Here is a 112,865-nt window from a genome sequence, read left to right as displayed (position 1 = left end):
CTCACCACCGTCAGGTGATGATAGAGCTGCGGCATCGTGGGGTTGAACACCCGCAGCCAGCCCTCGCTGCCGCGCACGTGGAGGCTGATCTCGAGCAGCTTGCGCGACCACAACGAGCACTCCATGGAGCCGGTGCTGCCATCCTCGAAGGTGAAGTCGGCCTCCATGGCGCGGTCCACACCGGGCGAGCGCAACGTGGCGCGCGCCGAGCTCACCTGGGGCTCCTTGCCGGTCACCGTGCGCAGCATGTGCAGGGCGTAGCTGCCCACGTCCATGGTGGCGCCGCCGGAGAGGTCGAGGCGGAAGCGGATGTCGTTGCGCATGGGGAGCGGGATGCACATCGCCGTGTGCACGTGCTCGATGCGGCCGAGCTCGCCCGCCCGCAGCACCTCGAGCACCCGCGCCATCAGCGGATGGAAGCGGTAGTGGAAGGCCTCCATCAACACGCGGCCGTTGCGGCGCGCGGCTTCGGCCATCCGCACGGCCTCGCTCTCGTTGCTGGCCAGCGGCTTCTCGCACAACACGTGTTTGCCGGCCTCGAGCGCGCGAATGGTCCACTCGGCGTGCAGGCTGTTGGGCAAGGGATTGTAGATGGCGTCGATCTCGGGATCGTCGAGCAGCGCTTGATAACCCGTATGCACCTTGGGAACGCCGTGGCGCCTGGCGAACGCGTGAGCCCGTGTGGCGTCGCGCGCGGCCACCGCCGTGACGAGCACGGTGGGGACCGCGGGCAAGGAGCGCATGATGGCAAAGGGCGTGATGCGAGCCGCACCGAGCAGGCCGAGACGTAAGCGCTTTTCCATGGCCCGCAGGCTAACAAGAATTCTCGGGCGGGGAGGGCGATGCCGTCAGTTCATCCGCTGCGCGGGAGCGCACAGCCGCGCGCTGAGCGTGGCCACGGGGGTCTCCCAGTGCTCCTCGAACGGGAAGTCGAGGAACTGCTGGGACGCGCGGCCACGCTGGTACGCGGCCCGGACCCGCCGCAGGTACTCGGACCGCCCGACGGACCGCGGCGCCTTGAGGTGTTCGAGCGTGCTGAACATCAGGATGAACGCCGCGGTCCGGATCCCCAGGTTGCCCAGGGCGTATGCCTGCAGCTCCATCTCGCCCATCACGTCCGTGGCGTAGCCCGTCAGCACGTGCAACAGATCATGCGTCTCGCGGTAGCGCTTGCCAATGAAGTCGACGTCGTTCTTGAGCTCGAGCGTCGTCTCGAAGGGGGAGATCTTGTTGTCGCGGAAGTAGCGCGCGAACTCGTGGCCGAGCGTTCCCGGGGGCAGGCGCTCCAGCGCGGCCAGGTCCAGCTCCTTGCCCTGCAGGGAAGGGCGCTCGGACAGCAGGCGGCGTCCCTCCTCGCTGCGCTGGAGTTGCTGGACGAGTGAGGCGTAGACGTTGAGGTCCAGGCAGATGTTGATGAGCTGGCCGCAGGTGGGATTCGCTGGATCGTGCCTGAGCACATTCAGGCACTGGCGCGCCACGCTCAGGCGGGTGAGCAGGGTGGCGTTGTCTGGCAGGGACAGGGTGTTGGGATCGATCATGGGAGTCGTTCCTATTGTGGCAACAAACTGCTCATCTGATTGAGGATGAACCGCGCCGCGCGCTGGGGGTTCAGTCTGTAGATGGCGTCCATGAACCTGGAGTCGGAGCCTACCAGGACGCGGTAGCGGTTGTTCTCGATGCCTTCGAGGATGATCTGCGCGGCCTTGGCGGGGGCGAGCATCTTGATGGACGTGTCCCCGCTCTTCACTTGCAGGGTGTTCATCACCCCCGAGTTCGCCGCGATGTTCGTGCCAATTGCCCCGGGGAAGACCACGGTGACCCGCACGTTCGTCCCCATCAGCTCCGAGTTCAAACCCTCCGTCAGCAGTTTGACGGCCGCCTTGGCGGCTCCGTAGATGGTCTGTCCCGGCACGGGCAGGAAGCCCCCCATGCTGGAGATGTTCGTGATGTGCGCCTCCGGGCGTGCGAGCAGGTGGGGCAGGAACGCCTTGGTCATGTAGAGCGTGCCGAACAGGTTGACGTTCATCACCCGGTCGATCGCCGCGTAATCGAGGTCCTTCAGCTTGACGAAGGGTTGGATGACGCCCGCGTTGTTGATGATGCCGTCGACCGCCCCGAAGCGGGAGATGACCTGCTCCGGGAGTGCCTCCACCACGGCCCGGTCCGTGATGTTCACGGTGTAGGTGGCCAGGTTGGCCCGGTTCACCCCCGCGAGCGCGACGGTCTCCTCGAGGGCGGACGCGTTGATGTCCACGGCGGCGACGCTCGCGCCCCTGGACAGAAGCGCGAGGACGAGCTCCCTGCCCATGCCATTTCCGCCGCCGGTCACGACGATGATCTTGTTCTGGACCTTCATGGCTGTGTTCTCGTGAGTTCCAGGCCCGCGAGCTCGTCTCCCTCGCGCCAGTTGCGCAGCAGCTCGATGAACTCGATCGTTCCGCCCGAGAAAGGAGCGTTGCGCATCGTGCTCGGGGGAGGCGGGGCGCCCTCGTTGTTGAAGTAGCCCGGCGTGCATTCGACACCGCCGAAGGAGGCCTGCTTCATGAGGCTGCCGAGGATCACCTCCCACCACTGCTGCTGCGCCTGCTCCGTCGCCTCGACGGTCTCGATGCCCTGCTTCAGGCAACGCCCGATGATGTAGGCGGCGTGTTGCGATTGCTCGTTGAGGATGGAAACGAAATTGATCGCCCACCCGCTCTGGGTGAGGCTGAACATCAAGAGGTTCGGATAGCCGCGGCTGTGCATGCCGTGCAGCGTCGCCGCGCCTTCGGCCCAGCTCTCGCGCAGGGACTTGCCGCCGCGCCCGTGGATGTCGAAGCCGAGCCGGCGGGTATACTCGGAGGAGATCTCGAAGCCCGAGGCGTAGATGAGGCAGTCGACCTCGTACTCCTTGCCCTTCACCACCACGCCGGTGGAGGTGATGCGCTCCACGCCCTTGCCCTCGGTGTCGACGAGCTGGACGTTGGGACGGTTGAACGTGTCCAGGTACTCGTCGTGGAAGCAGGGCCGCTTGCACATCTGGTTGTAGTAGGGCTTGAGCGCCTCGGCCGTCGCCGGATCCTTGACGATGGCGTCCACCCGCGCGCGGATCTCCTCCATCTTGCGGAAGTCCGCCAACTGGCGCAGCTCGGCGGCCTGCTCGGGGGTCTCCGCGCGGCGGCTGTCATTGTCCTGGAAGATGTAGGTCCAACCGTCCCGCACCATGTCGACGTCCTGCTGGCGGCCGGAGACGAGCGCGGTGAAGTTGAGGATGCGCTCCTGCTGCCAGCCGGGCTTGAGCGTCTTCACCCATTCCGGATCCGTCGGCTGGTTGTCGCGCACGCCGACGCCCGAGGGCGTGCGCTGGAAGACGTACAACTGTTTGGCCGCGGCCCCGAGGTGGGGGATGGCCTGGACCGAGGTCGCGCCCGTGCCGATGATGCCCACGCGCTTGTCGGCCAGCTTGTCCATACCGCTCGTGGGGCTGCCACCGGTATAGGCATAGTCCCACCGGCTGGTGTGGAAGCTGTGGCCCTTGAAGGTCTCGATTCCCGGGATGCCGGGCAGCTTCGCCTTGTGGAGGATGCCACCGGCGATGATGACGAACCGCGCCGCGAGCTTGTCGCCCCGGTCCGTCGTGACGCTCCACCGCCTGGCGTCCTCGTCCCAGTGCATCTGCTCGACCTCGGTCTGGAACAGCGCCGCCTTGTAGAGGTCGAACTGGCGGCCGATGCGCTGGCAGTGGGCGAAGATCTCCGGCGCCTTGGCGTACTTCTCCGTCGGCATGTAGCCGGTTTCCTCGAGCAGCGGCAGGTAGATATAGGATTCCACGTCGCACGCCGCGCCCGGATAGCGGTTCCAGTACCAGGTGCCGCCGAAGTCGCCGCCCTTCTCGATGATGCGGATGGACTCCACGCCCGCCTGGCGCAGCCGCACCCCGGCGAGCATGCCGCCAAAGCCACCGCCGACAATCAGCACGTCGATCTTCTCGGTCACCGCCGGACGGGTGAAGCCGGGCTCGACGTAGGGATCCTTGTCGAAGTCCGCGTAGACGCCGCTGAGGTCGACGTACTGCGCGTTGCCGTCCGCACGCAGCCGCTTCTCGCGCTCGAGCCGGTACTTCTCCTTCAGCGCTTCCGGAGAGAACGAGACCTCACCCTTCTTCGACGCAATCATCCGCCCACTTCCTTTCGGCTCGACAGCCGCGGGACATGTACACGGCTGTGTACATCATGGACATAGCCCAGTCGTTGTCGTAAGTAAACACCCGTGTACATCTCTGGCCGGACGGAGCCGAAGAAAGCGACGCGCCAGCGCGATGCCGAGCGCACGCGCACCGCGATCCTCAACGCCGCGCGGACGCTGTTCTCGACGCGGGGCTTCGCCAATACCGGCGTGCGAGACGTGGCGGAGCTCGCCGGGGTGAATTCCGCGCTCGTCGGCCGCTACTTCGGTTCGAAGGAGGGGCTGTTCCGGGCGACGCTGGAGCAGTTGATCGACATCTCCCCCATGCTGCGCGGAGAGCGGTGCCGCTTTGGAGCGGACATGGTGGCGGCCCTCTTCGACACGCGGGACGCATCGGGCCCGTTGGCGATGATGATCCTCTCGGCGGCCGACCCCGCGGCACATGCGGCGAGCGTCGAGTTTCTCCAGACGAAGGTGATCGCCCCGTTGGCCAGATGGCTGGGCGCACCGGACGGCGAGGGGCGGGCGGCGCGGCTCAACGTCCTCTGGAGCGGCTTCCTCACCAGTTGGAGGTTGCTGCCCCTCCAGCCACTCGCCGGGGCGCGCCTCGCCTCCACCCGCCGGTGGCTGGCGGCCACGACCCAGGCGATCGTCGACGAAGGCGAGGCCTGAACTGACACGAATGAAGGAGCAGAGACATGAAGCAAGCCGCGAATCCGTTCCACCCTGACCTGCAACGCGCCGCGCGCCTCATTCCGAACGTCACGATGTCCCAGCCGGTGCTCGCGGTGATGCGGTTCCTCACCCGCCTCCAGCGGACGCCCCGCGTCCCCGAGGACGTGGCCGTGGAGGACGTGCGGGTGCCCGGGTCCGCGGGGGCGCCACCCGTGCGCGTGCGGACCTATCGGCCCCGGACGGTCCAGGGTCCGACGCCGGCTCTCCTGTGGATTCACGGGGGCGGATACGTCATCGGCCGGCCGGAGCAGGACGATGTTCTTTGCGTCGAGTTCGCGCGTGAGCTGGGCATCCTCGTCGCCTCGGTGGATTACCGGCTGGCACCCGAGCACCCCTTCCCGGCACCGCTGGAGGACTGCTACGCGGCGCTGCGGTGGCTCTTCGCCCAGGCGGGGGTGCTCGGCGTCCTCTCCGAGCGCATCGCCATTGGCGGGGCGAGCGCTGGCGGGGGTCTCACGGCGGCACTGGCTCAGCTGGCGCACGATCGCGGGGAGGTTCGGCCCGCCTTCCAGCTGCTCGTCTACCCGATGCTGGACGACCGCACGACGACGCGCACGGACATCGACGGCACGAGCCACCGCGCCTGGAACCAGGGCAGCAACGTGTTCGGCTGGAGGTCCTACCTGGGGCGCGAGCCGGGGGGGGCGCAGGTGCCGGCGCATGCGGCGCCCGCGCGGCGCGAGGAGCTCTCGGGACTGCCTCCGGCCTGGTTGGGCGTGGGCACCTGCGACCTCTTCCACGACGAGGATCTCGCGTACGCCAGACGCCTGGATGCCGCCGGCGTGCCGTGCGACGTCGCCGTGGTGCCTGGTGCCTTCCACGGTTTCGACGTCATCACCCGCGGTGCTGGAGTCGCGCGCGACTTCCGTGGGGTCTACACGGCCGCGCTTCGTCGAGCCCTGTTCCCGGCACCTGGCGTCGCGGAGCGCGCGAAGTCGGGCTGAGTGGTGTGGCCCTCGAGTCTTGTTTTCCCCAGGGCTGGACCTGAAGATGTCCAATCCAGAGGTGTCCGAGGTGGAGAATCGCGACGTCATGCTCCGTGCCGCCGAGTGGGTGGAAGGGGGCGTTGGTGGGCCAGCCCCGATGCCCCGAGCGGCCCGCTGCTCAGCTCGCTCCTCGCCGGACTCTCGGGCCTGTCGCCCGTTCACATCATCCAGGGCACCGGTGACATTTCCCTCGCCATGCGGTCCAGGCGCGGTCGGCCGTGCCCTGTCATCTCAGAGGAGTTTTCCTTGATCAACGGCGCAAACCGGCAGCGGGTTCAGGCGGGTGGAGTTCTGCTCCTGCTCTTCCTCGCCAACCTTCTCAACTTCTTCGATCGCACCATTCCGGCCATCATCACCGAGCCGCTCCGCAAGGAGTACGGCCTGAGTGATTTGCAACTGGGGCTCGTCTTCACGGCCTTCACCCTGGTGTACGCCGTCGCGGGCCTCCCACTCGGCGGGCTGGCGGACACGGGCGCGCGTCGCAAGGTGCTCGGCTGGGGGCTGGTGGTGTGGAGCGCCTTCACCGGGCTCAACGCCCTGGCGTGGAACTACGCCTCCTTCTTCCTCATGCGCCTGGGCGTCGGGGTGGGCGAGGCCAGCTACGCGCCGGCGGCCAGTTCGCTCATCTCCGACCTGTACCCCGCGAACCGACGGGCGCGCGCCACGGGCATCTACATGTTGGGGTTGCCGGCGGGGCTGATGCTCGCCTTCTTCACCGTGGGCGGCATGGTGTCGGCCTTTGGCTCCTGGCGGGCGCCCTTCGTCATCGCCGCTCTGCCGGGGATGGTGCTGGCGCTCTTCATGTTCCGCATCCGGGAGCCGGCGCGCGGGGCGAGCGAGGTGGCTGGCGTTTCGCGACACCCCATCGAGCAGCCCATCCGCACGCTGCTGCGCACCCGCACGCTCCTCTGGCTGACCCTCTCGGGGGTGACGCTCAACTTCGCCTCGTACGCGGGCAACAGCTTCCTGGTGCCGCTGTTGCAACGCTACTTCGGGCTGCCGCTGGTGCGGGCGGCGGTGGTGACTGGCTTCATCACGGGCGTCACCGGGTTGGTGGGGCTGACGCTCGGCGGTTGGGTCGCCGACCGGATGCACGCGCGGTCAGAGCGGGGCCGCCTCCTCTTCGGGGCCGTCAGCCTGCTGGCGGGCGCGCTCGGCACGGGGCTCGCGCTGCTCTCGGGCCGGGGGTCGGTACCCCTGTTCGCCATGTGCTTCGGGCTGGGTTGGCTCGGGCTCTACAACTTCTACACGACCGTCTACCCGGCCATTCACGACGTGGTGGATCCACGCCTGAGGGCGCGGGCGGTGGCACTCGTCTTCGCGGGCATCTACGTGCTCGGCGGCGCCCTGGGCTCGGCCGTGGTGGGCGGGCTCTCCGACGCCTTCACCCTCGCCGCGATGCGCGAGGCGGGGGCTGGCGAGGTGACGGAGGCCTTCAAGGCGATGGGACTGCACAGCGCCATGTTCCTCGTTCCAGTGATGCTTCTGTTCACCTCGCTGTTCATCTATCTGGCCTCACGCACCTTCGTGGCCGACGCGCGGCGGATTCGGGAAGAGCTGGCGCGTGAGGCGGAAGGGGAGTGGGGATTGCGGAAGGCCGCATGACTCGTCCAATCATGTGCCGGGTTTCCGCCAGCGGAGCACCTCGAGCGCGACGGCGACGTGCACGCGGTTGTGCTTGAGCGGCCGTGGGAGAAGTTCCTCGGCACGGGCGAGCCGGCGCAGCAGGGTGTTGCGATGGGTGTGGAGGCGGGTCGCTGTACGGGCGGCGTTGCACCCCTCGTCGAGGAACGTCAGGAGGGTGTTCCGGAGCTCCGGACTGGCCGTCTCGAGGTCTCCGAGCGTGTGCTTGACGAACTGGTCCGCGCCCTCGGGATCCTGGGTCACCAGGGAGACGAGCCGGACCATGTCGAAGGTGACGATGCGCTGCTCCGCCCCCAGGCGCGCGAGCATTCGCTGGGTCTCGAGGGCATCGAGGTGACCGCGACGAAAGCCATCGACTCCACGGCCGGTGGAGCCGAGGGCGATGCGGACGCCAGGCAGCCGCTGGGTCGCTGAGCGCACCTGCTCGAGGTCCGGTTCAGTTCCTCCCGGCAGCCACACCCACAGGGTGGCCGCGCTGGCGACAACCGTGAGGGGGCGTGGTGCACCGGATGTGCGGGCCAGGGCGTCGGCCGCCCTTTCCAGCGAGCCGGGGTCCAACCCGGCTTCGTCGCTCCACACGACGGCAGCGCGGTGGTCCTGGTCGAGCCTGTACCCGAGGCGCCGTGCGGCGACCTGGGGGGAGATGGGCGCACCATCGAGGATGAGCGCGACGACCTCGCGGCGCTCGGCGTGGGTGCCGCGGGTGAGCTCGTCGCGCTCCGCCGCCATCTGGGTGGAGATGCCCGTGATCGTCGCGTCGATGAACGAGGAGATGGAGCGGGCCGACAGGTCGAGCAGCTCGCGCAGCTCGTCCGGGTCGGAGGTCAGCTCGAAGGCAATGGACATCCACCGGAGCCAGGCCGCGTTCTGCCCGGTGCGGTAGGCGTTCAGCGCGGCCTCGTTGACCCCACGGCGCACGAGGTCGCGTGCGATGCCGATCGCCTCGGGGCTGAGGTTCGCCGCGACGGGCGCACCCGGGTCACGCACGTTCGCCGCCGCCCAGTGGATGAGGTTCGCGTGGTTCGTCCTGCGCATCGCCGCGGCGAGGACCGGGTCCTCCGCGATGACCTTCATGTTCTCGGGCGACAGCGTGGCCTCATCGAGCTCCTTGAGCCATTGAGGTGGCGCGTTCAGGGCCCTTTCGGCCCCCAGGCGCATCAACTCGCGCATCCGCTCCGAGGGGCGCTGCCGTGAGCCCGACCTGCCTTGTCGACGGTGCATGTTGCACCACTCCTAGCTCATTCTGGTGCGGTCTGTACCTTGTTGCGGCGCCTCGCCTTGGCCATCCTCGAGTAACAAAGGAGACCCTCATGACCCCCACGCTCGCCGCGGCCCCTCCCGAACATGTCGACGTGTTGATCGTCGGCGCCGGCATCTCGGGGATTGGCGCGGCCTACTACCTGCAACGGGAGCTTCCCTCGAAGTCGTACGCCATTCTCGAGGCCCGTGGTGCCACCGGTGGCACGTGGGATCTCTTCCGCTATCCCGGCATCCGCTCCGACTCGGACCTGCACACGTTCGGGTACGAGTTCAAGCCGTGGACGAGCGACAAGACGATCGCTGGCGCGGACGCCATCCTCGCCTACCTGCGCGAGACCGCGGCCGAGTACGGGATCGACCGCAAGATTCGACTCCACCACAAGGTGCTCGGCGCGGCCTGGTCCAGCAGGGATGCGCGATGGCTCGTCGACGTCGAGCGCACCGACACCGGCGAGCGCACGAGGCTCTCGTGCCGGTGGCTGTTCTGCGCCGGTGGCTACTACCGCTACGACCAGGGGTTCGCTCCCCGGTTCGAGGGAACCGAGCGCTTCAAGGGCCGGATCGTCCATCCGCAGCACTGGCCCGAGGACCTCGACTGCGCGGGCAAGCGCGTCATCGTCATCGGGAGTGGCGCCACCGCCGTGACGCTGGTGCCGGCGCTGGCCGAAGCGGCGGCGCACGTGACGATGCTGCAGCGCACGCCCTCCTATATCCTGCCCGTCCCCTCCGAGGATGCGATCGCGAAGCTTCTGCGGAAGTTCCTCCCGAAGGACCGGGCTCACGAACTCACGCGGCGCAAGGAAATCGCCAAGCAGCGTGCGATCTGGCGCTTCTGCCAGCGCTACCCGCATGCGGCCCGGCGTCTCATCCGCTACCTCAACGCCAGGCAACTGCCGAAGGGGTATCCGGTCGACGAGCACTTCAACCCGCCCTACGACCCGTGGGACCAGCGGCTGTGCGTGGTCCCCGACGCGGATCTCTTCAAGGCCATCAGCAGCGGCCGCGCGTCGATGGTCACCGACCACATCGAGACCTTCACCGAGCGGGGCCTCCGGCTGAAGTCGGGCCGGGAGCTCGAGGCCGACATCATCATCACCGCCACCGGGTTGAATCTCCAGGCGCTCGGAGGCATGGCGCTGACCGTCGACGGAGTGCCGGTGCACCTGCCCGACAAGGTCGTCTTCAGGGGCATGATGCTCAACGGGGTGCCGAACTTCTCGGTCGCCATCGGCTACACCAACTCGTCCTGGACGCTGAAGATCGGCCTGCTGTGCGAGCACTTCTGCCGCCTGCTCGCGTACATGGATGCCCATGGCCACACCCTCTGCACCCCCGAACTGAATGACCCGGCGATGCCGACCCGGCCGCTGCTCGACTTCGGCGCCGGGTACGTACAGCGCTCCGTCGACGCGTTGCCGCGCCAGGGCAACCGGGCCCCGTGGTTGATGTCGATGGACTACCACTCGGACGTCAAGCTGCTGCGGGAGGATCCGGTGGAAGACCAGAACCTGCGGTTCTCCTCTCACGTCCGGCTGGCCAGCGCGCCCACGTCGGATACGAGCGGCCTCCGCTCCCCCCTCGCGGCAGGAGGAAGGAGATGAGCACGATCAACTGACCCGCCTGCTTGCCGTGGGGTACTGGCGGTTCATCCGTGCCAAGCTCGCCGCGACGAACGTACGGCGGCCGCGATGTCCGCCCCAAAGGCGATTCCCTTGAGCAATGGCACAGACCGGCAGCGGGTCCACGCGGGAGGCATCCTCCTCCTGCTCTTCCTCGCCAACCTCCTCAACTTCTTCGATCGCACCATCCCCGCCATCGTCATCGAGCCGCTGCGCAAGGAGTACGGCCTGAGCGACCTGCAGGTGGGGCTCCTGTCCGCGGCCTTCACCCTGGTGTACGCCGTCGCGGGCATCCCGCTCGGCAGGCTCGCCGACACGGGGGCACGGCGGAAGGTGCTCGGCTGGGGCCTGGTGGTGTGGAGTGCGTTCACCGGGCTCAACGCCCTGGCGTGGAGCTATGCCTCGTTCTTCCTCCTGCGCATGGGCGTGGGGGTGGGCGAGGCCAGCTACGCGCCAGCGGCCAGCTCGCTCATCTCGGACCTCTACCCGGCGAACCGGCGCGCCCGCGCCACGGGCCTCTACATGCTCGGGCTGCCGCTCGGGGTGATGCTCGCGTTCTTCACGGTGGGCGGCATGGTGACGGCCTTCGGCAGCTGGCGGGCGCCCTTCGTCATCGCCGCCGTGCCGGGCGTGGTGCTCGCCTTCGCGCTCTTCCGCATCCGGGAGCCGACGCGCGGGGCGAGCGAGGAGGTGCGTGGGACGCAGGCGGCCGTGGCTCGCCCCATCCGCACGCTGCTCGGCCTGCGCACGCTCCTCTGGCTCATCCTCTCGGGGGTGACGCTGAACTTCGCCTCCTACGCGGGCAACACCTTTCTCGTCCCCATGTTGCAGCGCTACTTCGGGTTGGCGCTGGTGCCGGCGGCCGTGCTGACCGGCTTCATCACGGGCTTCACGGGCCTGGTGGGGCTGACGCTGGGGGGCTCGGTGGCGGACAGACTCCACGCGCGGTGGGAGCGGGGACGCCTCGTCTTCGGGGCCGTCAGCATGCTGTTCGGAGCGGTCGGCACCGGGCTCGCGCTGCTCTCCGGCCGCGCGTCGGTCCCGCTCTTCGCCGTCCTCTTCGGGCTCGGCTGGCTCGGGCTCTTCAACTACTACACGAGCGTCTACCCGGCCATCCACGACGTGGTGGAGCCGCGCCTGAGGGCCACGGCCGTCGCGCTGTACTTCGCGGGCATGTACCTGCTGGGCGGCGCGCTGGGCCCGGCCGTGGTGGGTGGCCTCTCCGACGCACTCACCCTGGCCGCGATGCGCGCGGCGGGGGCGACGGAGGTGACCGAGGCGTTCAAGGCGATGGGGCTGCACGGCGCCTTGTTCCTCATCCCCGTGATGCTCCTGCTCACCTCGCTGTTCATCTACCTGGCCTCCCGGAGCTTCGTGGCCGATGCGCAGCGAATGCGGGAAGCGCTGGCGCGTGAGGACGCCCCGGGAAGGGTGTCAGACGACTCGTAGAAGGCACACGAAGCAAGGTTTGGAATGAGAAGGCGGCCAAGCGCAAATGACGATGACGCGAGAAGAGTTCGTTTCGGTCTTGAAGATGGTTGCGAGGGACAGCGCGGCGGATGGGGTCCTCAAGAACCTGGAGTCGCCTCCTGGCCGGCGTCCGGCTCTGGATCTCGTCAAGGCCTCCAAGTGGTTCAAGCAGCTGGGGCCCGAGGACCGTGAAATGGTCCGATGGGTAGCGGCCGAGGCCGCCCATGCCTGCCTTTTTGGTGTCTTCTGCGTCCTGGATAGGGTGAGGGCCTTCTCCCGGGACTCGGCGGCCTATCTCGATTTGTACTATGTCGCTGGGGGCACGAGGACGTTGCTCAACGACTTCAAGGAAGAGGCGCTGCACGACATCCTGAATGCGGTCGATGAGTGATGCGTTCCCAGAAGTCCGCGAGTGCTTTCAGGGGACCTCGTTGGGGTCTGGCCATTCCCAGGCGGAGCGGTAGCCCGCGCCCTCCTGGGTGGACTCGATGAAGCGCGCGTAGAAGGCGTGGCCGCTGAGGGTGGCCGAGTCGCCCACGACGAAGAGGTGCCGGCGGGCGCGGGTGAGCGCCACGTTCATGCGGCGCAGGTCCGAGAGGAAGCCAATCTGCCCCTCGGAGTTGGAGCGCACGAGGCTCAGGAGGATGGCGTCCTTCTCCCGCCCCTGGAAGGCATCCACGGTGTCCACCTCCACGTCGGGCGAGAGCGGCTCCACGCGCTCGCGCAGGGCGTGGGCCTGGGCGCGATAGGGGGTGATGACGGCCAGCTCGCGCGGCGCGAGCCCCGCGGCGAGCAGCTCCCTCACCCGGGCGACGATCAGGTCCGCCTCGCCGGTGTTGAAGAGGCTGCCGGTGTCCTTCTCCTGCTCCTCCTCGAAGCCCTTGCCGGCCGTGTCGAGGTAGAGCACGGGCGGGAAGTCTCCCCGAGCCTCCGGTGGCAGCACGTCCGCCAGGGTTCGCCCGGCCACGCTCGGGTGGGCGCGCAGCTCGCCGCCATACATCTCCTTCGAGGGGAAGGTCATGATGGCGGTGTTCATCCGGTACTGCTCGCGCAGCATGCGCTTGACGCCGTCCCCGTGGTCCGCGAGCAGGCGCTCGAAGAGGCTCACGGCCAGGCCCGCCTTGGCGGCCTCGGGGGAGAGGATGGTGGGGGGGAGCTGCTGGGGGTCGCCCGCGAGCACCACCTTGGGGGCGCGCAGGAAGCCGAGCAGGGCGAGCGGCTCGGTGGATTGGGCGGCCTCGTCCAGCAGCGCGAGGTCGAACTCCTCGTGGGCGAGCACTCCGGAGTCGAGGCTCGCGAGCGTCACGCACACCACCTGGGCGCGCTCCAGCACGTTGCGCACGGCCTTGCGCTCGAGGGCGCGCGCCTCGTCCAGCAGGCCCTTGGCCTCGGTGGTGGAGGCGCGGGCGTTGGAGAAACGCTCGCGGCTGCGGCCCTGGGTGCGCTGGCGGCGCGCGTAGCCGAGCAGCGAGAAGGCCTCGTCGAAGAGCTCGCGCGAGAGGACGCGGTCGGGGTGGTCCTCGACGATGAGATCCAGGGTGTGCTCCTGGAGCCGGGGCGTGACGCGGGCGGGGTGGCCCACGCGCACCGCGCGCAGGCCCTTGTCCAGGCACAAGTCGAGCAGGTGGTCCACGGCGGCGTTGCTGGCGGCGGCGCACAGCAGGCGCTGGCCCTGGGCGACGGCCTGGGCGGCCACCTCGGCGAGCACGGTGCTCTTGCCGGTGCCGGGAGGGCCGTGCACGAGGAAGAAGTCCTCGGCGGCGAGCGCGCGGGCGACGGCGTCATGCTGCTCGGGGTTGAGGGGGCGCGAGGGGGTGAACTCGCGCAGGGAGTCGAAGCGGGGGGGCTCGTTGCCGAGCAGCACCTCGCGCTTGCGGCGGCCCAGGCCCTTGTCGAGCGCCTTGACCCGGGAGAGGCCGGCGCGCATGCGCTCGTAGGTGACGTCGTTGGGGACGCGGTCGAGCCGCAGCAGGCCCTCGTGGATGAAGGGGGGAGGGGAGCGGTCGAAGGCGAGCTGGACGCGGGTGGCGGTGGCGCGGGTGACGAGGGCCCGGGCGGGCTCCTTCACCTCGGCGCGGCGGGGGAAGACGGCTACCTGGTCGCCGTTGTCGAGCCGGGCGGGGAAGCGGGCGCGGTCCTGGCGCGCGAGCGTGACGAGGACGCGGCCTCCGAGGCCCACTTCTTCCTCCAGGCTCTCCAGGTCGAGGAAGGACAGGCCCTGTTCGGCGCGCTGCTGGAGGGACATGCCCTCGGCGAGGGCCGCCGTGCGGGCGCGCTCGGCGTCGCGCTCCATGGAGAGGAGGCGGCCCAGGGAGTCGAAGAAGGAGACGTCGCGAGGCATGGGAGGGGTTTATGCCATGCCCGACGTCAGTCGCATCAGGTGTCAAAGAACTCGATGGCGCGCGCTGTGCATTAAACCCCGTCATGCACCGTCACCTGTGGCTCCTCGTCCTCACCCTGTTGTGCACCTGTCGTGCCAGTACGCCGCCTCCCGCGGCCCAGTTGGCGGAGACACCCCTGCCCGACATGTTCGGGCCTATCGACTGGAGCACCGACGCGGACAGTCTGCGCGCGCGCTTTCCGGAAGCGCGGGTGTGGGAGACGGATCATGACCCCAGGGACTGGAAGGACGAGGAGGGGCGTGAGCTCGTGGCCGTGGAGGTCGTGGCCACGGACGCGCACCTGGAGCCTTTCGGCACGGTGGACATCCGCGTGATGCGCTTCGAGGGACATGCCCCAGCGGTGCTCGTCATCCAGCGCTCGGACAACCCGGATGAGTGCTTCCCCGGAGGAGCCTCGCAAGAGCAGAGCGATGCGTGCCTTCTGCGCCTGGAGAGCGCGCGCAGGGCGGTCTACGACTCCCTCGCCGCGCGGCTCACCTCCCGCTTCGGCCCCGGCAAGCTCGACCACCTCCAGTCCGAGGCCATGCTCACGGACAAGGAGCCCGTGGACATCGCGCAGTCCGAGCGCACCTGGGAGCTCCCCGGACTGGTCCTCCGTCTGGCGCTCGGCATGGACCCGCGCTACCACTCGCCGATGATGGTACGCCTCGTCGCTTCGCGTGACCCCCGGTACCCGTACTAGTCCTCCGCTTCCTCCACGAGTTCCGTGGCGCCTCCGTTCCGGTGCAGTGTCAGGAGGGCCGCGCGGGTGTTCTTCTCCAGGGCGGAGGCGAGCTCCTGGGCGTGCGTGGTGACGAAGATCTGCCCCCGGCGGCTCGCGTCGGCGATGAGACGGGCGAGTGGCTCGAGGAGAGAGGGATGCAGGCTCGTCTCGGGCTCGTTGAGCGCGAGGAAGGGGGGCGGCCTGGGAGAGAGCAGGGCGGCGAGCAGACACAGGTAGCGCAGGGTTCCGTCGGACAGCTCCGTCGCGCCCAGGGGGCGGCCGAGCCCCGGCATGTGCAGGTGGATCGAGAAGCGTCCGTCCTCGGAATCCAGCTCCAGCCGGGCGCCAGGAAAGGCCCGCGTCACGGCGTCGTGCATCGCCCGGGTGTCTCCGATCTCCTGGATGGTCATCAACGCCGCGGCCAGATCCCTCCCGTCATGGGCCAGCGCGGGGGTGCGCACGCCGACCTGCTCGTGGCGCAGGGGCGACTCGGGGTCGGTCCGGAAGTGGTGATAGAAGCGCCACTGGAGCAGCTCCGCGCGCAGCGCGCTCAGCAGGGGATACCGGTGCGGCTCGGAGATCTGCGCCAGCACGGACTCGTGGCCCCACAGCCTGGCGGCGAAGGTGGTGCGGCGGCCCTCCGCGTCCCGCGCGAAGACGCTCTGGGCGCGGCGCTCGGCCACCACGTGCCGGCGTGTGCCCTCGTGCACCCAGACCGTCTCCTCCTTCACGTCCGGGTCGAGCAGGAAGGGGCCTTGGGGCGGTGGCACGAGCCCACAGGACAGCTCGTAGGCCAGGTCCTCCAGGCGCACGCCCACGGTGACGCGCGCCGTCTCCGTCTTCTTGCGCGCTCCCGCCCACAGCGCCGAGGGCATTCCTCCTTCCTCGGCCAGCGTGTGCGCGAAGTCCCCCCGGGCCGCGGCGTGCAGCAGGTACAGCGAGCGGTAGACGTTCGTCTTGCCGCTGCCATTGGGGCCCACCACCACCGTCACCGGCGCGAGCTCGAAGCGCAACGCGTGCACCGAGCGGTAGCCGGAGATCCACAGTTCCCGGACGGACATGATGCTCTCCGTGCTCCCTTCACTTGTCCTTGCGCCAGGCGGCCAGTTCCTTCTTCTTCTCCTGGCCCACCTCGTCGAGCCTGCCCTGCCAGGCGTCACGGTAGGGCCGGAGCGTCTCGACGAGCGTGTGCGCCACCACCAGGTTGCGGTACCACTTGGAGTTGGCGGGGACGATCGTCCAGGGTGCGTTCTTCGTCGACGTGCGCGCGAACACCTCCTCGTAGGCCTGGGTGTAGTCCTCCCAGTGGGCCCGGTCCTCCCAGTCGCCGGCGCTGATCTTCCACGCCTTGCGCGGCTCCTTCTCGCGCGAGCGCAGCCGCTCCTCCTGCTCCTCGAGGCTGATGTGGAGGAAGAATTTGAGGATGATCGTCCCATGCTCGGCGAGCAGCTCCTCGAAGTCGCGGATGTGGCCGTAGCGCTCCTTCCAGAGCGACTCGGGCACCAGCCCCTTCACGCGCGAGACGAGCACGTCCTCGTAGTGCGAGCGGTTGAAGATGCCGAACTCGCCCTTGCGCGGCGTGGCCTTGTGGACGCGCCAGAGGAAGTCGTGCTCCAGCTCCTCGGGGGTGGGCACGCCGAAGGAGGTGATGCTGAGCCCTCGGGGATTGAGGAAGCCCGCGACGTGCTTGATGGTGCCATCCTTCCCGGCGGTGTCCCGGCCTTGCAAGACGATGAGCACGGCGTTCATCCGCGCGCCCCACAGCAGGTCCTGCAGGTCGAACAGCTCCTCGCCGAGGACTTCCAGTTGCCGCTTCGCCTCCTCCTTGTCCGTCCCCGCTGGAGGTTCCGGCGAGATGTCGTCCAGACGAATCTTCTCGTTCTGCTTGTTGATGGTACGGATGTCCATGGGGCCCTCGCCGTGAGAGCGGGGCAGGTTTCCACGTGGAGGGGGGCCTGACAACAGCCGCCGCCGCCACTGTCACGCAGGGCACGCCATGGAACTCGTCCTCTTCATTGGGCTACAGGGCTCGGGCAAGAGCAGCTTCTACCGGGAGCGCTTCGCGGCCACGCACGTGCACGTGAGCAAGGACCTGTGGCCCAACGCGCGCAAGCGCGAGGCGCGGCAGCGCCGGCTCATCGACGAGGCGCTCGCGCGGGGCGAGTCGGTGGTGGTGGACAACACCAACCCCCGGCTCGAGGACCGGGCCCCGCTCATCGCCATCGGCCGGGAGCGGGGGGCGCGGGTGGTGGGCTATGCCTTCGAGTCGGACCTGGACGCGTGCCTCGCGCGCAACGCGGGGCGTGTCGGCCGGGCCCGGGTGGAGGACAAGGCCATCCTCATCACGCGGCACCACCTGCGCTGGCCCTCGTATGCCGAGGGCTTCGATGCCTTGTTCCAGGTGCGCCTTACCCCGGAGGGGGGCTTCCTCGTGAACTCCTGGGCTTCGTAGCCCTTTGCCCAACATTCCCGCTTCCCGGGCCGGTAGGTTCGCGCCCATGGCCAACCGACTCGAGCGAGAACCCTCTCCCTACCTGCGGCAGCACGCCTCCAACCCGGTGGACTGGTACCCCTGGGGAGAAGAGGCCTTCGCGCGGGCGCGGGCGGAGGACAAGCCCCTGCTCCTGTCGGTGGGCTACTCGGCCTGTCACTGGTGCCACGTCATGGCGCACGAGTCCTTCGAGGACGAGGCCATCGCCCGGTTGATGAACGAGGGCTTCATCAACGTGAAGGTGGACCGCGAGGAGCGGCCGGACGTGGATCAGCTCTACCAGGGCGTGGTGCAGTTGATGGGGCAGGGGGGCGGCTGGCCGCTGACGGTGTTCCTCACGCCGGACCTCGTGCCCTTCTTCGGTGGCACCTACTTCCCGCCGAAGGATCGCTATGGACGGCCGGGTTTTCCCAAGGTGCTGCAAGCGCTGCGCGAGGCCTGGGACACGAACCGCGGCGAGCTGTTGAGCCAGGCGCGGGAGTTCCGCGAGGGACTGGGCGAGCTGGCCCTGCATGGGCTGGACGCGGCGCCGGCGGCGTTGAAGCCGGAGGACATCGTGTCCATGGGCCTGTCCCTGTTGCAACGGATGGACGGCGTGAATGGTGGCTTCGGCGGAGCGCCCAAGTTCCCCAACCCCATGAACGTGGCGCTGGTGCTCAGGGCCTGGCGGCGCGCGCCGGAGCAGGACGCGCTGAAGCAGGCGGTGCTGCTGACGCTGGAGAAGATGGCGCGGGGCGGTGTCTATGATCAGCTCGGAGGGGGCTTCCACCGCTACTCCGTGGACGAGCGGTGGACGGTGCCCCACTTCGAGAAGATGCTCTACGACAACGCGCAGCTGCTGCACCTGTACGCGGAGGCGCAGCAGGTGGAGCCGCGGCCGCTGTGGCGCAAGGTGGTGGAGGAGACGGCGGAGTACGTGCGGCGGGAGATGACGGACGCGCGGGGCGGCTTCTACGCCACCCAGGACGCGGACAGCGAGGGCGAGGAAGGCCGCTTCTTCGTGTGGCTCCCCGAGCAGGTGCGCGAGGTGTTGCCGCCGGAGCTGGCGGAGCTGGCGCTGCGCCACTTCCGCGTCACAGCGCTGGGCAACTTCGAGCATGGGCGCACGGTGCTGGAGTCCGTGGTGTCCGTGGAGGCCCTGGCCGAGGAGCTCCAGCGGCCAGTGGAGGAGGTGGCCTCGGGGCTGAGCGAGGCGCGGCGGCGGCTCTTCGAGGCGCGCGAGCGGCGGGTGAAGCCGGGCCGGGACGACAAGATCCTGGCGGGTTGGAACGGGCTGATGATTCGCGGGCTGGCGTTCGCGGGCCGCGTCTTCGACCGGGCCGACTGGGTGGAGAGCGCCCGGAAGGCGGCGGACTTCGTGCTGGCGGAGCTGTGGGACGGCCAGCGGCTCTCGCGCTCGTACCAGGAGGGGCAGGCGCGCATTCCGGGGTTCATCGAGGACTACGGAGACCTGGCCGCGGGCCTCACCGCGCTCTACCAGGCGACCTTCGAGCCCCGCTACCTGGAGGCGGCGGAGGCGCTGGTGCGCACGGCCGAGACGCTCTTTTGGGATGAGGAGCGGGGGGCGTACCTGACGGCGCCGAGGACGCAGGGCGACCTGGTGGTGGCCACCTACGCGACGTTCGACAACGCGTTTCCCTCGGGCGCGTCGGCGCTGACGGAGGCGCAGGTGGCGCTCGCGGCGCTCACGTCCAACAAGCAGTACCTGGAGCTGCCCGAGCGCTACGTGTCACGCATGGGCGAGCAGTTGCGCAAGAACCCGATGGGGTATGGGCACCTGGCGCTGGCGGCGGACGCGCTCGTGGATGGCGCGCCAGGCGTGACCTTCGCGGGAACGCGGGAGGCAGTGGAGCCCCTGCTGGCGGTATCCCGGACGGTCTACGCGCCCACGTTTGGCTTCACCTGGAAGGCGCCGGAGGCCCCCGTTCCGCCCTCCATGCGCGAGACCTTCCTGGGCCGGGAGCCGGTGGGCGGACGCGCCGCCGCCTACCTGTGCCGGAACTTCGCCTGCGAGCCACCCCTCACGGATGCGGGGGTGCTCGCCACCCGGTTCTCGAGCCCTGCTTCTCGGGGTCCTTGACAGACAGCCAGCGGTTCAAGGCCAGACGCGCGAGATCCAATCCCGCCACTTCTGGATGCGCTGGGCCTCGGCACCCAGCTGCGTGGCCTTCCAGACGCCATACTGCTGCTTCTGCTCGGCCGTGACCCTTCCGTCCACCGCGTTCATCGCGAAGTTGCCCGCTGTCGGCTGGGCCAGGGGCTGGCGGGTCCGGTCCACACAGAACGCGAACCCGGCATACGGCTCGGGCTCGCCCAGCTCCGTGTTGGCTGGATCGCAACGCCGCCAGTCCGCGGGATTCGTGTCGGTGTACAGGACATTGAACTGGTTGATCGCCCCATTGAGCACCTTCAGGTACAGGCCCGGTTGGAGTTGCTCGAGCTTGCTGAAGGGCGTCCTGCTGGTGCCCTGGGTCGTCGCCTGGTCCATGAAGTTGGTGGGGGTCAGGTGCTTCAGGACCTGCGCCCGGCCGAAGCGTCCACGGTTGTTGATGAGGCCATTCGTCTGGGTTGGCACGTACAGAGGGATGTCATTGTTGACGTACTGGGCCGACTTGATGCGGGCCTGCAGCAGCCGGATGTCGCTCAGGAAGGCCGCGTTCGCGTGCGCGGGCGTCGAGGTGCCGAGGCTCTGTGACAGGAGCTCGTCGAAGCCGGTCAGATAGGGCCAGTCCACCGAGAAGTTCACCCAATCGCCTTGAGCGCCCGGGTTGATGGAGACCTGCATCTGGTACCAGGCGTTGGTCCGGTAGTACGAGCCCACGATGTTGGAGCGCTCCCAGGCCAGGTACCACTCCCGGGTGACCTTCCCCGAAGACTCGTCGGCCTGGTAGAGCATGTGCGGAGCCAGGAAGAACACGCTCACCGTGTTGAAGGGCCAGCCTCGCACCTCACCCCGGCCTCTCCAGGTCTTGGTGGTGGAGTTGAAGTCGCCAATGAACCACTGCTGATTGCCTTCGAGCCCATGGGTGTGGGCCCACTCCCACTGCTTGATGACGTTCCAGTGGAGCATGCTCATGACGGCGCGCTCGATGAAGGCGTTGGTGGTGAAGGACGCCGGATCGCTGGCCGTCGTGGTGCTGGCGGCACGCGCGGCCAGGAGGCGGGCACCGACCTGTGCGCCGTACTCGCCGGAGCTGGCGATGTGGTTGCCACGGCCTCCGCCCAGGAAGCGGTAGCCCTCCCAGCCAAAGTTGCTGAAGTAGCCCTGGATCTCGTTGCGCTCGCTCGGGGTCAGATGGCTCCAGTCCCCATACTGCCCGTTGGGATTCTTGTGGGCCTTGAGCCACGCCTCGATCTGCTCCGCGCTGGCCTTGGGGTGGGTGCGGCTGCTTTGCGACCACTGGGCTCCGTTCTCGAAGGAACCGGCGCTGCTGGCGCCCGTGGGCCACACGTCGAGCGGATGGATCGTGGGCAGCCAGGCGTTCCAGTCGGGGTACTGCAACGGCATGGCGACTTCCCGCGCGTTCATGGTGGCGTTGGCGTTCATCACGGCGTCGACGTCGGCCTGGCTCAGGGAACTCGGCGGCTTGCCGAAGAGGGCCTGGACGGCCTGGGCGGGCGTCTCGAGCACCGCGCCCAGACCCGCTCCGGCGGCCCATTCGATGATGGGTTTGCTGTCCAGCCCCTGGCCCGGCTGGTACGGCGGGTTCCACGGCGTGGCCTGGGCCACGTGGGGGACGTTCCTCTGGCTGTAGCGGATGTAGGCGGCGATCTGTCTGCCTTGTGCCTCGCTCAGGCCGTGGAAGCGCGAGCGCTGCACGATGGCGTTGTTGGAGTAGTTGAAGTACTGCAAATCCCGCCCATCGCTCGCGTGGCAGGAGGAGCAGGCAGCCGTGATGTTGCGTCTGACGATACTGCTCTTGAGGAGCTTGCCCTGGCCATACCAGAGCGCCTCGCCCGCCGTGACATCGGCACTCCACGTCTGGCCGGCCACCTTTTCGGCTTGGATGTCGGCGAACTGCACGGGGTTGCTGGCCAGGCTGTTGCCCTGGGCGTCTTGCAACCGGAGGTCGAGGACGCGGTAGCCATTGGACTCACCATCGGTCCCGTTGAAACGGAACTGGACGCGGTTGGCTCCAGGTGCGGCCACGAGCCTCGCCCGGGTGGTGGCATCGAGCGCGAGGCTCATGCGCGTGGTGTAGAACCCGCCGCGGGTCAGGCCGCCCTGGACACGTTCGACATCGGCCAGCTTCACGGTGGCGTCCGTGATGTCGATCCAGGGAATGCCGTCGGCCTGCTCCGGGCTGATGCCTCCGAGCACGCGCACGCTGGCCTTGATCCGGGTGGGCGGCTGGCTCGTCGCCTCGAACTCGGGGGCGCCAAAGAAGGCGCAGCGGTGGCACGTCCACCACAACTGGCTCACGTTGCCGAGCCGGCTGGAGTCCACGTGAAGGTTGGCCTCGGCGATCGCCGGGAGCGAAGGGGAGCCATCGCCCAGCAACTCGAGCGGCAACTTGAGCGGAGGGGCGGAGGGGTTGGGCTCCGGTTGGGTCAAGGCCTCCAGCCGCCACTGCTGATTGGGCTGGCCATGGCAATCCCACTGGTGGATCAGCCCACCCACGGCCTGGCTCATGTCCTTCACGTCCACGCACTTGCCGCTGTGCGCGGCCTTGATCTGGTAGGCTTCTCCTTGCGGGGTCATGATGAAGCGTTGGTTGGGCCCGCCGTTGTCGTTCCACTGCTGGAGCGGCTCGCCATTGACCGCGTTGTTCCCGCGCACGTCCAACGGCTTGCCACTGTGGACGGCACGCAACTGATAGGAGCCATCCGCCAAGGGCAGCACTTCGAAGTGTTGATGCGCCACGTTGGCACAGGTGGTTTGCTGGACCTGGGCTCCATCGGCCGTGCTGGCGCCAGCGACTTCCAGGCACAGGTTGGAGTGCACCGAAACCAGGCTGTACTGGCCCGCGGCCAGTGCACCCCGGCTGCCGCCAGCGACCTCGGGAGCTGTCTCTTCCAGGCCGCCACGGTCTCCACACGCCGCCAGCAGGCCCGCCACTGTCAGCACCATCGCCTTGCGGGGGATGGGAAGACGTTTTTTCGAGGAATAATCTGATTTCCAGGTCATGTGCCCAGGGTAGAGCGTCGGGCCCTGGTGGGAATCACCCGAAAGCGGGTGGAAGATTTCACCCGAAAGAGGGATCAAACGCTCCCTCTCATTCCTCATTCCCGGCCCACTGGTTTCAGCCACCTTCGCCTTTCTCGGAAGGTGAAACGGGTTGCCTTCTCCTGGATGGCGGATTGTGGCCCAATGTTTACGTCCCAGCCGTACGCGCCACGCTACATGACGCGCTGTTCGCCGCAGCCTCCTGCGCGCACGCCATGGGAGCGTCATGACCAGGATTCAGCAGCCACCCGTCCGTCGTAACTCGACCGGCTCAGCTCCCACCACCCCGCAGCGGGAGCCCCTTCGGAAGCGCGCCAACTCGATGCCGAGCCCTGGGGTGGCATCCAGCAACGCCGCGCAAGCCGCTGATCTCATCGACGAGCTGGGGAGCGACAATGCTGCCCGGAGGAACGAGGGTCCCGAGGCGAAGTCTTCGCAGGGGCGCCAAGCTCCCCCTGGCGATGGCTTCTCCACGCAGAGTCAGGGCGGGCGGGCTTCGGGTTCTGGCGGGTCCTCTTCCCCAGTGTCGCTCACTCCGCCCCCTCCGCGGCCGGGCTCCGCGCCTCCTACTCCCCGGCCGAGTGCCGCGCCCGTCGTGCCTTTCCGGCCGAGTTCCGCGCCCCCTGCTTTCCGGCCGAGTGCCGCGCCTCCTCCTTCCCAGACGAGTACTGCGTCCCCTCCTTCCCGGCCGAGTTCCGCGCCTCCTCCTTCCCAGACGAGTGCCGCGTCCCTTCCTCCCCGGCCGAGTTCCGCGCCTGGTCACATGGATTCCCCGGTCGCGGCGTACTCTTCCGTGTCCACTCCTCAGTCCTCGGCGGAACCGGGTCCTTCCGCTCCCGCCGCGAACAGCCGGCCCGCGGGTCTGAACTGGTTCAAGAAGGAGAACAAACCCGCTGAAACACAGGTCAAGAACTCCTCTCTCCAGGCCAATCTGATCGACAGCGCACCGCAGCCCCCCTCGGCGCGGCCTCCTGTCCCGAAATTTGGCCACGCGGAAGCCACCTTTACGCCCTTGGAGGTCGGGCATCGCATGTCCACCCAGGCGATGGAGGCCAGCAAGAAAGCCTCCAACGACTCCGGGAAAGCGGAACTCAAGGCGCAGGTGGGCTCCGCCACGCTTGGCTACAACGTCAACGTCAAGACGGGTGGAAAGGCATTGGGTGCTCCGGAGTCCATGGAGATGTCCGGAGCCGAGCTGGAGATCGCACCCGCCCTCGCCGAAATCAATCTGCTGAAGCTTCAGGGCAAGGTGGAGTCGCCCGAGGTCCGCCTCGGCAGTCTCTTTGGCAAGGAGCTGTACGGCAAGGCTGCCTTGGAAGGCGACTTCAGGGTCGGAGCCAACGCCGACCTCAAGATGAGGGCATACACGGACATCGATTCGAACGTCCTGGCCGAGGCCGAGGGCTCCGCCGGGGTCGAGGGGAACCTGAGGGCGAACCTCACCCTCCTGACGAAGGACGCGAACGGCAGCTCACAAGAACTGGGCACTCTCAAGCTCAGGGCCGGGTATTTCGGTGGCATCAAGGGCAACGCGGGCGCCGGCGTCCTGCCGAGAACGCCCCAGATGCTCCTCGGGCACGGGCCGACGCTCAGGGCCAATCTCGACGCGACCCCCATGACCACGGCCGCTGTCGGGTCGGCACTCGGTTCCGTCCGTTCCTGGATGAGCGGGAACCCCGCGGGCGCTCCCACTCCCGATCTCGAGATGGGGGTCGTCTCCCAGCAGTCCACCAACCGAATGCCGGGCTCCTGGCCCGCTCAGTAACGGCGACCCTCTCCCATGACACCCACGAAAACAGGCGCCCAAGGCGCGCGCCCCCTGCCACAGACCCGGCCCGATGAGCTGATCCGGCAATGCCTCTCGACCCTGGCCAGCGAGCCGAAGGATGTTTCGAGCCTCGTGGGTCTGATGCAGGCCTGCTTGAGCCTGGGGGCCTGGGACGAAGTGGCGTATACGGCGCGAAGACTGCTGGCGGTGGTGCCCACGCACCCGGAGGCCCAGGCTCATCTGGCCATGTTGCAGGCCCTCGAGGGGGACGCCAAAGCCGTCGAGCGGCTCAAGTCGCTCGCCAGCCGCGCGGAGACCGGCTTCCATCCGAGGTTCGATCTGGGAATCGTCTTGGACTCCTTGACGGATACCGCCGGTGCGAAGGCCGCGTTCGAGTCAGCCCGGAAGGTCGAACCCCAGAACCCGCAGGCCTGCTTCGAACTCGGGAAGATCGCGCTCCAGCAGCAGGACTGGGCCACGGCGGTCACCCGTTTCCAGGAGGCCGCGCGGCTCGCGCCCCAGTCCGGCGCCCCCTGCTTGCTGCTCGCGCGCGCCCATGTGGGGCAGGGAAAGCTCGACCTCGCCGTCAAGGCGGCGGTCGAAGCGCACAAGCGGGAGCCCGCGATGGTGGAGCCCCTCGAGGATCTCTACAGCTATCTGATGGTGGGCGAGGACCTGGACCATGCGCGGAAGATCGTCCGCGAGCTGCGCCGCCGGGCCCCCTCCAGTACAGACTACCTTTACAAGGAGGCCCTCCTGGAGCTGCGGAGCCGCCGGCATGACGAAGCCCGGCGGTTGCTGATGGAGTTGCTGCAACGGGTGCCGGAGTCATGGCAGGCCCGCCAGGCACTCGCGAAGGTTCATGTCATGCAAGGCCGGAGGCCCGAGGCGTTGAAGTTGCTGGAAGAGGCCACCGCCCTTGCCCCCAAGGAGCCAGGGCCCGCCAATGATCTGGCGCAACTGCTGATGCGCAGCCAGTCCTTCGCTCGGGCGCGCGAGGTCCTCCAGCGGGTGCTCGCCGAGTACCCGGACCATGCGGACACGCACCTCAACCTGGCGATTGCCCTGGCCCGGATCGCCCGTGAGCCAGCTCAGCGGCATGCCGAGAAGGCCCTGGAGCTCGGAACTCCCGAGGTCCAGGAGCAAGCCGGGCGCCTGCTGACGAAGCTCCGCGCCTCCGCTTGAGCGAGGGTTCAGGCTCGCTTCAACCTCGGGCGCTCGGAGGTGTCTCTCCGTGCGCCTCGGGCTCCAGGAACAGCCCGGAGGAGTACAGGATGCGCTCGTTGCTCATCCGCGAGAGCGCGTCGCACAGCCCGGGCTGATCCATGAGGAACCGGTCGCAGCTTCCCCAGTCCAGCCGCAGCAGCAGGCAGGTCGTTTCCGCGCGCACGGTGGCGGTGGCTGGCAGGCCGAGCATCAGGGAGATCTCCCCGAAGATGTCGCCTTCCTCCAGCGTCCGCAGGAGCTTCTCGCCGCCGTCCGGATGATGGTGCAGCACCTGGCACCGGCCCCTCAGCAGCAGGTACAGGGCATCCACCGGCTTGCCGTGTTCGAGCAGGGTCGCTCCCTTCGCCCTGGCGCGGAGCTGGAATTCACGGGCCAGGGCCGCCCTGCGCTCGGGCGGGAGGAGCCGGAAGAGCGGATTGCCTCGGAGCACGTCATTCAGCAGGTGCTCGTGGTGATAGGTCCTCAGCATCTCCGCCACGGAGGGGTAGCGCTGGATGATCTGTTCCAGCCGCTCACGGGACAGCTCCAGGACGGCCGTGCGCTCGAAGGCCCTGATGCTCGCGAGCCTCGGCACGCTGGCGAGGATGGACATCTCCCCGAAGAAGTCGCCCTCGCTCATGAAGGCGACCGTGCGCCGACGCCCCGATTTCAGCGTCCGCACCACCTCCACGCTCCCCTCCACGATGGCGAACATCGAATCGCCCGGCTCTCCTTCCTCGACGATGGTCTCCCCGGCGTGGAATTCTCGCAGTTCCAGCGACTCCATGACCGACAGGAACTCCTGCTCGCCGAGCCGCGAGAGCAGGGAGACGGGCTGCGAAGTCCCTCCCTCGTTCCAGTCCGTCTCGAGGACGGGCTCGCGCTCCATGGGCATCGGCACGGAGGGCCCCGGCGGAGCCAGGGGCTCCAGCTTCCGGGCATCCAACTCCGCGAGCAGTCGCCGCGTCGGCTCATGAGCCGGCTCGAGCCGGAGGATGACCTTGCACAACGCGATGGCGCGCGTCACCCACCCCCGCTGGGCCCACGCCTCCGCCAGATACTCGTAATCCAAGAGCACCTCTTCCGGCTGCTCGCTGGAAGGGAGTTGAACGGCCCCATCATGCGGCTCGCGCGACGTGTCGGACATGTTTCCCCCTGACATGTTGTTCCCCAGAACAGGGCATTCCGTACCGGCAGCCCTGATAACCGACAGAGTGCTCGCTCCCCCGTTTCGTGTCTGTGAGCCAGTTCACAGGCCCGGCGAAAGTGCCGCCATCCCCGGGCCGGCCGGTGCGCATCCGGCTTTCATGTTCAACGGATGACATTGCCGTGGAGCCACGGCGTCCACCCCGCGGCCCATCAGGCACGCGCCGTGGCCAGGCCCCTCAAGCGCCGTTCCCCGGCGCGGGCCGTTGGCGCACGTTCCTGCGAATCAGCACCGCCAGGATCGCGACCATGCCGATTCCCACGAGCCACCACATTCGCAGGAAGCCGAAGACGTAGAAGCCGTAGCGCCGCGTCGCCGGATCGTACTTGAAGCACGAGAGCATGACGCGCTCGAGCGTGATTCCCACCTTGCCTTGAGCGGCCTCCACGATGGCCAGGCGCATGTCCATGGCGGGGAAGTCGACGCCGTAGAGATAGCGGCTGACCGTCCCTTGCGGCGACAGGACCATCGCCACCGCCGCGTGCGCATACTGGTCGGAGGATTTGTCATACGCGTAGCCAAAGCCCACCGCGTCCGCCACCTTCTTCACCTGCTCCTGCGTGCCGGTGAGGAATCGCCACGGGGCCTGTGCGGGCTGACCCAGTTGCTGGAGGTAGCGCGCCCGCCACTTCGAGGCCTCCTCGGGCGTGTCACGCGGGTCGATGGAGAGGGTGATCGAATGATAGTCCTTGCCCAGCTCGAGCTGGGTCTCGCTCAAGCTCTTGACGAGGCCCTTGAGCACCAGACTGCAGAGCTGGGGGCAACGGAAGTAGGCCAGGGAGAGCACGGTCGGCCGATCCGGGGACAGCATCTGCCGGAGCGTGACGCGCTGGCCGCTCTCATCGATGAGCTCCGTGTCCAACGGAAGCGGCGCGCCCAGCTTCTCGTCCACGCGGATCGCCTCGAGCGCCGAGGGCGGGGTGTTCAGCGAGGGCTCCGAGTGGGTCGGAGGACCAAACGCCTCGGCGCGCCTTGTGAACAACAGCAGGAAGGCCAGGGCGAACAAGGCGGAAGCGGGTCGGGATCGGCTCGACAAGACGGGCTCCACGGGGGCGAGGAGGCAACTTGCCGCGCATGGTACAAGTCGCCGCGCTTCGTGGTCCGTCGCCCCGCCCCCCCTCCAGTAGTGGACCTTTTCCGGGTTATCGGCGACCGCGTTGCGCCATCCGCGAGGGGGGGGGACGGGCGAAGGGGCTCGTGGCGCGCCCACCGTCACATTTCACCGCCCTCGACTCTGACTCCAGTGACCACCTGATCAACGAGTGGCATGGAGGTTGGACATGAAAAAGGACAAACAGGACAACTCCCAGCAGAAGGGCAAGAGGCCGTTCTTCGCACGCCTGTTGGAGGCCCAGGAACTCGAGGAGGCCGCCGGTGGCGCTTCGCTGCAGACCCTGAAGTTCCCCTCGGACTCGGACGAAGGCCCCGTCACCAAGAAGTACCCCTCGGATTGCGAAGACGGCTACTAGACCTTCCCGGCGGAGTTGGAGCTGAAGTCGGCGCTGGCGGACGTGCTCTCCGGACAGGGCGTGCGCCGCCAGGCTCTACATGCCGAGCCGCCTCCAGCCGCGGCTACTTTCCCTTGCCCAGGGTCGATTCCGGGCGCTTGAACGTGCGGCTCATGTGCCCAGCACCTTCCTGGTCTCCGCGCGCGAAGCCCCAGGAGTAACCGCCCGGTGGGTTGGACAGGATCTCCCAGGCGTTGTCGTCCATGTCCCAGAAATAGAAGCAATAGGTGCCGTGCTGGACGACTGGCTTCGTGATCTTCTTGAGACCCCACTTCTCCGCGTCGCGCTTCACCAAGGCGTAGGCGTCGTCGACGGCGGCTTCGGTCTCGACGTCGAGCCCATTGTGGTTGAGGAAGGGCATCTCCTCCTTCGTGCGAGCCGGACCCTGCACGAGCACGATGATCTGATCGCCGCCGAGCCGGGCCCAGAACGACTTGTCCGACATCTGGACGGTCTCGAAGCCGAGGAACTCCTCGAAGAATTTCCGCGTGCGCTGGATGTCACGGCATTCCAGCGTCGCGTGGCTGTAGAACTTGAGCTTGAGCGTGGGCTCGACCTTGTCCTCTGACTCGCGACCGATCTTGGTGTCCATGTTCGAGGACGATACAGGAACTCGGACATGGCGCAGAAGGTGCGCGCCCCGGCTGGCGGCTGTTCATCCAGGTGAGTCACAAAAAGCGTGTGCTGGCTCTATTCCCCAAGAACCCGCCGAGGAGGACCGTGATGCCGGAGAACCCCTTGAGCCGTGTGGCGCGGAAGAGCTACCACCAGGAGTTGCTGCGGACCCTGGATGAGCGCCGCTCGCTCATCCGGCTGCGGGCCCACCTGAAGCCCACCCAGGCTCCGCACAACCCTTGCGAGGCCCTGCTGCTACGGGATCTGGATCTGGAGAAGGCCGTCGAGGCCTGGATCGAGGAGCGGACGGATTACGAGACGCTCATCTCCCGCTATGCCTGCTCCGACAGCCGGCTCGGCTCGCGGCAGTGGCCCCAGCATGTTCCGGTGCACATCCTGGCGGGCAAGGGTTCCATCTGCTCGGGCAAGAACGTCTTCCTGTTCTTTTCGGGCGAGACCGCGGATGACTGTATTGGCTTCGAGTTCGTCGATGTCTGGTCGAACCTCTTTCAGCAAGCCGTCTTTCCCTGCCTGCGCCGCACCTTCGACGTGGAGAGTCAGTCCTCTGTCCTGACCTCGCTCGTTCCCGCGCTGGAGCGCACCATCTATCTCGCCTCCGTCTTCCAGGGGATCGGCCACCGGATCGGCTTCCACAGGCTGTCGCCCACGAGGGACCCGTGCAACCTGCTGGGGGACTTCACCTGCGATGTGCTGGGCGAGCTGTCCACCGGCAGCCTGCTGTGCACCCATCTGCCAGAGTTCCCGGAGCTGAGCCTGTTCGTCTTCTTCCAGCGCGTCTTCTGGTTCGGAAGACGAGGCTACCGGGACAACCCCTGGAGCGGCGGCATCAACACGGACGGCCATGCCTGGATGGGTTCGTACCTGTGGAACCTCGCGCTGGAGCGGGGCGCGGTGGTTCCGGGGACCGGTGGCTATCACCTGAGTGCCGATGGCTTGAGCGCGCTGTTTCCAGCCGCGCTGGCGGACATCACCGAGCTGGGGTCCACGCTCGCGCGCCTCGGGAGTGCCGCGGCCCAGGAACGGCTGGCGCGGGATTGGATGAAGCGGCGCGTCACCTGGAGCCGGCGGGGCTCGGCTTTCGTCCTGCCCCCCTCGCTGAGAGCGCTGTTCGCTGCCTGCCAGGACATTCCCGAGGAGCCACACTTCACGCCGTTGTTGACCGCTCCGACCGCGGTGGACGCCTGCTGGCCGGGGAACAGCCAGTCATGAGCCCCGCTCGGGAAGAACAGGCTCTCCCCAGCCTCCTGGGCAGGTGTCAAGACGAGGTTCGCCTCTCGGCAACGCTGTCTCGGAAGGTCTTTTCCGCCAGCTCGACGAAGTGGCGCACCTTGGCTGGTACGTAGGGCGCGGGCGCATAGATGGCGAACACCCCGCGGCCTACCGGCATGAAGCGTTCGAGGACGGCCTTGAGCCGCCCGGTCGCGAGGTCCTCCTCGACGAGGTAACGGGGCAGATCGGCGAGACCAAGGCCAGCGAGCGCGGCCTGCCGCAGGGCGTGGGTGTTGTTGACGTGCAACCGGCCCGAGACGCGAATGGGCGTGGTGTGCTCGGCGTCCTCCGTGGCGCGCAGGTGCCACGTCTCCACGGGCTGACCCGCGACGAACACGATGCATTCATGGTTCGAGAGATCGCCAGGCCGGCGGGGGCGACCTGCTCGGGCGAGGTAGTCGGGGCTGGCACAGAGCACGCGCCGGTCATCACCGAGCCGGCGGGCCACGAAGGCAGGCGGCGGCTGGGCCGTCATGCGGATGGCCACGTCGACACCCTCGTCGATGAGATCGAACCTGCGGTCCGAGAACTCGACGTGGACCTTCATGGCCGGATGCGCTCGCTGGAAGGCGAGCACCACCGGCATCACCTGGACCTGGCCGAGCACCGTCGGCGCGGTGATGCGCAGCGTGCCATGCGGGGTGTCCTGGACGCTCTCCGCCTCGCGCTCGACGGATTCGATGGACTCCAGGATGAAGCGGGCCCGCTCGCAGTAGCGAGCACCGGCCTCGGTGAGCTGCATGCGGCGCGTGGTGCGCTGGAGCAGCCGTATTCCGAGCCGGGCTTCGAGCCGCGATACCTGTTTGCTCACCGCTGAAGACGTCATGCCCAGCTTCGCCGCGGCGGCGCTGAGCGAGCCAGCGTCGACGACGGCGACCAGGATGGACATTCCGGTGATGGCCTCGCGGTGCTCCAGCATTCGTGAATCCTCGGAAAGAGTGCTCGTCCTGGGGAAGTCTTTTTCATCCGCCAGGAACAGCGCAAGTTCTGGGTCATCGAGGCGCTGGCCTCGAGTTCCACCTTCTTCCGAAGAGAGCGCCACCATGACCGCCGCCAAGACCCAGAAAGCCCTCGTCGTCAGCCCCACCGATACGAGCCGTTTCGAGTTCGTGGAACGAGAGGTCCCCCAGCCCGGTCCGTATGATCTCCTGGTCGAGGTCAAGGCCGTCTCCGTCAATCCCGTCGACACCAAGGTGCGCGGGAAGCGGGCGGGCAAGAGCCTCGGCTGGGATGCCTCGGGAGTCGTCGTTGCCCGGGGCTCGGAGGTGAAGCGCTTCCGTGAGGGCGACGAGGTCTTCTACGCCGGTGACCTCACCCGGGAGGGCACGAACGCGTCGTTCCACGTGGTGGACGAGCGCATCGTCGGCCACAAGCCGCGCAAGCTGGACCACCTCCACGCCGCGAGCATTCCCCTCACGGCGCTCACGGCCTGGGAGGGGCTGTACGAGCAGCTCCGGGTCGAGCAGGGCAAGACCCTCCTCGTCATCGGAGCGGCCGGCGGCGTCGGCTCGCTCGTGGTGCAACTGGCGAAGCGGCTGACGAAGATGACCGTCATCGGCACGGCCTCGCGCGACACCACCCGGGACTGGGTGAAGAAGATGGGCGCGGACCACGTGGTGAACCACCGCGAGAACCTGCCCGCGCAGCTCGCGGCGCTCGGCCTGAAGAACGTGGACGCCATCTTCTGCTGCGTCGGCACGGATGCGCACTTCGACACCATGGCGGAGCTGATCGCGCCAGGAGGACGCATCGTGTCCATCGTGGAGCCCGAGCAACCGCTGCCGATGGGCAAGCTCTTCGGCAAGAGGGCGAGCTTCGCGTGGGAGCTCATGTTCACGAAGTCGATGTACAAGACGCCGGACATGGCCAGCCAGCAGGCCATTCTCGACCGCGTGGCCGACTTGTTGGACGAGGGCGTGCTCACCTCGACCCTGACGGTGGACGCGGGCGTGCTGGAGCCCGCCGCGCTCGCCGAGGCGCACCGGACCGTCTCCTCCGGCAAGATGGTGGGCAAGCTCGCCTTCCGCCTGTAGACGAGCACGCAGAGGACGCATGACGGCCCTGGAGCGGAGGGGGTGCTGGGGTAAAGAGGGGACATGACCTCCCCGTCCCCCCCTGATAGCGCCGAGCGGAGTGCCTGTCTGGCCCGGGCCCTGGTGTCCCTGGAGGGCCTCTCCGTGGGGGATGCCTTCGGCGAGCGCTTCCTCCAGGCCCCGGCCGTCGCCGCGGAGAGCGTGGAGAGGCGCGAGGTCCCCGCGGGGCCGTGGCCGTACACCGACGATACGGAGATGGCGCTCGCGCTCGTCCAGGTGTTGGAGGAGCACGGCCGCATCGAGCCGGATCGTCTGGCGCGTCTGTTCGGTGCCCGCTACCGGAAGAACCCGCGCCGCGGCTATGGCGCCACCGCTCACGACATCCTGCAGAAGATCCATCTGGGAATGCCCTGGCGGGAAGTGTCCTCCGAGGTCTTCGGCGGCACGGGCTCCATGGGCAATGGCGCGGCCATGCGCGTGGCCCCGCTCGGCGCCTGGTTCGCCACGGACCTGGAGCGCTGCGTCGCCGAGGCCCGGCTGTCGGCCCAGGTGACGCATTTCCACCCCGAGGGCCAGGCGGGTGCCATCGCCATCGCCGTGGCGGCGGCCTGGGCGCACCGCTGGCGAGAGCGGCGCAGACCCGCGCGAGAGCTCTTCGACACCGTGCTCGAGCACACTCCGCCCGGGGAGACACGCGAGGGCTTGGAGAAGGCCCGGCGGTGGCCGCTCGAGGCCACTCCCACGTCCGCGGCGCGCGCCCTGGGCAGTGGCCGGCGCGTGCTCGCCCAGGACACCGTGCCCTTCTGCGTGTGGTGCACGGCCCGGCACCTGGAGGACTACGAGGCGGCGCTCTGGAGCACGGTGGCTGGACAGGGAGATTGCGATACCACCTGCGCCATCGTGGGGTCCCTCGTCGCGCTGAGCGCGGGCCGCGAGGCGATTCCCCGCGCGTGGCTCAAGGCGCGCGAGCGGCTCCAGCGCACGGTATAGGCGGGAAGGGGGCCGGGTACGCCTTCATCCCGCGTGCACCGGAAAGAGTCGCACCAGCCAGTCCATGACAGCGGAGACGCGGGCACTGTGACGCAGGTCCTGGTGGGTGATGGCCCACAGCTCGCGGGTGGGGAGCTCGGCGCGTGGGAGCACGGGGACGAGGCGCGGGTCGCTCGCCGCGAGCAGCTCCGGGAACACGGCGAGCCCCTGGCCCGCGGCGCAGGCGGACATGAGCACGGTGGTGGCGCTGGAGCGCAGGACGACGCGCGCGTCGGGAATGTGGCGGCGCAACCACTGTCCCGGTGGCGTGCCGTCCTGTGCCGACTCGGGACCCAGCCAGTCGTGCCGGGCCGCATCCTTCATCCCGGAGGGCCGGCCCCGGCGGGCGAAGTAGGGCTCGCCGCCGTACACGCCGAAGGTGAAGGGTGCCAGCCGACGCGCGATGAGGGACTGCTCGCGGGGGCGGAACAGGCGCAGGGCAACGTCCGCCTCGCGGCGGGACAGGTCCACGGCGAGGTTGTCGGCGCGCAGCTCCACCCGCAGCTCCGGGTGCGCGAGCTGGAGCTCGGCCAGCCTGGGGGCGAGCACGTGTGTCGCCATTCCGTCGCCCGCGGTGAGGCGCACCGGGCCCGACACGCGTCTGTCCGCGCCTGTCAGCTCGCGCTGCGAGGCGAGCACCTCGGCCTCCACCCGCTCGGCATGGGCTCGCAGCACCTGTCCGCTCTCGCCGAGCACCAGTCCATCGGGCGTGCGCTGGAAGAGCTTCACGCCGAGCGCCTCCTCCAGCGCGGTCAGCCTCCGGCCGATGGTGGTGGGCGCGACACGCAGCGCGCGCCCGGCCGCGGCATGCGTGCCATGACGGTGCACGGCGAGGAAGTAGCGCAGGTCATCCCACTGGAGCATGGCCGTGCATGATTGCACGCCGGACGTGCACGGACGTGCGTTTCCGCAACCCCGGCCCGGGTGCATGTTCCGGGCATGAAGACCTACGAACTGATTCGAGGAAGCGGTCTGGAGTCCCTGGTCCTGACGGAGCGGCCGGTGCCGGAGCCTGGGCCGCGCGAGCTGCTGGTGAAGCTGCGCGTCGTGTCGTTGAACTACCGGGACCTGGCCATCCTCCGGGGGACGTACGGCGACTACCCGCGCCCGCTGGTGCCTGTCTCGGACGGCGTGGGCGAGGTGGTGGCGGTGGGGTCGGAGGTGCGGCGCTTCAAGGTGGGCGAGCGCGTCATCCCGGCGTATGTGCCGGACTGGGTTCGCGGTGGGCCCACGGAGGAGAACAGCCGCCGGCGGTTGGGCGGTCCGCTGGATGGGCTGCTGCGCGAGTACGCCTGCATCCACGAGGAGGCGGCGGTGGCCGCGCCAGCGCACCTGACGGATGCGGAAGCCGCCACGCTGCCCATTGCCGGTGTCACCGCGTGGCATGCGCTCTTCACGGCGGGGCGCGTGGGGCCGGGAGACACGGTGGTGGTGCAGGGGACGGGTGGGGTGTCGCTGTTCGCGCTCCAACTGGCGCGGATGGCGGGAGCCCGGGTGCTCGTCACTTCCCGGAGCCCGGCGAAGCTGGAGCGGGCGGTGGCGCTGGGGGCGGCGGCCGGCATCCACACGGGGGCGGAGCCGGAGTGGGACGCACGGGTGCTGGCACTGACGGAGGGGCGCGGGGCGGACCACGTGGTGGATGTCGTCGGAGGAGAGGGCGTTGGGCGCTCCATCGGGGCGGCACGGGTGGGCGGGACGGTGACGCTGGTGGGCTTCCTGGACAGCGCCGCGGTGCGCTTCGACCTGACGCGTGCGCTGCGACGCGTGGTGCGGTTGCAGGCGGTGTCGGTGGGCAGCCGGGAGGACCTGGAGGCACTGGGACGCGCGCTGGCGGTGCGGGGCGTGCGGCCGGTGGTGGACCGCACGTTCTCCTTCGCCGAGGCCCCTGCGGCCTATGCGTACCTGGCCAGCGGGGCACAATTCGGGAAGGTGGTCATCACCCTGCCTTGAACCGGGCGAGGCCCGGAGGCAGAGACGATGTCCACTGGATGGGGTCAAAGGACTCATATCGACACTTCTCCCCCTACGAGTCGTTTGACACCTGGTCTGGGGAGCGGCCAGATTGACTTCCCTTCGGTCCTGCCAAGAGGGCAGAACACAGGTTCATGAATCCGCGAGCCATCCTCTTTCTCCTATTACTGTTTCCACTCGCGGTCCGTGCAGCTCCACCCGAAGTTGGGTCTCGCCTCCCGGTATTGCACCCTGTGCTGGTGAGTGAGCTTCACGGCTCGCTTCATGGCCGGAGACTTGAGTTCGCCTTCAAGCGCCTTCCACCGCATCCTCTCCTGGCCGGCCTCACCATCGACGAAGCGCGAGCATTCGCGGAGGCATTGGAGACGGAGTTCCAGGTGTCTCGTTCGGGGGCTACTGGGTACATGCGCTGCTCAACCTGTGTGTTGCCAGCAGGCGCTGCTGCGTGCTGTCCCTCGCATGAGGAACAAGCCGCGCACCTGGAGAAACGCCTTCGCGAGGGGTACGAGAGGATCTTTGGAACGTCATCGATGCCACCGTCATCCTCTTTGGCGAACAGTCGGTGGTTCCAGGCGCTCGAACTCCCACCTCGCTACATGGATGAGGGAGTGCGCGAGGCCGCCATCTCGCTGCTCAGTTCGCCCACCACCGCGTACTCCATGGCGATCGCCATGATGCTGTACATGATGGCGTGGGCGGCGCCCGAGCCCCTCTTCTCCAAAGCGCTGGCCGCAGCGGTCACCGTGGGATTGTTGATGACCTACAGCGCGGTTGAGCTCCACGCCGTGGGAGTGGCCTGCCTGAATCTGTACCGGGAGTCAGAAGCGGCCAGGACTCAGGAGCAGTTGGAGGCGGTGGCCATGCGTTTTGGAAAGGCGATAGGCGGAGTGGGACTGCGGGTACTGGTGACCGTGGCGGGAGCGAAGTTGGCTCGGAGTCTTCCGGAGGTGCCACAAGGAGGACTCGGGCATCAGGGGACCCATCCCGAGGAGTACCATCAGGAAATCTACAGCCGTCTGAACGATGCGGTTTCAACCTGCCAAACGCGAACCGAGTGCAAGCGCAAGCTCGTCGAAGCACTCGATGAAATCGCGGGCGATATCTGTAAGCCTGGGTCGCGGCTCAACAAGCTCCTCACGAAACAACCATGAATCCTCAATCCAGGTACTTCCGCCTGATGGATGACGTGCACATCGAGGGACGTTGGCACGTGGAAAGCCCGCTGGATGATCAGGGGCGAGAAATTGTCCCCCAGACCTTCTTGCAGGGCAGGGCACTCCATTGGGATGCGCCGCTTGTCCTCCCTTTGTACCGTCGGGGACGCGCTCTGGATTTCAGCCAGACGGGCCTCAATTTCGCGGTGGTCAATGGCCGGTTCGCTACGCTTTGCGAGCGGCTGGGCATCCAACATCAGATACAGCTCATTCCGGCACGGGTCGAAGAGCATCCCGAGCCCTACTTTGTCCTCAACACCCTTCGCCTCATCCGGTGCGTGGATGAGGCTCGGTGCGGAGAACTCTCCTTCTGGGAGCCCCGTCATGGAGAGCCCGAGAGAGTGGGCCACTACCGGAACGTGGTCGGGCTGAAAGTGGACCCCGAGAAGGTTGGGGACGCCCACATCTTCCGGCCCTGGGGCTGGCCCGTGGCCCTCATCGTCTCCGAGCGTGTGAAACGGGCACTGGAAGACGAGGGGCTGAGTGGCCCTAGGTTCATCGAGGTCTGACTCGACTTTCGCCATTTTGACGAGGGTGAACTACCAGAGCCGATCCGTGAAGAGGCAGTGGATGAGTTGGGCATGACCCAGGTCCAGATTTCCCACTTGAACGTCTGGAACTGGTGTGAGGAGAACCTCGTTGGGCAGTGTGGATGTCCCCAGCACCGACTGCGCCAGCGAGTTCAACCGAGTCTCAAGTGTTTGGTACTCAGGAGGAAGCGGCGGATGCCAGAGTTGCTGCTCGATGACTCGATGGTTTTCGATTCGTTGCCAGGATGCGTAGATGTGGTGCACGGGCGCGAGGATGCTGGCGAGTAGCACCACGGCCTTCTGTTTGGGCGCTCCTACCGGTGAGTCCGTGAGCGATACTCGAACACAGCGACAGGGGTCGTAGAGCAAAAAGGGAAGTTCCCAGAGACTGCATTCCGGCAGTTCCTGGCGAGCGCGTTGCCGCAGTGTATCCCATGCGCTGCTGTCCGCTTGGACTGCCTTCCTGAATGCGCGCAGCGCGACAGTCTCCGCCTGTGATTCATACCGAGCATCCGTGGTGTAGACATTCCTCGGGTAGTAGCGGTGGACCAGGTCGGTGAGTTCAGTGGCTGTGAGTGGCATCAAGAATTACCTGTTGCTGGAGGACAGTCCGCGACTCGCGGGCCATTCGAGCCTCCCTCTACGTGTCGTTTGACGCTTGGTCCAGCCCGGGTCCGCAGGGGGAACATCGTCGGAATGACCGCAGAGGGCGCCTGGTCCTTCTTGACTTGAAGGGTCAAATCCGCTCCCCTGTGCGCCTCCACGGAGGAGCCTCACCATGGCGGACGAGAAGAGCGGGAAGGGCGGCGGACCGGGGCCTTTCGAGCTGGGCAGGTGCTACGAGGTGGATTCCCGCCTGGGGCGCCTCCACGAAGCGCGGAACGTGGCCACGGGCACTCCGGCCCTGACGCTCATTCCGAGAGGTGACGTGGAGTGGCAACCCGCGGGGGCCTGCCGGATGCGTCTCATCTACGAGCCGGAGCGGCAGTCCGTGACGGTGGACGTGGAGCAGGCGCTTGTCTCGGTGCGCACGTCGGAGCTGACGAACCTCCTGGTTCTGATGACGGCCGCGTTCAAGCGCGTGGAGGATGATGACGAGGTCGACGCCCACCTCGCCAGCGGGCCCGTTCCTGGCCTGGGGTCCAGGGACTCGCGCGTGCGCCGTGTGGGGCCATCCAGGACGTGGCTCGCCGCCGCTGGGGTTGTCGTGCTCATGGCGGGTCTCGGTGTCTGGTCATTACTCTGGCCTCATGCGCCTGAGCCCCTGCGGGCGGATGACGCGCCCGTCGAGTCTCCGTTCTTCGCGGATGGACAGGACCTCGCCCAGGCGGTCATCGCCTATCCGATGCCAGAGACGCCCTTCAAGGAACAGCGCAAGCCGCCGTGTCTCGAAGGGACGGAGACGGAAATCCGGGGGGGATGCTGGATACAACACAAGCTGGATGCGCCCTGTCCGCTAAACACGGCTGAGTACCAGGGCAAGTGCTTCATCCCCGTGAAGAAGCCGGAGCCCTTGCCGCGCTCAGTGCAGCCCTGAGTTCCAGAGGTGGGGCGGGCGCGGTGGTACGGGCGGCACGGAGGCAGGACACAGTGTTGGACGACTCGTAGTGAGTGAGGTGTCGGCACGAGTTCAACGAGTCCTTTGACTCCCTCTGCGAGCAATGACAATCCATTCGCCTTCACCTTGGAGCAGGAGGACGGTGCCACCCGTCCCAATTTGTTTGGGCTCGTGCCACGCGCTCAGTCCAGTGCCTCTCGTGTCTCCTCGGCCCGTGGGCGGGCACCCTACCTCGTCCGTAGGTTCAGGTGGGATAGCTTCTCTCGTGAGACTTTGAAGCAAGCCTGGCCCTCGGTGATGGCACGGACGGCGCGCCGCACGAGGTACGCCGACGCGGGCTCGAACACATCGTCCCGATGGAGACGCCCGGAGAGCGCGTCCTCGAGCAGGCCCAGCCGCGCGGCGACCGTGGGCGCCTCGGTGAGGATGCGTGGGGCTACTCGTCCTCCCCTTCGGCCTCCACCACCGCATTTTGGGCCTCCTCACGCTCGACAGCCCGCTTCCTCTCCGCCCACTGCGTCAGGGTGGAGGCCACATGGTGAAGCGTGTGGCGCTTCAGCCTCTGGTGGTGCACCGCGAGGTAATGCTCCCCGGCGATTGACACGAACTCAAAAGGTGCAGTGGGGTGGTTCTCCAGCCACGCCTCTGCTTCCGCACGGGTTTTGAAGGATGGTGGGTTGGGAGGTATTCCTTCCGCGACGAGTCCTTCGACATAGGGCTCGAGCATGTACTCGCGGTACATGCCGCGAGTGTTGTCTTTACGATCATGCCACATCTGATGATACTCATCGCCAATGAGTATCAACACCGAACTGGGGGGCTCCTCGAGGCCCTTCAGCCAGCCCTCCGCCTCCTCGCGCGTCGTGAAATGAGCGATGGCGAGCGGAGCATGGCCGAGGCGGTTGGTGATGTAGTCCTCGCAAGCCTCGAGTTGGCCAGTGTCGGCGATGAAGTTGACCTGGCTGATGAGAAGGCTCACGGACTGCTTCTGTTCAGGCACAGGTGTCTCGTCGAAAGCCTTCAGGAGAAGTGCCATGACCCTTTGCGAGATCGTATCCTGATGCGCCTCGAGGGCGGTGCTCACCTGGGGAGATGGCATGGGAGCCACCCCCTTGAGGTAGTCTTCGAACAGGTAGACCTGGCCTGTCGCCATGATGAAGTCCCTGTACGCGTTCACCTGAATCCAGAGCCGCTGTTCTTCTTTTCTGCCTTCGAGCTCCGCTGCGTGCCGCCGAGACGCGGCGAGTAGAAATGCGCTGTGAAGGGAGTGATAGATGCTCATCGGGTCGCCTCCGCGAGAGCGGGGGCGGCTGGCGACCCCGAGGGGTTCTCCGCGACAAACACGAGCGGCATCAGGATGAGGGCACCTCCGCCTGAGGCGGCGACCGCGGCAACGAAGGCGACTCCAGCGATGACGATGACGGTGCCCACGAGAAGCTCCTCACGGTGCGTCTTGATCCAATCAACCGCGGGCTCTATCGCATTGAACTCCGCGGCATATTCTTCGGCCCAGCTGCCCCTTTTCTTGTTGCACTGGACTGCCTGCTCCAAGCAATGAGTCGGACACCACCGCCATTTGGCTTCGCGCCACGGCTTTGTCTTGACATCTTGATATGTCCAGTGGCCGACCTTGACCGGCCTGCTACTCGCGAGGCAGTCCTGCTCGCACTGGAGTCGCCGACCTTCGCAATATGCCTCCAGTTCCGTCGAGGAGACGCGCACGATGCCTCGGTTCGAGCTCATCGCGCTCAGGGGATGTTGGAGCCTCGTCAGGTCAAAATCCCTAAGCGGCTTCCAGTCGTGTGCCACCCGCCCATCTGGCATCTCCTGGATGAGGAGCACATACCTGGCCAGATCGTGAGGGCCGGTGGGGCTCTGGGCCGCAGCCAGGGGCCGGGTGGTGCTACAGGAAACAAGGAGAAGGCTGAGGCTCACCTCCATGAGCCTCTGTGGGAACGTCCGGGTGGTCATGGCCATATTTGTATTACGAAACGCTGACGCTGGCCATGGGGAGCTCCTCCCCGAGTCGTGGGCCCAGCAGCAGGCTCAGCAGCGGTAGGCTTGTCGATGCGCCGTCCATCACCCCCACTACCTGCCACGCTCCTCTTCCGCTGACACTCTGGGGCTTCCGCCTGCTCGGGACGGCCAAAGGTGTAGCGGGCGAAGAGGTCCTGAGGACCGGGCATGGTGCACGGCGCCTGATCACGGAGCGGGCCAGTCACATCCCATTGGGAGCCAGCAAGCCGTGTACATTCCGTTGCGCTTCCTTGGTCTCGTTGGCGAGACGCTATCCTCCCGGGAGGGGCCTCCAACTGGCCCGCCCGAGTCGCACGAATCGTCTCGTATAAATCGTCTGACACCTTCTCGGGGACTTGTATCGGCGTACGTGAGAAGTGGATGCGCCAGCGCCCCGCCAGGCGCGCTTCTTCGACGTCATCGACGCCTTGTCACGCACTCCCCTGCGGTGCATCGGGTGGCAGCTCGTATCCCTTGGCCATGGAAAGGGGGTAGAGGGCACGGTGGTCGATGTTGGGATGATACACCGCGAGGTAGGGCTCACCTGCGATGGACACCCACGCCCATCTGGCTGGCTCGGGTTGTGCCGTCAGCCAGGCCTCTGCTTCCTCAAGGCTGGCGAAAGAGGCGGCGGCGACGGGAGGCTCCTCTTGTGCGAGCTCCGCGAGGTAGTACTCGAGACCGCGGTTGCGCAGCAGGCGGCGGACGTTCGTTTCACGGTCATGGAACACATCGTGATAGCCGTTCGCGATCAGCACGTTGGCGAAATCGGGAGGATGGGGGTGATTTCCAAGCCAGGCTTCCGCCTCCTCCCTCGTATCAAAAGAGGCAATAGCATAAGGAGGTGCACCCGCCTCGACGTGCTCGAGGTACTCCCCGAAAGCGCTGGACTGACCGGTCAATGCGATGAAGTGGAATGCATCGAGAAAGACCTGGAGACGCTTCTTCTCCTCGGAGGAATCGGCCTCGTCGCGAAGCTTCGTGAAGAAGCCAGCCGCTTCCTCCATGCGCTCCTCGAGACTCGCGGAGCCATCTGGAGGCGGGCCGACGGTCGCGGCGGGGTGGGCATCAGACGAGAGGGTTTTGCGGAAGTCTGAGAATTGATACCGCTGTCCCGTCGTGAAAACGAAGTGGATGGCATCTCGCGCGAGCCCCAGAAGGCGGGCCTGTTCGGGTGACTGCGCATCGCTCCAGAGCTTCCCAATCACCTCGTGTGAATCGGAAAGAAGGGTGGAGGACGTCATGGCTGCACCGCCGCGATTTGGGGTTCGGAAGAAACATCAGACGACACGAGCAGGACTGCTGGAACGAGGACCAGAGCGGTTCCTCCGCTGCCCACGACAACCGCGACGAACACCACCCCGGAAATGACGACCACGGTACCAGCCAAGAGTTCTTCGTGGTGCTACTTCAACCAATCAACTGCTTTGTCCATAGCCGGAAATTTCAGGGTTTCGGCCAGTTCGCGGAGCCGACAACAGTCATTGTAAACGGGCCTGCACCTGTCGCGACCTTCAGGCTTCTCTGCGCTACGGAATGTTGCTGGGAGCACTTGTGAAAAGCGTATGGAAGAGGGTTGTTTCGGGCGGCTCGAGCAATCCGGCATAGAGGGGCACAGGTGTTTCCACCAGCTCACGAGGAAACGCGCTGAAACCAAATATTTTTTCAATCGTCCTGGCGACAACCTGGGCCGGCCAGGCCATGCCGGGAGGAGGTTGCTCGAAGTTGGCCCTGATGTTTTGCCTACGGCCGTCGATGTAGTCCCACTCCACACCGTATACGAAGTAGACAGGTGCCAACAGACTCACACAGCCCACGACGTCCCAATTAGATTTGGGTGACCATGACTCCTTTGGCAGGTAAACCATGCACCGGGGGCCGCCATCCATTGATGGGTACGTTTCCCCAATGACGTAGTTGGGAAGCGTACTTCTCAACTCGTCCCTGAATGCATACCAGGGCTCCATGTGCGCGATCCATTGTTTCCAAATTTCGTCATGTCGTTTGATCTCGGGACTCGGTTCTGTCGTGAACATGAAGGCGTTGCTTGAGTCGTAATACTTCCGGACGAGGGCAATCAGCTCTTCTTTGGAGGGCATCACAAAATATCTAGACGGCTAGGGTTTGGGGGCGGGAATACCAAATATGACTGGCTTCGCCATGGAGTCACAGGTCGATTTGACTCGTGAACCCGGAATGGCTGTGGTGAGCCTCGATTCGAATGCTTTTCTGACACCTATACACAGTGTGTAGAGCGGTGGCGGCGGGGGCCTGGTCATTGTTGAGAGCACCGCGTATGCGGCCTCGTTGGCGCAGTCCGCCGAGATGCGCTGGGCAAGGGGGGTGGAAATGGGGCCGCTGTTGCTCTCTATTGGCATTTCGACGCCGAATATGCAGGTATACGGCTCTCCAGTGTCTCCGTTATTGATCTGGGCATGGACACATGCCACGCGCCATCCACCAGGGCCGGGTCTCCTGTGTGGTACGGTCGTGATGAACTGGAAATGTGCTGGTTGGATCAGTCCTGTCACGGTTGACGCGCATCCTGAAAGCAGGACTGCCAGCGGCAGGAGTGCTGCCAGGTGTGCAAGCCGGTGAGGCGTGACCGCTGCACCGCTCAATCGCGAACGCAAGGCAGCGACAAGTGTCCAACCGCCAGTCTTCAATGCAACTGAGGCATCGGCAGCGCTCTCTTTTCCCAGGAGGCGCAAAGCCATTTTTCGTCCCCCTCGGTGGTGTATGCGCTGCCTCAGTGGCACTACCTGATAGGCGGACGTCAGGTAGGCCTGTTTCTATCGCACCTCAAGGACCTTGAGCGAGCCGATGAGCGGAGTGATCTCCGCGTTGCCCTCCCGCCCCACGCCGAAGTGCGTGGCGTCCGCCACCACCTGGTTGAAGGTCGGATCCATCTGCGTCCACTCGCCCACGAAGGCCTCCACCCACTCGTGCCAGTAGAGCGCCGGGACTCCATCCGCGTTCACCATGTAGATGACGCCATCCACCCGCCGGGCCGGAATGCCCGCCGCGCGCAGCAGCGACACCGTCAGCAGCGAGTGCTCCGTGCAGTCTCCCTTGCGTTGGCGCAGCACGTCCGTGGCCCGGTCCGCGCTCGCCCCGTAGTCCTTCTGCAGCGTGCTCGCCACCCACTCGACGATCTTCTTCGCCGCCGCGTACGCGTCCTTCTCTCCCCCCACCAGCATCCGTGACTGCTCGACGATGCGCGGGTTGTCGCTCTCGATGATGATGGACGTCTTGAGGTTCTCCCCGCCCTCGGGGTCCGCCAGCGGCCGGGGCTTGAGCACCTTGGGCTCCGGAGGCTTCGCGGACAGCGTCACCAGCACGCGCCCGTCCTTCTCGCGCTGGTACTTCTGCCGGTAGCTGTCCTGCTGGAACTTCTCCGGCAGGTTCTCCATCACCAGCTTCACCTCGCCGGGAATCGCGTGCGCCGACTCGGGCAGCGCCTTGGGCAGCACGACGCGCGTCAGGCCGAACACCTCCACCAGATCCAGCCGCTTGGCCACCGCCTCGGGCTCGGCGCGTGCCTTCATCGTCTGGCCATACTCCATCTCCAAGAGCCGCCCGTCCTCCTCGGCCACCCAGGCCGTCACCGGCACCTTCTCCTTGTCCGAGACGCTCACCGCCCGGCCCACCTTCACCTTGACGCCGCTGATGAGCCGCTCCTCCGAGGGCTGCACCGTGGTGGCGAGCTTGTAGGTGCCCAGGTCCATCCCATCCAGCACCGCCCCGCTCACGTCCTTCCGGCGCAGCAGCGCCACGCGCACCTGGTCCGCGTCCTCCACCACCTCCGACGTGGCCGGCAGGTTCACCGTCTCGTCCTGCATCCCCGGACGCTTGCGCACCACGCTGATCCCCGTGGGCGTGGCGCTGCCCACCAGCGTCTGCGTGCCGCCATCCCCACGCTGCTCGATGGTGAAGGCCACCAGCCTGCCGCCGGGACGGGCCTCGTAGATGCGCTCCTCGCGGTGGACGCGCTCGGACAGCCGCGCCCCCACCTGTGCCTTGAAGTGCAATTCATTGATGGCGCGCACCCGGTCTTCCCGGCCCGGGATGAGGCCCAGGTCGTTGAAGACGTAGCCCACCTTCTTGTCCACGAGGTACAGGCCCAGGTACTCGCCCCCCGCGGGCCTCTTCGCCTTCACCACGTCGGAGACGGCGGCGGGTGCCTGCGGGGGCGCGGCGGCGGCCTCGGGGGCCCGCTGCGCCTGGACCGGAGGAGGCGCCGCGGGCGCGGCGTCCTGCTTCTTGCACTGCACGAGCGCCAGGCCCAGGACGGCGGCGCTCAGGGGGAGGAAGGTCTTGAGGGAAGTCACGCGCGCGGCTCCGGCGCGCGGGCCTGGCGCGTGGTGCGGCTCAGACCCGCTTGGTGAGGATGATGAGGTCGTCGCCGACCTTGTAGAAGTCGCGGATGCGCGCCTCCTCCGTGTACTTCATGGAGGCGTAGAAGCCGCGGGTGGGACCGTAGGCCTCGGTGGCGCTCGTCTCCACGCGGATGATGCGGGCCGTCCGGCGGCGCAGGTCCGCCTCCATGCCCGACACCAGCGAGGCGCCCACGCCCTGGCCCCGCACCTGCGGGTCCGAGGCGATCCAGTACAGGTCGTACGTGCCCTCCGTCATCGGCGTGGGGCCGTAGCACACGTAACCGACGATCGTCCCGTCCCGGTCCGCGACGAGGATCTTGTAGTCGGGGTTATTCGGCTGAAGCGCGAGATCGACGAGCTCGATGGCGCACACCTGCTCGTCCTGGGAGAAGGTTTCGATTCGACGAATCAGGGAGGCGAGGGGCTCCCGGTCCTTTTCTGCGAGCGGTCGGATGTCCATGGTGTCTCTCGAGGGCGATCGCCACGAGCTGCCGGGCGAGGGTGCGGTAGTCGATTCCGGCCGAACGCGCGGCCTTGGCGAAGCCCGCCTCCGGGTGGAGATCGCAGTTGGGGTTGATGTCGATGACGTAGGGCACGCCCTCGGGGGTGACGCGCATGTCCACGCGTCCATAGTCCCGGCCCTCCAGCGCGGCGAAGGCATCCATCGCCGTCTGGACCAGCCGCGCCTCCAGGTCACTGTCCGTCAGCAGACAGGGGCCGGAGGGGGTGTTCACGTACTCGGGTGAGCCGGCCTCCCACTTGCCCGCGTAGGTGACGATGTTGGGCCGATCGGCGAAGAGCTGGCCGAAGCGGATCTCCGACAGGGGCAGGGCCCGGCGGGGCGAGTTGCCCAGGAGCGGCACGTAGATTTCGCGGCCGGCGATGAACTGCTCGACGAGCGCGGGCTGGTGGAAGGTGCGCAGCACCGTGTCCACCGCGCGGCGCAGGCCCTCCCGGTCGTGCACCACCGAGTCGCTCGTGATGCCCACGCTGGCGTCCTCGCGCGCCGGCTTGACGATGAGCGGGAAGGGCAGGGTCAGCGCGTCCAGGTCCTCGAGCCGGTCCACCCGCGCGAAGCCCGGGGTGGAGACGCCGCGCGCCTTGAGCAACTCCTTGGCCTTGTCCTTGTGCAGGGCGAGCGTCAGCGAGAGCGCGGACGCGCCCGTGTAGGGCAGCCCCAGCATGTCCAGCAGGCAGGGGATGATGGTCTCCGCCCGGCTGTCCGCCGCCACGGACTCGCAGAGGTTGATGACCAGGTCGGGCTGCATCCGGGCGAGCACGTCCACGAACTCCAGCCGGGAGCCCGTGACGGGAACAAGCTCGACCTGGGTTCCATCTTGGGTGAGGGCCTCGGAGAGCGCGGAGGCCACTCGCATCACGTCTGCTCGCGCCTCCCGACCCGGGTCGTCCTCCAACTGCTCATGGTCTCGGTTGTACAGGATGGCGATGTGCATGCGGGGCATGTGTCGACGGCCAGGGTTAGCACGTCCCCAGGGGGGAGGACAGTTCACAGCGGGCCCGATTGGCTGGCCGCTGAGCAGTGTCTGGAAGTATGAGGAGAACCATGCGGATTCGTGACCCCATCCACGGCACCATCGATGTGAGTGGCGAGGAGAAGGCCGTCATTGACAGCCGGTTCTACCAACGGCTTCGCCACGTGCGCCAACTGGGCTTCGGCGACCTGGCATTCCCAGGGGGCACCCATACCCGGCATGCGCATTCGCTTGGCGCCATGCACGTGGCCTCCCGGGTCTTCCTCGCCGTCACCGCCCGCTCGGGCCTGCCCGCGCCAGTGCGCGAGCGCTTCAACGCCGCCGTCCGGCTCGCCGTGCTGTGTCATGACCTGGGGCACATGCCCCTGTCCCATGCCTCCGAGAGCATCGCCCCCCGGCGTGCGCTGCTGCGGCTCCCGGCCTGGTTGGACCCCGTGGCGGAAGGCGAGCAGGCCACGCACGAAGATTTCACCGCCAAGCTTCTGTTGGACAGCTCACTCACGCCGCTCATCCAGGAGAGCTACGCGCCCCTGGGCATCACCCCCGAGGCGGCGGTGGGGCTCATCACCGGGGCCCGGCCCCCGAGGGATCCCGGCTTCTCCCACGAGGGGGTGGACTGGACGCCGCTGTTGCGCGCCATCGTGTCCGGGGAGCTGGACGCGGACCGGATGGACTACCTGCTGCGCGACTCGTTCTACACGGGCGTGAACTACGGCCGGTACGACATGGACTGGCTGGTGTCCAACCTGAACCCGGCCATCAAGGACGGGCGCGCCTATCTGGCGTTGAGCCGGGCGGCGGCGTTCGCCTTCGAGGACTTCCTGCTCAGCCGCCACCACATGTTCCTGTCGGTGTACTACCACCACACCTCGGTGAACTTCGATCACATGCTGCGGCGCTACTACGAGGAGGCGCCCGGCGAGTTCGAGATCCCCGCCGACCCCGAGGCCTTCCTCTACTGCGACGACGTGGCGCTCTGGTACACGCTGCGCCGCTCGAAGAACCGCTGGGCCCAGCGCATCGCGTCGCGCCAGGGCTTCAAGCTGCTCGCGCAGTTCACCGAGCGGGACGTGGGCTATGACCTGGAGGTGCTGCGCAGCGCGCTGGTGACGGGCGGCTTCGAGCACTTCACGGTGGAGTCCCGGGGCGTGCTCTCCAAGTACTTCTCGGAGGGCGCGGGGCCGAGCCTGTTCATCATCGACGTGTCCACCGGCCGGCTCACGGAGGTGGCGCGCTACACGCCGCTCTACCAGCGCTACAAGGGCGCGGTGCGGCTGTCCCGGGTATATGTGCGGCCGGATCAAATCGAAGACGCGCGCAACATGATGGCGCGGCTGCTTGGACAGGCGGTGCGGGAATGAGTGAGACGATCGCCGGAGCGCCTCCGCCGCCCCCCGTCGCGGTGCCCCGGCTCGCGTCGGTGGTGGTGCCCTACCGCCGCACGCCCACGGGGGTGGAGGTCTTCTGGGTGAAGCGCGAGAAGGCGCTCGCCTTCGCGGGCGGCTTCTATGCCTTTCCCGGCGGGAAGGTGGACAAGGCGGACGCGGCGGTGCCGGTGCGCGGGGCCTCGGGTCAAGAGGCGGCGCTGCGGGCAGCCGCGGCGCGCGAGCTGCTGGAGGAGACCGGGGTGCTGGTGGCCGAGGGCGCCGAGCGCCTCTCCCCCGAGGAGGTGACGGCGCTGCGCCGGGCGCTCCTGGCGGATGAGTCGTGGGGAGCGCTGCTGGAGCGGCATGGGCTCGTGCTGCGGGCCGAGGACTTCCCGGCGGCGGGGCGGTGGGTGACGCCGGAGTTCGCGCCCGTGCGCTTCGACACCTTCTTCTACCTGGTGGAGGTGGGCGAGGGGATGCGGGCGGAGTGGTGGGCCGGGGAGCTGTCGGAGGCGGCGTGGGTGACGCCGGCCGATGCGCTCTCTCGCTGGGAGCTGGGCACGGCGCTCTTGCACCCGCCCGCGGTGCACGTGCTGCGGGTGATGGCGCGCTTCGGCTCGCGCGAGGCGGTGCTGGCGGAGCTGGCCTCGCCGCCGCTGGGCCCGGACTTCATCGCGCGGCGCATCGAGTACCACCAGGGCGTGCGGGTGTTCCCCGTGCGCACGGCGACCCTGCCCCCGGCCACGCACACCAACGTGTACGTGCTGGGCAATGGCGAGCTGCTGCTCGTGGACCCCGGGGCGGGGGACGAGGAAGAGGTGGAGGGGTTGCTGGAGATGGTGGAGGGGCTGGTGGCGGAAGGGGCCCGGGTGAAGGCGGTGGTGCTCACCCACCACCATGGAGACCACATCGGGGGCGTGGGCGCGGTGAAGGCGCGGCTGAACGCGCCCCTGTGGTGCCATGCGCGCACGGCGGACCGGGTGCCCGTGCCGACGGAGCGGCTGCTGGAGGACGGGGAGGTGCTGGAGCTGGCGGGGACTCCGCCCCAGCGCTGGCGGGTGCTGCACACGCCGGGGCATGCGCGGGGCCACCTGTGCCTGGTGGACGAGCGCACGCGCGCGGCGGTGGTGGGGGACATGGTGGCGGGCGTGGGCTCCATCGTCATCGACCCGCCCGAGGGGGACATGGGCGAGTACCTGCGGCAGCTCGCGCGGCTGCGGGACTGGCCGGTGACGACGCTGCACCCGGCGCATGGCATGGCGATTCCGGATGGGCCGGGCAAGCTCCAGGAGTACCTGGACCACCGGGCGGCGCGCGAGGCGCGCATCGTGGCGGCGGTGCCCGCGGAGGGGGTCACGCTGGCGCAGGTGGTGGAGCGCGCCTACACGGAGACGCCCGCGTTCCTGCTGCCCATCGCGGAGCGCAGTGCCCTGGCGGTGTTGTTGAAGCTGCGGGAGGAGGGCCGGGTGCGCGAGGAGTCCGGCCGCTACTTCCCGGCCTGAGCCTCGGCCTGGGACGAGCTGTCCGCCAGGCTCGCCGCTCCGCCGCCGCGCCGCTTGATGAGGAGCAGGGCGAGCGGAATGGCCGTGAGCACCGCCTGGGGGATGAGCGACATGGCGTCGGGGTAGATGCCGAGCAGGTCGATGGTGACGAAGCGGATGGGCTGGATGGGCACCAGGGCGACCTCCTGGAGGGCACGGATCGCCTTGCCCAGGAGGATGATGGCGGTGACCACGAGCAGCACGGTGGACGCCTTGAAGAGCGTCTTCATGGGCAGCTTGTAGCCCACGCGGTTGACGAAGAGGACGAGCACGGTGAGCGCCACGGCGCCCGCGGCGCACCCCCAGGCCACGCCCGACGCCGAGTCGAGCGCGAGCCCCTGCAGGAAGATGGCCGTCTCCACGCTCTCGCGCAGCGCCGAGGTGAAGGCGATGGCGAACAGGCCCATCATGCTGCCGCGGCCCAGCGCCCCCTTCATCTTCTCGCGCAGCTCGCCCATGAACTTGCTCATGTTGGCGCGCGCGTTGAGCCACAGCGCCGCGTACAGCAGCATCCCCACCGCCACGAGCCCGGCGATGCCCTCGAGCATCTCGCGGTTGGCCCCGTTCATCAGGTGCCGGCCGAAGATGAAGGCGAGCGCCCCCACCACCAGCGCGGACACCCATCCCAGGTGCACCACGCGCGCGTACTCGGGCGCCTGCATCTTGCGCAGCATCGCCAGCAGCGCGGCGATGATGATGGTCGCCTCGAAGCCCTCGCGCAGCAGGATGAGCAGGGTGATCCAGATGACGGACAGGAAGCTCATCGTGTCGCCACTGGTCCGGCGCGCCTCGTCCAGCAACGACAGGAGGACGCGGCCTTCGTCCTGGAGATGCGGGCTCTTGCGCTCGGCGGCCACGCGCGTGTCCAGGAAGGCCTTCTCCAGCTTGAGCACCAGGTCGGGGTTGCGCGCCCGGAGCTTCACCTCCACCGGCTCCAGCCCCTTGAGGTAGGCGTCCAGGAGCGCGTTGCGCGCGCCCAGCATGTCGCCGGAGGCGCCCAGCTTGAGCGCCTGTTCCACGAACTCGCGCGTCACCAGCAGGCCGCGCTCCTCGTCCACGTCGGGCATCTTGCGGCGCAGGCACGCGAGGTGCTCCTGCCCGTAGGCCTGGACGAGCTCGTTGTCCGTGGAGTTGGCGAGCTTCTCCAGCGACACGCGCGGCGGGACGGCGTCACACGCGGGCTGGCGGATCGTGAGGACATAGAAGGCCAGACCCCAGCGCTCCTCCTCGGTCAGGGTGGGATAGCCCGGCATGGAGGTGCCGGGCACGCCGAAGCCCACCGTGTTGAAGGCCTTGTAGGGCGTGAGCCCGCCCATGATCTCCGCATCATGGAAGTTGGTGGGATGCGGCTCCATCGTCTGTGCGATGGGCACCTGCGCGCGTCCGTCCGCGCCGTGACAGGCCGCGCAGCTCTCCTGGTAGACGCGCTCGCCCACCTTCAAGTCCGGCGCCATCCGCGGGCTGCGGGCCAGTCCTCCCGCGAGCACCAGGTCCTCCACCAGCGCGCCGCAGTCCTGGCTGACGCCCTCGGGATCCGCGGCCTTGTCCACCCGGGCCTTGATCTCCTCCAGCCGCGTGACGAACGCCTCTCCGGGGCGTCCCAGCTCGCGCGCCGCTTCGGTGGCCTCGGCGATGAAGCTGCGCTGCTCGGCCAGCTCGAAGTCCGACCTGGATTCCACCGCCGCCGGATAATCGGCCTGCAGGTACTGCAGAATGCCCACCAGGCGGTGCCAGGTGCGCGCTTCGGACTCGCTCTCGGCGGCGGTGGCCACCGGCGCCGTGAGCAGCAGGGACAGCAGCAGTAGACCGGTGCGCTTCACGCTCCACCCTCTACCAGTCCGCCCACATATTCTCAATGTTGCGAGTCAGAATCAAAACGGGGGGTTATGAACGCTCGTAGGTGAGGAAGGCGAAGGGAGGGGTGGTGTCGGTGGCCGGGTGGGTCTCCTCGGCGGTGAGGCGCCAGGTAGACAGGTCCACGTCGGGAAAGAAGGTGTCGCCCTCGTACTCGCGGTCGATGCGTGTGAGGTACAGCCGACGCACCCGGTCCATCGCCTGCTCGTAGAGCTGGGCGCCGCCCGCGAGGAAGACCTCGTCGCCGCGGGCCCGCGCCAGGGCCTCCTCCAGGGAGTGCGCCACCTCGATGCCCTCGGGGGCCCAACCGTGTTGGCGCGTCACCACGAGCATCGTCCTGCCGGGCAGCGGCCGGCCGATGGACTCGTACGTCTTGCGGCCCATGAGGAGCGTGTGTCCCAGGGTGAGCCGCTTGAATCGTTGGAGGTCCGCCGGCAGGCGCCAGGGCAGGGTGTTGTCCCGGCCGATGCAGCGGTTGGACGCCATCGCCACGATGGCCGACAGCCTCATACGGCCACCGGTGCCTTGATGGCGGGGTGGGGCTCGTACCCACTGAGGGTGAAGTCCTCGTACTTGAAGTCGAAGAGCGAACGGACGGCCGGGTTGAGCGTCATCCGGGGCAGGGGCCGGGGCTCGCGCTTGAGCTGCTCGCGCGCCTGCTCCACGTGGTTGAGGTAGAGGTGCGCGTCGCCCGAGGTGTGGATGAACTCATGGGCCTCGAGCCCCGTCACCTGCGCCACCATCATCGTCAGCAGGGCATAGGAGGCGATGTTGAAGGGCAGGCCCAGGAAGATGTCCGCGCTGCGCTGGTAGAGCTGGCAGGACAGCCGCCCGTTGGCCACGTAGAACTGGAACAGGATGTGACAGGGCGGCAGCTTCATGGCGCCCAGGTCCGCCACGTTCCACGCGCTCACCAGGTGGCGCCGCGAGTCGGGGTTCTTCTTCAGCCCCTCGACGAGCTGGGTCATCTGATCGATGGCGCCCCCCTCGGGCGTGGACCAGGAGCGCCACTGGTGGCCGTAGATGGGGCCGAGGTTGCCCTCGGCGTCGGCCCACTCGTCCCAGATGGTGACGCCGTGCGCCTGGAGCGCGTGCACGTTCGTGCCGCCCGCGAGCATCCACAACAGTTCGTGGATGATGGACTTGAGGTGGAGCTTCTTCGTCGTCACCAGGGGGAAGCCCTTCGTGAGATCGAAGCGCATCTGATGGCCGAAGACACTCAGCGTGCCGGTGCCGGTGCGATCGCTCTTCTTCGTACCGTGGTGCAGGACGTGCTCGAGCAGGGCGAGGTACGGTGTCATGGATTTCTCCTAGCCCACGACCCCCCGGGGCGCGAGATTTTCGGCCCCGCGCGGTGCTGACTGTCCGACGAAAAGGAACCCACCCTTGAAGATCTACACGAAGACTGGAGACACGGGAGAGACGGGCCTGTTTGGTGGAGGACGGGTCCGCAAGGACAGCGTCCGCGTGGACGCCTACGGTGAGGTGGACGAGCTGAACGCCACGCTGGGGCTGGCGCGCTCCCTGTCCATGCCGTCCGATCTGGATGCCCTGCTCCAGCGCCTGCAGGAGCAGCTCTTCACGGTGGGGGCGGTGCTGGCCACGCCCCCCGGCACCAAGGCCTCCGGCTTCATCCCCCCGCTCAAGGCCGAGTGGATCTCCGACATGGAGCGGGCGATCGACACCTTCGAGGGCGAGCTGTCCCCCATGACGCACTTCATCCTGCCCGCGGGCGTCCAGGCGGCCGCGGCGCTGCACCTGGCGCGCACGGTGTGCCGGCGGGCCGAGCGCCGCGTGGTCACCGCCCTGAGCGAGGGCGAGGCCTCCAAGGACGCGGTGGCCTACCTCAACCGGCTCTCGGACCTGCTCTTCGTCATGGCGCGCGTGGCCAACCGCCGGGCGGGCGTCGAGGACGTGAAGTGGATCGCGGAGAAGCCAACGACCTAGTCCCGTGGGTCATCTCGGAAGGGGCGCGGCGATTGGGTTATGTAGACACCGTGCCTCCGCTGTCCACCGAACACCTCCGCCAGCTCTCCTCCCAGGTGGGCTTCGATCTCGTGGGCTTCGCGCGCGCCGAGCCCATTCCGGGGGACTTCCTCCTGGAGTGGTTGGCGGCGGGCTGCGACGCCGACATGGACTGGCTGGGCGAGCGGACGGCCGAGCGGCTCGACGTCTCCCTGCTGCTGCCCGGCGCGCGCACGGTGATCGCCTTCGCGACCAACTACTACCGGGAAGAGCCCCGGGCGGAGGACTCGCCCATTGCCCGCTATGCGCGGGGCCGGGACTACCACTCCACCCTGCGCGACAGCCTGAAGTCCTTCCGCCGCCGGCTCAAGGCGGCGTACCCCGAGGTGCGCGACTACGGCGGCGTGGACTCGGGCCCGATGATGGAGAAGGTGTGGGCCGCCCGCGCCGGGCTGGGGTACGTGGGCAAGAATGGCTGCTTCATCACCGAGCCGCTGGGCTCGTGGGTGCTCCTGGCCGTGCTCATCCTCGACGCCGAGGTGGACGCGTACGCCGACGGTCCCACCGCCGATCGCTGCGGCAGTTGCCACCTGTGCATCATGTCGTGTCCCACCGGGGCGCTGCTCGGTCAGGGCCGGGTGGACGCTCGGGCCTGCCTCTCCTACCAGACCATCGAGAACCGTCACGGCGAGGTGCCCGAGTCCTTCCGCGTGGAGATGGACAACCTCGTCTTCGGCTGCGACATCTGCCAGGACGTCTGCCCCCTCAACCGCCGGCCCGTGGCCACGCCCAACGCGCGCTTCGCTCCCCGGGCGATCGCCGAACTGGGAGTGATGGAGCTGGCGGCGCTCACCCCCGAGCAGTACGAGCAGCTCATTCCCGGCACCGCGCTCGGCCGGGCCAAGTACGACGGCCTGCGCCGCAATGCCGTGTACGCGCTCGGGGCCGCGAAACGCACGGAGGCCCGGCCCCTGCTCGAGCGGCTGCGCGAGGATCCCAGCGAGGTGGTGCGCCACGCCGCCGAGTGGGCCCTGCTCCACCTCAATCCCTGACACTTGTCCTGGTGACATTCCACGCGGGAGGAGATGGCTGACCGCGCAGTGAATCGCGAGGGTTTATCTGCTACGTGTCGCCGCGTGCAGGCCTCCACCACCGAGATCCTTCCCGCCCAGCGCGAGCCGCTCAGCGGGGTCTACGCAGCCTTGTTCCTGCAAGTCGTCATCAACGCGGGGACGTACCTGGCCGGCAAGCGCGCCATGGAGGAGCTGCCCCCGCTCACGGTGGTGATGTGGCGCTTCGTGCTCAGCGCCACCCTCTTCTGCCTGCTGCTCGCCTTCACGCCCGGACCCAAGCTGCCGCCGCGCTCGGAGTGGCGCCGCGTGTTCATGCTCGGCCTGCTCGCGGGCCCGCTCAACCAGGTGTTGTTCTTCCACGGGCTGTCCCGCTCCACCGCGGCCCACGCGGCGCTGCTCTACGCGCTCATGCCGCTCGGCGTGTACCTGCTGGGGCTCGCGCGCGGGCAGGAGCGGGCCTCGTCGCGCGCCGTGCTCGGCATCCTCTCGGCGCTCACCGGCGTGGTGGTGCTGTTGCTCGGGCGGGGGCTGGCCTCGGCGCGCGGTTCGCTGCTGGGGGATCTGCTCATCCTCGGCGCGGTGAGCGCGTGGATCGCCTACACCACCGAGGGCAAGCCCTTCGCCTCCGCCCACGGCTCGGTGCGCTCCACCGCGTGGAGCATGGTGGCCGCCGCCCTGCTCCTGCTGCCCGTGGCCCCCTTCGTCCTCGAGCCCGCGCGCACCTTCTCCGCGAGCCCCTCCGCCCTGGGCAGCATCGCCTACCTGGCCGTTCTCACGTCCGTGGTGGCCTACCTCATCTGGTACTACGCCCTGACCAAGGTGCCCGCCTCGCACGCGGCCATCTTCTCCAACCTGCAGCCGGTGATGACGGCGCTCGCCGCGTGGCTCCTGCTCGGCGAGTCCCTGCACGGGGAGCTGATCCTCGGCGGCGCCCTGGTGCTCATCGGCGTGCGGCTGACCCAGCGCGCCCCCACGGCCCCCGGGCGCGTGGGCGTCCAGCGCGCCTAGCCCGCGGAGCTCCTCGCCGTCGCCGCCTTGACCGTCGGCACCGGCGTTTTCACCGGGGTCGTCGTTTCCGGTGCGAGGCCGGACTGCTTTCGGAGGAGCCGGCGCCGTAGCGCAGTCCGTCGATGAGGAGGGCGACCATGCGCTGGCTATGGTCAGCTCCGTACTCGTGTCTGGGCAGGCACAGTCCGGAAAGACGTTCCGTTTCAGCGCTCCCGCCTCGAGCCGCCCTTCTTCGGGGTCGCCGTGGGCTTCGCGGGCTGGGACTCCTCGGTGGCCGTGTCGTCGGAATCACCGAAGATGCGGATCTCCTCCCGCTTTCCCCGGGTGGGCGTGCTCTTCTTCTTCACCTCGGCGGGCGGCTTCGGCGCGGGAGCAGGCTCCTCCTCGGGCTCCAGCTTGGACTCCACGTCGGGCTCGGCCGGCGCGGGGGGAGGTGGGGCGGCGGACGTTTCTTCCTCCGGGGCGGACTCCGCGGGGGGCCTGGCCTCGTTGGCCCGGTAGACGCCCCGGCGCTCCGTGTCCTGGAAGGACGTGGGCTTCGAGGGATCCTCGAACTGCTCCGAGGCCGGAGCCGGGCCGGTGGGGGAGGCGGGCTGGTCTCCCGTGGTGTCCCGGAGCGTGTAGAAGCGGGTGGTGCACGCGTCACGCTCCCGGGTGCACCGGGCGACGCACTGGTTGAGCTGCTGGTACTTCGTCGTGCTGCCGCCAAAGTCGATGGTGCAGTCCTCGCGGCACGTCCCGTAGTCCTCACGGCATCCCGGGGGGATGGTCCGGTCATCGCCAGCGGTGAGTGTCAGCAGGAGGACGAGTGGGAGCACGGGCATGGTGGGGGTGAAGGGTAGCAGGCCTCCAGGCTGCGTGGCATGGGCCGGGCACTGGTGCTCGGGCCCCTCTCGTGGCTAGCTTCCCCGCTCAACCCCCAGGACCCGGGCCGGGAAGGAATGCGACTGCGTAAGCCGAGGAGCCTGACATGGCGCGAGTTCTTCCGGCGCCTCTGGGTGGAGATCGAGGAGGACGCGGTCACCGAGTGCGCGGCGCAGCTCGCCTTCTATTTCCTCTTCGCGCTCTTCCCCTTCCTCTTCTTCGTCGTGACGCTCGCGGCCCACCTGCCCCTGGAGCGGGGCGCGGTGCTGTCCATGGTGGAGCGGCTCGGCCCGCTCATGCCGGCGGATGCCCTGGGCCTGGTGCAGGCGCACCTGCGCGCCATCGCCCAGGACACCCAGCCGCGCCTGGTCACCTTCGGTCTGGCGCTGTCGCTCTGGTCCGCCTCGCGCGGCGTGGACGCGTTCCGCCGGGCGCTCAACCTCGCCTATGACGTGCCCGAGTACCGGCCCCTGTGGCACACCCAGGGGCTGTCGCTGCTCATGACCGTGGCGGGCTCGCTGTTCATCCCCGTGGCCCTCACCCTGTTCCTGTTGGGCGGGCGGTTGGGGGAGTGGATCGCCCAGCACCTGCACGTGCTCAACGCCTACCATGCCGTGTGGTCCTGGCTGCGCTGGCCCTCCATCACCGCGCTCGTCATGCTGGCGCTCGCCCTGTGCTACTGGCGCCTGCCCGCGGTGCGCCACCGCTACAGCTTCCTGTCCCCCGGCGCGCTGATCGCCAGCGTGCTGTGGCTGCTCACCACCTGGGGCTTCACCCAGTACGTCGAGCACTTCGGCCGCTACAACGTCACCTATGGCTCCATCGGCGGCGTCATCGTGCTGCTGCTGTGGCTCTACCTCACCGGCCTCATCTTCATCCTCGGCGGCGAGGTGAACGCCATCCTCGAGCAGGCCGAGGCCGAGGCGGCGCGCGCGGAAGGACGGCCCCCGCCCATCGAGACTCCCCACCTCAAGGGCGAGGCGCAGGTGGAGGCGGGAGGCTCGGGGCGCGAGCGGCTCGGCTTCTGGCGGTGGCGCCGGCGCATGGCCGAGCGCGCTCCCACCGACATCGAGCCCCCCGCCGAGCTGCGGCAGGAGCCACCCGAGACTCCCCCAGCGGGAGAGCCCGAGCGCACGCCCCTGCCGTAGCGCGGGCGCCTACTTGCGCAGGCGCTGCTTGATGGCGGCGAGCTGGTTGCCGCCCAGCTCCGAGCCCGTCAACCGGTTCTGCTGGATGAACTGGTTGATGTGCACGACGCGGTCGGCGCTCGCCGGGTGCGTGCTCAGCCACTTGAGCACCGCGGGCGTCTTGCCCTCCTGGGCCGCGAGCTTCTGGAAGAAGGAGGCCAGGGCGTGCGGATCGTAGTTCACCGCCGAGATGTACCTGGCGCCCAGCTCGTCCGCTTCCGTCTCGTTGCCGCGGCTGAAGGCCAGGGCCGCGCCATTGCCGGCCAGGCCCGCGGCGATCTTCGACACCGTCCCGGCGTTCTTGCCGAGCGCCGCCTCGATGACGGCCTGCTCGCCGTACTGCAGCAGCATCGCCTGGGCGGAGTGGCGGCCCACCACGTGCCCGGCCTCGTGGCCCATGACGCCGGCCACCTCCGCCTCGTTCTCGGCCGCGAGCAGCAGGCCCGTGTACACGTAGAGGTAGCCGCCCGGCGTGGCGAAGGCGTTCACCGTCTTCGGATCATCGATGACGTTGATCTTCCACTTCACCCCGGGGCGATCCTTGTTGGCCTGCTGCAGGATGCGCGAGGAGAGGCCGCGCACGTACTCCACGACGGTGGGGTCCTCCAGGTACTTGATCTTCTCCTTCGTCTCCAGCTCCTGCTTCACCTGGAGGCCGAGCTGGTTCTCCTGCTGATCCGAGATGAGGATGGAGGCGGCCGTGCGCCCCACGTTGAACTTCTTGCCCTTCGCGCAGCCCGTGGAGAACCCGAGCGCGTACGTGAGGGTGACCACCGCCAGGAGAATCCGCTTCATGCCTCGCCTTCCTTTGTCTGGGTGATGCGCCGCAGGGGGGCGTCGTAACCATCGGGCCGGGGGCTCGGCAAGGGCCCCGTGGTGAAGGGTCGGCATCACGACTCCTGGCCGCGAGGCCCAGGGCTCCGGGCCTCGCGGGGTACGCCTCGTTTTCAGGCGTTGCTGCCGGAGGGCGTGTTCGTCACGGGAGCGCTCAGCTCCAGGCGGCGGCGGGCGCGGGCACGCGCGCGCAGCCGGGCCTCCACCCACCGCGAGGGCCGCGCCGGATACAGGCTGGCGAGGGCGCCCAGCAGGATGTGCAGCAGGAAGAGCAGGGGCGTCTGGCGGATCTCCCACTCGACGAGGCTCTGCAACACCACGCCGAGCAGGGCGAAGAAGACGCCGGTGCCGAAGCGGGAGCGGAACGACGGGGAGCGCGCGCGCAGGAAGCTCGCCCCCAGCTTCAGCCAGCGCCACCAGAGCACGCCCAGGAGGATGACCCCCAGCCACCCGCTCTCACCCAGGGTGATGGCGTACAGGCTGTGCGCCGGAGCGGCCTGGGGTGCCTCCACGTTGGAGCCCGCGGGGATGGGCCTGACGCGAGGGCGCTCGTCGGTGCTCTCGTAGGGCAGGTAGCGCATCCCCAGCATCGGCCCGTAGCGGTTGCTGACGCACCAGGACCAGTTGTTCAGGCCACAGCCCCAGGGCCGCTCGTTGACGATGAGATCGGCCAGGTTGAGGTAGACGATGCGGCCCTCGGTGGGCTTGTCCCCATACTCCGCGGCCAGTGACGTCTCGAAGCGGGAGTTGAAGGCGTCTCCGAGCTTGAGGTACAGCCCCGTGCCGACCACGGCGAGGAGCACGGCGGTCACCGCCACGCGAACCGGGTTCTTCCAGAAGCCGCAGGTGAGGCCCACCCCGAAGAGCAGCAGCAGGATGCCGACGAAGCCCGCGCGGGAGATGGTCATCACCACCGACAGGGTGCCGAGCAGCGCGCCCACGCCGCACCAGCGCCGCAGCCTGCGCGGCGCGTCGGAGAGGTAGACGGCGAACAGCATCGGCGCCGTCATCAGGTTGTACATGGCCAGGCTGTTCGGGTGGTTGAGCGTCCCGTCCGCCCGGGCATGGCCCAGGATGACCCGCGAGTACACGGCCGCGAGGAATTCGTACGAGGTCGACAGTGCCAGGGCCGCGACGATGATGCGCAGGTGGCGCTCCTCCTTCACGTAGAGGGCCACCGCGAGGAAGAGCAGGGTGGCGCGGATCATCTTCGACAGCTCGAACAGGCCGAAGATCCACGGGTCCGACGTCACCACGCGCAGCGCGTTGTAGCCGACGAACAGCACCATGGCGGACAGGCACATGGGCATGGCCGTGCCGGGCTTCCTGCGCTTCAGCTCGTCGACGAGGACGAAGATCCACAGGTAGTCGAGCCAGGACCACTCGAGGCCGCGCGTGGTGCCGCGGTACCACTCCCGGCTCATCAGGTTGATGTCGATGAGGCCGGAGTGGACGGTGCCCAGCACCAGGAGGAAGACGCAGACGTCCTTGCGCCAGGACGCGCGCCCCACCCAGCCGCACCCCACGTAGAGCACCACGGCCGAGACCAGCAGGAAGAGGATCGACTTGATTTCCATCAGGACCGCTCGCTCAAGCCAGCGCCTCCTGCGCGGCCACCGGACACAGCTCCTCGGCCAGCTCGATCAGCACCTGGGCTCCCGCCCGGTCGGTGAAGCGCTCCTGGGCGAAGCGCAGCGCGTGGCCGGCCGTGCGGCGGAGCGCCTCGGGATCCTCGAGCACCGAGCGCAGCGTGCGCCGCCATTCCTCCACGTCTCCCATGGGCACGAACCAGCCGTTCTCCCCGTGGCGGATGTAGTCCTCGGTGCCGATGCACCGGGTGGCCACCACCGGCACGCCGAGCGACATGGCCTGGATGAGGGTCATCTGCCCGCTGGCCGTCTCCTGGTTGTTGACGGGAATGGCGACGAGCTCCGCCTCCGCGATGATGCTCAGGTAGTCCTGCTGGGGGATGCTGGTGATGACCTTGACGTTGGCCGGAACCGGTCCGGAGGGCAGGCCATGTGGATGCGCCACGACCACCAGTTGGATGGGCAGGCCCTCCACCGCCTTGAAGAGGGTGGCGTAGTCCCGGCCCGACGAGCCGAGCGAGGCGATGTAGCGCGGCGCCAGCCCGAAGCGCTCGCGCGCCCCGCGGAACTTCTCGGCCTCGAGCGGCACTCCGGTCAGGTACGTGAAGTGGAAGCGGGACTCCGGCACGGCGAAGGTGCGCGCGTACGCGGTGCGCTCTTGCTTCGTGTAGACGATGAACCGGTCCACGTACCGGTAGGCGATGCGTGACAGCCACTTGCGCGCCCCGTGGTACTCGTGGCCGCAGTTGAAGTACCAGACGATATGCGGGGTGCGCTCGAAGGTCAGCAGGTTCACGAGCCCCTGCGTGAAGCCTCCCTGCGGGAACGCCGTGACGATCACGTCCTGCGGATGGCGCGCCAGGTGCAAACGGGCCTTCAGGGCGAGCTGGACGAGCTGCAGCCACTTCTTGCCGGGCGTGCGCTTCTGGGTCGAGTCGACGCGCTCCTCCAGGCCCACGTACGAGCACTCGAAGCGCTCGGGAGGCAGGAACTCGCCCAGCCACTTGCGATCCGGGCGGAGGAACCACGCGACGAACAGGACGCGCACCTTGGCGCGCTCTGCGGGGGTGTCCTGGTCTTGGTTCATGAGATGGGTCGTGGGTTGAAGTCGATGCGACGATAGAACTCGAAGCCGTCGAAGAAGCATTCGAGGAACTCTCCTCCGTCGACATCCCGGAGGGTAACCCAACGCGGGTCGCCGTGGCGGCGTTCCAGCTGGGAGGTGTGCCGGGCCAGGGCCGCCCGCTTACCCGCGAGCACCTCGTGGACGTTCACGCACGTGCGGAACGCCGAGGAGCGCACCAGTCCCCTCACCGTCGAGGCCGTATTGCGCACCCACGTCCGTGGATCCCTCAGGGAGCCATCCCGGCGCACGTTCGGCCAGTAGCGCCAGGACCAGACGGCGTACTCGAAGACCGTGACGGGCCGGTTCACGCGCCGCAGGGCCTCGTGCACGATGAGACAGGTGGTGCCATGGTCCGGGTTCTCTCCGGCCGCGTAGGGAACGAAGAGCTGCTCGGGCCGATGCTCTTCCAGCAGGGCGACGACCCGGGAGATGGCCTCCTCCCGATGCTCCAGCAGGTAGCGGTCGGGAAAGCCCAGCAGGTGCACGCGCGAGGCGTCGACTCCCAGCAGCTCCGAGGCCTCCAGGGCCTCGCGTGCGCGCAGCGTGCTCAATTCCTCGGGCGGGAGCAGCTCCGGATGCGAGCCGGAGCCATCCGTCACGAACACGATCCGCACCGGCACGTCCAGGCGCCGCTTCAAGAGGATCGTCCCGCCACAGCCGAGCGTCTCGTCGTCGGGATGCGGCGCGAAGACCATGGCGGGACGCCGCATCTCCCCCTCGTCGAGGCGCCGCGCCGAGCGCGCCAGGGCCGAGCGGAAGGCCTGCCGGGACAGGGCTCGAATCAGGGCGCTACCTCGCACGGCGACGGTTCTCCTCGAGGACTTCCAGATAGACGTCCTGCGTCCGCTGGGCGAAGGCGGTCCAGCTGAAGCGCTGGCGGACGACGTCCTTGCCCGCCCGTGCCGCGGCGTCGAGCCGCTCGGGAGACGCGAAGCACGAGCGCAGGGCCGAGGCCCAGTCCTCCGTCTCCTGCGAGTCCACGAACAGGCCCTGCTTCCCGATGGCGTCCGCGAGGATCGCCAGGCCGAAGCGCTTGCCCATGAGCACCGGGCAACCCGCCGCCCAGGCCTCCAGGACCACCAGACCGAACGGCTCGACGTGGGAGGTCATCATCATCAGGCTGGACAGGGCGAGCAGATCGGGCACCTCCTGTTTGGCATCCAGGTTGCCCATGAGGTGCACGCGCGCGCCCAGGCCGGACGCCTGGATCTCCCTCTCGAGGAGGGCGCGGTAGTCGGCCTCCACCGTCGCGCCCGCCAGCACGAGGTGCGCGTCCGGCGGGGCTCCCCGGGCGAAGGCCTGGATGGCCAGCAGCTGGTTCTTCGCCCGCGTCAGACGGGCGAGCACGGTGATGACCGGGCCCTTGGCGAGATGCGGCCAGCGGCGGCGTGCCCGCTCCGCGTCGCCCGACTCCATCCGCTGGAGATCCACCCCCTGCTCCATGAGGATGACGCGCTGGCCGTACTTCGCGGTCATGGCCTGCCGCTCCTCCTCGTTGAAGACGATGATCCGCGCGGCGTCGTCGAGCACGCGGCGCGCGCCCACGAGCATCCCGAACGGACGGCCCAGGTCCACCGCCCCCGAGAAGCGCTCCGCCATCGCCTTCTGCTGCCAGTCCTGGACGGTGAGCAGCGGCCCATGGATGGAGATGACATAGGGACGCTTCGTCAGCCGCAGGGCGGTTCGCACGGCCCCGCCAATCCGGCCGGCCGTGTGCAGATGGACGAGCGGGAGCTGACGGTCCAACAACAGCCGCAGGGGCTCATCCACCGTGAGCACGCTGCCGGTCTCCTTGAGCGCCCGCCGCTTGCTCGCGGAGCCGAGGTACGGAGACAGGACGTGGAAGCGCGTGACGGGGACCGTGGGATCCAGGGCATGGCCGGAGCCACTGGAGCCCGAGAGCATGTAGGGCGCGTGGATCTCCGCCCCCCAGCCCAGGAGCGCGAGATGGCGTGCCAGCTGCTCCACATGGGTCTCCATGCCTCCCCACTCGGCGGGATTGTATTTGCGAATGACGTGCGCCACGCGCGGCATCACTCGGGTCTCGCCAGCCATGTTCCTCCCACGAATTCACGGGCCATTCCCGGCAGCATACGGGGGCCGTGGGGTGTCTCAAACGGGAATGGGGAGGCAGGAGGCGGAGACCCTCCGCGAGGGGAGCACTCGGCCGAGCATGGCACGAGGGGACGGGGTTCCGGCGCGAGCCGTGGTATGCACGGGGGCGCACCATGAGCCAGAAGCCTTCGACCCGGGGAACGATCTTCAATCTCATCGCGGCTTGCGCGCGGCACCTCGCGGGGGTCGTGGCGGGTCTGTTCACCATTCCCCTCGTCGCGCGCTCGATGGGCGCGGACGGGCTGGGGGCCTGGGCGGTGCTCAGCACCACCGGGTACCTGATGGCGCTCTCGGATCTCGGCTTGAGCGTCTCCGTGCAGCGCACGGCCGCCCGCCCGGACCACGCCGCCACGCGCCGGATGATCAGCCTGGCGCTCCTCGTGGTGTGCGTCGTCTGCCCGATCCTGAGCTTGGGCGCCTACGCCCTGATGGTCTGGCTGCCGTCCGCCGATCAGAACGTGGCGCTCCAGGCGGACGTGGCCCGTGCCGCCCTGCCGATGCTGTTCGCGGGCCTGGTGGGCTCGCTCGTCAACCCCATCCGGGGCTTCCTCATCATGAGGAACGACTTCCCGGTGCTGGCCCGGGCGCGTGCGTATGCCTCGGCGATCCAGGTGGCCCTGACCGCCCTGGGACTGTCGATCTCCCCCACGCTCCTGGCGCCCACGCTGGGCGTGCTCGCCAGCTCGTTCCTCGAGTCCTTCTTCCTCGTCCGGGCCGCCCTCCGGCATGACCCGGAGCTGTCGCTGCGCCCCGCGTGGCCGAAGGATCCCGCCGAGGTGCGCGATGCGTTCCGTCAGGGCTCCGCGGCGCTGGCCATCAACTTCGGCGTCGCGGCGGCCGTGCGCGCGGACGTCCTCATCCTCACGTCGTACGTGCCCCTGGCCGCGGTGGGCGCCTACCAGGTCGCCGCGCGGGCCGTGGACCAGGTCGCCGTCTTCGCCAAGCAGGTGTGCGCGTGGCTGCTGCACCGGCTCGGCACCGCGGAGGAGCGCTCCTCGGCGGTGCGGCTCGGCACCGCGGCCATGGGCGGACTGGTCGCCAGCGGACTGCTGGCGCTCTGGCTGGATGGCTCGCCCCTGCTCGTGGCCTGGGCGGGTCCCGTCGCCGCCGAGCGGCTCACCTCCGTGACGCTCGCCATCCTGGGCTTCGCGGCGGTCATCCAGGCGTCCCAGGAGGCCTCGGCGGCCACCCTGACGCTGAGCAACGACAGCGCCTGGCGGGCGGCCCACCCCATCCTCATCGGCCACATGTTCAACGTGACCGTCTCGCTCATCGGCGTGAGGTACTTCGGCGCCTGGGCCGTCGCGGGCGGCACGGCCTGTGGCAACCTGCTCATGGCGGTGCTCATCTGGGGCCGCTCCCGCGCGTTGATGCAGTGGCGCCTGTCGCAGGTGCTCCAGACGCTCGCCCCCATCCTGGGCGCGGTGCTCGTCGCCGGGGCCGCGGGCTGGGGGCTGGCTCCGCTCTCCACCGTCCATCCCCTGGCGAGCGCGGCCGTGTGCGGCGTGGTCACCATCCTGGGCACCGGGACGTCCCTGTTCCTCTGGTGGCGCCGCGACACCGCCAGCGCTTCCGCTCCGCCGCCCCCCGTCACCGCGGAACTGCCCGCCGTCGAATAAGCGCCGGCGGGCCGCTGCTCACTGCCGCTCGAGCACGACCTTCTGTCCCACGCTGGCGTCGCGGTTGCCGCTGCGGCGCCGCTGCTCTCCCAGCCGATGCCCCTGCAGGTGGGCCCAGTGGTAGACGAGCCGCCGCGGGAAGGTGAGCGCGAGTCCCGGCAGATCCCTCGCCGCGACGTGGGCCAGCGCATCGCGGGCACAGGAGATGCCCGTGCGCACGGCGAACCGGGCCAGGGACGCATGCTCACGCAGGATGAACGCGTCCGCCTCGCCCTCGATGAAGCGCCGCCCGTAGAGCTGCCGGAGCGTGTAGTTGTGCGAGTGCATCACCAGCGCCTCGGGCACGTAGCGCACGCGCAGGCCGTTGTTGCGCGCCCAGTAGCCCCACTCGGTGTCCTCCGAGCCCCATGCATCCTCGTAGAAGGGGTGCTTCTCCCAGGCCGCGCGCGTCATCGCCGCGAAGGGCAGCGAGTAGGCCATCCAGGGCGGAGCGTCGCCCGTCTCGGGGAACGCCGCGGCGTAGTCCCGGCGCACCCAGGTGTGGGCCTCGGGCCGGGGGAGCTGGCGCGCGAACGTCGCGTCGGCGCTTCCGTTCTCGATGGGCGCCACCAGCCGCTCCAGCGCGTCGGTGACGAGCGGCACCGTGTCCGAGTTCTGGAAGACGATGAGGCTGCCCTTGGCCTCGCGGATGGCCATGTTGAGCACCAGGCCGGGGAAGTACTCCTTGGCCTCGATCTTCACGAGCCGGCAGGGGTAGCGGCTCACGATGTCGAGCGTGTTGTCGGTGGAGCCGGAGTCCACCACGAGCAGCTCGAAGTCCCGGCGCTTCTGGGAGAACAGCGCGCTGAGCGCCTGCCCGACGACCCAGGCGGCGTTCTTCGTGCGCATGATGATGGTGATCTTCCCGTCCGTCGTCGTGTGATTCATGAGGGAGTGTCCTCCAGGGTGAGGCCGAGCTTGCGGGCGGTGTGGATGAAGTTCGGGTCCCCCGCGGAACCCCAGAAGCGCAGGTAGGCGCGTTGCAGATCGATACCGGAGGTGCTGGCCGCGCCGAGCGCCTGCCGCGCGAACTCCCGGCCGGGTCCGGGCGCGCCGTAGGTGACATAGGGGAACACCGCGGCCATGAGGCCCCGGGCGCCTCCGAGCCGCAGCCCGAGCCGGGCGCGCCTGCCCAGCTTCACGGGCACCGCCGGAGGGGACTTCAAGCCGGCGCGCAGCTTGTGCAGCCACGCCCGCGCGTCGAGTCCTCCCTCGACGAGCGCGTGCCGCAGCGCGCGCTCGGGGTAGTCGCTCCAGTCGAGCCGGGGCACGCCCAGCCGGGCCGATTCGCAGGCGAGGTGGACGGCGGCGAGCTGCGTGCGCGTCTCGGACATCCACGCGCGCAGGTCCCGCCCGGCGAAGCCTGCGTAGTCCGGCTCGAACCGGAAGGCGCTGGCCTCCTCGTACAGGCGCCGGAAGGCTTCCGGGACGTCGGTGCGCGCGGCCATGCGGCGGCGCTTCTCCACGTAGCTCCAGTCGTACGCTCCGCGGAAGAACAAGAGCGCGTCGCCGTAGCCGATGATGGCCTTCACCGTGTGCCGGATGAGGGCGCGGCGCGACTCGGCGTCCAGCTCGCCCCGGGCCAGCAGCAGCTCGTTGATGACCAGGAGCGTGCCCCGGTTGATGAGCAGATCCCTCACGTCCTCCGGGAGGATGGCCTCGACGCGGAAGCGCTCGAGCGAGGGCAGCAGGGCCGCGTCTCCCAGGATCGTCTTGTGGCCGTGCCGCACGTCGTACCACATGACCCGGCACGGAGCCCGGTTCAGGCTGGAGAGCGTGACGAGCCCCATGTCGATGCCGACCTGGTACTCGGTGCGCAGGGGCTCCAGGGTCCGGTCGAGCTCGGCCTTGAGCCCCGCGGGCGGCGCGTTGCGGAGCACGAGCATGAGATCGAGGTTGTTGTGGGGCCGCTCCTGGCCCCCGGCACGGTCCACGCCGCCCTCGCCGCGGCCATAGCCCCCGATGAGGGCGAGCGTGAGCAGCTCACCTGGCGCGAAGCGCTGGGCGATGAGGGCGCCCGCGCGCGTCACGAGTTCCGAGATGGTGCGCTCGACGGCGGGGGAGCCCCGGTGGGTGTAGCGCTCCCCGGTCATGCGCGCCTCCTGCCCTCGGAGGCCACGCGCTGCATCAAGCGGTGCAGGCCGGCGACATGGTGCTCGGGCAGGAAGCGCTCCCGGTGCAGCCGCATGCCCTCCTGGCCCATCTTCTCGCGCAGGGCCTTGTCGCCGAGCATCCGGTCGATCGCGGCCGCCAGCGCGGCGGGGTCGCCGGAGGGCACGCCCAGGCCGGTGCGCTCAGGGAGGAGCCACTCGCCGATGCCACCGATGAGGCTGCCGATGACGGGCGTGCCGTGCGCCAGGGCCTCGAGTCCGACGAGCCCCAGCGTCTCCGGCGCGCGGCTGGGGAAGACGAGACAGGTGGCGCGGCGGTACTCGGCCGACAGGGCCTCGCTGGAGGTCAGGGGGCCCACGAAGGTGACCCGGTGCTCCAGCCGCAGGGCCTTGGTCAGGGCCTTGAGCTCCTCCTGCTGCCGCCCCTGTCCCACCAGACGAAGCCGGGCGGGCCGCGAGGTGCGCGTGAGCGCGTGCAGCAGCACGTCGATGCCCTTGCCGGTGCTGAGCTGACCCACGGCCAGCAGCAGATCCTCCTCGCGCTCGACGGGCTGGGGCGCGTCGGCGGGAGGCCGGGCGTAGAGCGGCAGGACGTGGAGGCGGGCGCGGTCGAACCCATGGGCGGCGATGTGGCCCGCCATGTACTCGGAGCCGACGACTCCCATCTCCTCGTGGCGCACCAGCTCCTGCTCGGCCTGGAGCTCGCGCAGGGAGGCCAGCTTGACGCCGGGCCACTGGGCCGTGCGCCCGATGAAGCCCAGGCACGTGATGCAGGCGCTGCCCACCGTCTGGGTGCAGGTCGTCTTCGTGAGCGTGGTGTACTTGTGCTCGCGCAGGCAGAACATCCGGTGGTCGTGGAAGAAGCGCATCACGGGCGCGGGCGAGCCGCGCAGGGCGCGGGTGCCCTCCACGCCGAGCTGGTGCACGTACACCAGGTCCGGCGCGAGCTCGCGCAACTGCCGCGCCAGGTCCACGATGGGGAAGGCCCCCTCGAAGGGCTCCAGCATCACGGGCGCGGGGTCCGGCGAGGCCCCGACGTCGTAGAACAGGAAGGAGCGCACGCCATGCTGGGCGAGCTCCCGCGCCGTTTCCCGCACATAGCGCTCGGCACCACCCACCGGCCGCGCGCTCTCGTTGATCCACGCGACGGTCAGGCCGCCCATGACACCCCCGTGCCGCCCAGGCCGAGCAGGGAGCGGATCCAGGTCGCCACGTCCGTGAGCGCCCCGACGCCCGCGGGAATGGGCCGGTCCGAGGCGATCGCCGCCCGGGCCGAGTGACAGTCCACGTCGTAGCCGTGCATGCCGCGCACCGCGCCGCCCACGAAGCTCGGGGAGAAGAGGTTGCCCTCGTCGAGCACCAGGAACGCGCGTCCGTACGGTTCGTCCTTCACGGGCGCCTTGCGCGCCTGGAGCTCACGCGTGTCCAGCCACCGTCCTGGAAGCCCTTCGGCCTCCACCAGGGCGCGCACCCGGTCCAGCTCCTGGTCGCTGCCCCAGAAGCGCATCATCGTGCTGTCCACGAACAGGCGCGTGCCCGAGAGGTGCCGCAGGAGGGGACGCGGGTCGATGACGCGGTGGATGTCCGCCATGCCGTGGTCGCCCACGACGATGGTGGTCACCTCGCCGCCACCCGCGCGCATCGCCTCCACCGCGCGCTCGATGCCGGTCGTCACCCGGCGCGCGGCGGCCGCCGCCTCCTGGCTGCCGTTGCCCGTGCGGTGGAGCGCGCCGTCGATCTCGGTCGCGTACGCGAACGCGAGCTGAGGCTTCTTGGTGCGCAGCATCTCCACGGTGTGCTGCCAGCGCTCGGCCTCGGGCATGCGCCAGGGCGCGGTGAAGACGCTCAGTCCCGCCTGGCGCGCCTGGGACAGGAACGTCTCCTGTCCCCCGATGCGCTCGGCGGTGAAGAGGTCCTCGCGCTCGGGCATGTCCAGCCACTCGAAGAGCTCGGGCGGCACCCGGTAGAGGTCCACGTAGCCGGTGAGTCCCGCGGTGCGCGCGAGCACCTTGGCCGCCAGCCGCCGCACCCGGCCCCGCTCGTGGATGAGGCGCGGCAGGAGGCCCAGGTGGACGAGCGGCGAGAGGATGCCGGAGCCCTGATTCGCCTGGGAGAAGAGGCACATGCGCCCGTGCTGCTCGGGCGGGGTGCCGGTGAGGATCGTGGGCAGTGCGCCGCAGGAGAAGCCCAGGATGCCGTGCAGGTGTCCCCGGTAGGGCAGCCCTCCCAGCCCGCCCGCGAACTCGAGCTGTGACGGCCCGAGCGCGTCGACGAAGACGAGCAGGACGCGCTGTTCGGCGCCGCCTCCCGTCCTCGCGACCGTGGGGGAGGGCTGCTGGGAGATGTGTGACGGATGCATGCTGTGTTGGTTCCTAGCGTTGGAGCTGGGTGCTCACCGCCGCGGCGGCACCCACCGACAGGAGGGGAATCAGGCGCTGAATGACATCGGTGGTGGTGTAATACCAATGAGAGGTGACGAAGACGACGTCTCCACGCGCCAGTTCTACATCCGTTCCCTTGCCTCCGATGAGATCCGTCACGCTCGCCCGGTAGACACGCGGCTTGGAGAGCGGTCCCCGGATGACTCGCACGTCCGCGTAGTCCGCCGCGTTGCGGACCAGTCCGCCCGCTCCGGCCAGGGCTTCCGACAGCCGCAGGCCCTTGCGCCAGGGAACCGAGCGGGGCTCGCGTACGTCGCCGTAGACGGCGATGGCGGCGCCTCGCAGCGCGGGGACGTACAGCACGTCACCGCTCTTGATCTGGACGTCGTGCCGGGGGTTGCCCATCACCGCCTCGGGGACGCTGATGGGCAGGGCCACGCCCGCCCGAATCAGCCGCGTGGACTCGAGGTCGCCGTATTCGATCAGCTCGGCCGACCGCTCCAACTCGCCCACCCGGGTGCCGCCCGCCTTCGCCAGCAGCTCGGAGACCCGCGTTGGACCGCCCAACGGGTAGATTCCCGGTTTCTCGACCGCACCCAGGACACTCGCCTGGTGCCCCGCTGGCTCCACGAGCGAGAGAGACACGACGCCGTACTTGTCGAAGCGCCGCAGCCCTTCCTGTATCCTGGCCTCTGCCACATCCATACTGATGCCGCCGACCTGGACAGCGCCCACGAGAGGCACGTAGAGGACCCCCAGGTCGTCCACACTCATGCGCCCGACCTCGAACGGGGTCACCGAAATGATTCTCAAGGAGAGCACATCGCCCGGTTTCAACACGAAGGGCTCGGGGGGAATGGGAGCCATGCCGGTCGGCGTTGCGACTTCTTCTTGCTTGAAGTCGGGATCTTCCGAGGGCGTGGTGGGTGCGCGTGGCAGATGAGCGCACGCGGGAAGGACGAGCCAGGCTCCAAGGGCGAGTGTGAGCAGACGCGACATCGATGACCTCAATCTCCAGGCAAGAAATACGCCACGCGATTTGTGGCATCTGTTGTGTGGTAGTGGAAGGCGAAACAATGCGGACCTCCAGTAGAAAGCAGAAGATCCTCGACCTTGGGGCGAGGACACAAGGTGGCAATGAGCAAGGGGTGAAGCGTGTTCGCGCCAGTTGAGGGGGAAGTGCCCGATTCGGGTTTGGAGCAGCGGCCCGGCCTGCCGTTGGAGCCGGTGCGGCTCGCGTGGGCGTTGCGCCGGAAGGCCCGGCTGATCGCCCTGGCCGTGGTGCTCAGCATTCCGGTGGGTCTGGTCGCGGCGTTCTTCCTGGCCCCGCGGGAGTTCGTGGCCCACTCGGTGCTGGTCTGGGAGCCGGTGGCGCGTTCCTCGACGCCCGCCCGGGATCTGCAGACCCTGACGAGCTCGGTGAAGTTGCCGAGCAACATCGCGCAGGTGCGCGAGCGGCTGAAGCTGACCAACTCCCTCGAGGCCGTGGGGGCGCGCATCCGCGTGGGCGTCGTCTCCAACGAGTCGAACGTCCTGACCATCTCGGGCTCGGGCGCCAACTCGGAGGAGGCTGCTCTCTTCACCCAGGCCGTGACGGATGTCTTCCTCGATGCGCGGGTGCGGATCGCCCGGACGCGCGCGGAGGAGCAGCTCAAGGGCGTCAAGGAGGATGTGGAGCAGATGCACAAGCAGCTCGCCTCCGCCCGTGAGCGCTACGACGGCTTCCGTGCCCAGCACCACGTGGTGGACTTCACGCTCGACCGCAAGGCGGCCATCGAGCAGCTGGCCCTGCTGCGCTCCGAGGTGACCAAGAGCCGCGTCGAGGCGGATTCCTCCTCGACGAAGGCGAACCTGCTGCGCTCGGCGGTCCAGAAGGCCCCGGCGCAGCTCGTGCTCACGGAGAACCAGGTCCAGGCGGATCGCCAGAAGCTGGCCGAGCTGAGCGCCCAGCTCACCGCCCGCCGCGCGAGCCTCTCCCAGGAGCACCCCGAGGTGCAGGGACTCCAGGCCTCGGTGGAGGCCCTGGAGCGCACGCCCGCGGATGCCTACACCGTGACGGGCAGGCAGGTGGGGGCCAATCCGGAGTTCCTGCTCCTGCAGGAGCAGTTCACGCGCGCCTCCATCGATGGAGAGGCGGCGCAGCAGAAGTGGCAGTCCTACTCCAAGCTGCAGGAGTCCCTCGGCGAGCGGGTCCTCCAGCTCACGGCGTTGGAGGGCGAGGCCAACCTGTTGCTGGCGGACATGCATCTCGCCGAGGAGCGCCTGGGCAAGCTCAAGGCCGAGCAGGCCGAACTCGAGGCGGCGGTGCGTCAGCCCTCGTCCGAGCTCCGGGTGCTCAACAGCCCGGTGCCCCCGCCCTATCCCGCCCACTCGTCCCGCCGCAAGGTGGCCCTCGCCTTCCCGCTGCTCGCGGGGCTGCTCGCCGTGCTCTTCGTCGCCGGCCAGGAGCTGCGGGGCTTGCGGTTGCGCACCCCGTCGGAGATCGCCTTCTGGGCGAAGGCCCCCGTGCTCGCCTCCTCGTCGTGGCCAAAGGCCCCGGAGGAGCTGCGCAACCTCACCTTGGAGCTCGCCTCGCGCGGAGAGCAGGCGCAGGGGACCACTTTGCTGCTGCCCCTGGACCCCGCGCTGGGCGCGAATGCCGCCGAGCTCGTGGAGGCGCTGCGCGCGCGGATGCCCTTCCTGCGGCTGTGGGACGAGGCCGATCGCGTCCAGGCACTGCGCCGTGCCTCGCGCGAGAGTGCCCGGGTGGTGGTGTTGGTCGAGGCGGGGGCGCACGCCGCGCTGGAGTTCACCGGACTGCGGCGTCTGCTGGGCCGGGAGGACGGCATCGGCCTGGTGGTGCTCGGGCTGGGGCCCGAACTGGCCCTGCTGCGCGATCGGGTGGGGGACGATTCGGACTTCTGGGGTCCACCCCTGAGCCATGCGGAACTGTCCCCTGTCCGCGGCGTGGTGAAGGAATCGTATCCCCTCGATTCCGAGCAGCGGCTGAGCGGGCGGCGGTGACGGGGCCAGCGGCGCCCGTTGGGCACTCCCAACGGGCCCCTCCCCGGTGTGTGGAGATTTTTTCCACCGCCTTGCGATCCAGACATCCCATTTGAGGACAATCTTGTCGGGCGGCTGGCTCATCGGGAGGAGCGAGCCCCCTCGGATCTTCATTGGAGCCCGTACCTTCGAACCTGTTCGCCTGAGCCACCGGGCGCGAGCCGCGCATGGCGTGCCAGTTGCTTTGTTCTCTGGATGACTTTTCCAGGGAAGACAGATGGATTTCCCTGGGAAGGGCCTGGACGCGCGCGGACGCACGAGGTGTGCCAAACTTCCTTGGAAGTTTCCAAAATCTTTATTCGTTTGCTACATGTTCGACGCCCCAGGCACACTGGACCTGGTTTTTTATATCAGGTATTTACTTTGCGATAACGAAACTGTCATCCCTTGGACCAGGACAGCCCGGAGTTGTTGCTTCGGTGATGAAGGGATGAGGGGGCCGGTGAGGCCCGGATACCAGGGCCTGGCGATTTCATTGCGGTAGAGGTGGGAGAGGCAGACGCATGAGGCTGGCAATGGCGCTGGGCGGAACCGACTGGGGACGCTCCGGAATTGGGACGTATACTCGAGCGGTACTGTCGAGGCTGGGGCGCACGCTGCGTGCGTCCGGTGGCGAATTGGTGGCGCTCGGTACCCCGCGGGATTTCGAAGCGTATGAGGGGGTCCTCGCGGACGCGAGGCGGGTGGTGTTGCCCTCGCTGTTGGACAAACCCGTGCTGAGTGCCTCGTGGTATCTCACCCGCGTGGGGGCCTGCGCGCGCGCGGCGGGCGCGGACGCGCTCCTGCTGCCCGCGGCCAACCGCCGGGTGCCGCTGCGGCTCGGTCTTCCCTCGGTGGGCGTGGTCCACGATCTCGCCCAGTTCAACGTGCCGAACAAGTACGACGGGCTGCGCACCCGCTACGTGCGCAACCTGCTGCCCCGGGCGTTCTCGTCCCTGTCGGCCCTGGTCGTGGTCAGCGAGTCCACTCGCGCGGACGTGGCGCGCATCCTCGACTACGCACCCGAGCGGCTCCACGTGATTCCCAATGGCGTGGACACCGAGCACTTCCACACGCCCGATCCCTCGCAGATCGCGCGGGCCCGCGCGCACACGAACCTGAGCGGTGACTACCTGCTCTACCTGTCGCGCCTGGAGCATCCGGGAAAGAACCACCTGCGGCTGTTGCAGGCCTATGCCGCGTCTCCCGTGCGCCACACCCACCAGCTCGCCCTGGTGGGAGCGGACTGGGGCGGTGAGGCCCGCATCCGCGCGGAGATCCAGCGCTTGAAGCTCGAGGAGCGCGTGCGGATCCTCGGCTTCGTGGCCGACGAGTTCATCCCCGGGTTGCTCGCCGACGCCTCCGCGGTCATCGCGGTGGGGCTGTGCGAGGGCTTTGGTCTGCCCGCGCTGGAGGCGCTGGCCATGGGCCGCCCCGTGGTCGTCTCCAACACCGGCGCCCTGCCCGAGGTCGTCGGAGAGCTGGGCATCCTCTGCGATCCCTACGATCCCTCGGACATGTCCGCGGCGCTGACCCGGGTGGTGGGAGATGCCGCGTGGCGTGAGCGCATCGTCCGGGAGGGCCCCACGCATGCGCGGCGGCTCAACTGGGATCGCTCCTGCGACCAGCTCTTGTCCCTGTGCTACCAGGTGGCCGCCGTCCCCAGGCCCGTCCCGGTGCGTCCTTCTCGCATCACGCCGGCGATCAAGGCGGCCTAGCCGTACCGCGTGCCGCGGGCCTCAATCGCTGGAGCGATCGAGGCCGCGCGACAGCTCCTGCCCGAGCTTCTCGCTGAAGAGCCGGGCGCCCTCCGGATTCAGGTGGACGCCGTCCGCCTTGTAGTACTTGCGCTCCGTGACCCACTGGCGCGCGTCGATGTAGAGGCCGTGGGCCGCCTCCACCTTCGCGCGGTTGTAGGCGCGCAGCGCGCGTGAGGCCGGCCCGTCGTGGAACGCGGGCGGACGGCCGTCGGGCATCGCGACGACGATCATCCGGACGCCCCGGGTCTCGGCTAGGCGGAAGAGCTCCTTCACGGCCGGGGAGAGCCCCCGGTCCTCGGAGACCACGCGGCCGAGCCGCCGGGTCAGCTCCTCCAGGTCCTCCTGCTTCGGGGCCGTGCCGGCCGACATGCCCCAGGCACCCATCGCCTTGCGGAGCGTCTCCACCTTGGACCAGACGGTGGTGCGCTCGGCGAGCATGGGCAGCAGCGACATGGCGCGGAACCGCCACGCCGTCCCCCACGAGCCGGGTGCATAGAGCGCGGCGGCGTCTTCGGGGAAGGCGTAGGCGAGGGCGCGGCTGCTGATCATGTCCCGCCAACCGGTGTTGGACTGGAGGCTGAGCTGATCGTCGAAGTAGCCGTAGACGATGGTGCGCACCTGGGGCAGACGCGGGAGCGCCTGTTTCAGGACGAGCGCGTGCTCCACGGGCGTCGTCGCGTGGAGCGCCGCGTTGAACGAGACGGGCGCTTGTCCGGCCGGGCTCCACGCCGCGGCGAAGGCGGCGAGGTCCGCTCCGTCCTCGAGCAGGGAGTTGCCCAGCAAGAGCAGCCGGGTGTCCCGGGGGGCGTTGTCGAGGCGGGCGAGGAACTGGCGTCTCGCGGTCAGCCGGGTCGCCATCGCGACGGCGAGGTTGAACACGACGAGCACCGCGAGCGCGGTGACAACGGACGGGAGCAGGCGCCTTCGGGTCATGGTCAGAAGTCGATGTAGATGAACTTGGACGCCTGTCCCGAGAAGGCCAGGATGGCGCAGATGAGCAGCCCCCAGAAGAGCCCCAGCGTGAGGGGGGACAGGGGGCGCATGCCGTCGGGTGGGGCGTCGGTGACGCCTCCCAGGTACTCGAGCCTCTCCTTGAGTCGTAGCGGTGTCTTCATCGTCTCACCCGAGGAACAACCGGCGGAAGAAGAACCGGGCCGTGGGCAGGTCCATGCAGAAGAACGCCCAGCCCAGGTTGACCATGACGAAGGTGAGCGTCCAACTCAGCGCCTGGCCGGCGAAGGACGGAGGGCCCTCGCGGGGGCCGCGCCAGCGCGACCACAGGCGATGGATGGCGAGCAGCACTCCGTGCCAGAGCCCCCACACGACGAAGTTCGTGCCCGCGCCGTGCCAGATGCCGCTCACCAGCATGGTGGTCATCAGGTTGGCGTAGACGAGCACGGGCGCGCGCCGCGAGCCGCCGAGCGGGATGTAGACGTAGTCGGTGAGCCATTTGGAGAGCGAGATGTGCCAGTGCCGCCAGAACTCGGCGATGTTGGTGCACAGGTAGGGCCAGTCGAAGTTCTCGGGAACCTTGATGCCGAACAGGCGCGTGGAGCCAATGGCGATGTCGGAATAGGCCGAGAAGTCGAAGTATATCTGCATCCCGTACGCGAGCAGCCACACGGGCAGCATGGCCCGGTTCGCCACGGCGAGATCGGCCTGGTTGAGATGGACGGTCATCGCGGTGAGGGTGTCGGCGATGACGAACTTCTTGGCGAGGCCGCAGAGGATGCGGGTGGTGCCGCGCTCCCAGTCGGTGCGCCAGTCGGTGCTCGGCGCCTCCAGCTTGGGCAGGAAGTCCTGGTAGCGCTTGATGGGTCCGGCCACCATGGTGGGGAAGAACAGGATGAAGGCCATGTACTGGCCGAGGCTGCCCGTCCTCGTCTTGTCGCGGTAGCGATCTACGGCGTAGTGGATGAACTCGAAGGTGAAGAACGAGATGCCGAGCGGGAGGAACGCCCCCTCCCAGTAGAACGGATTCGTCTCCCGGGGCCCGAAGGCCAGCCCGGTGAAGAAGTTCCAGTACTTGAACACCGAGAGGAAGAAGATGCTCTGCACCACGCCGAGCAGGCACAGCCACGAGCCGGGGCGGTAGAGGCGGCTGCAGAGCGCCTCCCAGGCGAAGATGGCGAGGCAGGCCGCGCCCACGGCGCCACCGGACTCCGTCAACGAGAAGTAGACGAAGAAGAGTGCGCCGAAGAGGGTGCACATCCACGGCCTGGCACCGGGAGGAAGGAGCCGGAAGAGCAGGGCCGCCGGAATGAGGAACAGGAGGAAGTATGCGAGGGTGTTGAAGATCATCCGAGAGCCGCACTCTTTGAGCCGCGCCCTTGTAGCCCAATTCGCGAGAGCGCGGGGACCTCAGCCTGCCAGGCGACCACCTTCCGTCCTGCTCCCAGGCGAAGGTGTCAGACGATTCGTGGCCGGCGAAGGTGTCCCGGCGAAGGTGTCAGACGATTCGTGGCCGGCGAAGGTGTCAGACGATTCGTGGCTCGGCGAAGGCTGGCGAAGGTGTCAGACGATTCGTGGGGGGGCGAAGGTGTCCCGGCGAAGGTGTCAGACGATTCGTGGCGATTCGTGGGCGAAGGTGTCAGACGATTCGTGGCGGGAGGCCTGGAAGCGCACTCACGATTGTCATGGTGACAAGAAATACGTCCCTGAAGTGATGTGAGCCTTATCCCCTGAACGCTCACACGGTAGCCGCACAGGAACGTCGAACTGTTTTGAAGTCCTCGCCTCATAGAATGGCTTGTGCCCACGATGCGTGTGGCTGATTCCCGCGAAAACAGCTAAAAGGGCGCCTCCGGCGAATTGGGAGAGAACCGGTTCACGGAATCAAAAACAGAGGAAGCATCCACCGCCGAGGAGCAGCCTATGAGGACGATGAAGTTCGGTGCGGCCGCGTTGTTGCTGATGTGCACCACCCCCGCGTTCGCGGGAGAGAAGGACAAGGAGGTGTGGATCACCATCGGGACGGACGCGCTGGAGCCAGCGCTGGCCTCGTTCCAGGGGCAGGGCCTGGTGGCGCCGGCCGTGACGCGCGAGAAGGGTGGCGTCGCGGTGATGCGCGTGCGCGAGTCCCAGTTGGAGAAGCTGGCCTCGGCGATGCACGACAAGCTCAACCGGTGCGCGGGCTTCATCGCCCATGACACCGAGGAGCAGGCGCTGGCCGCGGTGGAGGGCGCTTCCTCGCCCAAGCCGGTGCAGTCCCTCATCAGCTACACCATCGACAACGCGACGACGGTGAACTCGCTGCTGGGCAGCGTCCAGGAGACGAGCATCCGCAGCACCATCACCTCGCTGTCCACGAAGTGGACGTCGCGCCGCTACAACGTGCAGTCGGGCGCGGACGCGGCCACGTGGCTCAAGAGCCAGTGGACGTCGCTGGCCGGCTCGCGCAGCGACGTGTCGGTGGCGTTCTTCAATCACTCCTCCTGGCTGCAACCGTCCGTCATCCTCACCATCAAGGGCACCACGCTGCCCAACGAGGTGGTGGTGCTCGGTGGGCACCTGGACTCCATCAACGGCAGCAGCTCCACGGCCAGCGCGCCGGGCGCGGACGATGACGCCTCGGGCATCGCCTCGCTCACCGAGGTCATCCGCGTGGCCATGCTCAAGGGCTACAAGCCGGCCCGCACGGTGAAGTTCATGGCCTACGCCGCCGAGGAGGTGGGCCTCAAGGGCTCGGCCGCCATCGCCGCCCAGCACAAGAGCGCCGGCACCAACGTGGTGGGCGTGCTCCAGCTGGACATGACCAACTACCGCGGCTCCAGCTACGACATCGTCCTGGTGTCTGACTACACCAACGCCGCGCAGAACTCCTTCCTCTCCAGCCTCATCTCCAAGTACCTGCCTGGGGTGACCTCGACCTCCACGCGCTGCGGCTACGGCTGCTCGGACCACGCCTCCTGGTACAACCAGGGCTACCCGGCCTCCATCCCCTTCGAGGCGCTCATGGGCCAGGACAACCCGTACATCCACACCTCGAGCGACACGCTCACGCAGTCGGCTGGGAGCGCGCAGAACTCGGTCAAGTTCGTGAAGCTGGCCGCGGCCTACATGGCCGAGCTGGCCAAGGGCACGGCGAGCTCCGCCCTGGTGTCGGACGCCGAAGCCGAGCGTTGAGGTGACGCGGACGGCGCCCGGGTCCTTCCTCCTCCCGGGCGCCGCCCTCCGTGACGCATGCGGTGCGCCGCCAGGAGGGGTAGGGTCGTGGCTCACGGAGATTCTCCATGGGCATGATCCTCGTCTTCCGCCTGGCCCGGCCCGAGCGGCTTTCCTCCCTGCTCGCTTCGCCGGAGCAGGTGATCGATTTCCTCCATGACACCGACGGAGAGGACGCTGGCCGCTCGGAGAGCAGGCTCGACCTCGACAAGGCCTGGCATGGACTGCACTTCCTGCTGACGGGAACGGACTGGGGAGGCCAGCCCCCGCTGAACTTCATCGTCGCGGGCGGCGAGACGCTTGGAGACGTGGACGTCGGCTACGGGCCGGCCCGTGCCTTCACGCCCGAACAGCTCGCGGAGCTCTCCCGCGCCCTCGATGCGATCAGCTCGGACGCGCTGCGCCAGCGCTTCGACCCGGCGAAGATGATGGCGCTGGACATCTACCCGAGCATCTGGGACCGGGACCCCGCCGATGACGACACGTTGGGGTACGTGCTCGACTACTTCGAGATGCTCAAGTCGTTCCTGCGCGAGGGCGCGGAGCGGGGGCTCGGGTTCATCGTGTACATGAGTTGAGCGGCTGGCTGTAAGGCCCGGGCGGCTCGTCCGTCTCCGGATTATATGCTGCTCCAGCGGATCCTCCTCCCCACGGCCGACATGCGAAGCCCTCCTCCACCCTCCAGCGCCCCGTCCGACACCGAACCGGTGCGCGAGGAGGCGCTGCGGACCCTGCTCGAGCAGCGGGATCGGTTCGCCGCCTTCCTGGCGAGCCGGGTGGACAGCGAGGCCGTGGTGGAGGAATTGCTCCAGGCCGCCTACGTCAAGGCGCTCGAGAAGAGCGCGGCGCTGCGGGACGGGGAGCGCGCGGTGGCCTGGTTCTACCGCCTGCTGCGCAATGCCCTGACCGACCATTACCGGCACCGCGCCGCGGAAGCCCGGGCACTCGAGCGCGAGGCGGGTGAGCCGCTCGCCGTGCAGCCCGAGCCGGGCGCTGGCTCGAAGGTCTGTGCCTGCCTGCATGGCGTGCTGCCCACGCTCAAGCCCGAGTACGCACGCATGGTGCGGCGGGTGGACCTGGAGGAGCAGTCCGTCTCCGAGGTGGCGCACGAGGTGGGGGTCACCCCCAACAACGCGATGGTCCGCCTGCACCGGGCCCGTCAGGCGCTCAAGACGAGGCTCCAGCACACCTGTGGCGCGTGCGCCGCGAGCGGATGCCTGGACTGCTCGTGCGGGAGCGGGGCTTCCTGAAAGAGTAGCAGGAGAGAAGGTGCCCGGCGCCAGGGCTTCCTGTGCGTGGCTTCCAGGGTCAGGGAGTTACCCCTGTCGGCACGGAGTCGCCCGTGCTCTCTCCACGGGGCTGTTGCTGGGGTCTCGCGAGGACATGGACGAGTAGGCCCGTGGAGACCTCGCGTGGCGGGGGGTGGCTGAACGTGGCGGTGGCGAAGAGCAGGCGGGCGGCGGCGTCCACCTCGGGTGCGATGCTCTCCACGGTCCCCTCGAGGGAAAGGTCTCCTTGGAGCGCCTTCAGCTCCACGGGCGCGCCAGGCTGGAACTCGCCTGCCTCTTCCTCGGTCACGGCGAAGCGCACCCTCCATTCGCCACGGCCGAGCAGCCGGAGCACGGGCTGCCCCGCGGAGAGTCGTGTGCCGGGGCCGACGAGCCGGGAAACCACCACGCCATCGAAGGGCGCCACGAGCGTGGCGTCCTCGATGTGCTGTTTCAGCCTGGCCACCTGGGCCTGCCGCTGGAGCGTCTGGGCCCGGGCCGCCTGCGAGCGGGTGGCGGCTGCGCTCTCCTCGTCGCTCACCCTGTCCAACTCCTCCCGCGAGTAGACGCCCAGCTTCAGCGCGCGTGGGGTGAAGTCGGGGCGCTTGCTGGCATAGGCCTCGGAGAGGGCGAGCGAGACGGCGTGCTCCTCGGCACGAGCACCCTGGAGGGCGGCCTCGGCCGTGGCCAGCTCCTGCTGGAGTGAGCGCGTGTCGAGCCGGGCGAGCACCTGCCCCTCGTGGACGGACTGGCCGACCTCGACGTCCACCTGCTCCAGCCGTGAGTCGAAGCGGGCGCTCACGTCCACGGAGTCATTGGGAATGACGACGCCCAGGATGGGCTCCTGGGGGTCCGGGCGGGAAGGCGATGGGTCCACGACCCGAGCGGGCGGCGGGCCGTTCCCCATCGAGCCAGGGCTCGCGAGGGCAGGTGCCGCGGCCCCCGCGCTCCCCAACCAGACCAGTCCCCAGCTCATGGCCATCATTCGCACCGAACGACGCATTCCGCATCTCCCGTGGCAGATCCCCACTGGGAAGAGGTGGAGCGGGCGCGTTGTGACGATTTCGGCGCGCGAGGGTCGCGCGGAAGAAAATCAGGGGAAGGCCACGTGTCCTATCGAGACGCGGCGGCTCCCGCTTTCATCCCAGATGTCGAGGGTATAGACCTGCCGTGCCTCGTCCTCTGTCTGCTCCGTCTCCATCATGACCCAGTGTCTGGATGCCCCAGGGGAAAGGGGGCTGGCCGTCCAGACGCTCAGCTCCTTTGCCGTCTGGCCCACTCTGCTCAGCGCCGCGCCCGTGGGCATCCAGGCTGTCATCCCTTGATTGTGCAACTCCACTGCTATCGCCAATCGCAGCAAGGGCTGCCCTGCTTGTTTTCGTGAGGTCGTGGAGAGATAGCTGAAGATCTGTCCCCAGGAGATCACCTGCCCCGTGGGGCAGATATTTTCCTTGGAGAGGTCTCTGGCCTCCACGCCGGTCCCAGCCAGTGCCATGATCCCCTCGGCGAGCAGCCCCGTGAGGCCTGGGCCATGACCCCCGGTTCGTGGCTCCGCCGGGCAGTTCTTCACGCTGGCGGGGAGGTGGACCACCGACACCTGCTTCGCTGCCCAGGAGGGATGGGCAACCAACTCGAAAGTCGCGCTCGTGGGGGTCGCGTCATCCGCGAAGCGCACCTGCATCGAAAAGCGCTCACCGGCCTGCATATCCGTGGGTGGCATGAGCGTGACGCTGCGGTTTCCGATGGCCACATCCACGAAACGCTCTCGCTGTTGGACCTCCACACTCCTCGCGAGCAGAGGTGAATCGAAGAGGAACAGCGTGCCGGACCCTGGGTGGATGCACACCTTCGCTGTTCTGCCTCCAGGCTCGGCGGACAGCTCGACACCAAAGGACTCCCCCATGCAGTCCAGGAGTTGTGGGGGCGCTGGGTCTCTGGTGTCAGTGCTCAACACCAGTGTGAGGAGGGACGCAAGAGGCAAGGAGGGCATCGGGCTTACTTGAAACGCTTCACGGCCATCAGCCGCTCGAGCGAGTGGATCAGGACGTTGTCCGGCGTACTCCCCTTCTCCAATCGCGAGCCGAGCGACCGGTCCGAACCTTCCCAGAGTTCCATGCAGACAGGGTAGCTTTCGCCGGTGGGCAGGATGACCCGGGTGAAGCGGCCATAGACGCGTCCCGGCACCAGATAAAGCCGACCCAAGACAAGGGTTTTGTCCACCAGTCCCTCATGATCTCCCCATACGGAAAAGGTGACCTCTCCCTCACGCACGGTGAGCGGCCCCCCGTATTCTCGGTTGACCAAGGTGCCGTAAGTAGTACCAAGCTCCAGGCCCAACCTACCGGTCATTGCCTCGACGGCTCCTGGTGGGCACTCCTCGGGCGGAGGCGGACGCTTGGGTGCCACTTGTTGCTGCGCGCCGACGCAAGCCTGCAACGCCGCTCCCACGAGGCCCGCGCACGCACCTCGAGCAGCGGCCTTCACCTTCTGCTTCCTGTCATCCGAGACTCGGTCTGTCTTCTGCTTTTCCACGGGGGGGTTGTCCTGGGTCGATGCCGCGGGAGGGGCGGCGGTCGCGGGGGATGTTTCCGCGGTCCCGTCAGCTTCCGGTGGGGACCCCGAGGACGCCAATTCCCGTCCGGAAGCAATCCCTTGCGTCGGGAGGGGTCCAGACGACGTTGAACGTAGGGCAGCCCACCCGGCCACCACACCGCCCAGGAGCACGCCTCCCCAGAGCACGCTCCGGCGAAGTGCCTTCCAGCTCGGCCAGCGCGGGAGCCCCTCGCGCCGCTGACGTGGGCGAAGCCTGTCCTGCAAGGGAACCCTCCAGGTGTCATCCGCCTGCGCCCGCAGGGTCTCCAACTCCTCGCACAGGGCGACGGCGCTCGGGTAGCGGTTCTCGGGGCTCTTTTCCAACAGCTTCAGGCACACGGCGCTCAGGGTCCTGGGCACGCGCGGGTTGACGAGGTGCGGGGGCAGGGGGGGCGTCTCGATGATGGCCCGAATGGAGTCCTCGTCTTCCGTCACCCCGAAGGGATGGCGCCACGTGAGCAGCCAGTAGAGCACCACCCCGAGGGCGTACAGGTCATCGGCGGGACCCGCCCGGTAGCGCGCTCCCTTGTCCTGGGCGTGTTCGAGCCGGAAGCGCCAGGCCTCGGGGCTGCGGTACTCGAGTGTGCCCGGAGGGAACATGCCGTGGGTGATGGTGGGCGCTCGCGCGTAGTGGCCTGCTCCGAAGTCCACCAGCACCGCTTCGCCATCGCCCTCCCGTACCAGAATGTTGGCCTCCTTGACGTCCCGGTGCACCACCTGGGCATGGTGGGCCACCGCCAATCCCCGGCCCACGCCCAGAATCTTCCCGGCGGCCGTCCACGCGTCGGGAGGGTGCTCCCAGGCCCACTCGTCCAGGGGCTTTCCCGGGATGTACGCGAGCCGCAGCCACAGGTACTCGTGCCGCTTCTCGGGCCAGTAGCCCCACCCTCCCAAGGAGACGAGGTTGAGGTGCTGTAGCCGCAAGAGGATGGCGAACTCACGTTGTCCCCACGCTTCCGCGCTCCCCACGGGAATGAACTTCACGGCGCACAACCGTCCCGAGTTCATCTGCCTGGCGAGGTACACGGTGCCGTAGCCACCGGCCCCCAGAAAGGATTGCACCACCATCCCCTCGATCTCGGTGCCCGGGCTCAGATCGGGCAGGCGCCGCGGCTTCACGACTCACTCCCGGCGGATGGATGGCTTGCTGGCGACACGTGAGCATGACCTCCTGGGACGCCCACTTATCAGGTCATGCCCTCGGAGGGGAGGGTCATCCCGAGCCACCGGGCTCTCGCTCCAGGGAACTCCTCGCGTCCCGGATTTGGATGGTCGCTACCAAGATGACGATGGAACTCGTCGAACGAAAACACTCCAGGTGATGATGCCCGGGACGCAGCACCTCGACGCCTCGAGAGGACCCCCCGCATGAGCCGACCGCCCCCCGCCCGCGTCGCCCCGATCGTCCTGGGAGCTATTCAGTACGGTGACACCCGTGGGTTCAATTTGAACTCCCTGGCCGTCATCGACGCCCGATCGGGTCAGCGGCTCAGAACCATCGAACTCTATCGGTATGCGCTCGTGCCGGGCCTCGAGACCGACGTCCAGGACGTGTTCTTCACCTCGATGAGTCTGTCAGAGGATGGGAAGGAGCTGCTCATCGAGAACACCCGGGGGCATCGCTTCGCGGTCGAGCTCGCCTCCGAGCAGGTGCGTGAACTCAATCATCCGTGCGAGTTGAAGCTGCTGAGCACGGCGAAGCAGGGGCAGCGGTGGCAGGTCCTGGTCGAGCTGTCGACCACCCACACGTCCGGCCGCGGCCCCTTCTTGCTGGACCGCCTCAGTTTCGGGGATTCCGACGGCTTGAGGAACGACCTGTTCGAGGTCACCTCGAGGGTGGATGGGAGGGAAGTTGCCTACCGGGGAGAGATGGTCAAACGGGCTCCCCCCGGGCATTTCGTGGAACTCGCGCCTGGAAGGCGCCACGAAGTGCGCATCGACCTCGGAAAGGACTATGCCTTTCCCGAGCGAGGGGGCGCCTTCAGGATTCGCTACAGGCATCACAATCACTTCTCGCCCGACGACGTCGACCTGTACTCGAATGTGATTTCCGTCGACCTCGCCGCCAGTCAACGCAAGCCGAGCCCGTCGTGACGAGAGGTGCTATTGCGCGCACGTCATGCCCGAGCTTCCCGAAGTCGAGATCGCCCGGCGCCACCTCGTCCACTGGCTGGACGGTCGCCGTGTGGTGAAGGCCGATGCGGACGACACCCGGATCTTCCGGGGCGCGCGCTGGAAGGACTTCGCTTCCCTCCGGGGCCGGCTGCTCTCGCTGGAGCGGCGCGGCAAGTACCTCCTCTTCTGCTTCGAGGAAGACCGGGGCCTGCTCGCGCACCTGGGCATGTCGGGCCGCTTCGTGCGCCGCCCCCCGGACACTCCCGTGCCCTACAGCCGGGCCCGCTTCCACCTGGACTCCAAGGACGTCGTCCACTTCGCCGACGCACGCATGCTCGGGCGCATGGAGACGTGTCCCGCCTCGCGCCTGCACGCGCTCGCGCCCATCCAGGCACTGGGGTTCGATCCGCTCGCCGATGGCCTCGACGTCGCGCGGCTCCGGGACGCGGTGGGCGACTCGAAGCAGGAACTCAAGGTGGCCCTGATGGACCAGGGGAGGGTGGCGGGGCTGGGCAACATCCACGCCGCCGAGGCGCTCTTCCGCGCGGGTCTGCACCCCTCGCGCACGCCCGCCTCGCTCACCGGCGCCGAGTGGAAGCGCCTGGCCCGAGGGGTGCGCGCCGCGCTCGACTTCGGCCTCCGGGAGCAAGAGGCCGAGGAGGAGGTGCGCTACCTCAAGGAGGGGGGCCGCAACGGCTTCCTCGTCTATGGCCGCGCCGGCACGCCGTGTGTCCGGTGTGGAACGGCCGTGGAGTCCGTGACCCAGGGGGGACGCACCACCCACTTCTGTCCCTCGTGCCAGCCCTCGGGCCCAGCCCCGGAATCCCGGGTGGAACGCGGCGCGCGGACCGCTCGCCGTCGTTGACACCCCCCACGCACTCCGCTTGACTCGCCCGCCCTTTGCACCCGCCGCAATCGCGCGGCCTCGGAGAAGAATCCCCTATGTCGTCCAACGCCCTGCTGGCGGCGCTCCTCGTCGCCTCCGCCACGGCCGCCGCGCAGACGCCGGAGACGCCCCCCACGGGCTCGCCGGCCCCCGCGCCCGAGAGCGCCCAGCCCGCCACGCCACCCTCTTCCCTGGAGCTCACCGACTCCACCGAGGAGCGTATCCGCCAGGAGGTGGAGCGGCGCGTGGAAGCCGCCAAGCAGGAGATGCGCGAGGAGATCCGCGCCCAGCTCGCCACCCAATCCCTCGCCTCGGACTGGCAGGAGGAGTGGATGGAGGAGAAGCGCAAGCTGGAGCTCTTCACGCTGGATGGCTACTTCCGCCTGCGTCCCAACCTCTACAACCAGTTCGACCTGGGCAAGCAGCCCGAGCGCCGGCTCTTCCCCTCGCCGCGCACCAATGAGAGCACCCAGTCGGGTGCCGACATGCGCCTGCGCCTGGAGCCCACCTTCAACATCTCGGAAGAGGTGCGGGTGAAGGCCCAGTTCGACGTGCTGGACAACCTGCTCCTGGGCTCCACGCCGTCCACGAGCTTCCCGAGCGACGGCTACTACCTGTTCGATCTCTTCAATGACCGGCAGACGTCGCCCCGGGCGGGCCTCAACGCCCTGCGCGACGCGTTCTCCGTGCGCGAGGTCTACGGCGAGGTGTCCACGCCGGTGGGTCTGTTGCGCTTCGGCCGGATGAACGCGCACTGGGGTCTGGGCGTGCTGCGCAACGACGGCAACTGCCTGGAGTGCGACTACGGCGACCAGGTGGACCGGGTCATGTTCGTCACCGAGCCCCTCGAGGGCTTCTACGTGACGCCCATGTTCGAGTTCAACAGCGAGGGCCGCTACGCCTATCCGAACGGGCCGGACAGCCAGCCGGTGGACGTGTCCAAGACGGACGACGTGCACAGCTTCGTGCTGGCGGTGGCCCGGCGCGACACGCCGCAGCAGGTGAAGGCCAAGCTGGACAACAACCAGGGCGTGCTCAACTACGGCCTCCACGTGAGCTACCGCAGCCAGCAGTCCTCGTCCGAGGGGCTCAATGGCTCGCCCGCGGTGATCAACCCGGATGGCTCGGTGGGCAACAGCACCTACGTGCCGCGCAACGCCTCGCTCATCATCCCGGACGTGTGGCTGCGCTACGAGGAGAAGAACTTCCGCGTGGAGTTCGAGGTGGGCGCCTATCTCGGCACCATCGGCAGCCGGCAGGGCACGCCCCTGCCCGCTGGTGGCCAGGACCCCAACCAGAGCCAGTCGCTCACCGTGGCGGAGTTCGGTGGCGCGGCGGTGGGTGAGTACCGGCTGCTCAACGGCAAGCTCAACATCCAGCTCGAGCTGGGCTTCGCGTCGGGAGACCGGGCGCCGGGCTTCGGGGCGTACCCGGGGCGGCCGGGCTCGGGGCCGGGCGGTTTCACCCAGCCGGGTGACGCGGATGGTCCGCAGTTCCGCTGCGGCGGCACCGACTGCGCCGACAGCTACCTGCGCAACTTCCGCTTCAACCGCGCCTACCGCGTGGACAACATCCTCTTCCGCGAGCTCATCGGCACCGTGACGGATGCCTTCTACGCCAAGCCCACCCTGCGCTACACGCTCACCCAGGGCTTCGACGTCTTCGGCAGCGCCGTCTACTCGCAGGCCATCTACGCCCAGTCCACGCCGTCCTTCACGGACCGGCCCCTGGGTCTGGAGACGAACCTGGGCGCGAAGTACGAGACGGAGGATGGCTTCGTCGCCCGCGTGGACTGGTCCGTGCTCTTCCCGCTCAGCGGCCTGCAGGACTACAACACGGGCACGGGTCTGGCGGTCACCGAGCTGAAGACGGCCCACGCCGTGCGCGGCACCATCGGCATCCGGTTCTAGGAAGGCGCTTCCATGCAACGCTCGCGCGTGCTCGTCGTGGTGCTCGGTGGTGGGGTGCTCGCGGGGTTGTTGGGGCTCGCGGGTTGCGGCATCAAGGGGCCGGCCCGGCCGCCCCTGCCGCCGTCCGCTCCGCCCACCACCGAGACGCAGGCTCCGGCCGAGGCGGGGCGGGGTCCCTTCGCCCCCTCGGCCCCTCCTCCCGAGGACGCTGGAACACCGTGACCGCCTTCACCTACCGCAAGCGCATCCTTCACGCCGAGCACGTCCCTCTGACCGCCATCGCCGAGGCGGTGGGGACTCCCACCTACGTCTATTCCTCCGCCACCCTGCGCGAGCACTTCCGCTCGGTGACGGAGGCCTTCGGCGAGCACCCGCACCTGGTGTGTTACTCGGTGAAGGCCAACTCCACGCTGGCGGTGCTGCGCCTCCTGGCGGAGGAGGGCAGTGGCTTCGACATCGTCTCGGGGGGAGAGCTGGCCCGGGTGAAGGCCGCCCAGGGAGAGCCGGGCAAGACGGTGTTCGCCGGCGTGGGCAAGACGGCCGAGGAGATGGCCGCGGCGCTCGCCGCCGGCATCCTCTTCTTCAACGTGGAGAGCCCCGAGGAGCTGGAGCTGCTCGACGCGGTGGGCCGGGCCCAGGGCCGGCGCGCGCCCTTCGCCATCCGCGTCAACCCCAACGTGGACGCGCGCACCCACCGCTACATCGCCACCGGCCTGAAGACGTCCAAGTTCGGCGTCCCCTTCGAGGAGGCCGTGGGGCTCTACGCCCGCGCCCGGAAGATGAAGGGCCTGGAGGCGGTGGGCCTGGACTGCCACATCGGCTCGCAGATCACCCTGACCTCTCCCTTCAAGGCCGCGCTCACCAAGGTGGGCGGGCTCTACCAGGAGCTCAAGGCGCAGGGGCATGGGCTGCGCTACCTGGACGTGGGCGGCGGCCTGGGCATCACCTACACCGAGGAGAAGCCGCCCTCGACCGCCGAGTACGCGCGCACCATCCTCGCGGCGGTGGGGTCCACGGGCGCCACGCTCGTCTTCGAGCCCGGCCGTTCGGTGGTGGGCAATGCCGGCGTGTTGCTCACCCGCGTGCTCTTCCGCAAGAAGACGCCCGCACGGCAGTTCGTGGTGGTGGACGCGGGAATGAACGACCTGATGCGGCCCGCCTTGTATGACGCCCACCATGGCCTCCAGCCCCTGGTGCAGCGGCGGGGCAAGGCCGTGGACGTGGACGTGGTGGGGCCGGTGTGCGAGTCCACCGACGTGCTCGCCCGGCAGCGACCGCTGGTGTTGCCCCGGCAAGGTGAACTGTACGCATTCATGAGCGCCGGGGCCTACGGCATGAGCATGGCCTCCACCTACAACTCACGACCCCGTCCGGCCGAGGTGATGGTTGACGGGAGTGCATGGCGGGTGGTGCGCGAGCGCGAGCGCGTCGAGGACCTCTGGCGCGGCGAGAGCCCCTGACCGTATAAGCCGCTGTATGAAGACTTTCGAAGGCTCGATGACCGCGCTCGCCACGCCGTTCCGGCAGGGAGCGTTCGACGAGGGAGCCTACCGTGCGCTCATCCGCCAGCAGCTCGCGGGGGGCACCAGTGGGCTCATCCCCATGGGGACGACGGGCGAGGCGGTGACGATGTCCGCCGAGGAGCGCCAGCTCGCCATCCGCGTGGCGGTGGACGAGGCGGCCGGCCGGGCGCCCGTGGTGGCGGGCGCGGGCTCCAACAGCACCTCGGAGACGATCGCGGGCGTGCGGCTCGCGCGGGACGTGGGGGCCGACGGCGCGCTGCTGGTGACGCCCTTCTACAACAAGCCCACGCAGGCGGGCCTGGTGGAGCACTACAAGGCCGTGGCCCGCGCCCATCCGGGCTTTCCCATCATCGTCTACAACGTGCCGGGCCGCACCGGCGTGGACCTGCTGCCGGAGACGGTGCTGCGGCTGTGCGACGTGCCCGAGGTGGTGGCCATCAAGGAGGCCACGGGCAGCATGCCCCGCGCGGTGGACCTGGTGGAGAAGTGCGGCGATCGACTGACGCTGCTGTCCGGAGACGACTTCACCGTGCTGCCCTTCATCGCGTGCGGCGGCAAGGGCGTCATCTCCGTGTCCTCGAACGTGGCGCCCCGGATGATGGCGGATCTGGTGGCGGCCGCGCGTGCCGGGCGGTTCGAGCAGGCGCGGGCGCTCCAGGTGCGGATGAACGAGCTGCACCGGCTGCTCTTCGTCGAGTCCAGCCCCATCCCCGTGAAGTGGGCGCTGCACGCCCTGGGGCTGTTCGGTCCCGAGGTCCGCCTGCCGCTGGTTCCCATGACCGAGCCCAACGCCCGGAAGCTGGAGGCCGAGCTGCGCAAGCTGGGCCTCGTCCAGGGCTAGGAGAAGCCTTCCATGATTCGCACCGTCCTCACGGGCGCCACCGGGCGCATGGGCGCCACCCTGAGCCGCCTCGTGCGCGAGGCGCCGGACCTGGAGCTGGCCGGCGCCACCGCCCGTGGCCAGGCCGCGCAACTGGCGGCGCTCGGCGTTCCCGCGGGAGATGACCTGGGCCGGGTGCTCGACGCGGCGCGGGCCCAGGTGGTCATCGACTTCACCAGCGCGGAGGCCAGCGTGGTGCATGCACGCCAGTGCGCCGAGCGCGGCGTGGCCCTGGTCATCGGCTCCACCGGCTTCAGCCCCGAGGCCCGCGCCGAGGTGGCCCGGAGCGCGGCCTCCATCCCCGTGGTGCTCGCCCCCAACACCTCGGTGGGGGTGAACGTGGTCATCCGCATGGCCGCCGAGCTCGCCCGCGTCCTGGGCGATGGCTACGACGTGGAGGTGCTGGAGGCCCACCACCGCATGAAGAAGGACGCTCCCTCGGGCACGGCGCTGAAGCTGGCCGAGGTGCTCGCCTCGGCGCTGGGGCGCGGGCAGGAGGACCTGACCTTCTCCCGCCACGGCCAGATCGGCGCGCGGCCGAAGAAGGAGATTGGCGTCCAGACGCTGCGCGGCGGGGATGTGGTGGGCGAGCACACCGTATTCTTCTACGGCGAGGGCGAGCGCATCGAGCTGACCCACCGGGCGACCAGCCGGGACCAGTTCGGCCTCGGGGCCCTGCGCGCCGCGCGCTGGGTGACGGGCCGGACGCCGGGGTTGTACGACATGGCCGACGTGCTCGGCTTCCCGAGGACCCCATGAGCTCCTCGGGAATCCGGACGCGGGCTCTTCCTGTTGAGATGGAGCCTTGAACGCCACCGTCTATGTCGGATTGGGCTCCAATGAGGGAGACCGGGAAGTCCAGCTCGTCTCCGCCCTCGAGGCGCTCTCGCGCATCGACGCGGTGGTGGTGCTGCGCTGCTCCTCCCTCTTCGAGAGCGCCCCGGTGGGGCCTCCCCAGCCCCGCTACCTCAACGCCGTGGTGGAGCTGGAGTGCGCGCTGTCCCCCCAGCGCATGCTGTGCATCCTGAAGCAGATCGAGAAGGACCTGGGCCGCGAGCCCGGAGGGACGCGCTGGGGTCCGCGTCCCATCGACCTCGACATCCTCCTGTGGGGGAGCGAGATCGTGGCCGACCCCAACCTCCAGGTACCCCACCTGGAGCTGCACAAACGCCGCTTCGCGCTGGAGCCCCTGGCCGAGCTGGCACCCCATGTGGAGCACCCGGTGTTGTGCCTGACCGTGGCGCAGTTGCTCGCGCAGCTCTCGCCCCAGGACGTGCAGCGGTGCGAGTCCACCCAGTGGCCTGAACCCTCTTTCCCCCTGTCCGAGTCATGACCCTCTCGCTGGCCCTGACCGCCACCGCGGCGCTGCTCGCCGCTGAGCCTCCCTCCCTGCCCGCGGGTCACCCGCCCCTCGGCGCGGCCGCCGAGCCCCCGGCTGCTTCCTCGCCCGCCACAGGCCTGCCCCCGGGCCATCCCCCCGCCGTCGGCGTGGGCAGCCCGGCCCCCGTGGATCCCTCCGCGCTGCCGCAGGGCCACCCCGCGATGACGGGCCGCGCCGCGCCCACCACGGACGAGCTGCTCAAGCAACTGGAGGGGATGCAGGGCCTGCGCGAGCGGGAGAAGACCTTCGAGATCGCCTCGTCGCTCGGCAAGCTCTACTACACGAGCGGCCGCTTCGAGGAGGCCATCCCCTACCTCCAGCAGGCCGAGGACAAGGCGAAGCCCACGCGCGAGTTGTTCCTCGCCCAGCGCAAGAAGCTGGGCGCGGGCGCGGTGCCGAGCGCGGAGGAGGCCCGCTGCGGCTTCACGGAGCAGATGGCGATGGAGGAGCGGGGGAAGGTGGCCGCCGAGCGCGCGAAGAAGGGCGACACGGCGGGCGCGGTGGCCTGTGCGCGCGCGGCGCTCGAGCTGTCGCTGGACGTGGAGTCGATGCGCGCCAACGCGCTCTTCCTGACGAATGACGCCCCGGGCGCGCTCAAGGTGTACGAGCGCGTGCTGGAGGTGGCGCCGTCGTTCGCCGATGCGCTCTTCGGGCGCTCGGCGGTGCTCTACGAGACGCGGGGCGAGGACCTGAAGGCGCTGCGCAGCGCGCACGAGGGCTTCGAGGCCTTCATCGCGGCGCACCCCAGTTCTTCCCGGGTGTCGCTGGCGCGCAAGCTGTCGCGCATGACGGACGAGGCGGAGAAGGCCGGCGGCATGAAGAAGTGGCAGGCCACGCGCGACGAGGATCGGCGCATCCGCGCCACGAAGCTGGACTTGTCGCGGGGCGGTCCTCCCACCATGGCCCAGGCGTCGGCGCCCAACGCGGGCGGACGGCCCATGGCGGCGGGCCCCATGCAGGGCGGTGGTGCCTCGGCGCCCATGATCTCCCAGGAGACCATGGAGGCGATGAACAACGTCGAGCACACGCCGGAGCTCGAGGCCCAGCTCGATCAGACGGTGGCGCAGGGCGAGGAGCTGCTCTCCAAGGGGCGCTACGACGAGGCGCTCACGGCCTACCGGCAGGTGATGCCCTTGCGTCCGGATGGGCGGGTGAAGGCGGGCCTGGCGTGGACGCTCGTGGGCCTGGGCAAGCCCACCGCGGATCGGGTGTGGGGCGTGGCGGTGAGCTCGGATCCCGCGGCGGTGGACAAGCTCGGCGAGACGCTCAAGGCCAAGGGCGACACGAAGGGCGCCAAGGCCCTGTGGACGAAGCTGGCGGCCTCCGCGCCGGACTACGCGGCGAGCGCCTCGCTCCAGGCCAAGCTGGAGTAGCCGCCGCCGCGCGGTGCCTCAGGCGAGCCGGCGCACGGGCTTGCCGGCCTTCCAGCCGAGGATGTCCTCCAGCGCGTCGCGGTAGAAGACGGTGTAGTTCTCCCGCGTCACGTAGCCCAGGTGCGGCGTCAACACGACGTTGTCCAGGGCGAGCAGGGGATGGTCCGCTGGCAGGGGTTCGACGGAGAAGACATCCAGCCCCGCCCCGGCGATTCTCCGCTCGCGCAGCACCTCCAGGAGCGCGGCCTCGTCCACGAGCCCCGCCCGCGCGGTGTTGATGAAGCAGGCCTCCGGCTTCATGGCGTTGAACTCCTCGGCGCCGACGAGGCCTCGGGTGCGTTCACTCAGCACCAGGTGCAGGCTGACGATATCGGAGGTGGCGAACAGCTCGCGCTTCTCCACCCGGCGGGCGCCCACCTCGGCGGCCCGCGCGTCGGTGAGGTTCTGGCTCCAGGCCACCACCTCCATGCCGAAGGCCTGGCCCACGCGCGCCACCTGCGCGCCCAGCTTCCCGAGCCCCAGCAGCCCCAGCCGCTTGCCCGTGAGGCTCGTGGTCAGTCCCGTCTGCCAGCGCCCCGCGCGCAGGGCCCGGTCCTCGAGCGGGATGCGCTTGATGAGCGCGAGGATGAGGCCCCACGTCAGCTCCGCGGTGGACGTGCCCACCGCGCCCGTGCCGCTCACGGTGATGCCACGCGCCCGGCAGGCCGCGAGGTCGATGGACGCGTTGCGGTTGCCCGTGGTGATGAGCAGGCGCAGGTTCGGCAGCCGTTCAATCACCTCGGCGGGGAAGGGCGTGCGCTCGCGCATGAGGACAATCACCTCGAAGCGTTGGAGGGTCTCGAGCAGCACCTCGCGGTCGGCGATGTGCTGGTCGAACACCACGAGCTCACTGTCCGCGGGCAGGCGCGTCCAGTCGGCGAAGTCCCGCGCGACGCGCTGATAGTCATCCAGAAGGGCGATCTTCATGCCCCCCCAGTCTAGAAGGATCGCGCGGCGAGCAGGTCCTGCACATCGAGCAATCCCACCGCGCGGCCCTCGGCATCCACCACGGGGAGCTGATCCACGCGCGCCTCGCGCATGAGGCGGGTGGCCTCGAGCACCAGCACCTCGGGGCCCACGCACCGGGGCCGCTTGCCGCCCATCACCTCGCGCAGGGGCCGCTCGAAGTCGGTGAAGCCCTTCTCCACGAGCCGGCGCAGATCCCCGTCCGTGAAGATGCCCACGAGCCGTCCCTGCTTGTCCACGACGTTGGTGGCCCCTGGGCGCCCCGGCGTGTTCGTCATCACCACCACGGCCTCGGACAGCTTCGCGGTGTCGCGCACGAGCGGATTGGCGGTGCCCGAGCGCATCAAATCGACGACGCGCATGACGGAGCGGCCCAGCTTGCCCGCGGGGTGGAGCAGGGCGTACTCGGCGGAGCCGAAGGGGCGGGCGCGCAGCACGGCCATGGCGAGCGCGTCCCCGATGGCGTGCAGCGCCGCGGTGGAGGCGGTGGGCACCAGGCCCATGGGGCACGCTTCCTCGATGCGGCCGATGTCCAGCACCACGTCCGCGCCGCGCGCCAGCGGGCTCTCCGCGTCACCCGTAAGGGCGATGACGGGCGCGCCCAGCCGCTTGAACGAGGGCAACAGCCGCACCAGCTCCTCGGTGGCGCCGCTGTTGGAGAGCGCGAGGATGACGTCCCCGCGGCCCACCCGGCCCAGGTCTCCGTGCGCCGCCTCGGTGGGGTGGAGGAAGACGGAGCGGATGCCGGTGGAGGCCAGCGTGGCCGACAGCTTCTGGCCGATGAGCCCCGCCTTGCCAATGCCCGTCACCACCGTCTGGCCCGGGCAGTCGCGCACCAGCTCCAGGGCGCGCAGGAAGGCATCGCCCACCCGTCCCATCAATCCGAGGATGGCCTGGGCCTCCGCCTCCAGCACGCTCCGGGCGTAGGCGAGCGTGGCCTCGCGTTCGTTCGACATGGGCACGGACGGAGCCGTGGGTGCATCTTCCTGGGGAGGCACGGCCCGAAGGCGTGGCTTGCGGGCGGTGTCGCGGGGGGCTCGGGCCATGGTGGGGCGCCGTTGTACCTCTGGACACAGTGGGCCTGCCAGCTTGACGCCCCCGGGAGCATCGGCTACGCGCCTCCTCGCCCGGCGGGCACTCGGGAGTGCCTGAGCCCACCCCGCGGGTTGACTCACCGAGGGCGCAACCGCCCGCTGACCTGAACCTGGAGAGGGGACGAGATGAAGTTCTTCATCGATACCGCCGACATCAAGGAGATCCGCACCGCCTACGACATGGGCTGTGTGGACGGTGTGACCACCAACCCGTCGCTGCTCGCCAAGGCGGGCCGGGGCCTGGAGGAGACCATCCGGGAGATCTGCTCCATCGTGGATGGGCCCGTGAGCGCCGAGTGCGTCTCCGAGAAGGCCGACGAGCTGGTCAAGGAAGGCCGGGGCCTCGCCAAGATCCACAAGAACGTGGTGGTGAAGATCCCCATGGGCGTGGAGGGCATGAAGGCCGTCAAGACGCTCACCGCCGAGGGCATCAAGACGAACGTGACGCTGTGCTTCTCCGCCAACCAGGCGCTGCTGGCCGCCAAGGCGGGCGCCACGTACATCTCGCCCTTCGTGGGCCGCCTGGATGACATCTCCCAGGATGGCATGGAGCTCATCGCCCACATCATCGAGATCTACCAGAACTACGACTTCCAGACGCAGGTGCTGGTGGCCAGCGTGCGCAACCCCGTGCACGTGCTGCAGTCGGCGCGCATGGGCGCCCACGTGGCCACGCTGCCCTTCAACGTCATCGCCCAGCTGGCCAACCACCCGCTCACCGACGCGGGCATCAAGAAGTTCCTGGCCGACTGGGAGAAGGTTCCCAAGGCCGCCAAGCCCTGAGCCGCAACCCCGGTTTCCGGGAACGCCATTGAAGTCCACGGGCCACCGCTTCCTCTCGGGAGCCGGTGGCCTTCTCGTTTCACCAGGGGGAACGAGCGAGCACGGGCCGCGCGAGGGGGCGGGCGGACTGGCGGAATTCCGGGCCGCGGAGTATTCGTCTGGGCACCTACAGTCGTCTGGGGCCCTGGCGGAGAGGAGGAGTCCTCGCGCCCACGTGGTCCCAACCCCACGCAGCGAGGACCCCCATGGAATTCCAGCTCTCCGAATCCCAGCGCGCCCTGCAGGAGATGGCGCGCAAGTTCGCCCGCGAGGTCATCCGCCCCAAGGCGGCCCACCACGACGAGACGAGCGAGTTCCCCCGCGACATCATCGCCTCCGCCTGGGAGAACGGCCTGCTCAACATGAACCTCCCCGAGTCGTGCGGCGGCCTGGGGCTGGCGCACCTCGACCAGCTCATCGCCTACGAGGAGCTGGCCTGGGGGTGCTCGGGCATGGCCACCTCCATCACCGCCAATGACCTGGCCAACCTGCCCATCGTCGTGGGCGCCACCGAGGAGCAGAAGAAGCGCCTGCTCACCCCCTTCACGGAGAAGTTCAAGCTCGCCGCCTTCTGTCTCACCGAGCCGGAGGCGGGCTCGGACGTGGCCAACATGAGCACCACCGCCGTGCGTGACGGCGACCACTACGTGCTCAACGGCTCCAAGTGTTTCATCACCAACGGCGGCCACGCGGACCAGTACACGGTGTTCGCCACGGTGGACAAGGCCAGGAAGCACAAGGGCATCACCTGCTTCGTGGTGGAGGGCCGTCCCAAGGGGCTGACTCCCGGCAAGCACGAGAACAAGATGGGCCAGCGCGCCAGCGACACCGTCACCCTCACCTTCGAGGACGTGCGCGTGCCGGTGGCCAACCGCATCGGCGAGGAGGGCGAGGGCTTCCGCATCGCCATGGAGACGCTCGACAACAGCCGTCCCATCACCGCCATCATGTCCGTGGGCATCGCCCGCGCCGCCCTCGAGTACTCCCTGGAGTACTCCAGCCAACGCCGCACCTTCGGCAAGCCCATCCGCGAGCACCAGGCCATCCAGTTCATGCTCGCCGACATGGCCATGAACACCCACGCCGCGCGCCTGCTCTGCCACGAGAGCGCCTGGCTGCTCGACCAGGGCCAGAAGAACACCCTCCTGTCCTCCTACGCCAAGTGCTTCGCCGCCGACATGGCCATGAAGGTCGCCACCGACGCCGTCCAGGTCTACGGCGGTTACGGCTACATCAAGGAATACCCGGTCGAGAAGCTCATGCGCGACGCCAAGCTCATCCAGATCTACGAGGGCACCAGCCAGGTGCAGCGGCTCGTCATCGCCAAGGAGCTGTTCAAATAGGGCTGTTCGAATAAGAAATCCTACAGTCCCCGCGCGCTTCCCGGTTGCCGCTCGGGGGTGTTGATGCGAAAATCAATGCCCTCGATTATCTCCCCAGTGCGGTGCGTCATCCGACATGACGCCCCCGCCTTTTTCGAGTGGGAGATAGCCGCTCTTCGTCTTCGGAATGGAGAAGAACGACCGTGAAGATCCTCGTCACCGCCAAGCGCGTGGAAGACCCCGAGTCCAAGATCAAGGTGAAGCCGGACGGTTCGGACATCGTGAAGGAGGGGCTCAAGTACAAGATCAATCCCTTCGATGAGATCGGGGTGGAGGAGGCCCTGCGCCTCGTGGCCAAGCACGGCGGCGAGGTGGTGGTGGTCTCCATCGGCGGCAAGGAAGTGCAGGAGCAGCTGCGGCACGCGCTCGCCATGGGCGCCACGCGCGCGGTGTGGGTGAACCACACGGGCGCGTTGGATCAGATGGGCGTGGCGGGGCTGCTGCAGAAGGTGGCGGAGAAGGAGAAGCCGGACCTGGTCGTCCTGGGCAAGCAGTCCATCGACGATGACCAGAACCAGGTGGGCCAGTACCTGGCCGAGTACCTCGGCTGGGGCCAGGCCACGTTCGCCTCCAAGGTCGAGTCGCTGGAGAGCGAGCAGGAGAAGAGCAAGTCGCCGGCGCTGCACGTGAGCGCGGATGGCAAGTCGGTGCGCGTGGTGCGCGAGGTGGACAACGGGCTGGCCACCATCGAGTGCACGCTGCCCGCGGTGGTCACCACGGACCTGCGCCTGAACCTGCCGCGCTACGCGAGCCTGCCGGGCATCATGAAGGCCAAGAGCAAGCCCATCGAGGAGCTGACCCCGCAGAAGCTCGGCGTGGACGTCACCCCCAAGGTGCAGGTGCTCAAGATGGCCTCCCCTCCCGCGCGCAAGGCCGGCATCAAGGTGCCGGACGTGGCGACGCTGGTGGACAAGCTGCGCAACGAGGCCAAGGCCCTGTAGTCCGGGCCCCTTCCTTCCTTCTTCCGACAAGCATTGGAGTCGAACATGTCGATCGTTCTCATCGTCGCGGAGCAGCAGCCGGACGGCCACCTGCGCAAGGCCACCCTCAACGCCGTGGGCGCGGGCAAGCAGCTCGCGGACAAGGCGGGCGCCGAGCTGCACCTGGTGCTGCTCTCCAAGGATCCGTCCAAGGTCACCGAGGAGCTCAAGGGCCTGGGCGCCAAGGTGGTGCACACCGCCGCGGCCCCCGAGTTCGAGCACTACCTGGCCGAGACGTACGCCCCGGCCATCGCCGAGCTGGCCAAGAGCCTCAACGCCTCCTTCGTGGGCGCGGCCTCCACCGCCCAGGGCAAGGATCTGCTGCCGCGCGTCGCCGCCCGGCTGCAGGCCGCCATGGCCACGGACGTCATGGGCTTCGGGGGCTCGGGCGCGGACATCGTCTTCAACCGCCCCATGTGGGCCGGCAACGTCTTCGCCGAGGTGAAGCTGTCCACGCCGGTGAAGGTGTTCACCCTGCGCGCCACCGAGTTCCCGGCCGCCGCCGGGGGCCAGGGCGCCGCCGAGGTCAAGACGTTCTCCCCCAAGGTGGAGGGCGGCAAGACGAAGTTCGTGGACTTCAAGGAGGTCAAGAGCGCGCGGCCCGAGCTGACCGAGGCGCGCGTGGTGGTCTCCGGTGGCCGCGGCACCAAGGGCGACTTCAAGGAGATCGAGGCGCTGGCCGACGAGCTCAACGCCGCGGTGGGTGCGTCCCGCGCGGTGTGTGACGCCGGCTGGGTGCCCAACGACCTTCAGATTGGCCAGACGGGCAAGGTGGTCGCGCCCCAGCTCTACATCGCCGCGGGCATCAGCGGTGCCATCCAGCACCTGGCGGGCATGAAGAGCTCCAAGACGATCGTCGCCATCAACAAGGACCCCGAGGCCCCCATCTTCCAGGTGGCGGACTACGGGCTGGTGGAGGATCTCTTCAAGGTCCTGCCCGCGCTGCGCGAGGCCGTGCACAAGGCCAAGTAGTCCCCGGGCGGCATGCGGTCCGGGCCCGCTCGGGTCCGGGCCTTCCACGGAGGGGCGGTGGCGGGGGTTGTCCCCTCGCGGCCGCCCCTTCGGCGTTGCGGGGCGAGGCTACAACTCGACGTCCTTGTCGTCGGGCGCGGAGGGCTCCTCCTGCATCTCTTCCTCGTCGGGCAGGGGCTCCACGTCGGGCAGGTCCGGGCGGGCGGGCACGGTGCCCGGGGGAGCGGAGGGCGAGTCGCCCAGCAGGTTGAGCTCCGGGTGGTCGGGCACGTCGAGCTCGAGCGTGGTGAAGGTCCACGTGTCCGCGTCGCGCTTGTAGGCCTCCACATGCAGGGTGCCCTCGGCCTTGGGGCCGTGGACGGGAATGGCCAGCCGGGCCGAGCCCTGGCCGTTCGTGGTGGAGAGCGAGCCCTGGATCTTCCAGTCCGCCTCGATGGGCTCGCCGAGCATCTCGCGGGCCTCGGGCGACTGCCTCGTCTGGGCGAGCGCCTCGGTGACGACGTTGTTGTCGCGCAGGCTCTTGAAGGTGAGGCCCGCGATGAGGGCGCCCAGACAGCCGCAGGACAGCAGCAGGCCCAGGCACCCCATGGGGATGAACCAGGCCCAGTTGCGGCTGAACCAACTCTTCTGGGGGGCCATGGGGCCCTCGGACGTCGTGCTCATGGTCGTTCTCCTGGCGGCGAGCACCCCCTCTTAGCGCTTCTTCCAGAGCCGGCAAGCGCCGCCGCGCTTGTTGCATCGCACCGGAGGGTAGGCCAAAAGGCGGGGGTATTCCTTCCCCCTTCGTGTCTTGCCGAGTCCGTCCGTGAGCACGCCCCTCGTCACTCCTGGCCCCCGGGCCTCCCTCGAGCGCCTCCAGGTGGATGGCGTGCTGCTCCTCATGAATGCCCTGTGGGGCGTCACCTTCGTGATGGTCAAGGACGCGCTCGGCCACGGGGACCCGTTCTCCTTCCTCGGGCTGCGCTTCTGCATCGGCGCGCTGACGCTCTCGGCCATCGCCCGGCGCAGGATGCTCGAGCGCGACACGCTGCTGCGAGGCGGCGCGCTGGGCGTGCTCCTCTTCCTGTGCTTCGCCATGCAGACGCTGGGGTTGGTGTCCACCACGCCGTCGCGCTCGGCCTTCATCACCGGGACGTATGTGGTGCTGGTGCCGGTGCTGGGCTGGGCGTTCTTCCGCCGGATGCCGAGCGCCTCCTCGTGGGCGGGCGTGGCGATCGCGATGGCGGGGCTCTACGTGCTCACCGGCGCGAACCTGCGCGAGGGACTCTCCCTGGGGGATGTCCTGACGCTGGGGAGCGCGGCGGCCTATGCCTTCCACATCCTCTTCACCGAGCGCATCGCCGCGAAGACGGACGTGGTGTCACTCGTGGCGGTGCAGCTCTGGGTGGTGGCGCTGCTGTCCGTGCTCTGCCTGCCCTTCACCGGCGCGCGGGTGCACTGGACACCTTCCTTCGTGGGCGCGGCGCTGTTCTGCGGCGTCGCCGCCAGTGCGCTGGCGCTCACCCTGCAGGTGTGGGCGCAAGCCCGCACGACGGCGGTGCGCGTGGCGCTCTTCTGTTGCATGGAGCCCGTCTTCGCGGCGCTGACCTCGGTGGGGGTCGGCCACGAGCGGCTTGGCCCGCGCGAGTGGGTGGGCGGCGGCCTCATCGTGCTGGGGGTCGCGGTGGCCGAGGTGAGCGGGGTGCTCTGGGCGCGCTTCTTCCCCGGGAGGGCCTCGGCCCCCACCGGAGGGTGAGTTTCCGGCGGGGACCTACTCGCGGGGCAGCCGCACGGTGAAGGTCGTGCCCTCGGCCGCGTTGGAGCGCACCTCCACGCGCCCGCCGTGCGCATTCACGATGTGATTCACGATGTAGAGGCCCAGGCCGATGCTGCGGCTGGCCGTGCCCACCTTCTCCTTGCCCCGTGTCAGGGGCTCGAAGAGGCGCGGCAGCAGCTCGGGCGGGATGGGCTCGCCCGTGTTGTGCACGCGAAGCAGGACGGTGCCGTCCTCGCCGCGCGTCTCCACGCGCACGGGGGTGCCCGGAGGGCTGTAGGCCAGGGCGTTGTTCACCAGGTTGGTGATGACCTGGGCCAGCCGGTCCCCATCCCATTCGCCCTTGCCCGCGCCGCTTCCCTCGTGGTGCACGTCCCGCTCGGGATGAGCGAGTCTCACCTCCTCCACCACCTGCTGGGTGAGCGCGTGCAAGTCACAGGCGCCGCGCTGCAGGGGGATGCCCCCGCCGAGCCGGGCCCGGGTGAAGTCGAGCAGGTCGCGGATCATCCGCGTGGCGCGCTCCGCCGACGCCTGGATGCGGGAGATGCCCTTGGCCTGCCGCTCGTTCAGGTCCTCCTGCCGCACGAGCGCCGCCACGGACAGGGTGATGGCGTTGAGGGGATTGCGCAGATCGTGCGAGACGATGCCGATGAGCTGCTCCTCGAACTCCGCCCGCGAGCGCGTCTGCTCTTCCTGGTGTTTCCGCTCGGAGATGTCCTGGAGGATGCCGACGAAGCGCACGGCCCGCGACCCCTCGAAGATGACGCGGCCCGCCGAACGCATCCAGCGCTCTCCTTCCAGGCCCCGTGCCACCGTCCGGTACTCCGAGCGGAACTCTCCCCCGCCCTCTCCCGTGAGCGCCCGCTGAACCAGGGCGTGTGTGCGCTCGCGGTCCTCCGGGTGGATCCGCGAGAGGAAGAACTCGTAGGTCATCTCGGTCTCGGGCGGCAGGCCGAAGAGGCTCTTGCAGCGCTCGTCCCAGCGCAGCGTGTCCGTGAGCAGCTGCCAATCCCAGGTGCCCAACTGCGCCGCCCATGCCGCCACCCGCAGCCGCTCCTCGCTCTCCTGGATGGCCGTGCTCGCCACCTTCTGCACGGTGATGTCCTGCATCGCCCCCACCATCCGCACGGCCTTGCCCCGCGCGTCGCGCTCGATGAGGCCATGGTCGGTGACGTGGACGTAATCGCCGTTCTGGTGGCGGAAGCGGTACTCGCTCTTCCACCGCGTTCCGCCCCCGTCGATGACCTCGTGGACGGAGTGGACGACGCGCTCGCGCTCCTCGGGGTGGATGTTGTCGGACCAGCCAGAGATGTGCGGGCCGAGCTGCTCCGGGCTGTACCCGAAGAGTGTCTGGACACTGGGGCTCCAGGCGAGGGCGTCCGTCAGCAGGTTCCAATCCCAGAGGGCATCACTGATGGCCTCGGTCGCCATCCGGTGGAACGTCTCGGAGGCGCGCAGCCGCTCGTTGCTCGCGCGCAGCCGCTGGAGCAGGAGCGCCTTCTCGATGATGCCGGAGAGGTACTCCACCAGTGTCTCGAGGTAGCGTTTGGTCTGGGGCTGGAAGACCCGCGTCTCCGCGACGCCGACGTACAGCACTCCGAGCAGCTTGCCGTGGGGCCATAGCCGCAGGCCCAGCAGCGAGCGCAGGCCACTGCGGCGGACGCCCTCGGCGAGGGAGGTATGGGCGTCCGTCGCGTCCGCCAGGGCGAGGGGTTCCTCCGAGGCCGCCAGCCGGCCCACGAAGGACTCCGGGTCCTGCACGGGCTCGGCGTCGACCTGGCCGCTCCATCGGCCCGTGTACATGGCGGGCACGAGTCTCGTGGTGTCCGGGTCCGCGAGCAGGAGCGCGGCCGCGTCCGCGTTCATCGCCTGCTGCACGACCTCGACCAGGGCTCCCAGCCGCTCGTGGAGGGCCACGGGGGCCTCGGGCGTTGCGAAGAGCCCCGAGGCGATCGCCTCGAGGCGGCGAAGGAAGAGCTTCTCGTGCTGCCGGTCCTCGAGGGTGTAGCCCGTGAAGGTGACGATGACCTGGTTCATCGCGTCCTGGAGCTCCGAGAACAGGAGCGCCTTGTCCGGGTAGGGGGGCTGCTCGTGCTGGGGCAGGTGCTCCCAGAGCGAGGAGATGAGGCGTCCCAGGAGGACGTACTCGCTCGTCGCCTCCTCCTGGTTGTAGCCGGAGCGCAGGCGCAGGCCGATGTGCGTCTCCTCCAGGCGCCGCTTCGTCGCCTGGGGGTCCCCCCGGTGGCCCTGACGGGAGATGGTGGCGAGCGTCGAGAGGTACTCGGGGATGGTGTCGATGATCTGGTGGGGCTTGAGCCCCCGGGCCGACTCCAGCTTGCCCGCCTCTTCCTGGAAGCGCCGGATGAGGAGGTCGCGGTTGTTCTCGATGAAGTCGGCCACCTGGGTCATTGGGCTCGGTCTCCGGTGTACGTGCGTTCAACGGGGCGGCGGCGTGCTAGCACAATGTATTTCTCCACATCCCCTAGGGAGGGGGGAGCCTGGTCGTGGGATGACACTGGGGCCCATGCGACCTCGCCCAGGGGGCCATGTGGGCGGTAACGCTCCGATGCCCGCCCGGTGCCCGGGCGAGAGGGGCCAGAAGACGTGCACGCCCGCCCGGACGCGCTATACCCAGCGTCTCCCATGAGCGTCGAACTGCGAAGGAATGGGCTGCAACTGGCCGGAACGCCCCTGTTCCTGGACGCCACCCGGAAGACACCGCTGTCCTTCGTCAGCCACGCGCACGCGGACCACATCGCCCGGCACGAGCGCACCATCGCCACCGCCGCCACGCTGCGCTTCATGGCGCACCGCCTGGGCAAGGTCGCCGCGCCCCTGCCCGCGCCCTATGGCCGCCCCTTCGACCTGGGCCCGCTCTCGCTCGAGCTCTTGCCCGCGGGCCACGTGCTCGGCAGCGCCCAGCTGCGCATCATCCGCGAGGACGGCAAGCGCATCGTCTTCACGGGGGACCTGAACCTCGAGCCCTCCCTCACCGCCGAGCCCGCGCAGGTGGCCGAGTGCGACCTGCTCATCATCGAGTCCACCTTCGGGCATCCGCGCTACGCCTTTCCGCCGCGCGAGGAGGTGCTCGGGCAGGTGGAGTCCTGGGTGCGCCGCCACCTGGAGCGCGGGGCGGTGCCGGTGCTCCTGGGCTACTCGCTGGGCAAGAGCCAGGAGGCGATGAAGTACCTGTCGGGCCGGGGCTTCTCGCTCGTGGCCCATGAGTCCATCCACGAGGTGGCCGTGCTCTATGGCGAGCTGGGAGTGCCCATCGAGCGCATGCGCCGCTTCGATGGCCGGGTGGAGCCGGGCGAGGTGCTCTTCTTCCCGCCGCACCTGGCTCGCAATGGAGCGCTCGCGCCCCTCTGGCCCCGGGCCACCGCCGTGCTCACCGGCTGGGCGCTGGATGGACCGGGGGCCGCGCGGCGCTACGGCGCGGACGTGGCCTTCCCGGTGTCCGACCACGCCGACTGCGCGTCCCTGGTGCGCTACGCCAAGGCCACCGGCGCCCGCGACATCCTCACCCACCACGGCTTCGCCGAGGAGCTGGCCGAGGTGCTGCGCGGGGAGGGGCTCGACGCGCGAGCGCTCGGGCAGCCCCGGCAGCTCGCGCTCCTGTAGCGCCCCCCCGCCTCCGTCACGCCTCGCCGGGCGACTGGACGATGAGCTTCTCCTTGCCGCACACGTCGCAGCGCAGGTGGACGAAGAGATCCTCGTCGCTCTCCTCGGGCACTTCGCCCTCGGGCACGCCCAGCTCGCTCTTGCCCAGCGCGGGCACCTTCTTGGGGATGTCCTCGGCGCGCAGCGACTGCACGTAGGTCATCTCCCGGTCATGGCACTCGCGCGTCTCGGGGCCGGTGAGCCACGCGGGCTCCATGCCCTCGGGCAGCCGGCCGAGCAGCTCCAGGTGGCCCAGGGCCTCGGCGAGGTAGGCGAGGCGGCGCAGCCGGGCCTCCTCGGGGAGGGCGGCGAACACCTGGAAGCCCTCGAGCAGCGCCTGCCGGTCGTCCCCGGTGGCCAGCTGCGCCAGCTCCATGGCGGCGTCGGCCGACTCGAGCGCCTCGTCCCAGTTGTTCTCCGGGTTGAAGCCGGCCTCGAGCAGGGCGGTGTAGAGCTGGGTGGCGGCGTGACGGCGGCGCACCTCGTGGGTGTGCTCCACCACTTCCTGGGGCAGGCGCAGCTCCAGCAGGGCGCCCGTGGTGCGCGGGTCCACCGTGCCGGTGAGGTCATCCACCTGGAGCTCGTCGCGCAGGGCCTCCTTGAGCACCTTGGCCGCGGAGAAGCGGAAGGCGGGCACCACGCCCACCTCGCGCAGGTACATGGCGGCGATGTTGGCGTCCTTGGAGCCCATGCGCAGCGAGCGCTGGGCGCGCTCCACGGCCCCCGGGTCCGCCGAGGGCTTCTTGTTCTCCAGGCGCGTCTTCACCGACTCGCGGTAGAGCGTCTCCAGGGAGCTGCCCGGCGGCAGGCGCGTGGGGATGAGCGGGCGCAGGCCGGGCACGTCGAGCACCCACACCGGCGGGGCCCCCAGCCGCTTGAGGGCGCGGAAGAAGAGCTGGCCGGGGTTGTCCTGGGGCCGGAAGGGGGGCAGCTCGCCCTCGGCGGGAGCCTCCGTGGAGGGCAGGCCCAGCACCGCTCCGGGTCCCATCACCTTGTCGCGCTGCTCGCGGGTGAAGGCGGTGATGCCCTGCACGGGCGGGGGAGGGGGCGGGGGCGCTTCCTGCCCGTCCAGGCCGACGACGCGGTCCATGTCCACGTCGTCGAAGTCCGCCTCCTCCAGGCCCTGGGCGCCGGTGAAGTCGCAGCGCAGGAGCTTGAGCTTCTCGAAGGTGGCGCCTTCCAGGTTGGCACCGCGGAAGTCGCAGTCCTGCATGCGGCCTCCGTGGAAGTAGGCGTTGGAGAGGTCCGCGTCCCGGAAGTTCATCTTGGACAGGTCGCAGCGCTCCCACTCGCTGCCGACCAGGCCCAGGCCGGACAGGTCGGCGTTGGCGGAGAAGAGCTGCGAGAAGGTCGCGCCCGTGTGCTCGGTTGGCACCTTGCCGGCCTTGCGCAGGCGGTTCCAGTCCGAGCTTCCGTTCTGCAGGAGCTGTTCAATCGTGGGGGCTTTCGGCATGGACCCGAATTTATCGGTGTGGTGTGGTCCGGGCGCCAGTCAAATGATCGAGTTCCGAATCGAGGAAGACAGCGCGGGCATGCGGTTGGACAAGTTCCTCCGCAAGAAGCTCGCGAACGTGCCCACCTCCCACCTCTTCAAGATGATTCGCGTGAAGAAGGTGCGGGTGAACGGCAAGCGTGCCCAACCCGAGCAGCCCCTGGCCGCCGGGGACACCATTTCCATCCGGGGGACCGAGCAGCAGCTCATGGCCCCCGCCGCGCCCGAGGAGCGCAAGCCCGCACCCGCACCCGAGGTGGACCCCTCCGAGCTGGACATCCTGCTCGAGGACGACTGGCTCATGGCCGTCAACAAGCCCAGTGGCATGGCCGTCCACACCGGCAGCGGCATCACCGGGGGCACCCTCGTGGACTATGTGCGCGCCTACCTCGGCCCCAAGGCCACGCGCAACGACTTCACCGCCAGTCCCGCCCACCGCCTGGACCGGGAGACCAGCGGCGTCATCCTGGTGGCCAAGCGCCGCCCGGCCATGGTCCATTTCACGGATCTCTTCACCAATGGACATCCGCGCAAGCGCTACCTCACTTTGGTGAAGGGCAAGATGCCGCGCGACTCCGGGGTCATTAACCTGCCGCTCGCCGAACACCAGCAGACGGCCGAGTCCAAGGCCCGTCGGGGGGTGAACATGCAGGACGCCGTTACCCGCTGGAAGGTCATCCGGCAGTCGAGCGAGGCAGCCCTCCTCTCCTGCGTCATCGAAACCGGACGCACCCATCAGATAAGAAGGCATCTGGTGGCCATCGGACACCCGGTGGCGGGCGACAAGAAGTATGGAGACTTCGCCTTCAACCGGGACGTGCGGGCGCGCTGGGGTCTCAAGCGGCTGTTCCTGCACGCCGAGTTCATCGAATTTCCCCACCCGGCCCATCAGGGCAAGGTGGCAGTGGAGGCGGAGTTGCCGCCGGAGTTGAAGGACGTGTTGAAGCGCGCCGCGCTGGAACCCTCATGAGCACGAAATCCCCCAAGCCCAACCGCTCCGAGTCGAAGTTGGTGCTCGACGGTGTCCCTCCCAAGCGCGCCTGGTGGGTGCGCCTGCTGAAGTTCGCCGCCTGGGCCACGCTCACCGGCGCCACGGCCGCGGGTGTGACGGGCCTCGCCCTCTACTACCACTTCTCCGACGGGCTGCCCGACATCCCCCAGGTCAGCCGCTACTGGCCCCCCATCACCAGCGAGGTCTTCACCGACGACGCGGTGCTGGCCGGCGAGTTCTACCACCACCGGCGCAAGGTCGTGCCCTACGAGCACATCCCCAAGCGCTTCGTGCAGGCCTTCATCGCCAGCGAGGACTCGAGCTTCTTCGATCACCACGGCGTGGACGTGCTCGGCACGGCGCGCGCCGCCTTCAAGACGATCTCCAAGAAGATCGGCCTGGGCGGCAGCACCCAGGGTGGCTCCACCCTGACGCAGCAGACGGCCAAGGCGGTGCTCATCGAGGCCGAGGGCTACGCGTCCGCCACGGCCAAGAACCTCACGCGCAAGGCGCGCGAGGCCATCCTCGCCCGGCGCCTGGAGGCGGCGCTCACCAAGGAGGAGATCCTCTACCTCTACCTCAACAACGTCTTCCTCGGGCACCACAGCTACGGCGTGCAGAGCGCGGCGGAGAACTACTACCGCAAGGACGTGCGCGACCTGACGCTCGGGGAGATGGCGCTCATCGCCGGCCTGCCCCAGGCGCCCAGCCGCTACTCGCCCTTCCTGCGGCCGGAGGCGGCCAAGAAGCGCCGCTCGTACGTGCTGCGGCGCATGCGCGACGAGGGGATGATCTCCGAGGCCGAGCGGAAGCAGGCCGACGAGGAGCCGGTGCGCGTGTACCCGGTGGAGGACGTCTTCCACGAGTTCGCCCCGTATTTCACCGAGCAGGTGCGCCGCAACATGGTGGATCGCTACACCAACAAGGCGCTGCTCAACGAGGGCCTGAAGATCTTCGCCACCATGGACAGCGAGCGCCAGCGCGCCGCCCAGGAGTCGGTGCTCGAGGGGCTGCTCGCCATCGACAAGCGCCAGGGCTACCGCGGGCCGGTGCAGCAACTCGCCACCGAGCAGGAGCGCCGCGCCTTCCTCGACAAGGCCATCAAGGTCATGGGCGACGAGAAGCTCGTGGAGAACAAGTTCTACGTGGCGCTCGTCACCAGCATCGAGCCGGACGGCTCGGGCGCGCAGGTGCAGGTGGGGCCGCACAAGGGCCTGTTGCCGCTGCTCGGCATGCGCTGGGCGCGCAAGGTCAACCCCGAGGGCTACTACCCGGGCGCGCAGCTGACCTCCGTCAAGAAGGCCATCGCCGTGGGCGACGTGCTCGTGGTGCGCCACGTGGTGCAGAAGGAGCTCACGGACGACAACGTCCAGTTCGACCGCAAGCTGAACAAGGAGATCCCCGAGGGCGCGACGCTCTTCCGCCTGGAGCAGGAGCCGGAGCTGCAGAGCGCGCTGGTGTCCATCGATCCGCACCGCCAGTACCTCACCGCCATGGTGGGCGGCTACGACTTCGACGCCAACGAGTTCAACCGGGCCTTCCAGGCGTGCCGTCAGCCGGGCAGCTCCTTCAAGCCGCTCGTGTACTCGGCGGCGATCGAGCAGCTCGGGTGGACGGGCGCCACCATCATCGTGGACTCGCCCATCGTGGAGCATGATCCCGAGAGCGGCGTGGCGTGGAAGCCGGACAACTACAGCGACGAGTTCCTCGGCGACGTGCTCTTGCGCACGGCGCTGGTCAACTCGATGAACATCCCCGCGGTGAAGACGTTCGGCGCGGTGGGCGTGCACCAGATGGCCGAGTGGTCCACGCGCCTGGGCCTGACCACGCCCATGAACATGGACTTCTCCGCGGCGCTGGGCTCCTCGTGCGTGTACCCGTACGACCTGGCCAACGTGTACGCCACCTTCAACCGCTACGGCCGCAAGAAGCCCACGTACTTCGTGCGCAAGGTGGAGGATCGCTTCGGGCGCACGCTGGAGGATCACACCTCCTATGACGATCCGTGGGCGCCCCTGCAGGACCGGGTGGCGGCGGGCTACGCGCGGCTGTTCGAGCCGGGCGAGCAGGTGATGAGCCCCGAGACGGGCTTCATCCTCACGTCCATGCTGCGCGGCGTGGTGCAGGAGGGCACGGGCGGGCCGGCGCAGAAGCTGGGCAAGCCCGCGGCGGGCAAGACGGGCACCACCAACGACTCCTTCGACACATGGTTCGCCGGCTACACGCGCGACCTGGTGACGGTGACGTGGGTGGGCTACGACAAGAACGAGCACCCGCTCAGCCGCTACGAGACGGGTGGCCGCGCCTCGCTGCCCATCTGGCTCAACTACATGAAGCCAGCGCTCGCGGCGCGTCCCCAGTACGAGTTCTGGCCGCCCGAGTGGATGCGCGACAACCTGCGGCTTCTGCGCATCGACAAGAAGACGGGGAAGCTCGCCGCGGCGGGGGCCCGCGACAAGGACGCGGTGAACATCTGGTTCAAGAAGGGCACCCAGCCCGACGACGTGGCCCCGGAGAAGGGGGCCGTGGGCGCCCAGGACTTCATGATGGGCGCGCCCTGAGCGCTCTCTGTGCGCCGGGCCTCAGCGGGCTCGGCGCGCGATGCCGTCGAAGAGGCCGTTGGGCAGGTGCTTGACCAGGCCCATGACGCCCTTCATCTGCCAGGGGAAGGCGTACTCGGCCTCCCCGCGCAGGATGGCCTGGCCCATGAGCTCCACGGCCTCATCCGTCTCCAGGAGGAAGGGCATGGAGAACTTGTTCTGGGCCGTCATCTCGCTCTTGACGAAGCCCGGGTAGAGGCAACTCACCTTCACCCCCGTGCCTTGCAGGTCCACGCGCAGGCTCTCCAGGAAGATGTGGAGGAAGGCCTTGGAGGCGGAGTAGGCGGCGTTGCGCGGCAGGCCCCGGAAGGCGGCCATGCTGGCCACGCCCACGACGTGACCCCGCTTGCGCTCCACCATGCGGGGCAGCACCGCGCTCAACGTGGCGGCGGCCCCGCTGACGTTGACGTCGATGACCCGCTTGACCGTCTCCCACTTGATTCGCTTGCCGGACGTCTCCTGGCCGAAGCCCGCGTTGGCGACGATGAGATCCAACCCCCCGCAGGCATCATCCAGCTCGCGCACCCGGGCGAGCGTGGCGTCCGCCTGGGCGACGTCCAATTCCACCGGCTCGATGTGGGCATGGGCCGCGCGGGCCTCCTGGGCGAGCGCCTCCAGGTTCTCCTTGCGCCGGGCCGCGGCGTACACCTTGACCCCTCGCCGGGCGAACCAGAGGGCCAGCCCGCGTCCCAGGCCACTCGAGGCCCCCGTGATCAACGCCGTCCGATAGCTCGACTCCGCCATGTGCGTGCCTCCTTGAATCCGGGGGCTTCCTGCCACGGAATGCCCCGGCGGGGGAGGGAAAGCGGCGGACTGGAGCGATGCCGGCACAGCAAAGGCCACTTCAGGACTGCACTGCCTGTGCACCGGCTCTGCGTGCGGCCCTCGGGGTCCCGTTGGCGGCCCCCTGAAGGCCCTGGCTCAATCCCTCTCAGCCAGCGGTGTTGGCGGTCTTCCAGTCCCCACAGTGGAGAATTTTTTTCGTTGCATGCTCGCCCACACACGCGCGGAATTTGATGGTGATGCCTTCAGCGAAGTTGATGGTGAATGACTTCGAGGATCCAGCGCCGTTGGGGTTCCAGTAGTAGCCATGCCCGGAGACCTGAGCCACGGCGGAGTGGTCATCCGCTGCGGTATCCTGGATGGAGAAACTGTCGCCGCTCGAGTTGAACGTCACGACGGCGGCATTGCCATATCTGGCGCTGGTCTTCGCGAGCGCGGAGACGGTACCGGTTTCACTCTCCGCGGGCTCTACCGATACGTCCGGCACCTCATTGCCTTGGGTGAGGTCGCCATCCTCGGGTGCTGTCCCCGGGCAGATGTCTGTCTCTCGAGGCGCCGATTGGCGTGCCAGCTGGAGGCCTGTTCACTCTCCACGAAAATCCTCCTTCGGGAAGGCCTTGACCGCGAGCTTCCGAATCGGCTCCAGGTCGCGAAAGGAACCGCCGTTGATTGAGTTGCCCTTCGTATCGAAGAACATGATCTCCCGGCAGCCGAAGCACACCACCGCATCCACCCATGCGTTGCCATGCAAGAAGCGCAGGGCGATGTCCGGATTGAAGATGCAACGCGTGGGTTGCGTGGGCCGCGTGTCCTCGGGAGATACCCAGGTCTTCGCCAGCGCTTGATGCTCTTCCTCCTTCAACTCGGGGCCAGCGCGGGTGAAGACGAATCCGTGAACGCGAGGGCGCCGATCCTTCTTGGCTGGCTTTTCATCCAGGTGTTCCATATCGGCGAGAAAGATCTGGACGCGGTCTGGCTGGAGCATGAATGCTGTCAGGGGGTGCTCCGCAGGAGTTGCTGGGGCACCTGACAGAGAGAGGGCAAGGAGTAGGGTGAGCATGGTGACTCCAGCCTAGTCTTTCCGCCTCACCGCCACCCATACTTCTCCGCACCAACAGGGCCCATTTGCTCTGAGTTCCGCATGACACCTTCGCCGGCCTGTCCTGCCCCGACCGCGCTCCACCGGCTGCGCTCCCGAGGAGGCGTGCGCTGGTTCTGGGACAACGAAGCGAATCCATCGAGAGGGATCCTTGTTCTTCGCTCCGCGGCGACCAAAATGGTGAAAGTCGAGTCATACACCTGGTATGAGCCCAGGACGGCGGGGGGAACCGGATCTCGCGGGGTGGCCTTTCTCGCGAAGGGGTTCCAGGGACTGGCGGAGGCGCCGGAGCCCTCGGAGGGGAGTGGTGTTGTTTCCACGGATGTCGAAGCTGTACAGGGTGCCACTGATGCGTCTTGCCATTCCGTTACTCCTCCTGTCGCTGGCCGCGTGCACCACGCTTCCCCCTCGGGGCCAGCTCGCCATGCGCGACGTGCAGTTTCCCGTGAGAGATCTGCGCTACGCCTCGGGCCTGCGCATCCTCGTGGAGCCGGACCGTCGGCGGCCCGTGGTCGCGGTCGTGACCCTGGTGGGCAGCGGTGGCGCGAGCGATCCGAAGGGCAAGCAAGGCTTGGCGCACCTGGTGGAGCACCTCACCTTCCGGGCTCACGCGGCGCAGCGTCCCTCCCGCTGGGGTCAGCTCGAGGCCGCCGGAGCGGGGTACATCAACGCCTACACCTCGTTCGACACCACCGTGTACCACGCGCTCGCACCGCGCAAGTCGCTCGGGGAGCTGTTGCGCATCGAGGGCGAGCGTCTGGCCAATCCGCTCCAGGGCGTCACGCCCGAGCTCTTCGACGTCGAGCGCGAGGTGGTGCGCAACGAGCTGCGCGAGCGCAACGAGACGGGATTCGTGGGCCAGGTCTTCTCGGCCATCCAGCGGGCCAGCTTCCCCGAGGGCCACCTCTACGCCCAGCCCGTCGTCGGTGAGCATGGAAGTCTCTCGGCGCTCACCCTGGAGGACGCGCAGTCCTTCTCGCGGGGCAACTACCGGCCAGAGAACACCACCCTGGTCATCGTGGGGGACGTGGATCCCACCACGGTGGACCAACTCGTCGCCCAGCACCTGCCGGCGCGGCTGCTGGGCGCGGGGCTGATGGAACTCACCCCGGACAAGCGGCTGCCGGACGAACCGCCCCCCGTGCCGCTCAATCCTCGCACGGAGGTGCTCGAACTCGAGGCCGCCGTGCCCACCCCCGAGCTGTACCTGGGCTGGACGCTGCCGCGCGGCTATGACGACGCCAGCTTCCTGCAGGACTTCGTAGAACGCATCATGCCCTCCGCGCTCTCCCCGGCCCTCCAGGAGGATGGGGACATCGCGGGCCTGTCCACCTCCCTCATTCCCGGCCGGCATGCCTCGCTGCTCGTGGTGCGGGTGGTGCTGCACAGCGGCGACCACCCGGAGAAGTCGGCGGAACGGGTGCTCGATCAACTCTACCGGTTCTGGGGAGACCAACTGGCGACGGACGATGTGCTCGCCGCCCGGACCGGGGTGCAACTCCAGCGGCTGTCCGTCGTCACGGGGATGGCACTCGAGTCCGAGGACATCATGGCCCGCGCCCTGCGCCGCGCGGAGCTGACACACTTCTCGCTCGATGCGCGCGCCTACATGCGCTCGCTGGCCTCGGTGGCCAGGGCGGACGCCAACCGCGTCACCCGCTTCGCCTACGACTACCTCCAGCGCGAGCGCGCGCGCCGGGTGATGGTGCGCCCCACGCGGGGCGCCGCCGGGACGGCGGTGGCTGGCGGGCGCGTGGCCCCCTTGTCCCTCGTCGAGGAGGACGTGCCCAGCCAGGTGCTCCTCACACCGCCGCCCGCCGTGTCTGGCTTCCGCACCCTGCGGCTGGAGAACGGACTGGAGGTGGTGCTCGGCGCGATGCCCGGCCTGCCGTTGGCGACCGTGCGGGTGTGGCTGCACGGGGGCTCGGCGACGGGCGAGCCTCTGGGGGTGGGGACGCTCGCGGACTCCATCGTCTTTCCGGACTCCGTGTTCCAGGGCACGTCGGCCGACTTCGGGCTGCACCGGCACTCTTCCGTCTTCAGCGACCATGCCACCTTTGGCTTCTCGGGGGCCGCGGGCAATCTGCCCAACATGCTCGCCATGACGGCCGAGCAGCTCTCCTCGTTGAAGACCGAAGACGCGTACGTGCGCTCCTTCCAGGAGCAGTACCTTCCGTACCTCAAGAAGGCGGAGGCCTGGCCCGAGTACCGAGCCGCTCTCGCCTTCC

General features: G+C 68.6%; 98 protein-coding genes (2 of these 98 only partly in view). 49 read left to right on the top strand and 49 right to left on the bottom strand.

The annotated features are described in order from the left end of the window. The 4 genes in view from F0U63_RS40910 to F0U63_RS40895 are tightly spaced (at most 45 nt apart) and all read right to left on the bottom strand, a layout consistent with a single transcriptional unit that may run on beyond the window. A protein-coding gene (locus F0U63_RS40910; RefSeq protein ID WP_395839096.1) for a Gfo/Idh/MocA family protein crosses the window boundary here: on the bottom strand, positions 1–803 show its 5' portion. 187 nt of this gene lie to the left of the window's left edge; the window shows 803 of its 990 coding nt (coding positions 1–803); the start codon lies at positions 801–803; the stop codon falls past the left edge of the window. A gap of 45 nt (positions 804–848) precedes the next feature. Next, positions 849–1,538, bottom strand: coding sequence for a Coq4 family protein (locus F0U63_RS40905; RefSeq protein ID WP_395839094.1), 690 nt, complete (start codon positions 1,536–1,538; stop codon positions 849–851). Positions 1,539–1,549: 11 nt separating this feature from the next. Next, on the bottom strand, positions 1,550–2,356 hold the full coding sequence (locus F0U63_RS40900) for an SDR family NAD(P)-dependent oxidoreductase (RefSeq protein WP_395839091.1): 807 nt from the start codon (positions 2,354–2,356) through the stop codon (positions 1,550–1,552). Further along, positions 2,353–4,155 carry a flavin-containing monooxygenase gene (locus tag F0U63_RS40895; protein ID WP_395839088.1) on the bottom strand — a complete coding sequence of 601 codons (1,803 nt, stop codon included), beginning with the start codon at positions 4,153–4,155 and terminating at the stop codon, positions 2,353–2,355. Before F0U63_RS40895 ends, F0U63_RS40900 begins: the two co-directional genes overlap by 4 nt. Positions 4,156–4,248: 93 nt before the next feature. Between F0U63_RS40895 and F0U63_RS40890 the strand changes: the two genes are divergently transcribed. From F0U63_RS40890 to F0U63_RS40880, 3 genes are all read left to right on the top strand, one after another. Continuing rightward, on the top strand, positions 4,249–4,836 hold the full coding sequence (locus F0U63_RS40890; protein WP_395839084.1) for a TetR family transcriptional regulator: 588 nt from the start codon (positions 4,249–4,251) through the stop codon (positions 4,834–4,836). 26 nt (positions 4,837–4,862) lie between these two features. Next, positions 4,863–5,843 carry an alpha/beta hydrolase gene (locus F0U63_RS40885; RefSeq protein WP_395839081.1) on the top strand — a complete coding sequence of 327 codons (981 nt, stop codon included), beginning with the start codon at positions 4,863–4,865 and terminating at the stop codon, positions 5,841–5,843. Positions 5,844–6,131: 288 nt separating this feature from the next. Further along, positions 6,132–7,490 carry a spinster family MFS transporter gene (locus F0U63_RS40880; RefSeq protein WP_395839079.1) on the top strand — a complete coding sequence of 453 codons (1,359 nt, stop codon included), beginning with the start codon at positions 6,132–6,134 and terminating at the stop codon, positions 7,488–7,490. 9 nt (positions 7,491–7,499) lie between these two features. Here the strand turns inward: F0U63_RS40880 and F0U63_RS40875 are convergent, their stop codons facing one another. Beyond that, positions 7,500–8,750, bottom strand: a complete 1,251-nt coding sequence (locus tag F0U63_RS40875) for a PucR family transcriptional regulator (protein WP_395839077.1) — start codon at positions 8,748–8,750, stop codon at positions 7,500–7,502. An 89-nt stretch (positions 8,751–8,839) separates the two neighbouring features. On the opposite strand from F0U63_RS40875, the gene F0U63_RS40870 reads away from it, so the two are divergent. The 3 genes from F0U63_RS40870 (at position 8,840) to F0U63_RS40860 (ending at position 12,269) form a co-directional block, all read left to right on the top strand. After that, positions 8,840–10,390, top strand: a complete 1,551-nt coding sequence (locus F0U63_RS40870; RefSeq protein WP_395839075.1) for a flavin-containing monooxygenase — start codon at positions 8,840–8,842, stop codon at positions 10,388–10,390. A 111-nt stretch (positions 10,391–10,501) separates the two neighbouring features. Continuing rightward, positions 10,502–11,857 (top strand): spinster family MFS transporter, encoded by a 1,356-nt coding sequence (locus tag F0U63_RS40865; protein ID WP_395839073.1) that lies wholly within the window; start codon positions 10,502–10,504, stop codon positions 11,855–11,857. Positions 11,858–11,903: 46 nt separating this feature from the next. Further along, positions 11,904–12,269 (top strand): hypothetical protein, encoded by a 366-nt coding sequence (locus F0U63_RS40860; RefSeq protein WP_395839070.1) that lies wholly within the window; start codon positions 11,904–11,906, stop codon positions 12,267–12,269. Positions 12,270–12,296: 27 nt separating this feature from the next. Here F0U63_RS40860 and F0U63_RS40855 read toward each other — a convergent pair whose 3' ends face one another. After that, positions 12,297–14,219: an AAA domain-containing protein gene (locus F0U63_RS40855; RefSeq protein ID WP_395839068.1), complete on the bottom strand. Its 1,923-nt coding sequence runs from the start codon at positions 14,217–14,219 to the stop codon at positions 12,297–12,299. Positions 14,220–14,302: 83 nt separating this feature from the next. On the opposite strand from F0U63_RS40855, the gene F0U63_RS40850 reads away from it, so the two are divergent. Then, entirely contained in the window at positions 14,303–14,962 is a 660-nt protein-coding gene (locus tag F0U63_RS40850) for a hypothetical protein (RefSeq protein WP_395839065.1), read from the top strand. Here F0U63_RS40850 and F0U63_RS40845 read toward each other — a convergent pair. Beyond that, positions 14,959–16,044, bottom strand: a complete 1,086-nt coding sequence (locus tag F0U63_RS40845; protein WP_395839062.1) for an AAA family ATPase — start codon at positions 16,042–16,044, stop codon at positions 14,959–14,961. The two genes, F0U63_RS40850 and F0U63_RS40845, sit on opposite strands and share 4 nt — an antisense overlap. 19 nt (positions 16,045–16,063) lie before the next feature. Further along, positions 16,064–16,891, bottom strand: coding sequence for a PPK2 family polyphosphate kinase (locus F0U63_RS40840; RefSeq protein ID WP_395839059.1), 828 nt, complete (start codon positions 16,889–16,891; stop codon positions 16,064–16,066). 88 nt (positions 16,892–16,979) lie between these two features. On the opposite strand from F0U63_RS40840, the gene F0U63_RS40835 reads away from it, so the two are divergent. Both F0U63_RS40835 and F0U63_RS40830 read left to right on the top strand, forming a co-directional pair. Continuing rightward, positions 16,980–17,435: an AAA family ATPase gene (locus tag F0U63_RS40835; protein ID WP_395839057.1), complete on the top strand. Its 456-nt coding sequence runs from the start codon at positions 16,980–16,982 to the stop codon at positions 17,433–17,435. Positions 17,436–17,481: 46 nt separating this feature from the next. Continuing rightward, positions 17,482–19,554, top strand: coding sequence for a thioredoxin domain-containing protein (locus F0U63_RS40830; protein ID WP_395839055.1), 2,073 nt, complete (start codon positions 17,482–17,484; stop codon positions 19,552–19,554). Between the two features lie 15 nt (positions 19,555–19,569). Here the strand turns inward: F0U63_RS40830 and F0U63_RS40825 are convergent, their stop codons facing one another. Next, a complete protein-coding gene (locus tag F0U63_RS40825; protein WP_395839053.1) occupies positions 19,570–22,602 on the bottom strand; it encodes an RICIN domain-containing protein in 3,033 nt (1,010 codons plus the stop codon). A 1,084-nt stretch (positions 22,603–23,686) separates the two neighbouring features. Between F0U63_RS40825 and F0U63_RS40820 the strand changes: the two genes are divergently transcribed. Together F0U63_RS40820 and F0U63_RS40815 are read left to right on the top strand one after the other, a co-directional pair. Then, the gene (locus F0U63_RS40820) at positions 23,687–24,406 is read left to right on the top strand and encodes a hypothetical protein (protein ID WP_395839051.1); all 720 of its coding nucleotides are present in this window, start codon (positions 23,687–23,689) and stop codon (positions 24,404–24,406) included. 15 nt (positions 24,407–24,421) lie between these two features. Beyond that, positions 24,422–25,594 carry a tetratricopeptide repeat protein gene (locus tag F0U63_RS40815; protein ID WP_395839048.1) on the top strand — a complete coding sequence of 391 codons (1,173 nt, stop codon included), beginning with the start codon at positions 24,422–24,424 and terminating at the stop codon, positions 25,592–25,594. A 19-nt stretch (positions 25,595–25,613) separates the two neighbouring features. Here the strand turns inward: F0U63_RS40815 and F0U63_RS40810 are convergent, their stop codons facing one another. After that, positions 25,614–26,762, bottom strand: a complete 1,149-nt coding sequence (locus F0U63_RS40810) for a cyclic nucleotide-binding domain-containing protein (RefSeq protein ID WP_395839046.1) — start codon at positions 26,760–26,762, stop codon at positions 25,614–25,616. 238 nt (positions 26,763–27,000) lie between these two features. Continuing rightward, positions 27,001–27,858, bottom strand: coding sequence for an SCO family protein (locus F0U63_RS40805; protein ID WP_395839044.1), 858 nt, complete (start codon positions 27,856–27,858; stop codon positions 27,001–27,003). A 244-nt stretch (positions 27,859–28,102) separates the two neighbouring features. Between F0U63_RS40805 and F0U63_RS40800 the strand changes: the two genes are divergently transcribed. After that, positions 28,103–28,291, top strand: a complete 189-nt coding sequence (locus F0U63_RS40800) for a microviridin/marinostatin family tricyclic proteinase inhibitor (RefSeq protein ID WP_395839041.1) — start codon at positions 28,103–28,105, stop codon at positions 28,289–28,291. A 103-nt stretch (positions 28,292–28,394) separates the two neighbouring features. On the opposite strand, the gene F0U63_RS40795 is transcribed toward F0U63_RS40800, so the two are convergent. Next, the gene (locus F0U63_RS40795; protein WP_395839039.1) at positions 28,395–28,922 is read right to left on the bottom strand and encodes a VOC family protein; all 528 of its coding nucleotides are present in this window, start codon (positions 28,920–28,922) and stop codon (positions 28,395–28,397) included. Positions 28,923–29,053: 131 nt separating this feature from the next. Here F0U63_RS40795 and F0U63_RS40790 point away from each other — a divergent pair, with 131 nt between their 5' ends. Next, positions 29,054–30,175 (top strand): hypothetical protein, encoded by a 1,122-nt coding sequence (locus F0U63_RS40790; RefSeq protein ID WP_395839037.1) that lies wholly within the window; start codon positions 29,054–29,056, stop codon positions 30,173–30,175. A 46-nt stretch (positions 30,176–30,221) separates the two neighbouring features. Here F0U63_RS40790 and F0U63_RS40785 read toward each other — a convergent pair whose 3' ends face one another. Continuing rightward, positions 30,222–31,154, bottom strand: a complete 933-nt coding sequence (locus tag F0U63_RS40785) for a LysR family transcriptional regulator (RefSeq protein WP_395839034.1) — start codon at positions 31,152–31,154, stop codon at positions 30,222–30,224. Positions 31,155–31,278: 124 nt separating this feature from the next. Between F0U63_RS40785 and F0U63_RS40780 the strand changes: the two genes are divergently transcribed. After that, positions 31,279–32,268, top strand: coding sequence for a zinc-binding alcohol dehydrogenase family protein (locus tag F0U63_RS40780; protein WP_395839032.1), 990 nt, complete (start codon positions 31,279–31,281; stop codon positions 32,266–32,268). Between the two features lie 63 nt (positions 32,269–32,331). Next, positions 32,332–33,258 (top strand): ADP-ribosylglycohydrolase family protein, encoded by a 927-nt coding sequence (locus F0U63_RS40775; protein WP_395839030.1) that lies wholly within the window; start codon positions 32,332–32,334, stop codon positions 33,256–33,258. A gap of 24 nt (positions 33,259–33,282) precedes the next feature. Here the strand turns inward: F0U63_RS40775 and F0U63_RS40770 are convergent, their stop codons facing one another. Continuing rightward, positions 33,283–34,161: a LysR family transcriptional regulator gene (locus tag F0U63_RS40770; protein WP_395839027.1), complete on the bottom strand. Its 879-nt coding sequence runs from the start codon at positions 34,159–34,161 to the stop codon at positions 33,283–33,285. Positions 34,162–34,236: 75 nt separating this feature from the next. Between F0U63_RS40770 and F0U63_RS40765 the strand changes: the two genes are divergently transcribed. The 4 genes from F0U63_RS40765 to F0U63_RS40750 all read left to right on the top strand — a co-directional run bounded on the left by F0U63_RS40765 (position 34,237) and on the right by F0U63_RS40750 (position 38,549). Continuing rightward, positions 34,237–35,247: an NAD(P)-dependent alcohol dehydrogenase gene (locus F0U63_RS40765; protein WP_395839025.1), complete on the top strand. Its 1,011-nt coding sequence runs from the start codon at positions 34,237–34,239 to the stop codon at positions 35,245–35,247. 629 nt (positions 35,248–35,876) lie between these two features. After that, positions 35,877–36,419: an AHH domain-containing protein gene (locus F0U63_RS40760; protein WP_395839022.1), complete on the top strand. Its 543-nt coding sequence runs from the start codon at positions 35,877–35,879 to the stop codon at positions 36,417–36,419. Beyond that, positions 36,416–36,991 carry an imm11 family protein gene (locus F0U63_RS40755; protein ID WP_395839019.1) on the top strand — a complete coding sequence of 192 codons (576 nt, stop codon included), beginning with the start codon at positions 36,416–36,418 and terminating at the stop codon, positions 36,989–36,991. Before F0U63_RS40760 ends, F0U63_RS40755 begins: the two co-directional genes overlap by 4 nt. A gap of 799 nt (positions 36,992–37,790) precedes the next feature. After that, the gene (locus tag F0U63_RS40750) at positions 37,791–38,549 is read left to right on the top strand and encodes a hypothetical protein (protein WP_395839017.1); all 759 of its coding nucleotides are present in this window, start codon (positions 37,791–37,793) and stop codon (positions 38,547–38,549) included. Between the two features lie 457 nt (positions 38,550–39,006). Here the strand turns inward: F0U63_RS40750 and F0U63_RS40745 are convergent, their stop codons facing one another. From F0U63_RS40745 to F0U63_RS40715, 7 genes are all read right to left on the bottom strand, one after another. Next, entirely contained in the window at positions 39,007–39,852 is an 846-nt protein-coding gene (locus F0U63_RS40745; RefSeq protein WP_395839015.1) for a hypothetical protein, read from the bottom strand. After that, positions 39,849–40,541, bottom strand: coding sequence for a hypothetical protein (locus F0U63_RS40740; protein ID WP_395839013.1), 693 nt, complete (start codon positions 40,539–40,541; stop codon positions 39,849–39,851). The genes F0U63_RS40745 and F0U63_RS40740 overlap by 4 nt, the downstream gene beginning before the upstream one ends. Positions 40,542–41,017: 476 nt before the next feature. Continuing rightward, positions 41,018–41,830 (bottom strand): hypothetical protein, encoded by an 813-nt coding sequence (locus F0U63_RS40735; protein ID WP_395839011.1) that lies wholly within the window; start codon positions 41,828–41,830, stop codon positions 41,018–41,020. Positions 41,831–42,115: 285 nt separating this feature from the next. Next, a complete protein-coding gene (locus tag F0U63_RS40730) occupies positions 42,116–42,685 on the bottom strand; it encodes a hypothetical protein (protein ID WP_395839009.1) in 570 nt (189 codons plus the stop codon). 693 nt (positions 42,686–43,378) lie between these two features. Further along, on the bottom strand, positions 43,379–44,917 hold the full coding sequence (locus F0U63_RS40725) for a transglutaminase family protein (protein ID WP_395839007.1): 1,539 nt from the start codon (positions 44,915–44,917) through the stop codon (positions 43,379–43,381). Positions 44,918–44,957: 40 nt separating this feature from the next. Beyond that, positions 44,958–45,338 carry a GNAT family N-acetyltransferase gene (locus F0U63_RS40720; protein ID WP_395839005.1) on the bottom strand — a complete coding sequence of 127 codons (381 nt, stop codon included), beginning with the start codon at positions 45,336–45,338 and terminating at the stop codon, positions 44,958–44,960. Continuing rightward, positions 45,295–46,428 carry a D-alanine--D-alanine ligase gene (locus F0U63_RS40715; RefSeq protein WP_395839003.1) on the bottom strand — a complete coding sequence of 378 codons (1,134 nt, stop codon included), beginning with the start codon at positions 46,426–46,428 and terminating at the stop codon, positions 45,295–45,297. Before F0U63_RS40715 ends, F0U63_RS40720 begins: the two co-directional genes overlap by 44 nt. A gap of 101 nt (positions 46,429–46,529) precedes the next feature. On the opposite strand from F0U63_RS40715, the gene F0U63_RS40710 reads away from it, so the two are divergent. Both F0U63_RS40710 and F0U63_RS40705 read left to right on the top strand, forming a co-directional pair. Beyond that, on the top strand, positions 46,530–47,819 hold the full coding sequence (locus F0U63_RS40710) for an HD domain-containing protein (protein ID WP_395839001.1): 1,290 nt from the start codon (positions 46,530–46,532) through the stop codon (positions 47,817–47,819). Beyond that, complete coding sequence (locus tag F0U63_RS40705; protein WP_395838999.1) at positions 47,816–49,327, top strand: MBL fold metallo-hydrolase; 1,512 nt, start codon at positions 47,816–47,818, stop codon at positions 49,325–49,327. Before F0U63_RS40710 ends, F0U63_RS40705 begins: the two co-directional genes overlap by 4 nt. Here F0U63_RS40705 and F0U63_RS40700 read toward each other — a convergent pair. From F0U63_RS40700 to F0U63_RS40690, 3 genes are all read right to left on the bottom strand, one after another. Beyond that, a complete protein-coding gene (locus F0U63_RS40700; protein WP_395838997.1) occupies positions 49,312–51,186 on the bottom strand; it encodes an FTR1 family protein in 1,875 nt (624 codons plus the stop codon). The two genes, F0U63_RS40705 and F0U63_RS40700, sit on opposite strands and share 16 nt — an antisense overlap. A gap of 64 nt (positions 51,187–51,250) precedes the next feature. Then, positions 51,251–51,730 (bottom strand): dihydrofolate reductase, encoded by a 480-nt coding sequence (locus tag F0U63_RS40695; RefSeq protein WP_395838995.1) that lies wholly within the window; start codon positions 51,728–51,730, stop codon positions 51,251–51,253. Beyond that, positions 51,727–52,521, bottom strand: coding sequence for a thymidylate synthase (locus F0U63_RS40690; protein ID WP_395838993.1), 795 nt, complete (start codon positions 52,519–52,521; stop codon positions 51,727–51,729). Before F0U63_RS40690 ends, F0U63_RS40695 begins: the two co-directional genes overlap by 4 nt. A gap of 85 nt (positions 52,522–52,606) precedes the next feature. Between F0U63_RS40690 and F0U63_RS40685 the strand changes: the two genes are divergently transcribed. From F0U63_RS40685 to F0U63_RS40675, 3 genes are all read left to right on the top strand, one after another. After that, positions 52,607–53,167, top strand: a complete 561-nt coding sequence (locus tag F0U63_RS40685) for a cob(I)yrinic acid a,c-diamide adenosyltransferase (protein WP_395838989.1) — start codon at positions 52,607–52,609, stop codon at positions 53,165–53,167. 50 nt (positions 53,168–53,217) lie between these two features. After that, positions 53,218–54,237 carry a tRNA epoxyqueuosine(34) reductase QueG gene (queG, locus tag F0U63_RS40680; RefSeq protein WP_395838986.1) on the top strand — a complete coding sequence of 340 codons (1,020 nt, stop codon included), beginning with the start codon at positions 53,218–53,220 and terminating at the stop codon, positions 54,235–54,237. An 84-nt stretch (positions 54,238–54,321) separates the two neighbouring features. Continuing rightward, positions 54,322–55,266 (top strand): DMT family transporter, encoded by a 945-nt coding sequence (locus F0U63_RS40675; RefSeq protein ID WP_395838984.1) that lies wholly within the window; start codon positions 54,322–54,324, stop codon positions 55,264–55,266. 203 nt (positions 55,267–55,469) lie between these two features. On the opposite strand, the gene F0U63_RS40670 is transcribed toward F0U63_RS40675, so the two are convergent. Next, entirely contained in the window at positions 55,470–56,090 is a 621-nt protein-coding gene (locus F0U63_RS40670; protein WP_395838982.1) for a hypothetical protein, read from the bottom strand. Between the two features lie 117 nt (positions 56,091–56,207). On the opposite strand from F0U63_RS40670, the gene F0U63_RS40665 reads away from it, so the two are divergent. Further along, positions 56,208–57,278 carry a YihY/virulence factor BrkB family protein gene (locus F0U63_RS40665; RefSeq protein WP_395838980.1) on the top strand — a complete coding sequence of 357 codons (1,071 nt, stop codon included), beginning with the start codon at positions 56,208–56,210 and terminating at the stop codon, positions 57,276–57,278. Between the two features lie 9 nt (positions 57,279–57,287). Here the strand turns inward: F0U63_RS40665 and F0U63_RS40660 are convergent, their stop codons facing one another. From F0U63_RS40660 to F0U63_RS40640, 5 genes are all read right to left on the bottom strand, one after another. Further along, on the bottom strand, positions 57,288–58,112 hold the full coding sequence (locus tag F0U63_RS40660) for a M48 family metallopeptidase (RefSeq protein WP_395838978.1): 825 nt from the start codon (positions 58,110–58,112) through the stop codon (positions 57,288–57,290). 152 nt (positions 58,113–58,264) lie between these two features. After that, entirely contained in the window at positions 58,265–59,728 is a 1,464-nt protein-coding gene (locus F0U63_RS40655) for an O-antigen ligase family protein (protein ID WP_395838976.1), read from the bottom strand. 13 nt (positions 59,729–59,741) lie between these two features. Then, complete coding sequence (locus F0U63_RS40650) at positions 59,742–60,827, bottom strand: glycosyltransferase family 4 protein (protein WP_395838974.1); 1,086 nt, start codon at positions 60,825–60,827, stop codon at positions 59,742–59,744. After that, entirely contained in the window at positions 60,824–61,666 is an 843-nt protein-coding gene (locus F0U63_RS40645) for a PIG-L deacetylase family protein (RefSeq protein WP_395838971.1), read from the bottom strand. Before F0U63_RS40645 ends, F0U63_RS40650 begins: the two co-directional genes overlap by 4 nt. Next, a complete protein-coding gene (locus tag F0U63_RS40640) occupies positions 61,656–62,921 on the bottom strand; it encodes a glycosyltransferase family 4 protein (protein WP_395838969.1) in 1,266 nt (421 codons plus the stop codon). Before F0U63_RS40640 ends, F0U63_RS40645 begins: the two co-directional genes overlap by 11 nt. A 173-nt stretch (positions 62,922–63,094) precedes the next feature. Here F0U63_RS40640 and F0U63_RS40635 point away from each other — a divergent pair, with 173 nt between their 5' ends. After that, a complete protein-coding gene (locus F0U63_RS40635; protein WP_395838966.1) occupies positions 63,095–64,600 on the top strand; it encodes a hypothetical protein in 1,506 nt (501 codons plus the stop codon). A gap of 18 nt (positions 64,601–64,618) precedes the next feature. Here F0U63_RS40635 and F0U63_RS40630 read toward each other — a convergent pair whose 3' ends face one another. The 5 genes from F0U63_RS40630 to F0U63_RS40610 are packed head-to-tail and all read right to left on the bottom strand — an operon-like array spanning position 64,619 to position 69,998. Further along, positions 64,619–65,527 carry a glycosyltransferase family 2 protein gene (locus F0U63_RS40630; RefSeq protein WP_395838964.1) on the bottom strand — a complete coding sequence of 303 codons (909 nt, stop codon included), beginning with the start codon at positions 65,525–65,527 and terminating at the stop codon, positions 64,619–64,621. Continuing rightward, positions 65,524–66,732, bottom strand: coding sequence for a hypothetical protein (locus F0U63_RS40625; RefSeq protein WP_395838962.1), 1,209 nt, complete (start codon positions 66,730–66,732; stop codon positions 65,524–65,526). The genes F0U63_RS40630 and F0U63_RS40625 overlap by 4 nt, the downstream gene beginning before the upstream one ends. After that, entirely contained in the window at positions 66,729–67,913 is a 1,185-nt protein-coding gene (locus tag F0U63_RS40620; protein WP_395838959.1) for a glycosyltransferase family 4 protein, read from the bottom strand. Before F0U63_RS40620 ends, F0U63_RS40625 begins: the two co-directional genes overlap by 4 nt. Then, a complete protein-coding gene (locus F0U63_RS40615; protein ID WP_395838957.1) occupies positions 67,901–69,109 on the bottom strand; it encodes an alkaline phosphatase family protein in 1,209 nt (402 codons plus the stop codon). Before F0U63_RS40615 ends, F0U63_RS40620 begins: the two co-directional genes overlap by 13 nt. A gap of 13 nt (positions 69,110–69,122) precedes the next feature. Continuing rightward, entirely contained in the window at positions 69,123–69,998 is an 876-nt protein-coding gene (locus F0U63_RS40610; protein ID WP_395848503.1) for an SLBB domain-containing protein, read from the bottom strand. A gap of 312 nt (positions 69,999–70,310) precedes the next feature. Here F0U63_RS40610 and F0U63_RS40605 point away from each other — a divergent pair, with 312 nt between their 5' ends. Together F0U63_RS40605 and F0U63_RS40600 are read left to right on the top strand one after the other, a co-directional pair. After that, positions 70,311–72,134, top strand: a complete 1,824-nt coding sequence (locus tag F0U63_RS40605; protein ID WP_395838955.1) for a GumC family protein — start codon at positions 70,311–70,313, stop codon at positions 72,132–72,134. A 542-nt stretch (positions 72,135–72,676) separates the two neighbouring features. Next, a complete protein-coding gene (locus F0U63_RS40600) occupies positions 72,677–73,870 on the top strand; it encodes a glycosyltransferase family 4 protein (RefSeq protein ID WP_395838952.1) in 1,194 nt (397 codons plus the stop codon). A 21-nt stretch (positions 73,871–73,891) separates the two neighbouring features. On the opposite strand, the gene F0U63_RS40595 is transcribed toward F0U63_RS40600, so the two are convergent. The 3 genes from F0U63_RS40595 to F0U63_RS40585 are packed head-to-tail and all read right to left on the bottom strand — an operon-like array spanning position 73,892 to position 76,213. After that, on the bottom strand, positions 73,892–74,845 hold the full coding sequence (locus F0U63_RS40595; RefSeq protein WP_395838950.1) for a hypothetical protein: 954 nt from the start codon (positions 74,843–74,845) through the stop codon (positions 73,892–73,894). Positions 74,846–74,847: 2 nt separating this feature from the next. Further along, positions 74,848–75,027 carry a hypothetical protein gene (locus F0U63_RS40590; RefSeq protein ID WP_395838947.1) on the bottom strand — a complete coding sequence of 60 codons (180 nt, stop codon included), beginning with the start codon at positions 75,025–75,027 and terminating at the stop codon, positions 74,848–74,850. 4 nt (positions 75,028–75,031) lie between these two features. Next, positions 75,032–76,213: an MBOAT family O-acyltransferase gene (locus F0U63_RS40585; protein ID WP_395838945.1), complete on the bottom strand. Its 1,182-nt coding sequence runs from the start codon at positions 76,211–76,213 to the stop codon at positions 75,032–75,034. Between the two features lie 573 nt (positions 76,214–76,786). On the opposite strand from F0U63_RS40585, the gene F0U63_RS40580 reads away from it, so the two are divergent. From F0U63_RS40580 to F0U63_RS40570, 3 genes are all read left to right on the top strand, one after another. Continuing rightward, the gene (locus F0U63_RS40580) at positions 76,787–78,037 is read left to right on the top strand and encodes a M20/M25/M40 family metallo-hydrolase (RefSeq protein ID WP_395838943.1); all 1,251 of its coding nucleotides are present in this window, start codon (positions 76,787–76,789) and stop codon (positions 78,035–78,037) included. A gap of 107 nt (positions 78,038–78,144) precedes the next feature. Then, positions 78,145–78,654, top strand: a complete 510-nt coding sequence (locus F0U63_RS40575; RefSeq protein WP_395838941.1) for a YfbM family protein — start codon at positions 78,145–78,147, stop codon at positions 78,652–78,654. 45 nt (positions 78,655–78,699) lie between these two features. Next, positions 78,700–79,326 carry an RNA polymerase sigma factor gene (locus F0U63_RS40570; protein WP_395838939.1) on the top strand — a complete coding sequence of 209 codons (627 nt, stop codon included), beginning with the start codon at positions 78,700–78,702 and terminating at the stop codon, positions 79,324–79,326. A 58-nt stretch (positions 79,327–79,384) separates the two neighbouring features. Here the strand turns inward: F0U63_RS40570 and F0U63_RS40565 are convergent, their stop codons facing one another. The 3 genes from F0U63_RS40565 to F0U63_RS40555 all read right to left on the bottom strand — a co-directional run bounded on the left by F0U63_RS40565 (position 79,385) and on the right by F0U63_RS40555 (position 83,055). Next, positions 79,385–80,347 (bottom strand): efflux RND transporter periplasmic adaptor subunit, encoded by a 963-nt coding sequence (locus F0U63_RS40565; RefSeq protein WP_395838936.1) that lies wholly within the window; start codon positions 80,345–80,347, stop codon positions 79,385–79,387. A 90-nt stretch (positions 80,348–80,437) separates the two neighbouring features. Continuing rightward, positions 80,438–81,247, bottom strand: coding sequence for a DUF2381 family protein (locus tag F0U63_RS40560; protein WP_395848502.1), 810 nt, complete (start codon positions 81,245–81,247; stop codon positions 80,438–80,440). A gap of 92 nt (positions 81,248–81,339) precedes the next feature. Beyond that, positions 81,340–83,055 carry a serine/threonine protein kinase gene (locus F0U63_RS40555; RefSeq protein ID WP_395838933.1) on the bottom strand — a complete coding sequence of 572 codons (1,716 nt, stop codon included), beginning with the start codon at positions 83,053–83,055 and terminating at the stop codon, positions 81,340–81,342. 249 nt (positions 83,056–83,304) lie between these two features. On the opposite strand from F0U63_RS40555, the gene F0U63_RS40550 reads away from it, so the two are divergent. The 9 genes from F0U63_RS40550 to F0U63_RS40510 all read left to right on the top strand — a co-directional run bounded on the left by F0U63_RS40550 (position 83,305) and on the right by F0U63_RS40510 (position 92,004). Continuing rightward, the gene (locus F0U63_RS40550) at positions 83,305–84,030 is read left to right on the top strand and encodes a hypothetical protein (RefSeq protein ID WP_395838930.1); all 726 of its coding nucleotides are present in this window, start codon (positions 83,305–83,307) and stop codon (positions 84,028–84,030) included. Between the two features lie 25 nt (positions 84,031–84,055). Further along, positions 84,056–84,916, top strand: coding sequence for a bifunctional DNA-formamidopyrimidine glycosylase/DNA-(apurinic or apyrimidinic site) lyase (mutM, locus tag F0U63_RS40545; RefSeq protein ID WP_395838928.1), 861 nt, complete (start codon positions 84,056–84,058; stop codon positions 84,914–84,916). A 77-nt stretch (positions 84,917–84,993) separates the two neighbouring features. After that, positions 84,994–86,847, top strand: coding sequence for a TIGR04551 family protein (locus F0U63_RS40540; protein WP_395838926.1), 1,854 nt, complete (start codon positions 84,994–84,996; stop codon positions 86,845–86,847). Between the two features lie 12 nt (positions 86,848–86,859). Further along, positions 86,860–87,069, top strand: a complete 210-nt coding sequence (locus F0U63_RS40535) for a hypothetical protein (RefSeq protein WP_395838923.1) — start codon at positions 86,860–86,862, stop codon at positions 87,067–87,069. Then, the gene (lysA, locus tag F0U63_RS40530) at positions 87,066–88,307 is read left to right on the top strand and encodes a diaminopimelate decarboxylase (protein ID WP_395838921.1); all 1,242 of its coding nucleotides are present in this window, start codon (positions 87,066–87,068) and stop codon (positions 88,305–88,307) included. The genes F0U63_RS40535 and lysA overlap by 4 nt, the downstream gene beginning before the upstream one ends. Positions 88,308–88,323: 16 nt before the next feature. Then, positions 88,324–89,211, top strand: coding sequence for a 4-hydroxy-tetrahydrodipicolinate synthase (gene dapA, locus F0U63_RS40525; protein WP_395838919.1), 888 nt, complete (start codon positions 88,324–88,326; stop codon positions 89,209–89,211). 12 nt (positions 89,212–89,223) lie between these two features. Next, complete coding sequence (gene dapB, locus F0U63_RS40520; protein WP_395838916.1) at positions 89,224–90,009, top strand: 4-hydroxy-tetrahydrodipicolinate reductase; 786 nt, start codon at positions 89,224–89,226, stop codon at positions 90,007–90,009. A 46-nt stretch (positions 90,010–90,055) separates the two neighbouring features. Continuing rightward, positions 90,056–90,583, top strand: coding sequence for a 2-amino-4-hydroxy-6-hydroxymethyldihydropteridine diphosphokinase (gene folK / locus F0U63_RS40515; RefSeq protein ID WP_395838914.1), 528 nt, complete (start codon positions 90,056–90,058; stop codon positions 90,581–90,583). Continuing rightward, complete coding sequence (locus F0U63_RS40510) at positions 90,580–92,004, top strand: tetratricopeptide repeat protein (RefSeq protein ID WP_395838912.1); 1,425 nt, start codon at positions 90,580–90,582, stop codon at positions 92,002–92,004. The genes folK and F0U63_RS40510 overlap by 4 nt, the downstream gene beginning before the upstream one ends. Before the next feature lie 18 nt (positions 92,005–92,022). On the opposite strand, the gene F0U63_RS40505 is transcribed toward F0U63_RS40510, so the two are convergent. Continuing rightward, positions 92,023–92,970 (bottom strand): D-2-hydroxyacid dehydrogenase family protein, encoded by a 948-nt coding sequence (locus F0U63_RS40505; RefSeq protein WP_395838910.1) that lies wholly within the window; start codon positions 92,968–92,970, stop codon positions 92,023–92,025. An 11-nt stretch (positions 92,971–92,981) separates the two neighbouring features. Then, a complete protein-coding gene (locus F0U63_RS40500) occupies positions 92,982–94,055 on the bottom strand; it encodes an SIS domain-containing protein (protein ID WP_395838907.1) in 1,074 nt (357 codons plus the stop codon). Between the two features lie 174 nt (positions 94,056–94,229). Here F0U63_RS40500 and fsa point away from each other — a divergent pair, with 174 nt between their 5' ends. The 4 genes from fsa (at position 94,230) to F0U63_RS40480 (ending at position 98,259) form a co-directional block, all read left to right on the top strand. After that, the gene (gene fsa / locus F0U63_RS40495) at positions 94,230–94,886 is read left to right on the top strand and encodes a fructose-6-phosphate aldolase (protein ID WP_395838904.1); all 657 of its coding nucleotides are present in this window, start codon (positions 94,230–94,232) and stop codon (positions 94,884–94,886) included. 245 nt (positions 94,887–95,131) lie between these two features. After that, positions 95,132–96,268, top strand: coding sequence for an acyl-CoA dehydrogenase family protein (locus F0U63_RS40490; RefSeq protein WP_395838902.1), 1,137 nt, complete (start codon positions 95,132–95,134; stop codon positions 96,266–96,268). Positions 96,269–96,450: 182 nt separating this feature from the next. After that, complete coding sequence (locus tag F0U63_RS40485) at positions 96,451–97,248, top strand: electron transfer flavoprotein subunit beta/FixA family protein (protein ID WP_395838899.1); 798 nt, start codon at positions 96,451–96,453, stop codon at positions 97,246–97,248. A 45-nt stretch (positions 97,249–97,293) separates the two neighbouring features. Next, on the top strand, positions 97,294–98,259 hold the full coding sequence (locus tag F0U63_RS40480; protein ID WP_395838897.1) for an electron transfer flavoprotein subunit alpha/FixB family protein: 966 nt from the start codon (positions 97,294–97,296) through the stop codon (positions 98,257–98,259). Between the two features lie 108 nt (positions 98,260–98,367). Here F0U63_RS40480 and F0U63_RS40475 read toward each other — a convergent pair whose 3' ends face one another. After that, positions 98,368–98,922, bottom strand: a complete 555-nt coding sequence (locus F0U63_RS40475) for a cytochrome c oxidase assembly factor Coa1 family protein (protein ID WP_395838895.1) — start codon at positions 98,920–98,922, stop codon at positions 98,368–98,370. Between the two features lie 142 nt (positions 98,923–99,064). Between F0U63_RS40475 and F0U63_RS40470 the strand changes: the two genes are divergently transcribed. After that, positions 99,065–99,994 (top strand): DMT family transporter, encoded by a 930-nt coding sequence (locus F0U63_RS40470; RefSeq protein ID WP_395838893.1) that lies wholly within the window; start codon positions 99,065–99,067, stop codon positions 99,992–99,994. Between the two features lie 15 nt (positions 99,995–100,009). Here F0U63_RS40470 and F0U63_RS40465 read toward each other — a convergent pair whose 3' ends face one another. Next, entirely contained in the window at positions 100,010–102,421 is a 2,412-nt protein-coding gene (locus tag F0U63_RS40465; protein WP_395838891.1) for a PAS domain-containing protein, read from the bottom strand. A gap of 234 nt (positions 102,422–102,655) precedes the next feature. Between F0U63_RS40465 and F0U63_RS40460 the strand changes: the two genes are divergently transcribed. Further along, positions 102,656–103,633, top strand: a complete 978-nt coding sequence (locus F0U63_RS40460; protein WP_395838888.1) for an MBL fold metallo-hydrolase — start codon at positions 102,656–102,658, stop codon at positions 103,631–103,633. Between the two features lie 16 nt (positions 103,634–103,649). Here the strand turns inward: F0U63_RS40460 and F0U63_RS40455 are convergent, their stop codons facing one another. Beyond that, on the bottom strand, positions 103,650–105,125 hold the full coding sequence (locus F0U63_RS40455; protein WP_395838886.1) for a pentapeptide repeat-containing protein: 1,476 nt from the start codon (positions 105,123–105,125) through the stop codon (positions 103,650–103,652). A 43-nt stretch (positions 105,126–105,168) separates the two neighbouring features. Between F0U63_RS40455 and F0U63_RS40450 the strand changes: the two genes are divergently transcribed. Then, on the top strand, positions 105,169–106,134 hold the full coding sequence (locus F0U63_RS40450) for an RluA family pseudouridine synthase (RefSeq protein WP_395838883.1): 966 nt from the start codon (positions 105,169–105,171) through the stop codon (positions 106,132–106,134). After that, positions 106,131–108,716 (top strand): penicillin-binding protein 1A, encoded by a 2,586-nt coding sequence (locus F0U63_RS40445; protein WP_395838880.1) that lies wholly within the window; start codon positions 106,131–106,133, stop codon positions 108,714–108,716. Before F0U63_RS40450 ends, F0U63_RS40445 begins: the two co-directional genes overlap by 4 nt. 21 nt (positions 108,717–108,737) lie before the next feature. Here the strand turns inward: F0U63_RS40445 and F0U63_RS40440 are convergent, their stop codons facing one another. The 3 genes from F0U63_RS40440 to F0U63_RS40430 all read right to left on the bottom strand — a co-directional run bounded on the left by F0U63_RS40440 (position 108,738) and on the right by F0U63_RS40430 (position 110,598). Next, a complete protein-coding gene (locus F0U63_RS40440) occupies positions 108,738–109,499 on the bottom strand; it encodes an SDR family NAD(P)-dependent oxidoreductase (RefSeq protein WP_395838878.1) in 762 nt (253 codons plus the stop codon). Positions 109,500–109,686: 187 nt separating this feature from the next. Beyond that, positions 109,687–110,025, bottom strand: coding sequence for a hypothetical protein (locus F0U63_RS40435; RefSeq protein WP_395838876.1), 339 nt, complete (start codon positions 110,023–110,025; stop codon positions 109,687–109,689). Positions 110,026–110,121: 96 nt separating this feature from the next. Continuing rightward, entirely contained in the window at positions 110,122–110,598 is a 477-nt protein-coding gene (locus F0U63_RS40430) for a hypothetical protein (protein WP_395838874.1), read from the bottom strand. A 388-nt stretch (positions 110,599–110,986) separates the two neighbouring features. Here F0U63_RS40430 and F0U63_RS40425 point away from each other — a divergent pair, with 388 nt between their 5' ends. Then, positions 110,987–112,865 carry the 5' portion of a M16 family metallopeptidase gene (locus F0U63_RS40425; protein WP_395838871.1) on the top strand. It continues 866 nt past the right edge of the window, so the window shows 1,879 of its 2,745 coding nt (coding positions 1–1,879); the start codon lies at positions 110,987–110,989; its stop codon lies beyond the right edge, outside the window.

The organism is Cystobacter fuscus (assembly GCF_044360685.1).
Classification (GTDB): domain Bacteria; phylum Myxococcota; class Myxococcia; order Myxococcales; family Myxococcaceae; genus Cystobacter; species Cystobacter fuscus_C.
The sequence above is the reverse complement of the archived record's forward strand: the minus strand, read 5'-3'. Positions and strand labels throughout refer to the sequence as shown.

What these genes read in the sequence shown, in the direction of transcription:
- F0U63_RS40905 (WP_395839094.1), bottom strand. Translation starts at nt 1,538, where the DNA reads ATGATCGATCCCAACACCCTGTCCCTGCCAGACAACGCCACCCTGCTC.
- F0U63_RS40900 (WP_395839091.1), bottom strand. Translation starts at nt 2,356, where the DNA reads ATGAAGGTCCAGAACAAGATCATCGTCGTGACCGGCGGCGGAAATGGC.
- F0U63_RS40895 (WP_395839088.1), bottom strand. Translation starts at nt 4,155, where the DNA reads ATGATTGCGTCGAAGAAGGGTGAGGTCTCGTTCTCTCCGGAAGCGCTG.
- F0U63_RS40885 (WP_395839081.1), top strand. Translation starts at nt 4,863, where the DNA reads ATGAAGCAAGCCGCGAATCCGTTCCACCCTGACCTGCAACGCGCCGCG.
- F0U63_RS40875 (WP_395839077.1), bottom strand. Translation starts at nt 8,750, where the DNA reads ATGCACCGTCGACAAGGCAGGTCGGGCTCACGGCAGCGCCCCTCGGAG.
- F0U63_RS40870 (WP_395839075.1), top strand. Translation starts at nt 8,840, where the DNA reads ATGACCCCCACGCTCGCCGCGGCCCCTCCCGAACATGTCGACGTGTTG.
- F0U63_RS40860 (WP_395839070.1), top strand. Translation starts at nt 11,904, where the DNA reads ATGACGATGACGCGAGAAGAGTTCGTTTCGGTCTTGAAGATGGTTGCG.
- F0U63_RS40855 (WP_395839068.1), bottom strand. Translation starts at nt 14,219, where the DNA reads ATGCCTCGCGACGTCTCCTTCTTCGACTCCCTGGGCCGCCTCCTCTCC.
- F0U63_RS40850 (WP_395839065.1), top strand. Translation starts at nt 14,303, where the DNA reads ATGCACCGTCACCTGTGGCTCCTCGTCCTCACCCTGTTGTGCACCTGT.
- F0U63_RS40845 (WP_395839062.1), bottom strand. Translation starts at nt 16,044, where the DNA reads ATGTCCGTCCGGGAACTGTGGATCTCCGGCTACCGCTCGGTGCACGCG.
- F0U63_RS40840 (WP_395839059.1), bottom strand. Translation starts at nt 16,891, where the DNA reads ATGGACATCCGTACCATCAACAAGCAGAACGAGAAGATTCGTCTGGAC.
- F0U63_RS40835 (WP_395839057.1), top strand. Translation starts at nt 16,980, where the DNA reads ATGGAACTCGTCCTCTTCATTGGGCTACAGGGCTCGGGCAAGAGCAGC.
- F0U63_RS40830 (WP_395839055.1), top strand. Translation starts at nt 17,482, where the DNA reads ATGGCCAACCGACTCGAGCGAGAACCCTCTCCCTACCTGCGGCAGCAC.
- F0U63_RS40825 (WP_395839053.1), bottom strand. Translation starts at nt 22,602, where the DNA reads ATGACCTGGAAATCAGATTATTCCTCGAAAAAACGTCTTCCCATCCCC.
- F0U63_RS40820 (WP_395839051.1), top strand. Translation starts at nt 23,687, where the DNA reads ATGGAGGCCAGCAAGAAAGCCTCCAACGACTCCGGGAAAGCGGAACTC.
- F0U63_RS40815 (WP_395839048.1), top strand. Translation starts at nt 24,422, where the DNA reads ATGACACCCACGAAAACAGGCGCCCAAGGCGCGCGCCCCCTGCCACAG.
- F0U63_RS40810 (WP_395839046.1), bottom strand. Translation starts at nt 26,762, where the DNA reads ATGTCCGACACGTCGCGCGAGCCGCATGATGGGGCCGTTCAACTCCCT.
- F0U63_RS40800 (WP_395839041.1), top strand. Translation starts at nt 28,103, where the DNA reads ATGAAAAAGGACAAACAGGACAACTCCCAGCAGAAGGGCAAGAGGCCG.
- F0U63_RS40795 (WP_395839039.1), bottom strand. Translation starts at nt 28,922, where the DNA reads ATGGACACCAAGATCGGTCGCGAGTCAGAGGACAAGGTCGAGCCCACG.
- F0U63_RS40790 (WP_395839037.1), top strand. Translation starts at nt 29,054, where the DNA reads ATGCCGGAGAACCCCTTGAGCCGTGTGGCGCGGAAGAGCTACCACCAG.
- F0U63_RS40785 (WP_395839034.1), bottom strand. Translation starts at nt 31,154, where the DNA reads ATGCTGGAGCACCGCGAGGCCATCACCGGAATGTCCATCCTGGTCGCC.
- F0U63_RS40780 (WP_395839032.1), top strand. Translation starts at nt 31,279, where the DNA reads ATGACCGCCGCCAAGACCCAGAAAGCCCTCGTCGTCAGCCCCACCGAT.
- F0U63_RS40775 (WP_395839030.1), top strand. Translation starts at nt 32,332, where the DNA reads ATGACCTCCCCGTCCCCCCCTGATAGCGCCGAGCGGAGTGCCTGTCTG.
- F0U63_RS40770 (WP_395839027.1), bottom strand. Translation starts at nt 34,161, where the DNA reads ATGCTCCAGTGGGATGACCTGCGCTACTTCCTCGCCGTGCACCGTCAT.
- F0U63_RS40765 (WP_395839025.1), top strand. Translation starts at nt 34,237, where the DNA reads ATGAAGACCTACGAACTGATTCGAGGAAGCGGTCTGGAGTCCCTGGTC.
- F0U63_RS40755 (WP_395839019.1), top strand. Translation starts at nt 36,416, where the DNA reads ATGAATCCTCAATCCAGGTACTTCCGCCTGATGGATGACGTGCACATC.
- F0U63_RS40750 (WP_395839017.1), top strand. Translation starts at nt 37,791, where the DNA reads ATGGCGGACGAGAAGAGCGGGAAGGGCGGCGGACCGGGGCCTTTCGAG.
- F0U63_RS40745 (WP_395839015.1), bottom strand. Translation starts at nt 39,852, where the DNA reads ATGAGCATCTATCACTCCCTTCACAGCGCATTTCTACTCGCCGCGTCT.
- F0U63_RS40740 (WP_395839013.1), bottom strand. Translation starts at nt 40,541, where the DNA reads ATGACCACCCGGACGTTCCCACAGAGGCTCATGGAGGTGAGCCTCAGC.
- F0U63_RS40735 (WP_395839011.1), bottom strand. Translation starts at nt 41,830, where the DNA reads ATGACGTCCTCCACCCTTCTTTCCGATTCACACGAGGTGATTGGGAAG.
- F0U63_RS40730 (WP_395839009.1), bottom strand. Translation starts at nt 42,685, where the DNA reads ATGCCCTCCAAAGAAGAGCTGATTGCCCTCGTCCGGAAGTATTACGAC.
- F0U63_RS40715 (WP_395839003.1), bottom strand. Translation starts at nt 46,428, where the DNA reads ATGCCCCGCATGCACATCGCCATCCTGTACAACCGAGACCATGAGCAG.
- F0U63_RS40710 (WP_395839001.1), top strand. Translation starts at nt 46,530, where the DNA reads ATGCGGATTCGTGACCCCATCCACGGCACCATCGATGTGAGTGGCGAG.
- F0U63_RS40705 (WP_395838999.1), top strand. Translation starts at nt 47,816, where the DNA reads ATGAGTGAGACGATCGCCGGAGCGCCTCCGCCGCCCCCCGTCGCGGTG.
- F0U63_RS40695 (WP_395838995.1), bottom strand. Translation starts at nt 51,730, where the DNA reads ATGAGGCTGTCGGCCATCGTGGCGATGGCGTCCAACCGCTGCATCGGC.
- F0U63_RS40690 (WP_395838993.1), bottom strand. Translation starts at nt 52,521, where the DNA reads ATGACACCGTACCTCGCCCTGCTCGAGCACGTCCTGCACCACGGTACG.
- F0U63_RS40670 (WP_395838982.1), bottom strand. Translation starts at nt 56,090, where the DNA reads ATGCCCGTGCTCCCACTCGTCCTCCTGCTGACACTCACCGCTGGCGAT.
- F0U63_RS40665 (WP_395838980.1), top strand. Translation starts at nt 56,208, where the DNA reads ATGCGACTGCGTAAGCCGAGGAGCCTGACATGGCGCGAGTTCTTCCGG.
- F0U63_RS40660 (WP_395838978.1), bottom strand. Translation starts at nt 58,112, where the DNA reads ATGAAGCGGATTCTCCTGGCGGTGGTCACCCTCACGTACGCGCTCGGG.
- F0U63_RS40655 (WP_395838976.1), bottom strand. Translation starts at nt 59,728, where the DNA reads ATGGAAATCAAGTCGATCCTCTTCCTGCTGGTCTCGGCCGTGGTGCTC.
- F0U63_RS40650 (WP_395838974.1), bottom strand. Translation starts at nt 60,827, where the DNA reads ATGAACCAAGACCAGGACACCCCCGCAGAGCGCGCCAAGGTGCGCGTC.
- F0U63_RS40640 (WP_395838969.1), bottom strand. Translation starts at nt 62,921, where the DNA reads ATGGCTGGCGAGACCCGAGTGATGCCGCGCGTGGCGCACGTCATTCGC.
- F0U63_RS40635 (WP_395838966.1), top strand. Translation starts at nt 63,095, where the DNA reads ATGAGCCAGAAGCCTTCGACCCGGGGAACGATCTTCAATCTCATCGCG.
- F0U63_RS40630 (WP_395838964.1), bottom strand. Translation starts at nt 65,527, where the DNA reads ATGAATCACACGACGACGGACGGGAAGATCACCATCATCATGCGCACG.
- F0U63_RS40625 (WP_395838962.1), bottom strand. Translation starts at nt 66,732, where the DNA reads ATGACCGGGGAGCGCTACACCCACCGGGGCTCCCCCGCCGTCGAGCGC.
- F0U63_RS40620 (WP_395838959.1), bottom strand. Translation starts at nt 67,913, where the DNA reads ATGGGCGGCCTGACCGTCGCGTGGATCAACGAGAGCGCGCGGCCGGTG.
- F0U63_RS40615 (WP_395838957.1), bottom strand. Translation starts at nt 69,109, where the DNA reads ATGCATCCGTCACACATCTCCCAGCAGCCCTCCCCCACGGTCGCGAGG.
- F0U63_RS40610 (WP_395848503.1), bottom strand. Translation starts at nt 69,998, where the DNA reads ATGGCTCCCATTCCCCCCGAGCCCTTCGTGTTGAAACCGGGCGATGTG.
- F0U63_RS40600 (WP_395838952.1), top strand. Translation starts at nt 72,677, where the DNA reads ATGAGGCTGGCAATGGCGCTGGGCGGAACCGACTGGGGACGCTCCGGA.
- F0U63_RS40595 (WP_395838950.1), bottom strand. Translation starts at nt 74,845, where the DNA reads ATGACCCGAAGGCGCCTGCTCCCGTCCGTTGTCACCGCGCTCGCGGTG.
- F0U63_RS40590 (WP_395838947.1), bottom strand. Translation starts at nt 75,027, where the DNA reads ATGAAGACACCGCTACGACTCAAGGAGAGGCTCGAGTACCTGGGAGGC.
- F0U63_RS40585 (WP_395838945.1), bottom strand. Translation starts at nt 76,213, where the DNA reads ATGATCTTCAACACCCTCGCATACTTCCTCCTGTTCCTCATTCCGGCG.
- F0U63_RS40580 (WP_395838943.1), top strand. Translation starts at nt 76,787, where the DNA reads ATGAGGACGATGAAGTTCGGTGCGGCCGCGTTGTTGCTGATGTGCACC.
- F0U63_RS40575 (WP_395838941.1), top strand. Translation starts at nt 78,145, where the DNA reads ATGGGCATGATCCTCGTCTTCCGCCTGGCCCGGCCCGAGCGGCTTTCC.
- F0U63_RS40570 (WP_395838939.1), top strand. Translation starts at nt 78,700, where the DNA reads ATGCTGCTCCAGCGGATCCTCCTCCCCACGGCCGACATGCGAAGCCCT.
- F0U63_RS40565 (WP_395838936.1), bottom strand. Translation starts at nt 80,347, where the DNA reads ATGCGTCGTTCGGTGCGAATGATGGCCATGAGCTGGGGACTGGTCTGG.
- F0U63_RS40560 (WP_395848502.1), bottom strand. Translation starts at nt 81,247, where the DNA reads ATGGGGGAGTCCTTTGGTGTCGAGCTGTCCGCCGAGCCTGGAGGCAGA.
- F0U63_RS40550 (WP_395838930.1), top strand. Translation starts at nt 83,305, where the DNA reads ATGAGCCGACCGCCCCCCGCCCGCGTCGCCCCGATCGTCCTGGGAGCT.
- mutM (WP_395838928.1), top strand. Translation starts at nt 84,056, where the DNA reads ATGCCCGAGCTTCCCGAAGTCGAGATCGCCCGGCGCCACCTCGTCCAC.
- F0U63_RS40540 (WP_395838926.1), top strand. Translation starts at nt 84,994, where the DNA reads ATGTCGTCCAACGCCCTGCTGGCGGCGCTCCTCGTCGCCTCCGCCACG.
- F0U63_RS40535 (WP_395838923.1), top strand. Translation starts at nt 86,860, where the DNA reads ATGCAACGCTCGCGCGTGCTCGTCGTGGTGCTCGGTGGTGGGGTGCTC.
- dapA (WP_395838919.1), top strand. Translation starts at nt 88,324, where the DNA reads ATGAAGACTTTCGAAGGCTCGATGACCGCGCTCGCCACGCCGTTCCGG.
- dapB (WP_395838916.1), top strand. Translation starts at nt 89,224, where the DNA reads ATGATTCGCACCGTCCTCACGGGCGCCACCGGGCGCATGGGCGCCACC.
- F0U63_RS40510 (WP_395838912.1), top strand. Translation starts at nt 90,580, where the DNA reads ATGACCCTCTCGCTGGCCCTGACCGCCACCGCGGCGCTGCTCGCCGCT.
- F0U63_RS40505 (WP_395838910.1), bottom strand. Translation starts at nt 92,970, where the DNA reads ATGAAGATCGCCCTTCTGGATGACTATCAGCGCGTCGCGCGGGACTTC.
- F0U63_RS40500 (WP_395838907.1), bottom strand. Translation starts at nt 94,055, where the DNA reads ATGGCCCGAGCCCCCCGCGACACCGCCCGCAAGCCACGCCTTCGGGCC.
- fsa (WP_395838904.1), top strand. Translation starts at nt 94,230, where the DNA reads ATGAAGTTCTTCATCGATACCGCCGACATCAAGGAGATCCGCACCGCC.
- F0U63_RS40490 (WP_395838902.1), top strand. Translation starts at nt 95,132, where the DNA reads ATGGAATTCCAGCTCTCCGAATCCCAGCGCGCCCTGCAGGAGATGGCG.
- F0U63_RS40480 (WP_395838897.1), top strand. Translation starts at nt 97,294, where the DNA reads ATGTCGATCGTTCTCATCGTCGCGGAGCAGCAGCCGGACGGCCACCTG.
- F0U63_RS40475 (WP_395838895.1), bottom strand. Translation starts at nt 98,922, where the DNA reads ATGAGCACGACGTCCGAGGGCCCCATGGCCCCCCAGAAGAGTTGGTTC.
- F0U63_RS40465 (WP_395838891.1), bottom strand. Translation starts at nt 102,421, where the DNA reads ATGACCCAGGTGGCCGACTTCATCGAGAACAACCGCGACCTCCTCATC.
- F0U63_RS40460 (WP_395838888.1), top strand. Translation starts at nt 102,656, where the DNA reads ATGAGCGTCGAACTGCGAAGGAATGGGCTGCAACTGGCCGGAACGCCC.
- F0U63_RS40455 (WP_395838886.1), bottom strand. Translation starts at nt 105,125, where the DNA reads ATGCCGAAAGCCCCCACGATTGAACAGCTCCTGCAGAACGGAAGCTCG.
- F0U63_RS40450 (WP_395838883.1), top strand. Translation starts at nt 105,169, where the DNA reads ATGATCGAGTTCCGAATCGAGGAAGACAGCGCGGGCATGCGGTTGGAC.
- F0U63_RS40445 (WP_395838880.1), top strand. Translation starts at nt 106,131, where the DNA reads ATGAGCACGAAATCCCCCAAGCCCAACCGCTCCGAGTCGAAGTTGGTG.
- F0U63_RS40440 (WP_395838878.1), bottom strand. Translation starts at nt 109,499, where the DNA reads ATGGCGGAGTCGAGCTATCGGACGGCGTTGATCACGGGGGCCTCGAGT.
- F0U63_RS40430 (WP_395838874.1), bottom strand. Translation starts at nt 110,598, where the DNA reads ATGCTCACCCTACTCCTTGCCCTCTCTCTGTCAGGTGCCCCAGCAACT.